Genomic DNA, 115343 nt, shown 5'->3' with positions numbered 1-115343 from the left:
CGGGGTGTTATTTACCGCTGTAATTACAGGCCTTGTGGCTACTTATATTTTAGACCTGCCCATATTACAAGGTGTATTACTGGGCGCCATTGTTGGCTCTACAGATGCCGCAGCAGTGTTTGCACTTTTACGAAGTGCGGGTATTCACTTAAATAAAAAACTTAAATCTACCCTTGAAATAGAAAGTGCCTCGAACGATCCAATGGCTATTTTTCTAACGGTTGGTTTGCTCGAAATGCTCGTTAATGACATGCCAGTAGGGCTGGGTTTACTACAGTTATTTGCTCAACAAATGGGTGTTGGCGCTATTTGTGGTCTTTTAATTGGTAAAATATCGGTTTGGTTTATTAATCGAATTAAACTAAATGCATCGGGTTTGTATTTAGTGATGGTAACCGCATTTGGACTGCTTTCATTTGGCCTTTCTGCAACGCTCGGCGGCAGTGGATTTTTAGCTGTATTTATAACGGGTGTTATTTTAGGTAACAGTAAATTTGTATATAAGCGCGGTATTTTTCTGTTTCATGACGGCTTAGCATGGCTTGGGCAAATAACCATGTTTGTTGTATTAGGCCTCCTTATTAATCCGTCGTCGTTGGTTGATGTATGGCTAGAAGGATTGCTTATTGCACTGGCACTTATTTTTGTTGCTCGCCCATTAGCGGTAGCGCCTATTTTAAAACTGTTTGGCTTTAATAATCGCGAAACCTTGTTTGTATCTTGGGTTGGCCTTAGAGGCTCAGTGCCCATTATTTTAGCTATATTCCCATTATTATTTGGCCTTTCAGGGGCTGAGCTTATTTTTAATGTCGTTTTTTTCGTGGTATTAATTTCAGCCACGTTACAGGGCTCAACAATGCCGTGGATGGCTAAAAAACTAAATTTAGTAGAGCCGCCACCTGATTTGGCTGCTGCAACGCTCGAAATCACAGCACTAAACGATATTGATATAGAAATTGTAGAATACACTTTAAGTGACGTTTCTCGGGTTTCTGGGCGCAGTTTGTCACATGCTGCACTTCCTGAGAGTGTGGTTGTTGCTATGATTACACGGGGTCCGTCAATCATACCGCCACGAGGCTCAACTAAGTTAAAAGCAAACGACCACTTATTTGTTGTTTTAAAACCAGATAACAGACCTTTTGTTGATTTAGTTTTTACAGCAACCGATAAAACAAACCATCAAGATAGCCACTTAGCGCATAACGAACTTAAAGTGAAAGGGGTAACGTTGGTAGGTGATATATTTTACTCTTACCACATGCACATAGACGCCCCAGAAGAGATAAGCTTGGAAGAAGTAATTAACCAAAAGCTTTCAGGAGAAGTCAGTAAAGGCGATATTGTTGTTATTGGTAATGTGCAAATACGCGTTATAACAATGGTGCATACACGCATAGTTACCATTGGCTTAAAGTATTTAAATAATCCAGAAAAGCGACTTTTAAAGCAGTAATCATTAACAATGATTTATTTAGCGCTAGGCTCATGTTTATAGCTAAGTAGGTTGGGTTGAGTGATACGGAACCCAACGGTTCGCCAATGTAATGAGCACACCCAAAGCTAGTTATATGTAGTGTTTGTTGTAGGCGTATAGCTTGCTGGCGCGTCAGGCTAACTTATTTTTTTGCTTATTTTATTTCAAGAATTATAGTTTTGTACGTATGATTTTTAAATGCTCAAAGGCCTGCTTAATCGCAGGCCTTTTGTTTGGAAGTGAATGATTTAATATGCTATTTAACTGTTAAACGGGTAATCAACGTTTGTAAAAGGCCATTCGTTTTTAACCCATGTTTTAACGTTTGTTTTAAGCTCATCAAAAAGCGGTGTAGAAAGGTGCTCTTTAGCAACCCAGCTAAATACAGTGGCATCAAATTCACTATCAACCGTACCTGTAATATAAATACAGCCAATCACCTTCGTTTTATCGTTATTCATTACATGAAAAGTAAAAGATTCTTTATTATTAAATGCGATTAAGTCACTTTCCAATGTTTGCGTGTTTTCTTGCAAAGTAAAGTCATCAGCAGGCCATGTGGTGCCTAAGCTAATTTGAATAAACTCGCGAGCAGACATAAGCGCTTTGTAATCAAGTTTTGTGTACTTAGGGTTTACCTTAACTAAGGTGAAATTTTCAAAGTGCTTTTCAATCGGTACTACAAATTCGTTATTTACTAAAGTCTCAGCCTGCACAAATGAGCAGCAAAATGTATAAATAGCAAAAACGAATATAAGTAGTTTTGTCATATTTCTTCCTTAAATTTAAACTAATAGCGCTATGAAAATTAAGTTAAATTATAGCTTTATAGGGCTGAGCCTTAAAGAACTAATATTGTGTATTTCTAAATATGCTGAGAGTTGCTTTTAAATTTTTAGTACATTAATTCTGGTGAACTATAATACTGAGTGTTATGGATAGGCAAACTATGCGGGAGTTTGATGCAATGTGTCTGCCTGAAGTAGAGCAATATGATGCCGCGCATATTAAAGCAATTCGTGAGCACGCTGCGGTATTCGCCGCTTATTTAAATACCAGCGCTTCAACAGTTAGAGCTTGGGAGCAAGGCGGCAAGTTCCCAAAAGGAGCTTCATTAAAGCTGTTAAATTTGGTCGCCAATAAAGGCTTAGATATACTCGTTTATTAATCCAAGCGGCCGGTAGCTAGGGTTGAGTGACACGAAACCCAACTCCACTATATTACTCTAAAGCCTTATCCTATCTCCTTAGTTTAATCAGTAGTTTTACTAATTTCTCATATTGTAACCATATTTCAGGGTTCTCTTTGTGAGCTCGACGATAGAAAATATATGCTTCGTACCTATGGTAACTATTAATTATCTCCTGACCTGATAGTGAGTTTAATGCTTTTATTTCATATGCCTTTAAATCCACTCCTGTAGCTAGCTGCTCATATTTATTTAGGATATGGTGAAGAGCTTCTTTAGTGTCGGATAAATTTACGATTTCCCTGACCTCATTAGCATGGAGCTTACCTGGGTATTTATTATTAAACTTAATAAGATACGGGATAACTTCTTGATGAAACTTCCCCCAATATTCTAAGGTTGATTTGATTCTCTCTTTTCTTGAGTTAACTATATAAATATAAATACCAAAAAGAAATGAGCATCCAGTAAACAGTACCGCGACTACTTTACTTATTTCTATTATGTAATTTAATTCCATTTCGATTACTCCTTGTATTTAGTTTAATCTTAGCTAAATTTTAGGTTAGACTAAAATATATCTAAGCCCCACACTGCCTAACCCCAGCTCCCGCATGTTTAAGCGCAATAATTTGCCCTTTACCGTTATGTGCCATAGCGAGCATATCACCGGTATTTATATTACTTTCGACCGCGTGTTTACCCTTTAAATCACTCAACAGCGAATGCTTAATTTGCACGAGTACTTCATCATTACAGCTGGCTATGTACCAGTCGTAATCTACCTTCACTAGCGTGCCGTATTCTATGTGGCGTTGTTGGTGGCGGCGTAAATCGTTAGCTAATTGACTATCGAGCGCGTGTTTTTGCTCGTTTATAGAGCTTGCGTAGCTACCAGCTTGGTTTATTTCGTGTGTTTTTATAATTGAATAGTCGTGAATGTCTATGGTGTTAAATACGCTGTTAAGCACGGTTTTAGGCGCGTGGTTAATGCTATCGTTATTATCAAACACAATAAAAGCAAATACACCCAGAGCGCAGGCAAGGCTGGTTAGCTGTAGCGTAAAGCCGAGCTTTTTAGGCTTTGTGTTAGTGGCCTTTTTAAGTAGCGCTTTTTGCTGATCACTTGTAAGTGTAGTGCGCGCTTTTCGCTCTTTGTAGTGTTGTGTGAGCTTTTGATCAAACGGCTCATCAGGCTTGTTCATTGTTTGCTCCTAATAAACGTTTAAGATTTTGCTTGGCATAGCGCAGCCTTGTTTTAATGGTCTCAAGGCTGCTTTGCGTTATAAGTTCTATGTCGGCGAGCGAAAAGCCTTCTTGTTGCAAAGTAATGGCTTCGCGCTGTACAAAGCTGAGCTGTTTTAGCGCGGCGTCGAACGCTTCGTAACTTATGTTTGAGCTGCCTATATGCGAGTCTCCACTAGTTAAGTCACCATTATTTAAATCGCTTTCGCTTTTATCATTTTGTGCTGCTAAATGCGTGTTTTCGTCAAGCTCTACAAAGTGTTGTTGCCTGCGGTATTCGTCAATAAGTGTGTTGCGGGCAAGTTTAAATAACCACGCTTTTGGTGTGGTTTGCGCTTGGTAAAGGTGGCGTTTTTCGATTACTTTTAGCCATGTTTGTTGGCTTACGTCGTATGCTAAATGCGTATTAGATTGCGTAACAAGGTAGTGGTATAAGTCGTTACTGTAGAGGGCAATAAGCTGCTCTAAGTAACGATTGTCGCCACTTTTTGCGTAACTTGCCATGCAGTCCTTGCTTGGCGTTTCAAATAACCATGACTTAATACTTAGTAGCATAGGCTCATCGCTTTTATACCAATTCGCTTAATTAAGTGATCTATTTTGAGGGTAGAAAAACGTGTTGATAGTTAGGCAAAAAATTCGCTATTTAGTTGTTCTAAATGAGAATTTTTTAACACAGGTAGCGACACGTTTAGCCCCACAAAATGATTAAGTATTATTGCGGATTGGTATTATTGTTGTAATTTAAAATCGAGCTGTACGGTTTGACCTGTTTGTAATTGTGCCACACCTTCAATTACTTTGGGGCGATATTTCCAGCGTTTAATGGCTCTTATTGCTTCGCGGTCAAAGGTACGTTTTGGCTCGGCGTTAATAACTACTGGGTCGATTACTTCCCCCGTTGGCGAAATACTAAAGCTTAGTTGTACCCAACCTTCAATACCATCGCGCGCGGCTGTAGTTGGGTATTTAGGGTTTATGCGCACTATGGGTGTTGCATCCCCTGTTGGGCGATTAATGGTATTGTTAATGTCGCCACCAAAATCGTCAATCGTAACTGGCGTAAAGTCGCTAATTGCCAACACAGGATCGGCTGATGTATCAAGCGGTGGAGCTTTTTGCGGCACTTTAGGCATTGGCGGTGGCGGCTGTATTTTTTGTATATGCCTGACTTTTGAATCCTCAGGTGCCTGAAAAATCTCTACTATAATATCGCCCCCTGGTTTAACCGGTGCGCGTTGCTCGCCACTTATTAAATATTGCATAAACGCAAAAGCTGCAAAGGTCATTGCGGCGCCGCCGATAACGGCAGTCGATGTTTTAATAAATACTGGGTTGTTAGGTACTTCAAGTGTGTGCATAAGCCGCTCCAAATTTTATTGACCACTACAATTAGGGTGTTTTCAAAGCTATAACGGGTGGCAAATCAAAAAGGGGTGAAATAATTTTATAAAAAATGTGGGGTTTAGTTACAATAGCCATTCGCATTCTTTTACTTATTAACTTTTTAGGCTGTTATGCAACTCATTGAAATAAATAAAGCGCGTTACCGTAAACATTTAAACCGTGTTATTGCTGGATGCGGTATTGGTTTGGCTGTAGGCAGCTTGGCTATATCGCAAACGCTGATTGCTTTATTTCCTGATGAAAGTGGTAGCCACTTTCATTGGAACTTAATAGGCGTTGCTATTACAAGCGTTGGGCTTGCGTGGTTACTTAATAAATACCGTACACATAGCTTTATGACTGAAGTTGTTTATGTGTGGGAGCTTAAAAAAGCACTTAATAAAATAACCCGTAAAATGGCTAAGTTAAAAGCCGCTGGCCGTGAAGGTAATGCCGATGCGTTATTAGCGATTCATTATAGCTACGCGGGCTCTCGGTTATTGTGGCAACTAGACGATAACCTAATCACCATGGACGATTTAGCCATTAAACAAGCTGAGCTTGAATCTGTTGCAGCGCAACATAACGTAACGCTTAATGTTGAAGATTACGATGAAAGCATTTTAAAACAGTTTTAAAGCTTAGGTTTTTAAATTAGTTAGAGGAGCCTCAATGAAAAAAGTACTCATAGTGTGTTTAGGTAATATTTGCCGCTCGCCAACCGCAGAGGCGGTATTAAAAGCCCGCGCTAAAAAGCTAGGTGTTAACGTTAACGTTGATTCGGCGGGCACTATTGGCTATCACGAAGGTAAAGCGCCTGATAGTCGCTCAATGGCAGCCGGGAAGAAGCGCGGTTACAGCTTTAAAGGTATTTATTCACGTAAAGTGCGTACAAGTGACTTTACTGAGTTTGATTTAATTTTAGCGGCCGATACGCAAAACTTAGCTGATTTAAAAGCCCAGTGCCCTGAGCATCTACAGTACAAATTAGCGCTGTTTTTAGAATATGGCGAGCAGGCCCAAAGCGCTATTCCCGATCCCTATTACGGCGGCGATGATGGCTTTGAAAATGTGCTCAATTTAATAGAAGCGGCAAGCGATAAAATACTCGCTAAAATTTAATCCCTATTTTATTACTAAAGCTAAATTTAACGAGCTTTTAGTCGTATTGCATGGTGTTCCTAAAGTAAGTACATTTTATACTTACTCAAAGGGAACTTTATGAAAATAAAAATATTACTACTCACTTTATCTATTGCTTCTTGTTCTACTTTTGCTAACGATGTTAGTTTTTCGATTGGGGGTGGCTATCCTTATTTAGTTATTCCTGAGGTGTCTTTATCGGCTAACGACGACACACAGCGCTGGTATGCAAACTATAAACTAGGCCTTGATGATGGATTTTCTGCCGGTTTTGAACAAGCGGTTAGCGATAATAAAAAACATGCTTTTGGCGTACTTGTGGGCGCTATTGGTGCAAGAGATACAGACCAAGAGTGTGAAAGTTCAACTAATGATGTAGCAACTGACTTTGCTAATACGCTAGGTTGTGTAATTGGCGGTATTTTTGATGAAGAAACAACAAACGGCATAGGGCTTACGTACAGCTACAACTTTAATGAACTGAACAGCGCTGGTTTTAGATTAGAGCTAGATGTGGGCTACGGTAAAGCAAGCGATAGCAATGAAAAAAGAGCCGATGGCGGAATTAGCGTAAGTTATGAATTTTAACTACGTAGAATTTGTATTAGTTGGTATTAAAAAAGGCGCTTAAAGCGCCTTTTTTAATGAGCCGCTTTTAGTGGCGGTTAATTTTAAAGTCGAGTTGTACCTGAGAAATAGCGCTAACAGGTTTGCCATTTTCAAACTTTGGCGCGTAACGCCATTGCTCAAGCGCTGCTTTGGCTGATTTTTCAAATGCGCTGCCGCCTTCTGAGCTAAGTACTTTTGGGTTTTTTACAAAGCCAGCTGCGTCTACCTCAAACTCCATAACAACGCTACCATCGGTACTAAATCTGGCTTTGTTAACTGGGTATTTAGGATTAACACGGTAAAGCGGCGTTTGCTCTTGCGATTCTTTCCATGGCACCATTTGAGCGATAGCTAGGCAATGTTTAGTTGCTTCTTCGCTTTTACCTTGCTTTTCGTACAGGCCTACAAGCTTTGAATGAGCTGTTAGCTCTGCACTGTGATCAAAGTTTAAGTTACTATCGAATACAGTAACTATACGGTTTAGCCTTTCAATCGCTTGATTGTATCTTTTACGACCCTCTGCGAATGAGGCCATTAAAAAATCGGCTTTTATGCGCTCTAGTGAGTTTTCAGGTAAGTTTTCTTGGTAGTATTCGTCGGCTTCTTCTAGGTAGTTTTTAGCCTCACGATATTTTTTAGAACTAAACTTTTTAGCCAGTAGCGTTGCAGCTTCAAGTTTCATGTCGGCTACAAACTTAGGGTTATTTTGTGTTTTAGCTATACCTATTACTTGTTCTAAAAAGTTAGCTGCTTTGTAAGCTGATGTTGTGTAGTTAGCTTTTCCGAGCAGTGCATCAACTGTTTCTATTGATTGTTTGCCGTGATTAGCCGCTAAAATAGTATGTGCTTCATCATAAAGTGCAAAACGTTGTTCGTATAGCTCATCGCCGTAGCCTTTAATAGCTTTAGCGTAGTTAATAGCTAAGTTAGCAGTATTGTCGTCGCTTTTACCGTAAACGGCTTTACCTGATGTGTAAGCAAGTTTGGCAGTTTGTTGTACGTTTTCGTCTGCTTTAACTGCTGCTAAATAGCTTTGGTATGCTTGGTTAAATACCGTTTGAGGATCGCTTGCTTGGCTGGCGAATGCTGTAGTGCTTAAAGTTGTTGCGCTTAAAGCAGACAAACTTAAACCTATAAATAAAGCGAGTTGCTGACGTTTCATAATAATCCCTATCGTTGTTTAAAATACAAAATACCAAACGTGCCTATAGGTGTCACTGATTAAGGTAAATCAACGTAAATAACATTGGCGGTTATTTGTATTAATTTATTGCTAATAGTCATTGAAAATAACGCCTGTCGTCGCCATATAATTGCCATAAACAGTCTTGTACTACGGTGTATTTATCCTATTTTGTGATACTATCACTTTATTGTCGTGTCGTAGTTATTTAAATATTTGGATTTGTCGTGGCGCAAGTAAGAGCAAGAGTCCAGCTTAAAGTTGGCAGAAATAGTGATATCCCTGCAGAAATAATCTCATTTACTGATTTAAAAGATGGTAAAGAACATATTGCTATGGTGTTTAACAACGCCGATACAGAGCAAGATGTACCGCTAATTCGTATGCATTCAGAATGCTTAACGGGCGATGTATTTTACTCATCTCGTTGTGATTGTGGTGAGCAGCTAAATGAATGTATTGAAATGATGCACGAGCAAGGCGGTATTTTATTGTATTTACGCCAAGAAGGCCGTGGCATTGGTTTATACAACAAAATAGACGCTTACGTATTGCAATCGCAAGGTATGAACACCTACGAAGCTAATAATCATTTAGGCTTTGCTGATGATTTACGTGACTTTTCGGATGCGGTATTAATGCTCAATGCGCTTAATTTAAGTCACGTTAAATTAATGACTAATAATCCTAAAAAGCTTAATGCATTAAAAGATGCCGGTATTAATGTTGACTCGGTTGTGGGCACACATGCGCACATAAAAGCGGGTGTTGCGGGTAATAAATCGTACCTAGAAACAAAAATTAAGCATGGCGCGCATATGTTAGATATTAAGAAAATTAAAAAACCTTAATCATTTAATTACGTTTCGTCTATTAATCCCCCCTTACGCCAAGTTATACTTGGCGTGTTTCGTTTTAAATTAAGAGCAAGTATGTCTACACAATTACGAATTTTTAAAGCCGATGCAGGGCTAAAGTGGTTAAAAGCCGGATGGCTTATTTTTAAAACCCAGCCAGCAACCTTTATTTTTATGCATTTATTTATTGGCATTGTAGGGCTGCTGTCTTTATTTTTACCGCTGCTGCAAGTAGTAGCAGCACTCGCTACGCCATTTTTAACCGCAGGGTTTTACCAAGCGGTGCTTAGTAAGCAACAGGGCGGAAAAATTATGCTAGCCGATATTCTCAAGCCATTTACGGCTAAGGGAAATCGTTTAGGGTTATTACGTTTAGCACTTTATCAAATGGGTGCGGGCATTTTAATGGCGTTACTTGCTAATGGCTTATTTGCCGATGCAGTGGCTGTTATGAGCCAACCAGGACTTGATCCAAACGTAGCACTTGAGCAAATGCTTGAGAGTATTTCGGGCGCGAATGTCATTTTGTTTTTTATGGCAATGCTAATTTATTTAACGGCGTTTGCTTACGCTGTACCGCTTGTTTATTTTAGTAAAGAAACACGTATTTTAACGGCGCTTAAAAAATCGTTAATGGTGTTTTATCATAACATTTTGCCACTTGGCGTTTTTGGCCTTATTTGCGCATTATTTATGGCGCTTTCGATGTTCTTATCGTTCTTACCACTGTTGATTTTAATGCCGATTTGCTACATTAGCTTTTTTGTATCTTATCAAGCCATTTTTATGCCTGTTGTACCATTAAGTGACGACATTAATGTTAAGCCACTTAGCAGTGAAACAAGCGGACGTTTTGACGCTTAATGGATGATAAATTAAAGCAAAAACTAAAAAACTATGTACTTTGGTTACTAGGGCGCCAAGAATATTCGCGTCGTGAGTTAACGCTCAAATTACAGCAAAAAGAAGCGACAGAAGAGTTTATTGAAACGCTGCTTGATTGGTGCGAAAAGCACAATTTTATTAACGAGCAGCGATACTGTGAAGGCTTTGTAAGAAAACACATATTTAAATGCCACGGGCTTAAGCGAATACAAAGCGAAGCTATGGGCAAAGGGATTGATCGTTCGCTACTTGAAATGGTAGTTGAAGAGCTTGAAATAGATTGGTTTGAGCTTGCGCAGGATGCGTACAATAAAAAATATTCGAATACACCGCCAGATCTCGATTACAAAGATAAAGCTAAGCGCGTGCGCTACTTAATGTATCGGGGTTTTAGCTACGATGAAATTAATTTTGCAATGCAAGCACAGTAAATACAGGTGAGACTTTCAAATGCAGCACATGACTACCGCACAAATTAGGCAACAGTTTTTAGACTTTTTTGCCAGCAAGCAACATCAAATAGTACCTTCTAGCTCGCTTATACCGGGTAACGATGCCACGTTGTTATTTAATAATGCCGGCATGGTGCAATTTAAAGATGTATTTTTAGGCGCAGAAAGCCGCCCTTATACACGTGCGACAAGTTCGCAGCGCTGTGTACGTGCTGGCGGTAAGCATAACGATTTAGAAAACGTAGGCTACACTGCTCGCCACCATACATTTTTTGAAATGTTAGGTAACTTCAGCTTTGGTGATTACTTTAAGCAAGACGCGATTAAGTTTGCGTGGGAGTTTTTAACTGAGGTTGTTAAATTACCTCAAGAAAAACTGCTTGTTACTATTTATCACGATGATGAAGAAGCGTTTGAGTATTGGTCAAAAGATATTGGCTTAAGTGAAGATCGTATTATTCGTATTGCGACCTCTGACAACTTTTGGTCTATGGGCGATACCGGTCCATGCGGTCCGTGTTCTGAAATATTTTATGACCATGGTGAGCATATTTGGGGTGGACCTCCGGGCACTCCCGAGGAAGACGGCGACCGTTTCATCGAAATTTGGAACCTTGTATTTATGCAATACAACCGTCAAAGCGACGGTACAATGTTGCCTCTACCTAAGCAATCTGTTGATACGGGAATGGGCCTTGAGCGTATTTCTGCTATTTTGCAGGGTGTGCATTCAAACTACGAAATCGATTTATTCCAAGGCTTAATTGCAGCAGCTGCAAGTGTAACTAACGCGCAAGATATGGACGATAAGTCACTACGCGTAGTGGCGGATCATATTCGTTCGTGTGCGTTTTTAATCTCTGACGGTGTTATGCCATCTAACGAAGGTCGTGGTTATGTGCTACGTCGTATTATTCGTCGTGCAGTGCGCCACGGTAATAAGCTAGGTGCACAAGGTTCGTTTTTCTATAAATTAGTTGCTGCGCTAATTGAGCAAATGGGTCAAGCGTACCCAGAGCTTGCTAAGCAACAAGAAATTATCGAAAAAGTATTACGCATTGAAGAAGAACAGTTTGGTAAAACACTTGAACGTGGCTTAGCTATTTTAGAAGAAAGCTTAAGTGACCTTAAAGGCGATATTATACCGGGCGACTTAGTATTTAAACTTTACGATACGTATGGTTTTCCAGCTGATTTAACGGCCGATGTTGCGCGTGAGCGCCAGATGACGATTGATCATCAGGGCTTTGAAGAATGCATGGCTGTACAACGTAAAACAGCGCAACAAGCGGGTAAGTTTGGTGCTGATTACAACGAGCAATTAAAATCAGAAAAGCTTACTGAGTTTAAAGGCTACGACAGCACGCACCATAGCGCGACAGTGGTCGAAATTTTTGCCGGTGGCGAAGCTGTTCAGTTATTAGAAGATGGTCAACAAGGTATTGTAGTATTAGACCGTACACCGTTTTACGCTGAATCAGGCGGCCAAACGGGCGACACGGGTACTATTACAGTTGCTGGTGGCGAATTTAATGTTACTAATACCACTAAACTTGGTAATGCTTTTGCTCACCACGGTACTGTGCAAGGTCGCATTGGTGTTAACGATAAAGTGGATGCGACTATTGATGATGCACGCCGCGATAGCATTAAGAAAAACCACACAGCTACACACATTTTACACGAAGCACTACGTCAATTATTAGGCGACCATGTAGGCCAAAAAGGCTCACTTGTTCAGCCTGATCGTTTACGTTTTGACTTTTCGCACTTTGAAGCGGTTACAAAAGATGAGCTACGTGAAATTGAGCGTGTAGTTAATGACGAAATTCGTCGTAACTTTGCACTTAATACTGAGCTTATGGCTATTGATGATGCTAAAGCGAAAGGTGCTATGGCGCTGTTTGGCGAAAAGTACGATGACGAAGTACGCGTAGTTACTATTGGCGACTACTCTATTGAGCTTTGTGGTGGTACTCACGTTGAGCGCGCAGGCGATATTGGTTTATTCAAAATAGTATCTGAAAGCGGTATTGCAGCAGGCGTTCGCCGTATTGAAGCGGTAACTGGTGCTGATGCAGTTGCTTATGTTAGTGAGCAAGAGCAACAATTACATGATGTAGCTGCTTTAGTTAAAGGCGACAGCGCATCGGTACTTGAAAAAGTAACGGCGTTACTTGAAAAGTCTAAAGGTCTTGAAAAGCAAATTGCGCAACTTAACGATAAGTTAGCAAGTGCGGCGGGTGCATCTTTACTTGATTCGATTGTTGAAATTAACGGCGTTAAGCTACTTGTAGCAAATGTTGAAGGTACTGAATCTAAAGCACTTCGCGGTATGGTTGATGACCTTAAAAACAAAATTGGCTCAGGTGTTATTGCACTGGGTGTTGCCAGTGGCGACAAAGTAAGCCTAATTGCTGGTGTTACTAAAGACTTAACAGGCAAAGTAAAAGCCGGTGAGTTAGTTAACCACATGGCAGGCCAAGTAGGTGGTAAAGGTGGCGGTCGTCCAGATATGGCACAAGCTGGTGGTAGTGAGCCACAAAACCTTGCTGCTGCACTAGATAGCGTTACAGCTTGGTTAACTGAGCGTACTTAAGCCTAAGTGGCGCTTATTGTTCAAAAATTCGGTGGCACTTCGGTTGGCTCAATAGAGCGAATTGAAGCAGTCGCCGACCTTGTTGTAAAAACCAGACAACAAGGACATCAAGTGGTTGTGGTGCTCTCGGCTATGTCGGGAGAAACCAACCGCTTAATTAATCTCGCCAAACAAATCGATACTCGCCCGAGTAGCCGTGAACTAGATGTACTTATTAGCACCGGAGAGCAGGTTTCTGTATCACTACTTGCTATGGCCATCATAAAACGTGGCCACTCTGCTGTGAGCCTATTAGCCGATCAAGTCAATATTTTAACCGATAACATGTTTGGTAAAGCTCGTATTGCAGAGGTTGCTGCTACGCGTTTGAAGCATGAGCTTGAGCATAATCGTATTGCTATTATTGCTGGGTTTCAGGGGCGTGATGTTGAGGGCAACATTACAACGCTTGGGCGCGGCGGTACCGATACATCGGCTGTGGAAATAGCTGCGGCTATAAAAGCTGACGAATGCCAGATCTATACAGACGTTGACGGCGTATATACTACAGATCCTCGTGTTGAACCTAACGCGCGCAGAATGAGCCAAGTTACCTTTGCCGAAATGCTAGAACTGGCAAGTTTAGGGGCGAAAGTTTTGCATATTCGCTCAGTAGAAGCCGCAGGAAAACATAATGTGCCACTTAGGGTGCTTTCGAGCTTTAATCCCGATGAAGGTACATTAATAAGTTTTGAGGAGAACGATATGCCAAGCAAGGTTGTATCGGGGATTGCGTTTAATCGTGACGAATGTTTAATTAAGGTACACGGTGTGCCAACGGGTACGCAATATCTTTCAAAAATATTGAAACTTTTTGCCGAAAATGGCATCGAAATAGATATGATTAATCAAGTTAATCATAACTTTGAAAAAATAGACTATGCTTTTACTGTGCACTCGAATGATTATCTGCAAGCACTTGAATTATTGAGTGAAGATCAAACTCAGCTCGGTGCTCAAAATATAAGCGGATTGCAAGCAGTAGCTAAAGTTTCTGCTGTTGGCATGGGTATGAAATCACATTCTGGTGTCGCTAGTTTATTTTTTGATGCATTAGCGCAGGAAAATATTAATGTGGTTTTAGTCTCGACTTCAGAGATTAAAATTTCAGTTTTAATAGATGAAAAGTACTTAGAGTTGGCTGTTCGTGCATTACACAAGGCATTTTTAACAGAAAATGGATAGATTGCGAGTTTTTACTTACTTTTCAGTCTAATTTTCATTAGTATGTTTAAGCGGAATCTTATAATTTTTATTGGAACATGGGAGCAAGAGAATGCTAATACTAACTCGTAGAGTAGGTGAAACCCTAATGATTGGTGACGAAGTAACAGTTACTGTTCTAGGTGTTAAAGGAAATCAAGTTCGAATCGGTGTTAATGCACCAAAAGACGTATCAGTGCATCGTGAAGAGATTTACATGCGCATACAAGCTGAAAAGTCGAACCCTAATCCGGGCAATGCTTAATCAACACGTATACGTAGTTGAGTAATTAACTCAACTAGACTAAAAGCCACTCACTGAGTGGCTTTTTTGTTTATAAAAGCGAGTGTTTCAGGATTAAGTATTTGTTTTGATATGTACTGCATACCGCTTTTGTTTTTAATAATAATACCTTGCTGGGTGTCAATTACTTCGCTTATATTTTGCCATTCTAATTGATAGCTTTTGTAATGATTAGCAGATTTAATACCTTCTTCATCAAAGGTAAGTGTTACCTCAGAGCCTGATGCTCTGCTGAGCATTTGTCTGGTTACCCACCATGGTCTGCGATAGTAAAATGCGACGCACTCGAGTACCGCTAACATGATCATAAACGATCCTAAGTAATGATCGTCTAAAACATAAATGCCAAATAAACCAAGCGCAACTAACAACACAAGTAAAAAGTATTTAGGTTTTGCACGCTTACTATAAGGGAGTGACTCATCAAAACACTCGTAAAAGTAGGGTTTATCTAATGTGTAGGTGGTTGTGAATGCCATTTTGCCTTGCTTTAAATATCGTTTTTTTTATTTTAACAAGCTAACTGCTAAATGAGCAGCTTTATAGTCAGTGATTTTATTACTGGCACAAAAAAACGGCTCGAAAGCCGTTTTTTTTAGCGGTACAAGAAGAATTAACAGTTAGTTTCTTCAGCGTTCACGCCTTCTTTAACATTTTCACATGCATCTTCAACAGAGTTTTGCACGTCAGTTACTGCTTCGTCGATACGTTCGCCAGCATCTTCTGCATGGTTGTCTTCACAACCCATCATGAAAAAACCTGCAAATACTGCGATTAGTGCTGCTTTTAAAGTTGTAGAGTTCATAGTGTAATTCCTTGTAAGTATTAATTAAATTTTAGTGTTTGTTAGTTGAATGCTTTATCTACCTGGGTGATTTACCACGTAGTGCACCTGAAACTAATGAAATCACTAAAAGTACTAAAAAGATAAAAAATATAATTTTTGCTATACCAGCTGCGGCACCTGCGATGCCACCAAAACCTAACACTGCAGCGATTAAAGCAATAACTAAAAATGTAATTGTCCAGCGTAACATTGTTTTCTCCTTGGTTATCAAATTTGCTCATAATAACTAATGCCAGTTATATGCCAAAATTTATTTGTTATAAATATCAATTGGTTATTGTTTTTTGCTATTACTCTAGTTATTAGTTGGTTAGTAACTTTTACGCTTTGTTATGTAAGTTATTCACACTGTTGCAAATAACTGCTAAATGTTCACTAAATAAACTCGTTTTGGTAAGACCAATTAACAATTAGTGTGTGGCTTTGCATTTAATATTAAGAATTAGTGTTTATTTTTACTTAGCTTGATAGTTAATTAACAACTTCCATATAACTATTAGCTATAGTCGTTATTTCTTGTATGTATTGTAGAGCGCGTGATTGCTGAGTTATAGCACGTAAATTAATTGAGTGTTATGTTGTTTATTGTTTAATTGGTTTTACCAATTTACAAGATGTAGACAAAGCGATTAGTTTTGTTATTATCCAGTGAATAAATATTTAATTAAATCGATTTTTTATTTTCGATATGGGTTTCAAGGGGAGAAAAATGGATATAGGTGCTCTACTCACAACGGCTGGTAACTTAATGCTTACTGGCATGGTTGGAGTGTTTGTATTTCTGTCGATATTAATTGGTGCAGTAACGCTTATGTCTAATTTGGTGACGCGCTTTAGCGAACCTGACGTGGCGACACCAGTTAAATCACCATCTTTTAAATCTCAAGGTGTGCCTAATGAGCACATCGCTGCTATTAGTGCTGCCATTGCTCAGTACAAATCAAATAATAAATAAGGGGCACACACATGGCTAAATTAAAATTAACAGAATTGGTATTACGCGATGCTCACCAATCATTATTAGCAACGCGTATGCGCCTAGACGATATGCTACCGATTGCTAGCAAATTAGACGATGCGGGTTATTGGTCTATTGAATCGTGGGGCGGGGCTACATTTGACTCGTGTATTCGTTATTTAGGCGAAGATCCTTGGGAGCGTATTCGTGCACTTAAAAAAGCGATGCCTAATACTAAACAGCAAATGCTATTACGCGGTCAAAACTTATTAGGTTACCGCCATTACGCTGATGACGTAGTTGAAAAGTTTGTAGAACGCGCACATAAAAATGGCGTTGACGTATTTCGTATATTTGATGCAATGAACGATGTTCGCAATCTAGAAACAGCTATTAAGGCGGCTGTAAAAGTAGGCGCTCACGCTCAAGGTACTATTTCGTACACAGTTAGCCCTGTTCATACACTTGATATGTGGCTAACTCTTGCAAAACAGCTTGAAGATATGGGTTGTCACTCAATTTGTATTAAAGATATGGCGGGTTTATTAAAGCCGTACGATGCTGAAAAACTAATTAAAGCACTTAAAGAAACTGTATCTATTCCAATTGCTATGCAGTGCCACGCTACAACAGGTTTAAGTACTGCTACTTACCAAAAAGCAATTGATGCTGGCATTGATATGCTCGATACCGCTATTTCATCAATGAGTATGACTTATGGACATTCTGCAACTGAAACTATTGTATCGATAGTTGAAGGAACTGAGCGCGATACTGAGCTTGATTTAAACCACCTAGAAGAAATTGCTGCTTACTTTAGAGATGTACGTAAAAAATATGCGGCATTTGAAGGTAGCTTAAAAGGGGTTGATGGGCGCATTTTATTAGCTCAAGTACCTGGTGGCATGCTTACAAACATGGAAAACCAACTTAAAGAGCAAGGCGCAGCCGATAAGCTTAATGAGGTTTTACTTGAGATCCCACGTGTACGTGAAGATCTTGGCTTTTTACCTTTAGTAACACCAACGTCGCAAATTGTTGGCACTCAAGCGGTACTTAATGTGCTAACGGGTGAGCGTTATAAAACCATTACTAAAGAAACTGCTGGCGTATTAAAAGGTGAATATGGCTTAACACCAGCACCAATGAATAAAGAGCTACAAGAGCGCGTGCTTGATGGAGCGGAAGTTATTACTTGTCGCCCTGCTGATAACATTGCACCTGAGCTTGCAACGCTTGAAGCTGAGTTATTAAAAGAAGCACAAGAGCAAGGTTTAACACTTGCTGATGATCAAATTGATGACGTATTAACTTATGCATTATTCCCACAAGTTGGTTTGAAGTTTATTAAAAACCGCAACAACCCAGATGCATTTGAGCCAGTACCTTCTGTTGAAGATAAAAGCAGTAAAGCACCTTCTAAATCAGTTTCAAATAGTAACAAAATGAAGGCTGAGCAATACAGCGTAAAAGTAGATGGTAAAGTTTATGACGTAGTCGTAGCGCAAGGTGGTGAACTTAAAGAAGTAACATTAAAAGACTCTGAGCACATTCCTCAATCTGCTTCGGTTGCATCAGGTGAAACACTTAACGCGCCTCTAGCCGGTAATATTTTTAAGATTAAGGTAAAAGCTGGGCAAGTTGTTAACGAAGGCGATGTAGTGATTATTATGGAAGCCATGAAAATGGAAACTGAAATACGCGCTACGCATACCGGAACAATTGCTGAAGTGTTAGTTAGTGAAGGCGATGCTGTAACTACCGGCGACGCTATGATTGCATTAGCTTAGGAGTAAATAGAGGATGGAAGGTATTTTAAACCTCTGGAATGCGACAGGCATTGCTAACTTTACAATCCCATCGTTAATAATGATTGCGGTAGGGTGTTTATTACTGTTTTTAGCGATAGCTAAAGGCTTTGAACCACTATTATTACTACCTATTGGTTTTGGTGCAATTTTAACAAATGTACCAGTGGCAGGTTTGTCAGACCCAGGTGGGCTTTTGTACTACGTTTATTATGTGGGTATTGATACGGGGATTTTTCCGCTGTTGATATTTATGGGAGTAGGGGCGCTGACCGACTTTAGCGCGCTTATTGCAAACCCACGTATGTTGTTATTAGGTGCGGCTGCACAGTTTGGTATTTTTGCTACATTGTTTGGCGCTATATTACTTAACTATGTGCCAGGTTTTGAATTTACTCTACAGGACGCATCGGCTATAGCCATTATAGGTGGTGCCGATGGGCCTACTGCAATATTTTTAGCATCTAAACTGGCACCTGATTTACTAGGCGCAATAGCAGTAGCTGCGTATTCATATATGGCACTTGTGCCAATTATTCAGCCGCCAATTATGCGTGCATTAACAACCCCAGAAGAACGTAAAATAAAAATGCCAGAGCTTCGCAAAGTATCTAAAAAGGAAAAGATTATTTTTCCTCTTATGGTGCTTAGTTTAACGGCTATGTTTTTACCGGCTGCTATACCGCTGGTAGGTATGTTTTGTTTAGGTAACTTAATGCGAGAGTCGGGTGTTGTTGATAGATTAAGTAACAGTGCTCAAAACGAAATCATCAATGTTACAACTATATTTTTAGGTTTAGCTGTAGGTTCAAAGCTTGCTGCAGATAAGTTTTTAACTGTTGAGACGATTGGTATTTTAGTGCTTGGCGCACTGGCTTTTGCAATTGGTACGGCATCTGGCGTATTTATGGCAAAAGGACTTAACCGTATATCTAAAACACCTATAAACCCATTAATTGGGGCTGCAGGTGTATCTGCTGTGCCAATGGCGGCACGAGTAGTTAATAAAGTTGGCCTTGAAAGTAACCCACATAACTTTTTACTTATGCATGCAATGGGACCCAACGTAGCGGGTGTACTTGGTAGTGCAGTTGCTGCGGGTATTTTATTAGCACTTGTTGGCTAAAAATGTAATTTAAAATAGATTAACCATTAAGCGCAGTTTACTGCGCTTTTTTTTGTTCTTAATTTGTTCACCGCTAAATGGTTTCTTGTTCAGCACTTTTTGTTTACAGTAACAGCTCTTCAAAATTTTAAGGATAGTTATCATGCTTCACACACCTTTAGCAAAGCACTTGCCTCATGTTAGTAAACTTGTATTTGGATGTATGGGTCTGGGCGGCGGTTGGAATAAAGACGCAATCACTGATGCACATGTTAAGCAAGCTCATGAATGTATAGATAACGCCATTGAAGGTGGTATTAATTTTTTTGACCATGCTGATATTTATACTTTTGGTAAAGCAGAACAGGTTTTTGGTAAAGCATTAAGTGAGCGACCAGAGCTTAGAGAGCACATGTATATTCAATCTAAGTGTGGGATTCGTTTTGAAGATGACTTAGGGCCAAAGCGCTATGATTTTTCATCAAAGTGGATTGAGCAATCAGTTGAAGCATCATTAAAACGATTAAATACAGATTATTTAGACGTACTTATGCTGCATCGCCCTGATCCACTCATGGAAGTTAACGAAATTGCTCGCATATTTAGTTGCTTAAAAGAAAGCGGTAAAGTGCGCAATTTTGCAGTGTCTAATATGCAGCAGCACCAAATGAACTTTTTACAACATGCGCTTGATATGCCAATCGTTGCTAACCAAATTGAGGCTAGTTTACAAAAACATCAGTTTGTTGATGACGGTGTATATGCCGGTAACAGTGACGGTAAAGATCTTAATTTTACACCAGGTAGTATTGAGTACTGTCGCCATTTTGAAATCCAAATTCAAAGCTGGGGTAGTTTATGCCAAGGCTTGTACAGCGGTAGTGATTTATCAAACGCATCTCAGGCAGATATCAACACCAGTCTTTTAGTTAATAAGCTGGCTGCACTTTATGAAACCTCTGCTGAGGCAATTGTACTTGCATGGTTGCTTCGCCATCCCGCATCTATTCAGCCAATTATTGGAACAACTAGTGCTAAACGGATTAAAGCCTCTTGTGATGCTGTAAACGTAGAGCTAACTCGTGAGCATTGGTATGCACTTTATGTAAGCGCTAAAGGCCACGAATTACCATAAGTAGGGTGTTAATATGAACATATTCGTTATTTTAATTGGTTTGTTTGTTGCGCTGGCGATACTTATACCCTTGCTTGAAAAGTATCAAAGTAAAATAGGGCTCAACGGCGCAACCAAATACAGTAAATATATTTGGCCATTAGTGATGGTGTCTTTAGTTATTCAGCTCATTTATGTACTAATGTACTAATGGTTTATAGCGTATACAAAAAAGCCTTTGCAGGTTAAACCTGCAAAGGCTTTTTTAATGTTTATTAATAAACTTTATTTAAGTGCTAACTGTAGCTCGCGATTGCGCTCAAGCTGGGCTATAAAGTTATCAGCAATAGGCTTAAACTTGGCAAGTTCTGAGCGAGGTAATGGCTCTGACTTAGGAAGTTTTACAGTTTTAGGATTACGGTGAACGCCATTTACTAAAAATTCATAGTGTAAATGTGCACCAGTAACACGACCTGTAGAACCTACAGTACCAATTTGTTGGCCCTGTTTAACTTTTTGGCCCGTTTTAACTAGCTTCTTATTTAGGTGTAAGTACTTAGTTACATATTGCGTGCCATGGCTAATAAATACGTAGTTACCGTTGTACTTGCTGTAACCGGCTTTGATTACTTTACCGTTACCAGATGCAACAACAGGTGTGCCAGTGCGTGCAGCAAAGTCGATACCACGGTGCGCTCTAACTTGCCCAGTAACAGGGTGTAAGCGGCGAGGATTAAAGCTCGAACTAATATACTTAAAGCTTACAGGTGCACGTAAAAATGCTTTTTTCATGCTACGCCCTTCAGGCGTATAAAAATTGCCATCGGTATGGCGAATAGCTGCAAAGCGCTGACCTTGGTTTACAAATTCAGCTGCAATAATTTTACCTGTACCAATAAACTCGCCATCAACATAGTGAGACTCGTAAATTAAGCCAAATACATCGCCTTTACGAATGTCGTTTGCAAAATCAACATCCCAACCAAATATATCCGCAAAGTTCATTATTTGGCGTTCGCTTAAACCTGCTGCAATTGCTGAAGTCCAAAAGTTATTAGATATTTCGCCGCCAGCGGTTTTGGTTAGCGTTTCAATTTCTTTACTATCAATAGCTGTATCGTAGTTACCTTCTTCGTTTAAGGTAACAAATAAAGTATCGGTTTTTGAAATCACATAGCGCAGTTGAGCTAAGGAGCCATCTTCAGCTGTCGCAAAACTAAGTATTTCACCTGGGTGAATTTTAGTCAGTTTGCGAGTCTCCGCATTAGTGTTAATTAGTTTATGAAGCGTTTGAGCCGAAAAACCAGCACGCTTAAAGATAATTGCTAAATTGTCGCCATTTTTAACTTTATGATCGACAAAGTCGTATTCTGGTAACTTTTCTGCTGCTTGCTCTGAATTTAACTCAGTTAATTTTTCGTTGTTATCAACTTTAACTTGTAACTCATAGCGCTTACCAATTTCTAGTGCATTTGCACTATTGTCTTTGGATGCAGTGGCTTTTTCAGAAGGAAGAAAGGCTAAGCCAACAATAGCAGAAACCAAACCTAGAATAAGCAATTTGTGTTTTTTGGGGAGCGTGTGAACCACGTGAACCATAACGTGCCTTTTTCTGCTGTCAAGATAATAAATACATAATATTGCAGGATATACTTAATAATGTACGAATACTAGTGTTTTGTAGATTTAAACTGACCTTAAACTACGCTAAAATCGGGCTTAGAAAGCCTTTTTTAACGCTCTACCTAGCTAAGACTCAATTGATTTAGTTTAGTTGCATGAATCACTTAAAAAGTTGTTTTAATTAGGTAGAAATTTGTTATGTTAGCTACATCTATTTATTCGGTTTAAATCTTTATTAAACCGTGACTACGCAAGTAACTAGTCGCCCCTTCGTCGGCAGAATTTTGGAGTAATACACAGTGGATTTACAAACCGCTCTAGCAGAGATAAAACGCGGTGCAGAAGAAATATTAATTGAAGACGAACTAGTTGAAAAACTAAAGTCGGGCAAGAAGCTAAAAATAAAAGCAGGCTTTGATCCTACAGCGCCTGATTTACACTTAGGACACACTGTACTAATTAATAAAATGAAAACCTTTCAGGATTTAGGTCATGAGGTTATTTTCTTAATTGGTGACTTTACCGGCATGATTGGTGATCCAACGGGGAAAAACGTAACGCGTAAACCACTTACTCGTGAAGACGTACTAGCCAATGCCGAAACATATAAAGAACAAGTATTCAAAATTCTAGATCCTGCTAAGACCACTGTTGCATTTAACTCTACTTGGATGGAAAAGTTAGGCGCTGCAGGCATGATTAAACTTGCTGCAAACCAAACCGTAGCACGTATGCTTGAACGTGATGACTTTAAAAAGCGTTACGGAAGCGGCCAACCAATTGCAATTCATGAGTTTTTATATCCACTGGTACAAGGTTGGGATTCGGTTGCACTTGAGTCAGATGTTGAACTAGGCGGTACTGATCAGCGCTTTAATTTGTTAATGGGCCGTGAGCTACAAAAAGTAGAAGGTCAAAAGCCGCAAACAGTATTAATGATGCCATTACTTGAAGGTACTGACGGCGTTCAAAAAATGTCTAAGTCGCTTGGTAACTACATTGGTATTACTGATGCGCCTAACGATATGTTTGGTAAAATAATGTCAATTAGTGATGTGCTAATGTGGCGTTACTACGACTTATTAAGCGCGCTTTCTATTGAAGAGATTGCAGCTCAAAAAGAACGTGTTGAGCAAGGTACGAATCCGCGCGATATTAAAATTGAACTAGCTAAAGAGCTAATTGCTCGTTTTCATAGTGAAGCTGATGCACAAGGTGCACATGATGATTTTATTCAGCGTTTTCAGAAAAAAGCGTTACCAGATGAAATCCCAGAGCTAACAATCACTATCGCAGAAGATACTATTTTAATTGCTAACTTGCTTAAAGAAGCAAATTTAGTAGTAAGTACATCAGAAGCAATGCGTATGATTAAGCAAGGTGCAGTTAAACTTAACGGTGAAGATAAAATCACTGATACCAAACTTGAAATAGCAAAAGGCACAACGGCTATTTACCAAGTAGGTAAACGTAAGTTTGCAAACATCACTGTAGCTTAAGCACAGTTTAAAAACTAAAAAACCAGCCTCGGCTGGTTTTTTTGTGCTCGTATTTTGAGTCCTTTAAATCAATTTTAATATTTCAATGCTGGCTATCACTAACAACCAAAATACACGGGCCTGATTTAACCTATTAATTATTACAGGTACATCCTCGGGTGTAGGTAGCCTATCAGTACCAATACGCATTTTATTAAAGCGAGTACCTAAATAAACTGCAGGCCCGCCCAACTGCACGCCAAGTGATGCAGAACATGTGCTTAAGAGCCAGCCTGTATTTGTTTGATAAAAATGCCTGCCATAATGCTTTATATAATGCATGCTTTGTTTGCTTGCTCGACTTGCTGCAATAGTTAAAGCGAGTAAGCGCATGGGAATATATTCAATAATAAACAAGAGTGTTTTAAGCGGTTTTAAAAAGTAACTATTTGGGGGGATATCACTACGCCATGCTTGTTGTATTAAGGTAAGTAACCGATAGGCAAGGGCAGCTATAGGGCCAAATGCTAAAAATATAAATATGACTACGAAATAGTATCGAGCGGTGCGCAGTATTAAGCTCTCAATTAATGCTTTGATAATACCAGCTGATGAAAGTCTATTAACTTCACGGGCAAGCAGTGGCTTTAGTAATTCGCGCGCTGTGGATTTTTGATTTTGTTTAGTTAGCTTTGCAATGCGAAGTGCTTTTTTATCAATGCTCTTACTTTCTAAGCATAAGTATAAAATAAGGCCAGCGAGTAATTCAGGATAAAAAGCAAACTCGAGTAGCAACACTACAATAATGAGAATGACACTTAAAATTAGTGAGCTTGCGAGTATAGCTGCCAAATATTGATAGCTTTTAGGTTCTTTGCTTTTGTATATACGTTTGCCAATAGCACTAAAAACAGCCTTTAACGCCGTATTAGGATGATACCAGCTAATAAGGGGAATAAAGCGCTCAGCAAGGAGCGCTAGTATAAAGGCAATAAAGTCCAAGTGATTTTGAACAATATTGCTAAGCATTTACAGAGATACTGCTGTAAGCTTTTCTAAAAGTGCAACAACCATTTTAGATGAGTTGATTGATGCTGTTTCTAGGTATTCTTCAAATGATTGTGGTGACTCTTTACCAGCAATATCAGACATTGAGCGAATGACAACAAATGGTGTGTTTAGCGTAAAACACGTTTGTGCAATTGAAGCGCCTTCCATTTCAACAGCAAGCATTGTAGGAAAATCACTACGTGCTTTATCAATGCGTATAGGGTCACACATAAATGTGTCACCAGTACAAATTAAGCCAACGAGTGTTTTAACATCACTGATTTGTTCGATAGTTTGCTGTGCTGCTTCAACTAATTTAGGGTGTGCTGCAAAGCCTGCCGGCATTTGTGGTACTTGGCCAATTTCGTAGCCAAAAGCAGTTACGTCTACATCGTGGTGACGTACTTCTGACGAAATTACGACATCGCCAACACTAAGAGAAGGATCGAATCCACCGGCTGAGCCTGTGTTAATTATGCAATCAGGTTTGAAGTTATCGATAAGTAAGGTAGTTGCAATAGTTGATGCGACTTTACCAATACCAGATTGAACAAGTGTCACCGTGTTACCAGCCAACTCGCCAGTATAAAAAGTGAAACCTGCTTTAGTTAAAATTTGTGGGTTTTGCATAGCTTCACGTAAAATTTTAACTTCTGGCTCCATTGCGCCAATAATACCAACATTCATAAAGTTTAATTCCTGAGTTTGAATCACTTGATTATACGTGAAGTTAGCAATAAAAAACAAAAAAGCGAGCTTGTTTATGAGCTCGCTTTAAATACTTTTTAGGAGAGTATTTAATTCGTTTTTTAAATTTCAGCTAACGCCGTGGTTTGCGCTTTAGCTTGAGAAGGTGAAAGTACCGCTGGCTTATGTGAGCGATTACGAACAGGGCGCTGAGTTTGTGTTGCTGCAGGCTTACCAAGTTTAAACATAATTGCATCGCGTACTTCAGAAGGGCGGTAGCCCGATTTAACTTTCATACGAATATGTGGAATGCCCGCAGACTCTAGTGCACCGTTTACAAACCAGTCGCGTTGAGCTTTGTGGCCATCTTTGTTGGCATTGTTAACTAGGTCAACAGCAGCAATGATTGTTAGTTTTTCTTTGTCGATTAAAACAAAGTCGAGTTGCTTATTTTTAGCTTTAGCTAAAGCAGCACGTTTAGACTTTACTGAAAGCCCTTGCTTACAGTCAATGACGTCGATTAACTTAACGCGACTAACAATTTTATATTGATCGCCAACAGCACGCTCTAGAAGATTTAAAAAAGCGCCTTCAACCTGCGTAAAAACAGTTTGCTTGCGAGTAAAAGGATACGGGTTTCCGCCATCGTCATTAAATTTTGACGCAACAACAGAGGCCCCGACAACTAATACTAGGATTAATAATAAAGCGAATTCCATACGGTAACTCCATAACAACAAATTGACACTGCTCAAACAAAGCAATTTACGTGCCTAAAAAGTATGGGTTATAAAATAATTACCGACTGGTTTACAAGCAATAGCTACACAGCGATTAAGCTTTGTAGCCTCCTTTAATACCTTTTACTGCAATAGCTACAGCATCGTGCGCATGCAGTGATTCATAGTGGTTTATTTGCAGCCAATAATCACTGTAATTGTTTGCCTCTAGCAATGCTTTAATTTTACGCGCTGCGTCTTCACAAAACATAAGGTTTTGACCATTCAAACGGGCAAACTCTTGCTCATCTTCACGTTTTACTGCTGCTTGTACTGGTGTTTTAAGCTCAGCTTCAAGAGTGTTAATTAGCGTAACCACGTCAAATTCTTGAATGTTGCTATCAAGCTTTACTTTTACGTTGGCAATAGAGCGCTGCGAGTGGGGAGTAGCTACAATGCCTTGTGTAGTGCCTAGCCATTCGTGCACGTCTTTTTGGCTTAACGTTTCTTGGTTAAACTTTTCGTTAAACGCGTTTTGTATAAGCTGGCGCGCAAGTGCAGCAGAGCATGGGCACGTTGAAGAATAAGTAACATCTACGGTTAGCTCGTAGCTAATAACGTTATTTTCAATTGTACTGGTCAGTACAACTGGGTAGCTTTTCCAGCCCGCTTTACCACTTAATAGTGACTTACGGCGGAGCGGTAATTCAAATTTAAATTCAATTTGCGCTTTATCGCTCAGCCCTTCATGGCTAGTTATAAAGGTATCGAGTGCCTGCGCTATTGTTTGCGGATTGACTTGCTGCTCGGTTGAAAGCAGGTCAAGTGCCAAAAATAGACGTGACATATGAATGCCTTTGGCATCTTCTTTATGTAAATTTACAAATGCACGAGCTTTGGCGTTTACTGTAACTGGAGATAAGTCTCGGGATTCAAAAATAAATGGCAGTTCTATTTCGCCCATGCCAACCCAGTCTAATTTACCTGTTTGTAAAGCGGGTGCAGTGTCTGCTATATCTGGCATATTGGTTTGCATGTGCGCTACTCGTATTTTGGGGATAATAAAGCGGGGCATTTTACACTAAATAATTTATTGCTGAAATGATGAGTTTAATAGATGAGCTAAATCAAACATGAAAAATTCTGTTTTTATCGCACAACGTGAGTAGTGGTAGGAGAAAAATGCTAAAATCTGGGAAAATGGTATGTTTATACATACGCATTGCCTTCTTTATATTAAGTACACAGCTAAGAGATAAAATTACGTATGACCGATTATTCTTTGAGCCCTTGGGCTCGGGTACTTTCCAGCTCAATAACGCGATTTGGTGAATTTAAAACCGCTGCTATTTGTTACACTTTATTTTTAACTGTATCTCTTATTTTATCGAGCATGTTTTATTATGTGGCGATAGGCGAATTACACCTTGTTGATATTTTAGCCGTGGTATTTTTTACGGCTGTAGTTTCTCCTTTAATAATAAGTGTGTTGCTTAATTCAATTCGACAACTAGATGCCTCATATGCTTATTTAGATAGCGCCACCAAGCAAGAAAAGCTTTTAAATCAAACCCTAAAAGATAACATTAACCGTCTAAACATCGAAATTGATGAGCGTAAAATGGCATTTCATGCCAAGCACCGCGCTATTGAAGAACTACGACGAGAAATTGCTGAGCGTAAAAAAACACAACAAGAACTTGCTCAACAAAGCATGCTGCAGCGCTCAATAGTTGATTCATCTCCTGATTTATTTTACTACCGCGATAACAATGGCGTGTTTGCTGGTTGTAATAAAATGTTTGAAGAAGTAATGGGCAAATCAAGTAGCGAACTAATTGGCAAAACGGTTGAGCAAATATTCCCTAGTCACTTTTTATCTGAAGTTTTGAAAACCGATAAAGAAGTAGAGCAAAGCCATAAAGCACTAACCATTGATGTGGGCTATGAGGTAAATGGAGAAACGCGTTGGTTTGAGCTGCGTAAATTACCTTTTATAAATGATGAAGGTGATTACATTGGTCTACTGGGCTTTGGTCGTGATATCACAAGTCGTAAGGAGGCCGCTCAAGCGCTCGAAACGGCCTATAAAGACAAAGGTAAGTTTATTGCTACATTAAGCCATGAACTACGTACACCGCTCAATGGTATTGTTGGTTTAACACGAATGCTGCTTGATACTGACTTAAACAAACAGCAGCGTAGTTGGGGTAATACTATATTTTCGAGTGCTGAAACGCTTGGCAATATTTTTAACGATATTATTGATTTAGACAAAATAGATAGAGATCAGCTCGATATAGTGACCAACTCTATTAATGTGTCAGACTTTATAAATGACGTTGTTAACTTTGCGGGCTTAATCGCGGAGCAAAAAGAGCTAGAGTTTGATATTAAGCGCAATGGGGTGCTGGATATTTACGCACAGCTCGACCCAACTCGCTTACGCCAAGTTGTTTGGAATTTAATTAATAACGCCGTTAAGTTTACACAGCAAGGAAAGGTAACACTTGAATGTAGCCGAGAAAACAGAGTTGAAGGCCCATGGTTAGTTATGAAAGTATCGGATACCGGCCAAGGTATTCCGCCAGAGCAGCTTGCTCATATATTTGATATGTACTACAAAGCGCCAGATTTAAAAGGGACTAACGCAATAGGTTCCGGTATTGGTTTAGCTGTAACTAAGGCACTTGTAAGTGCGATGAAAGGGATAATTACAGTAAATAGTACTGAGGGCGAAGGAAGTTGCTTTACAGTTCAAATACCGCTTAGTTTATGTGTGGCACCAACAGAGCAAAGTTATGTTGGTCGTGGTTTGTATATTTTACTAGTAGAAGATGTACCTCTTAACGCTGAAATTGCTACAAACTTATTAGAGCAACGCGGGCATGAAGTGTTGTGGGCTGAAACTGGTGAAGATGCACTCTCGTTTGTCGAAACCGAAGATGACTTAGATTTAGTATTACTTGATATGCAATTGCCTGATATAAATGGTGATGTAGTTGCCAAGCAAATACGCTCAGATAGTCACTTTGATAAATTACCTATTGTGGCACTTACGGCCAATGTTCGTAGTGCTGAAGAAGAGCTTGAAGGCATATCAATACAAGGGGCGCTTGCTAAACCAATTAACACAGTGAAGCTTGATAAAATGCTGGCTGATTTATTTGGAATTAAGCAAAGTGAATGCACAGAGCCACTGCTAAAAGTAAGTGAAGAAGCCCTTAAAGGCATTGATGCACACTTATTAGATATAGAAACAATAGAAGACTTTGTCAATTCAATGGGCTTAGTTGTGTTTAGGCGCAGTAGTCAGCTATTCGAAAAGCTAAGTCCACAATATCAGCAAGAGTTACTTACTTCATTAAATACTGGTGATAGAGAAGAATATGAATCAGTAGCGCATAAACTCAAAGGGGCGGCTGGCTCAGTAGGTCTTAATGACGTGCAGCTTCATGCCAAAATAATGGAACATGGTGCGATTGATGAATCTGATGAGGTGTTAAAGCAGTGGTTAGATATTCTGGCAGATAAAATAAATGAAGGACAAAAAGCCCTTCATTTATTTTTACAGCAATTAGAGTAAAACTAATTAGCTCTAATTAAGCGTCAATTTTACCAATGAAACGGTAACCTTCACCATGGATGGTGCTGATTAACTCAGACGTTGAGTTATCACTTTCAAAATGCTTACGAATGCGACGAATCGTAACGTCAACAGTACGGTCATTTGCGCGAAGCTCACGGCCTGTCATATGCTTAATTAATTGCTCACGGCTGAAAATGCGACCTGGAGAATCAAGCATTAAACGAAGTGCTCTGTACTCACCTTTAGGTAAACGCTTAGCGTCGCCATTTGGAGAAGTAAGACAACGGCTGTTTTCATCAAGTTCCCAACCATTAAACGTAATAACACCATTTGTTTCTAGTGCTGACTCTTCACCACCTAAGGCAGTACGAGTAATAAGGTTGCGAGCTCTGATAGTTAATTCACGCGGGTTGAACGGTTTAGTAACGTAGTCATCTGCGCCAATTTCAAGACCTAAAATACGGTCAACATCGTTGTCACGACCAGTTAGGAATATAAGACCTACTTTACGCTTTTGGCGTAATTCACGGGCTAAAATAAGACCGTTTTTACCAGGAAGGTTGATATCCATAACTACAAGATTAACGTCATCGTTATTTGTAAGCTTGTCATGCATATCATCGCCATCAATGGCTTCAATAACTTTGTACCCTTCAGCTTCAAATAAACTAACTAGGTTCAGTCGAGTTACGTCTTCATCTTCTACGATTAGAATGACTGGCGTTTGCATTATTAATTAACCTTTTGGAATATATTATTTATAAAAAATCGGTGACTAATTTATAACCGATTACTAGAGATTATAGGATTATACCCATTTGTTAACAAGGAAAAAACAAATTGGATAAAAATAAAACAGTAGGGTGTCCAAAGTCTACTAAAAAAGGGCAGTGCAAAAACTACTGTTTAATTGATATATACATGGATGTAGCTATTTGAATCATAAAGTCGAAGCCATTTTCCTTTGATAATTGACATATCATTCAATTAAACAAGGTACTTAAAATAATCAGACTAATTCAAAGCAAAACTATATCACTTTTTAACCTTTTAACCTTTCATCAATGTATGTGATACAGCAAAGATAAAAAAGTTCATAAATCGCTTGGTAATATTTATTTAAAGCAATTAAATAATGTTACGCACTTATCACATGCCTCATTAATGAGGTCATTAAATGCTAATTCAAGGATAAATTTTAAATATATGCACTTTTTAATGATCTTTATTTAAGGAATAGTAATTATAAAGCGAGCACCGCGTTTTTCTTCAAGATCAAACATCACTCTTCCGCCAAGTGCTTGTGTTACTAGGTTATAAACTAAGTGCATGCCTAAGCCACTTGCGCCTTGCCCGCGCTTTGAAGTTACAAATGGGTCAAAAATTCTATTTTTAATGTTTTTGTCAACGCCCTGACCATTGTCAGAATAAACGATTGTTAATTTTTTCCCGACGAGTTCTACGTCAAAGCGAATTTCATTGTTTTCTTTACCTATAAATCCATGAATTACAGAGTTCATAAGTAACTGCTGAAAAACTTGTTGTAGAGGTTCAGACTTACTATGAATAGCCAAGTCGGTCGGACAGTTAATAGTTACAACAGGCTTTTTGGGCAATAATTCAGATTGAATCGATGTTAAAACATCACTTATTAATTTGTGCACATTAATATAGGTATTTACACCGTCATCTTGAATAACCGCTACCTTTTTAAAGTTAGATATAAGGTCAGCTGCACGATTTAAGTTGCGGTAAATTAAATCTAAGTTTTCAATACCTTCATCTATAAAGCGTTTTAGATGGCTTGAGGTCAGTTTTTTGTCATCAAAGCTTTGCTGTATGTCTGCTAGTTTATCTCTAAGTAACGTAGAACCTGTAATACCTAGCCCTATTGGTGTGTTAACTTCATGGGCAACACCTGCAACCATTTGCCCTAAAGATGCCATTTTTTCGTTTTCAACAATTTGTGTTTGGTATTGATGCATCCGCTCAAGAGTTGATAAAAGTTCTTGATTTGCCTCTCTAAGGGCGATTGTTCGTTGGTTTACTTTTTCTTCAAGGCTTAGATTTAGTTGTTTGATTTCTTGCTTATCTTTTTCGTGGCGTTCAAGTTGTTTTTTTGTACGCGTAAGCATGATATTTAAACTATTTGAAAGAGCACTTATTTCTTTTACATCAGTTACTGGTGCGCGTGCATCGTAGTTATGATTTTTAGACACATCCTGCAATAACACGCTTAATTGCTCTATTGGCTTAGCTATACGTCGTTGAACTTTAATAGCAATAAAGTAAACAACCGCCAGAATTAATAATGTTAATAACACGTCTATTAATATTTTTCTCTCAATATAAACCTCTAAACTCTCGAGGCTTCCTCGCATATACACATAACCTACTACTTGTTCGTTATCGTAAATAGGGCGGGTTAGCTCAATATGGTCATTCGTAATTCGTGGTGTTTTTAGCTCTTCTACACTGTCTATTCTCAATGGCACAGGAGGTGTTTTTTTAGCATTAAAGCTAATAAAGAAAACAGGCTTTTGGGATGCTTTTTCTATTGAGTAAATATGTATGTTTTTTACAAGAGGGATCTTTTCAAATGACTTGAGGCGTTTTTCTTCTGTTTTACGATCATCTTCAATTACCGATTGCCCAGCATCAAAAGCTACAATTTCAGAAAGAATAACAAGCTTATTAACTATTAATTGCTTTTGTTCTTTCACGCTTAAATACGTAGAGATAGAAATAGATAACGATAAGCAAATAGCTGTAATAAGCATGATCAAATTAATGAGTGCTTTTCGAATGCTACTTTGATGAACTTTTTTAGGCATTATTTCATTATCGCCTGAGTTAAATTTAATTATTTAGAGTTTTAGTTTAGCAAAGACGTGGAAAAATGAAGGAAAAAAACTAAATTAATTCTTATATTTATTCGAAAGTTAGCTTGAGCACGTTTGTGCTCAATCATTTTACAAATTTAAATTAGCTGCTATATACAGCAAATTTATTGTTCTTAAATACAGTTTGATAGCTTTCAAACTGAGTTTCTAAAATAGGCGGGTACTTTAAAAAGCTGTTAGCAACAATATTTAGCTTCCCTAATTTAGTTAAATGCTGTTTTGCATTAGCTAAAAATGTTTCTGCTACTGTGTAGTCGGTTGCAATACCAGTATGAAAAGGTGGATTGCTAATAATTAAATCAAACTTGCCATTAATGCTTTTAAGGCCGTCACTTAATATAGCCTCACCATTGATGTTGTTAAGCTTTAGGGTTTGCTGTGTTGCATAAGTTGCCAGCGCACTTACATCACTACACACAAACTCAAGTGCTGGATTATGAAGCCCTAAAAAAGTTGCTATTAAACCTGCGCCACAACCAAAGTCGAGAACTTTGCCTTGCTTAATTGTCGGTGCGTTTTCCAGTAGAACTTTCGTTCCTATATCTAAACTACCGTGATTAAACACCCCAGGAACACTAATAGCTGTAAATTCAGTGTCGGCAACATTAACAACAAACTTTTTATGGTAAGTCGTAATATCAAAGTGAGGGTGCTTAGAAATTTCAGCAAATGAGTAAAGAACGCAGTGCTTAGCTGAATCAATCTTGTTACTAAACTCAGCTTTACCAGCTAATTGCTTTTCAATTGACTTAACACCACTTTTGTTTTCACCTACTACTAATAGTTCGGCATCATCAGTAATAGCAGATCGAATATTATCAAGTGCCATTAATAACTCTGGTTTTGATTTAGGGTAGTAAAGAATAACTAAATCGTAGTCGTTACCAGGTATTGTGTGGCTTACATGAACATCAACATCTTTGGTGTTTTTAGCAAACTCTCCGTTAGCATGGTTGTAGCTAAACGCAGTTACTTTGCTTTGCGGATTAAGTCTTTTAAGCTCTGTTAAAAAGCCATCTTGAACAAAGTTGACCACCAAGATAGATTTTCCCGTTAGTGCCTCGCTATTACGAAGTAACAGTAAACTTGGGTTGGTTAGTACGCTCATAAATGGCTTTGCCTTACAGTATATTTAGTTTTATAAAAGTAAAAGTGAGTAATTAAATTTAATTATTCTGTGCGCTCAAACATTAAATCCCACACGCCATGACCTAGGCGATGTCCGCGCTGCTCAAACTTAGTAAGCGGGCGTAAATCTGGACGTGGAACATAATCATTTGTTTCTGATTGGTTTTTAAAACCAGGAGCTACGTTCATTACTTCGAGCATGTGCTCTGCATAGTTTTCCCAGTCTGTTGCCATATGAAAAACGCCACCCATTTTAAGTTGGGCTCTTAGCTTTTCAACAAACTCAGTTTGTACAATACGGCGTTTGTGGTGACGCTTTTTATGCCAAGGGTCAGGGAAAAATAGTTGTAGTGTTGTTAAGCTTTCATTAGGTATGCAATCTGCAAGTACTTCAACTGCATCGTGTTCAAAAATACGTAAGTTGGTAATGCCTGCTTCATCGGCATCCATTAAACAAGCACCAACGCCAGGGCGATGTACTTCAATACCGATAAAGTTTAGGTGAGGGGCATTTGTTGCCATTTCGACAAGCGACTTACCCATACCAAAACCAATTTCTACTACTACATCGTTGTTGTTGCCAAAAACTTCGCTTAAATCAAGCATACCGTTTTTATGCTCTAGGCCCATTGTTGGCCAGCATTTTTCGATTGCAGCGGCTTGGCCTTTGGTTAATCGACCTTCGCGTTTTACAAAACTGCGAATGGTGCGGATGTATTTACCTTCTTGCTTAGCTTGCTCAAGGTTAGTGTTGCTTGATTCACTCATATTATTGGCCTGACAAAAACAATGTGTTTAAAAATGGTTGCATATTATCCCTGACCGAGGCCGCAATCACAAGTATTAGCTGGTTTTACACCCCGTATAGCTTGATCTTTTTGTTAACTGCAATAGACTGAGCCGCCATTGGGCATCAGTAAAAGTTAAAAATGTTGGATTTAAATAAAGAACAGTCACACTGGTTTTCTAATCAAGTTGTTGATTGGTATCACCTTCATGGGCGTAAAACACTCCCGTGGCAGCTAGGTAAAACACCTTATAAAGTGTGGGTGTCTGAAGTGATGCTGCAGCAAACCCAAGTTATTACTGTTATTCCATACTTTGAAAAGTTTATGCAAAGCTTTCCAGATATTATCGCTTTAGCTGATGCGGATGAAGACTTAGTACTGCATCACTGGACCGGCTTAGGGTATTACGCTCGTGCGCGTAATTTACACAAAACAGCTAAAATAGTGCGTGACAAATACCAAGGTGAGTTTCCGAAAACACTCGATGAAGTAATGGATTTACCTGGAATAGGGCGCTCTACTGCAGGGGCTGTTTTATCATTGTCGCTTGGGCAGCATCACCCTATTTTAGATGGGAACGTGAAGCGAGTTTTAGCGCGCTATTTTATGATTGAGGGCTGGTACGGCGTTAAAAAGGTCGAAAACCAGCTTTGGCATTTATCAGAGCAGTTAACGCCTAAAGATAATGTTACTGAGTTTAATCAAGCTATGATGGATTTAGGGTCTAGCGTTTGCTCACGCAGCCGGTTTGATTGCGAGGCTTGCCCATTAAACTCAGGCTGTGGTGCTTTTAATACAGGTAAAGTAAAAGAGTTTCCACATTCAAAACCTAAAAAAGCAGTTCCTAAAAAGAGTTGTCATCAGTTAATTATTCAGTGTGGTGATAAAGTGCTTATGGAAAAACGTCCTAACAGCGGTATTTGGGGCGGATTGTTTGGCTTTTTTGAATTTAATGAGTACGCAGAGCTTCAAATGTTTTTAGCTCAGCAAGGCCTAGAGGCTAGTTTAGTAGAGCTTGAAGCGTTTATTCATGTGTTTTCACATTTTGAGCTGAGGATTAACCCGCATGTGCTCAATGTTAAGAAAACTCCTGATGTGGTAAACGATAAGCAATTAATCTGGTATCCGCTTGATCAATCAATAGAGGTTGGCCTAGCAGCACCAACTAAAAAGTTGGTTAAACAAATTACAGCAATAGTATAGAATAGCCCCGTATTTAGCGTTAGAGAGAATCAATTATGGCACGTACAGTATTTTGTCAAAAGTTACAAAAAGAAGCCGAAGGGCTTGGCTTTCAGTTATACCCTGGTGAAATTGGTGAAAAGATTTTTAATAACATCTCTAAAGAAGCGTGGGCTCAGTGGCAACATAAACAAACAATGCTTATTAACGAAAAGCATTTAAATATGATGGACCCAGAACACCGCACATTTTTAGAAGAGCAAATGGTTGGCTTTTTGTTTGAAAACAAAGATGTAGAAATTGAAGGTTATCGACCACCTGAAAAGTAATGTTTTAAACATAAGAAAAAGGGCTATTTAGCCCTTTTTTATGTTTATTTATTCATTTAACTCATCTTCTTGCTCAGATATTTTAATTTGTTCCTTTAAAAATTGAGCAGCTTTAGAGTATTCAATTTCCAGCTTATCTCTTAACTCTATTAATTCATCGGTTGTGAGTTCACCTTCTTTACATTTATCTTCAAATGCACTTGAAAGTTCTGCCACCGTTTGGGCACCAATTGTCTTGGAGATCGATTTTAATTGATGACACCCTTCAATAATCTCATTTAAGTCGTTAACCATAACGCCGGAATTAATACTCTTAATTAAGCCTTGGCTTTGTTCTAAATACATTTTGAAGAAACGGATTTGCTTAGCGTTATCACCGTTTACATATTTAGCAACAGCTTCCATATCAATAGGTAGTGCCATAGTTTGATGGATAACTACATTTGGGTTTTGGCTTTGTTTATCGCTCCAACGTTTTAGAGTTTCTTCTAACGCGTTCAGCTCTATAGGTTTGGTAATGAAGTCGTTAATACCTACCGCTAAACAGCGCTCTTTTTCGCCTTTAAGTGCGTTTGCTGTTACTGCAATAATGTAAGGCTGTGCATCAATCGATTCTAATAGCTCTGCTTCATTACGGATTTTTTCGACCATATCGTAACCCGACATTTTAGGCATGTGTAAGTCGGTTAAAATAAGTGAGTAATCACCTTTTCTCCACATATCTAGGCCTTCTTCACCGTTGTTCGCTATTTCAACGCCAAAGCCCAGTATATGTAGTTGATCGGTGAGGACTTGTTGGTTTAGAAGGTTATCTTCAACAAGTAAAACCAATTTGTTTGAATTACGTGCCTGCTCAACATTTAAATAGTTATTAAGTGTTTTGGTTTTTTTAATTTGCTTAGGTGTATGTAACCCTGCAGCCACCAATATAGAAAGCATAAAGTTAGATTTACATAGAGGAGAAGCATTAATATAAAAAATGTTTTTATGATTTATAGCTGCTTCATCAAGCTTACTTAGTACTACAACTTGTTGCTTATAATCCTCTAATGAATAAAATAAACGTCTAAGCAGCGCATTAGTTTTATCCATATTGTCTATGCCATCAGCCACCCAAATAATATCTTGTGAATGCTGGTGCTCTTCAATTTCTTCTTCTGTGTGTGCATAAATTATTTTAGCGCCCATGAACGATAAATAACGGTACATTGTTTTTTCACGTTCTAGGTGATTACTAACTACAACAATTTTCTTGCCATTTAATGCACCTTTATGTGCGTACTTAATTTTACCCGATGTGCTAAACGGCAGCTCTACTGTAAACTCACTGCCAATTCCCGTATGACTAGTTACATGAATAGTACCTAGCATAAGCTCAGTTAAGCTTTTACAAATAGAAAGACCTAAACCGGTGCCACCATATTCTCGGGTAATTGAGTTTTCGGCTTGAATAAACGGATTAAATATTTCGCGTAATTGTGCCTGCGACATGCCTTTACCGTTATCAGTTACGCAAAAGCGTAAAGTAAAGTGATCAGTCGTATTATGTACAACCTCTGCTGATATTTTTACATGGCCTTGGGTTTTTTCATCAGTGCTAGTGAATTTAATTGCGTTGCTACATAGGTTATAAAGCACCTGACGTACACGCACACTATCACCTGTAAGATTGACCGGAATATCTGGTGCTATTGCTAGCTCTAAATCAAGCTCACGTTTTTTAGCAACTGATGAGAGCACTCGAGCAACTTCTTCAATGGTATCGGTTACCGAAAATGGAATCGGGTCAATATTTAGCTTTCCAGCCTCAATTTTAGAAAAATCTAAGATATCATCCAAAATGCTCAATAACGAAAATGCTGATTCACGAATAATCGTACTTAAACGATGTTGAGCGCCATCAAGCTCGGTCTGGCGCAGTAAATCAATAGTACCTATAACACCATTCATCGGTGTTCTTATTTCGTGGCTCATTGTGGCTAAAAAGGTTGTTTTGGTATCGCTTGCTCGCTCTGCTTTTAATGTGGCTTGCTCAAGCGCTATAGTACGATTTTGCACTTCGGCTTCTAGGCCATTTTGTAATTTATAAAGCTCTTTTTGTGCGGTGTCATTCTCACTCATCGCAGTCTGTACTTTTTGTAGCAGTAAGTTAATGTTTTTTGCCACTACACCTAAACCAATATCAAGCTGCTCATCAACACTACTATTGTAATTAGCATTTTCGGTGATTGCCTGCAGCTCTTGTGTAAGACTGTCAGTACTTTTTCGTAAGCGACTATTAATGTACATATTAAACATTAAAGTAAATATAAATAATGCAGCTACGCTTGCTATCGCAATAATGTAGGCAATAACTTGAGAGTTTTGAGCGCTTAAAGGAGCGGTTGGTAGGTTTTGCTTAATAATAAGCTCGCCAATAGGTTGATCGTTTAACAGCAGTAAGTGATGTAGGATGCCTTCTTCTACTAGATGCTTTTCAGTTTTAATTGAAGCGATAGCAGGTTTACTGCTGCTATATACCAACTGAGTATCTGATGTAGCATTGAAGCGATATAGAGTATATTCAAAGTCATCATCTAATAACGACGTTAAATCAAGTAACTGCCTTACTTTACCTTGACCATACATAGTTAATGCATCAACCATAGGTAAGTCCAATCTATCGGCAAGCGTTACAATATTAATAGATGATGCTGGTTGGGCTGTCTTAACTTCAGTTTGTGTATAAAATGAGTGGGCAATAATAGCAAGCGCTGTTACTGCAATATTTATGATTAAAAAAAGAGGTAATAAGCCTTTGACTGGCGATGAAAATTTACTCTGCATTGATAGTGTCCAATTGATGTTTTTTACTACGATAAGTCCCTATCGTACGTATCTAAGCTAATCGTAACATTTACAAAAAATAATTCACTACTGTTTTAGTCTGATTTATTTATATTTATAGTTCGACTTGTGGTAAAAATGAACGTTATTAATAAAAAATGCACTGAGTTGCCTGAAAACCGTTCAAACAGTTATAAAGAACAAAAAAAAAGTTGACTTGTAAGGGCAAAACTCGTTTAATACGCCGCACGCCCAGATAGCTCAGTCGTTAGAGACGAGCGGGAATTGCATTGAAAATCTTTTAAGATTTTTAATTAGCACTGTTTAAGTGCCTCGATAGCTCAGTTGGTAGAGCAGAGGATTGAAAATCCTCGTGTCCCTGGTTCGATTCCGGGTCGAGGCACCATTTATTAAAGTAGTGGTGTTTAATCAACCGTTTAAACATTATTACGCGTGCCTTAGCACACAGTTTTGTGTGCCGACTTAGCTCAGCTGGTAGAGCAACTGACTTGTAATCAGTAGGTCAACCGTTCGACTCGGTTAGTCGGCACCATTTATTAAGTTAAAGGTTAATTTTATTAATCGGTAACTAGCACAGTTTATGTGCCTCGATAGCTCAGTCGGTAGAGCAGAGGATTGAAAATCCTCGTGTCCGTGGTTCGATTCCGCGTCGAGGCACCATTTACTTTAAGTTCTCAATCTTTAAAATTGAACGTGCCTTAGCACACAGTTTTGTGTGCCGACTTAGCTCAGCTGGTAGAGCAACTGACTTGTAATCAGTAGGTCAACCGTTCGACTCGGTTAGTCGGCACCATTTATTTAAAGTAGTTTGAAAAGAAAAACTGTAATCAGTAGTCTGTTCAAATTACCCGTCGACTCGGTTAGTCGGCACCATTTATTAAGTTAAAGGTTAATTTTATTAATCGGTAACTAGCACAGTTTATGTGCCTCGATAGCTCAGTCGGTAGAGCAGAGGATTGAAAATCCTCGTGTCCGTGGTTCGATTCCGCGTCGAGGCACCATTTATTGAAAAGCCTTGCTTATGCAAGGTTTTTTTATTTTAAGTGCTTTATAAAAGTTCTCAATCTTTAAAATTGAACGTGCCTTAGCACACAGTTTTGTGTGCCGACTTAGCTCAGCTGGTAGAGCAACTGACTTGTAATCAGTAGGTCAACCGTTCGACTCGGTTAGTCGGCACCATTTATTTTAGGTAACTTGAAGCAACTGACTTGTAATCAGTAGTCTGTATAAGTTATCCGTTCGACTCGGTTAGTCGGCACCATTTATTTAGGTAACTTAAAGCAACTGACTTGTAATCAGTAGTCTGTATAAGTTATCCGTTCGACTCGGTTAGTCGGCACCATTTATTTAGGTAACTTAAAGCAACTGACTTGTAATCAGTAGTCTGTATAAGTTACCCGCTCGACTTTGTTAGTCGGCACCATTTATTTAAAAGCCTCGCTTATAGCGGGGCTTTTTTGTTTTTGTATAGTTAATCTCTTAAACACACTACAAAAAGTTAATTTTAGTATTAAAAATTGCTGATCATTTACTCATTTTTACCGTATAACTGGCTATTATGTTAATTCATCGCTAGCTATGTAATGTTATGTAAAGTAAGTTGAGCAAAATTTGCCAAAGTGCTTGAATTACGTTCATAAATAGCAGTAATTTAGGTTTAATTATGATCTGGCAATGCAAGCCAACCCTACTGGCAATTAGTGTGATGCTGCTCAGCGGCTGTGCGAGTGATTTAAACTCGTCTCAGCGCATGCAAGTCCCTAATAATATGCCTCAGCAATGGCAGCAAGAAGCATCAAGCTCAGTATTAAAAGTACAAGAGCAATGGCTTACACAATTACAAAATCCTACGCTTAATAAATTTGTACAACAAGCACTTAAAAATAACCAACAGCTTTTGCAAACGAGTTATGATGTTGAAATTCAAAAGCAGCAACTTATAGTCTCGGGCGCTGCACTTTGGCCAAGCCTCGATTTATCAACACGTACAAGCCGTAGTAAAGACAACCGCCCTGTAAGTTACGACAACGCAAGCTCCGTAAGTTTAAATTTAACTTACGAGGTTGATTTATGGGGTAAGCTCTCTGACGCCAAGCGCGAAGCTAATCTTAACTATTTAGCTCAGCAGGCACGGTTTGAGCAAGCTAAACAGCAACTTGTTGCTGATGTGGTAACAGGTTGGTTTGATGTGGTTACGGCGCAGCAATTACTGGATTTATTTAAGCGTCGCGAAGCCAACTCACAACAAAATCTCGATATTATTGAAGCTGGCTATCGCCAAGGCATAAACGAAGCGCTCGATGTGTATTTAGCGCGTAATGAGCTTAATAATGAACGCTCTCGCATTGCCACTCAAACAGCGAGTTTATCGGCATCAGCACGTGTACTTGAGCGTTTACTTGGTGAATACCCAAAAGGCGCTATTACTGCTAGTAGTGACTTACCTGTTATTAATACCGATATTCCTCTAGGATTACCTTCTGAACTTATAACGCGAAAACCTACTCTACGTGCAAGTTGGTATGAGCTTTTAGCAGCCGATGCATCATTGGCATATGCGCATAAACAACGCTTTCCAAGTTTAGATTTAACGGCTTCATTAAGTGATAGTACAGACCGAGTAAGCGACTTGTTTTCTCCATCAAGCCTTGCATGGTCTTTGTTAGGTAGTATTTCAGCGCCACTTTTTGAAGGAGGGCGCTTAAAAGCCAACGAAGAAATAGCGCGTCTTAATACTCAAAAGCAAGAGCAGCTTTATTTGCAAACGCTTTATGACGCATTTGGTGATGTTGAAAATGCAATTTCGCAGCAGCAGTCCCTTAAAGCGCAATATAGCAGTACTCTTGAAGCGCAAGAAAACGCACTTGCTGCAGAGCAATTGTCGTTTGAGCAGTATCAAAGTGGCTTGGTAACTTACACGACAGTGCTTGATGCCCAAGACCGTTCTTTTGACGCGCAAAGCTCCTTAATCGATATTAAAAACCAATTAATAGCCAATAGAATTAACCTACACATTGCCCTTGGTGGTGATTTTGCAAAGCCCTCAAGTGAACTAAAGAGCAATAACGATGAAAACTAAAACAGCAAAAATTATTATTCCAGCGGTGGTTATTGTTGCCACAATTTTAATTGTTATGTTTATTAAGGGGAACCCACCAGAGGCTAAACGCTTTGGGGCACCTCCTAAGGCATCAATAAGTGTGGCTGCGCTTGAGCTAAAACCACAAAATTATCAAGTTATGATAGACAGCTACGGTACGGTAAAACCACGTACACAAAGTTTGTTAGTGGCTCAGGCATCTGGGCAAATAATTGAAGTAAGTGATGACTTTAGAGAAGGCGGTTTCTTTGAAAAAGGCGATGTACTTTTAAAACTAGACGACAGAGATCATCAGGCTGAAGTTAAATCTGCTCAAGCCAATTTATTAACCGCAGAGCAAGGTTTGCTAGAAGAGAAGGCGCGTGGGCAACAAGCCATTACCGATTGGAAGCGCCTTGGCGGCTCAAATCAGGCAAGCAGCTTAGTACTACGTGAGCCACAACTAGCAGCCGCTGAAGCTGAGGTTTTATCGGCTCAGGCAGCACTTGAAAAAGCGATGCTTGATTTAGAGCGCACTAAAGTAACGGCGCCATATGCGGGGCGTATACTTAGCCGCAGTGTTGATTTAGGGCAAGTTGTTACTAACAACACACAGTTAGCAACCATTTACGCAATCGATAGCGTTGAGATTCGCTTACCAATTAAAAATAAAGATCTCCCATTTGTAAATTTACCAGAGCAGTATCGCGATGGTGCTAAAAACCAAGCGGGTTCAATTGTTAAATTTACTTCTGACTTAGTAGGTGAGCAAACGTGGCAAGGTCAATTAGCACGCACAGAAGGTGCTATAGATGAAGGCGCACAACAGCTTTACGTAGTTGCTAAAATTAATGACCCGTATAAAGCAACAGCAAATAACCAGTATCCAATAAAAATTGGGCAGTATATAAAAGCGCAAATTACCGGCAGAACAGTATCTAACGCACTCATAATCCCTAACAGTACAATTTATCAAGGAACGTACGTTTACATTGTTGAAGGTGGCGTACTTAAGCGCAAAGACATCACACTAGCTTGGCAAAATGCGACTCAGGCGATGATAAAAACCGGTTTAAACGCAAATGATAAACTTGTTATTACTCCACTTGGTCAAGTAAGTTCAGGAACTCAAGTAAGTATTTTAGGTGAACAAAGCGCAGATCAACCTAAAAGCCGTGGAGCGAATGGGCAAGGTAAAGGAAAGCGCCCGACTCCAGAGCAGCTTGAACAAAAAGCAAAAGAGCTTGGTATTAGTGTTGAAGAGTTAAAAAAACGCCGTCCAGCAAAGCAAGGAGATAAGCCATGATAGCTTGGTTTGCCAAAAACCATGTTGCAGCTAACTTATTGCTAGTAACGTTGCTGCTGTCGGGGCTTTTTAGTTTATCGACTAAAATACCGCTTGAAGTATTCCCTTCATTCGAAACCGACATGATAAGCGTGAACGTAAGTTTGCGTGGCTCAACACCAGAGGATGTAGAGCAAGGCGTAACAATTCGTATAGAAGAAGCCGTACAAGATTTAGAAGGTATTAAGCAAATATTTAGCCGCTCTTCTGAAGGTTCAGGCTCTGTAACAATAGAAGTTGAAACGGGCTACGACCCGCGTGAGCTTTTAGCCGATATTAAAAGTCGTGTAGATGCAATTAACACCTTTCCAGCCGATGCTGAAAAGCCAATAGTCGCGCTTGCGGAGCGAATTCGCGAAGTTATCGCGGTTACTGTATCGAGTGATTACGGCGAAAAAGAAACCCGTGAATATGCAGAAACAGTACGCGATCAAATTCTACGCTTACCAAATGTGACGCAGGTAGAGCTAAGTGGTGTTCGTGATTACGAAATTGCCATTGAAGTAAGCCAAGACGTTCTTCGCCAATACGATTTAAGCCTTGCACAAATATCGAGTGCGATTGCTAATTCAAGCTCTGATATTTCTGCTGGTAACTTAAAAACTGAAGGTGGGGACGTACTTATAAGCTCTAAAGGGCAAGCATATCGTAAAGATGAATTTGCCAATATTGTTGTTAAAAACCAAGCTGACGGCACGATTATTCGTTTAGGCGATATTGCAATAATTAAAGACGATTTTGAAGAAACCCCAGTACGTACTCGCTTTAATGGTAAGCAGGCTGCATTTATCGACGTATATCGAATTGGTCCGCAAAGTGCGATTACTGTTGCTGACGAAGTTAAAAACTACATAAAAGAGCAACAAAGCTCCCTTCCACAAGGATTTGAACTAAGTTACTGGGATGATGATTCGGAGCTGGTTAAAAGTCGAATTGCCACACTAACGACCAATGCCCTACAAGGCGGTATTTTAGTACTTGCTTTACTTACTTTGTTTTTACGCCCTGCAATTGCATTTTGGGTATTTATTGGTATTCCGGTTTCGTTTATGGGCGCGTTTATAGCGATGCCTATTTTTGGCGTAACCCTTAATATTATGAGCTTATTTGGCTTTATATTAGTACTTGGGATTGTTGTTGATGACGCCATAGTTACTGGCGAAAATGTCTATACCCATTTAAAAACAGCTAAGTCGGGGGAGCAGGCCGCAATTTTAGGTACTCAAGAAGTCGCAACACCAGTAACATTTGGTGTATTAACTACCGTTGCCGCCTTTTTACCTTTGGCCTTTATTGAAGGGGCGCGTGGTGCTTTGTTTGCACAAATACCGGTAGTGGTTATTCCGGTATTATTGTTTTCATTGATTGAATCTAAATTTGTACTACCCGCACATTTAAAATATATAAAACTACGCCACGAAAAAGGCGAACCTTCAAAGTTTGATGTTATTCAACAGCGTTTTGCAGATGGATTTGAAAACGCGATTTTAAAATATTACCAACCAACTTTAAATTTAGCACTGCGCCATAAATTGGCTTCGGTAAGTTTGTTTGTTGGTGTGTTTATAATAATTTTAACCATGATCACTAGTGGTTGGACTAAGTTTGTATTTTTCCCGCGTATACCAAGCGAAACAGTCCGCGTTAACTTAACACTACCAACAGGTACGCCGTTTGAAGTCACTAATAAATACGTAATTGATATGTCGCAAAAGGCGCAGCAATTACAAGAAAAATACCGCGACCCAGATACAGGTGAAAGCGTTATTTTAAATATATTAGCCACAACAGGCGGGCGCGGTGGTGTATCTAATTCAGGTTCTGTACGCTTTGAAATAACACCAGCTGAAAAGCGTGAATCAGACATAGGATCAAGAGAGCTTGCCAGCGAATGGCGCGATTTAATTGGTGTCATTCCAGGCGCTGAAAGCTTAACGTTTAGAGCTGAAATTGGCCGAAGTTCTGACCCAATTGATGTTCAGCTTAGCGGGACTTCGTTGACTATTTTACAAGACGTGGCTGATCACATTAAAACCCGTTTATCGACCTACCCAACGGTATTTGATATTGCCGATAGCATGTCTGATGGTAAAGAAGAGTTACAAATAGAGCTTACGCAGCAAGGCTTAGCGCTGGGCTTAAATAGAGTTAATGTTGCAGGTCAAGTGCGTAACTCGTTCTTTGGCTCGCAAGTCCAACGTATTCAGCGCGGACGTGATGATGTACGTGTAATGGTTCGCTTGCCTATAGACGAGCGCCGCTCAGTTGCCGATTTACAAAATATACTCATCAATACACCTACTGGTGGCTCGGTGCCGTTATCGCATGTTGCAACCCTTACCGCAGGGCAAAGCCCGTCAACTATTAACCGAATAGACCGCTACCGTACTTTAAATGTAACAGCGGATATCGAAAAAAATAACACCAACATGACCATACTTCAGGCTGACCTAACGGAGTATTTAGATGAGTTAATGCAGCAATATCCTGGAGTAGATTACAAACTAGAAGGTGAGGCTAAAGAGCAGCGAGAGTCGTTTGGCTCATTGGCTTGGGCACTTGTGTTTGTATTTTTCATAATTTATGCGCTATTAGCGATACCGCTTAAGTCTTACTTACAGCCAATTATAGTAATGAGTGTAATTCCATTTGGCATGATAGGTGCTGTAGTCGGGCATTGGATTATGGGCATGGATTTAACCATTATGAGCTTGCTTGGTATGCTCGCCCTAACTGGGGTGGTAGTAAATGACTCCCTTGTACTAGTTGATTTTATCAATAAAAAGCGCAGTGAAGGCGGCAAATTACTAGATGCAGTTAAACTTGCCGGTGCATCGCGTTTTCGCCCTGTAATGCTAACAAGTTTAACGACCTTTATTGGCTTAATGCCGTTATTATTTGAAAAAGCGACTCAGGCGCAGTTTTTAATACCTATGGCGGTAAGTCTAGGGTTTGGGATTATTTTTGCGACATTTATTACTTTATTGTTAGTGCCAATAAACTACATGATGATGGAGCGCTTTCAAGGTTGGTTTAAGTAAATAAGCATAAGCATTTAAAATTTAGCTGTAAGTAAGAAATTGCTTGCAGCTTTTTTTTTGCCAAAAATTATAAAAATAATGTACGAAGGTATAACAAAAAAATGAATAAGTAATAAGAGGGAGTATAAAAATAAGAAGGTGTTCCCCAAGATACGGTACCCGGTTTCAGTCCTGAAACCAGAAGGTTTCAGGGCGGAAATCTGCGGTTTACCGTAGGCTTCTCGGTACATGCCGAGCTTGCACAATAGTAGACGAACAGAAATCCTGGTATAAAATTTATCGGCTCAGGGACTTAACCAAGCTCCGGTACCCCAGGGAACAATTTAAGTATATAAGACATAATCGAATCCTTAAACCCTAAACGTAAAAAATTAAACCGTTCGCTTAGTTTTCCCGCACCTTTAACTCGCCATTTACTTTATCGCATGGTTTTTGAGCTTGATCATACAATTAATTGGAGTTGCTTTTTATCGAGTGGTAGCATTGCCTTAACTTGCAAAGCGAAGACTCGATTATGAACGATTTACCCGATTACGAAAAAGCTCAACTGCTTTTAGAAAAAAACGAAATATTTGTATCACCTGCCGAAGCGCATGGTGTAATTAGTGGTTTACTTGCGTGTGGTTTAACCATTGACGACAAAGAATACTTAGGCCTTTTGAGCGATGTGTTTAACGATGGTGAATCATTTAGTAACGATTTAAAGCAGTTTTTTGGCACTATTTATAAGCAAGTAGTTGCGAGCTTTAATGATGACGAATTTCAGTTTGATTTATTTTTACCAAACGATGACGAAACACTCATCGATCAGGCTAATGGCCTCGTATCATGGGTAGCAGGCTTTATGCTTGGTTTTGGCTTAAAGCAAAAAGATTACGGTAAGTTATCAAGCGATGTTAAAGAAGTTATTACTGACTTTAGCGAAATCACTCGCCTAGATACCACTTTTGAAGAAACCGAAGAAGACAGCCAAGCGCTGCACGAAGTGATTGAATATGTGCGTGTATCAGCACTACTTTGTTTTGCAGAGCTGGGTAAAGAGCAAAACACGCAAAGTACTAAAAAAACACTTCATTAGTTTAAAAAGTTAAACGGGTTGGTTAATAATGGTTGAAGTACAAAAGTCAGAATTTAAAGCACGCCGTGAGCGTTTACTTGCGCAAATGGATAAAAATAGCGTTGCTATTATTCCCGCTGCGAGCGAAGTGACGCGAAGCCGCGATACCGAATATGCATTTAGACAAGATAGCGACTTTTTCTATTTAACAGGCTTTAACGAACCCGACGCTGTACTTGTACTATGTAACAACAGCGATGCACCCAGTACTTTATTTTGCTTAGATAAAGACAAGCTTGCAGAAATTTGGCATGGCCGCAGAGTTGGCTTTGATAAAGCTAAAAGCGACTACTTGTTTGATGAAGCTTACCCACTAAGTGAATTAAACGATAAGCTGCTCGATATACTAAATGAAAAAGATGCGATTTATTTTGCACAAGGTGCTTATCCTTCATTTGATACCAAAGTGTTTACGTTACTAGGTACGCTTAGAAGTGGCTCACGAAAAGGCCTCAAAGCACCGAGTACTTTAAAAGAAATACGCGGCCTTATTCATGAAATGCGTTTGTTTAAATCGCCAAGCGAGATAGATGTTATGCGAGAAGGTTGTGAAATTAGTGCGCGAGGGCACATGCGCGCTATGCGTTTTTCACACCCCGGAGCTACTGAATTTCAGCTAGAGGCAGAGCTGCATCATCATTATGCCATGAATGGTGCGCCGCACCCGGCGTACGGCACAATTGTTGGTAGTGGCGACAACGCCAATATTTTACATTACACGCAAAATAGCGACGTATTAAAAAATGGCGACCTGGTACTTATAGACTCCGGTTGTGAGCTACAAGGTTACGCAGCCGATATTACCCGTACTTTTCCAGTAAATGGTCAATTTAGCGAAGAGCAAGCCGCGCTTTATAATATTGTTCTTAAAGCGCAAGAAGTTGCTTTTGATGAAGTAAAACCAGGTGGTTACATGTCGCATGCTAATAAACTAGCAATGGAAGTAATGACTCAAGGTTTACTTGATTTAGGTATTTTAACCGGCGACTTTGACGAGCTAATGGCAAAAGGGGCATGTAAAGAATATTACATGCACGGGCTTGGGCATTGGCTTGGTTTAGATGTACATGATGTTGGCGATTACAAAGTAAATAACGTTGAGCGTGCATTTGAGCCGGGTATGGTACTCACCATAGAGCCTGGGCTTTATATCAGCGAAGACTCAAGCGCACCGCAAAAATACAAAGGCATTGGTATTCGTATCGAAGATAACTTGCTAGTTACCGAAACCGGCCATGAAAACTTGACCCTAAGCGTACCTAAAAAAATTAGCGATATAGAAGCACTTATGCAAAGTGCTAAAAACGTATAAAGCTCGGAGAGTAAAGTGGCTAAGCAGTTTGATGTAGTTATTATTGGCGGTGGTTTAGCGGGAGCAAGCTGCGCATTAAGTGTGGCTAAAACTAATCCCGCGTTAAATATTGCCGTTGTAGAAGCTAATCAAGTTACCGGCGACTACCACCCAAGCTTTGACGACAGAAGCATTGCACTTGCTCAGCAATCGGTAGAGTATTTACAAAGCCTCAATTTATTTGAACAAAATGCCCCTTACACCGCCGCAATCAAAAAAGTGAGCGTGTCTGATAGAGGCCACTTTGGCAAAGCGCACATTAATTGCGACGAATTTTCTAAGCCTTCACTTGGTTACGTAGTAGAAGTTAACCCTTTTGGCCGAGCGCTCCACCTGCGTTTAACGCAATCAAATATTACGCTTTTGTGCCCCGATAGCGTAACTGCCATTGAGCAAACTCTGCATAGCAATACACTTACCCTGCAAAGCGGCGAGCAATTAAGCGCAGCGCTATTGGTTATTGCTGATGGTGCACAATCACCCACACGTAATTTACTTGGGCTTGGTTTTAATACCCAGCCTTATGAACAAGGCGCAATTATTGCTAATGTAGAAGTGGCTGGTGGGCATAATAATCATGCCTTTGAGCGTTTTACACAAAGCGGGCCTATGGCGTTATTACCCATGAGCAATAACCGTTATTCGTTGGTGTGGTGTATGAGCCAAGATCAGGTTGAACAGCACATGGCACTTAATGAACAAGACTTTATAAGTGCCCTACAAAGTGCGTTTGGTTATCGCGGAGGTCAATTTACTAAAGTAGGCATGCGCACGAGTTACCCGCTCGTTTACGGGCAAGTCGAGTCTTTGACTGCGCACCGTACAGTGGTTATTGGTAATGCCGCACATGCTATTCATCCTATTGCAGGACAAGGTTTTAATTTAGGCCTTCGCGACGTGCAAGTACTTAGTAATTTAATAGCAAACAGCCAACACGGTTTAGGCAGCTATGCGTTTACACGTGAATATTCAAAAAAGCGCAGTGATGATATAAAAACCGTAATGAGCTTAACCGATGCACTTGTTAGGCTTTTTTCAAACTCATCGCGAGTGCTCGCATTGGGGCGCAGTATTGGGTTGTTTTCGATGGATTTATTTCCCGCATTAAAAGCGCCATTAGCCAAACAGTTAATGGGGCAAGTTAAACAAGGTAGGCGTTTATGAAGCAAGCACAGGTTTGTATTGTAGGTGGTGGCTGCGTAGGGCTAACACTAGCACTTGGATTGGCAAAAGCCGATATAAGCGTAGTTGTACTCGACGGCGCACCAACACAAACATTACCAACTGACGAATATGGTTTGCGCGTAAGTGCGCTAAGCATTGCAAGTCAAACCTTGCTTGAACAATTAAACGTATGGCCCGAAATAATCGCACAGCGAGCGTGCGCTTATACGCATATGGATGTACGTGATGCCGACAGTTTTGGCAAAATAGCGTTTGATAACAAACAACTTGAGCTTGAGCATTTAGGCCATATTGTTGAAAACGACATTATCCGCTACGCGCTTATAAAAGAGCTAGAGCAACAACCAAGTGCCACGCTAATGTTTGATACGCAGTATCAGCAAATACATCAAAGCGAATCAGATGTATTTATAACGCTTAAAAGCGGCGAGCCAATTATTGCAAAACTGCTGGTGGCCGCTGATGGGGCAAACTCAGCTATTCGTAAACAATTTAATATGGCACTTAGCTTTAAAGATTACGATCACCATGCGCTAGTCGCAACCGTAAAAACCAAAGAGCCGCACGAAAACACCGCACGCCAAGTGTTTTTACCAACCGGGCCGCTGGCATTTTTACCTCTGAGCGATGCAAATACCCATTCAATAGTATGGTCTACTAGCCCAAACCACTGCGATGAGCTGCTTGCAATGAACGATAGTGCCTTTAATAAAGCTGTTATGGCTGCAATAGATGGCCAATGCGGGCTATGTGAAGTGCAAAGTGCGCGCGCAGCTTTCCCACTTAAAATGCGCTACGCTCAGCAATGGGTTTCAGGCAAAGTGGTACTCATTGGCGATGCTGCACATACAATCCATCCGCTTGCAGGGCTTGGGATGAACTTAGGCCTAAAAGACGCCGCTTATTTAATTGAGCTACTCACAAGTGATAGCAAGGAGTTTGCAAGCACGCGCACACTTCGCGATTACGAACGTACCCGTAAGCTCGATGCGCAAAAGCACATAGCCATGATGCAAGGGTTAAAAGAGCTATTTGCAGGTGCAAATCCGGTTAAAAAACTTATCCGCGGAGTAGGGCTGTCATTAGTTGATAACCTAGGCCCAATAAAACACCTGTTCGCCAAAGAAGCGATAGGAAAGTGATGTAGGTTGAGTGAAACAAAACTCCACGAGAAAAGCGGTTAGTTATTCGCTTTTAATAAATTAAGTACTTACTTTGTATGTTTTTTCGGTAAACTTTGTTATTTTTACATTAAATATAATAAAAAGTTTTTACTAAATTTTAAGGAAGAAATAAATGTTAAAAATAACACTCTTATTTTTTTTATTAACTGCGTCTGTAGTTCATGCAAAAGATAAACCGTGGGAGTCTTACGCTAAACTTCCAATGGTAGAGCAACCACAAATATCGCCAAATGGAGAAATGATAGCAACACTTTATAATACTGCTGAAGGCCCTACTATCAGTTTAGCTAAATTTCCTAGTATCGAATTCAATATATTAGCAAGTCTCAAAAAAGATAAAGATAGAGTCGACTTTATTCGTTGGTCAGGTAATAAATATATCATTGTTTCTGCTAGTTACCCTGAATATGTCAATGGTCAGTACATGAGAGTTTCAAGGTTATATTCGATCAATGTTGAAACCAATGAAAGTAAAATGCTAACTACGCGACGTTTTTCTGAATATAAGTGGTATAGATATCAGAGTTTCAGACTCGTTTCCTCACTTAAAAATGAGCCAGATTTCGCGCTAGTGTCAACGTTTGATGAAAAAGATAAAGCTTATTCTGTTTTTAAAGTTGAATTAGGTGATTCTAGTTTTGATAAAATTCAGAGGAATAAAGAAAATATTGGAAGTTGGTATGCAGACCCTAAGGGAGTTTTACGCCTGGGGATCGCAATTGATAAAAAAGATGATAAGTTTATTGCTTCAATATGGTATCGAGCAAAGAAAGATGAAGCATTAAAAATGATTCATACCCATATTTTGGGTGAAGATAGTACTTTCTCCATCCAAGGCCTTAATGAAGATGGTACAAAAGCTTACGTCCTTTCTGATCGTGTATTAAACAGACAAGCTTTATGGTCATATGATATCGAGTCAGGGGAGTTTGAAGAGCTTGTTTATAGCAATGATAAATACGATATAAATAATGCAATCGTTAATAGTGAGGGCGATTTTATAGGGGTTGGCTACTATGATGATTTCTACAAGAGCCATTATTTTTCAGAGGTAGACGGTAAGCAAGAGCTTATGGTTGCTAATTTATTTGGTGATAAGCAAGCTAGTATTGTTAGCCGTAGTAAAGATAGAACACGAATTCTTGTAAATGTAATAAGTGATTCAGTCAGCCCTACTTATTATTATTTTGATTTAAACACAAAGAAGGGCGGCGCTTGGTTATCTAAATTTCCTTATTTAGCACGTAATAAATTTGTACCAGTGCAAAACTATAGCTTTAAAGCGAGCGATGGAGCTGAAATCTCAGGCTATTTTACAAAACCAGAAGGGATTAAAACTCCGCCGCTAATTGTAATGCCTCACGGAGGACCGCATAGTCGAGACTACAAATACTTTAATCGAGAGCTTCAATATTTAGTTAGTTTAGGTTATGCGGTATTGCAAGTGAACTTCAGGGGCTCAGAAGGTTTTGGTAGTGCTTTTGAAACTGATGGTTATTATCAGTGGGGTAAACGTATGCAACAAGATGTATATGATGCAATGGATTGGGCTACTAGAACCGGATTAACATCAAAAAATAATGCATGTATTTATGGCGCAAGTTATGGTGGTTATGTTGCATTAACAGCTGCATGGCAAGAGCCCGAACGCTTTAAATGCATTATTAGTATTTCTGGAATATCGGATCTAAAAGGGTTAGTTGAAGATGAAGAGCGACAAGATGCCTACCTAGGTAATATTGTTGATATGACTGATAGTAAAGCCGTTGATGCATTATCTGAGGTTTCGGCAATCAATATGATTAACCGAATTAAAGCCCCAATTTTGCTTATCCATGGGACAAAAGATACGAGAGTTGACTATCGACAATCAAAATATTTTTATGATAAAGCAAAGCGAAACCTAGATATAAAGTATGTTGAAATTGATGACGGAACACACTTTTTTGATGATCCAGAAAGCTTAAAAGTACAATACAAAGAGGTTACTGAGTTTCTTAAAAAGCATTTGTAAATAAATGAATGGGCGTTTTTTAACTCGAAACCTATTTTAAATTTTCTAGTAATTATAAAAAAACCGATGTTTAGTTTAAACATCGGTTTTTTATAAGAGACATCAATACCTTATTTCACTTTTTAGTCGTACAAGCCTTTCTCTTAGGTTGGCTATATATTCATCTAGCGATTTATATTTACCTCGTAAGATAATATGTCCTATATTTGTTTTATTGTCATTTTCTAAGTTGAATAAAGATGAATCACGGTACGTGTGAATATCTGTATTGATATTTACACCACTTAAAGTGTTTTTAATACCTTGCTCAATTTTTAACATGTCCTCAAAGTCATTCTTTAGACTAATAAGATTTTCTTCAAATTCATTTTTAAAACGAAAACCTTTAAACTTTAACTTATCAACTTGTGAGTTTAATTCATCGAATAAAATTTCCCTAGTAAGTAGCTCTTCACTTCTTTTTTTATTTAATTCATGGAGGTTATTAATAAATGAGACTTTATCTTCTTGCTCTTCATCATATAAGCCCCATTTATGAATTTCTAAAACTGTAATAGGCAGTATTCTTAAAGTATCTAAGTTGTTTAGTAGTTTGGGGATCGTATGAAAAGCTAGTTTTTCTTTATCAACTGTGACTGAAAGCTTTTCATATTGGTATATAGCAAATATTAAAGTAATAAAGGCAGTATAGCCTCCAGCCCAACCTCCGATAGCGCTCCATTTATCAGCTATAGACACGTTTTGAATTAAAATAGAGTAAGTGCCAAATAAAATCGGTATAGCAAATACAACTGAGCGGAATATCCATTTCTTGCTAAAGAAGGGCATATAGTACCTAGGCTATTAAATGTTTTATATTATAGAGTTTACTTTACAGCACTTTATTTGTAATACAGATATTTAAAAGCTTCGCTTTTCACGCGAGCAAGCTCAGCGTCTACGTGTAAAGTTTCACACTGAGCTTAATTTTACCTGTAGGCGTTTAGCTTGCTGACGCGACGAGCGTAGCTCGTAATTACTATCGTTAGCTAAAAAGTGCTTTGCGTTAAATCAGTTACAAATTCTTTTGTGCTTCATTCACCATATCTTTGAGTGCATCAACTAACATCGGATCTCGCGAGTTTTGCTTAGCAAGTTCTAATGCGTGTTTCATACTAGTGACGGCTTCTTTGAACTGCTTATTTTCAGTATAGCCTTGCGATAAACGCATGTGAGAATAGGCTGCATTAGGGTAATGGGTAGTAAAGTGTTTAAGCGTGGTAATAGCTTTAGCTGTGTTACCAAATTTTTGCTGGCTATGAGCAAATTCTACATATACATCTTGTGGAATTTTAAGCTCAAACCCATATTTATCACTCAGTGCTTGGTAGTAACCTGTAATAAGCGATACATCAGCAAATCTTCCGTGCTCGTCAGTAACGCTAAAAATTAGGTCGCCAAATAAGTGAATTAGGCTATCGCTAAGGGCTGGTAGTATGGTGCCCATATGACTAAAAGTAGGGTAATGCTTATATTCCCATTTTAGCTGTGTTGGCATTTGTTGTTCTAAATTTACCAAAGTATTTAATACACCTGTATAAAAGCGTGACCCTTCACTTGCTACACTAATAAATAACGATTGACCGCCTTTAGGATTTTTAGTGTATTTTATAATATTATTTTTTAATTCTTCATCACTCCACCAACTGTTTGGGCTTATAGCTATATAGTTATTAAATAACTCAGGCTGATTAACTAAAGTATAAAGCGCTAAAGTACCTGCATTAGAGTGGCCAATTAAGGTGTTGTAGCCGTTAGTTGAGTAGTTAGAATTTATGTATGGCATAAGTTCGTCAGAAACAAACTTTAAAAACTCGTCAGTTTGCCCAGCTTCAGGCCATTTGTTTTTAACAAAAGTTTGAAACTCTGTTTTAGGTTCACCTTCTACTTTTGGTAAATAATCGCGAACACGGTTAGTTGTATCAATACCAACGAGCATTGCGTTAGGTATCTGCTCGTAATCAACTAAGGATTTTATAACCCCAGACGCCGTATGAAAGTGCTCAACACCATCAAGTAAATAAATAACATAAAGCGGTTGGTCATCTTTTACGGTGTCAGGTATGAAAATTTTAATGGGTCTGTCTTCGTTAAGTATTTTTGATTGCAGAATGACTTTTTTACCAACGGTTATGTCAGTTGTATTGGTTTTTGCGTGGCTTAAAAATGGTGTACTAAAAGTAAGTATTAATACAAGCGATAGTAAGAGCTTCATAAATATCCTTATTTAATAATGTATTGCTCAATAATTGCACGGCTTTAAGTTTGAGTAAATACTTATATTTTGAGGCAGGTGTTAGACTTAAGTAATTCAAAGCTGCGCTTTTTTACGCGCGCAAGCTTGGCGTATATGATAAATATTAAACTGCGAGTTTAGCTTTTCCTTTAGGCCTACGGCTTGCTAACGGGATGAGCGAAGCTCGCAATAATTGCCTTTAAACTCTTATCTATAAAAGCTTAAAAAACCTGCTTGCTTAATTATCCGTCTAAGCGTAAAATGCGCGCTCATTTCGGCTTTTAAACTATTAATTCCTTGCCTTAAACCGACCGGCCGAAACGGTAGAAGGCTCTATTAACCGTAAGGAATATCCATGCGTCATTACGAAATCGTATTCATGGTTCACCCTGATCAGAGTGAGCAAGTAACTGGTATGATCGAACGTTATACTGGTTCTATCACTGAAGCTGGTGGTACTATCCACCGTCTTGAAGACTGGGGCCGCCGTCAACTGGCTTACCCAATCAACAAGCTTCATAAAGCTCATTATGTTCTTATGAACGTTGAAGCACCTACTGAAGTAATCAGCGAGCTAGAAACTACTTTCCGCTACAACGATGCAGTGCTTCGTAACTTAGTTATGCGTACTAAAAATGCTGTAACTGAAGCGTCTCCTCTTGCAAGAGAAGAGAAGAAAGAAGCACCAGCTGCTTAATTGTTTTGAGTCCTAGCATGGCATGTAGTCAGCAGTTATTATAATGGTTAGCCCATATATGAATCAGCTGGTTATATCTGGGGTAGTTTGTAAAACTCCCAAGTTTAGCCAAAGCCCTGCTGGCATCCCGCATTGTATTTTTGTTGTAGAACATAAATCAATGCAAACCGAAGCAGACCTTAACCGTAATAGTTATGTGAGGCTTCAGGTAGTTGCCAGTGGAAAGCAAATGCAACAACAGACTCAACATTTGCACGTTGGGCAGGCATTGCAAGTGAGTGGTTTTTTAAATCGCCACGAAGGTCGTAACGGCCTTAGCCAATTGGTTTTGCATGCTCAGCATATAGAAAGAATTATTTGAGGAATTAATCTCATGGCACGTTATTTCAGACGTCGTAAGTTCTGCCGCTTTAAAGCGGAAGGCGTACAACAAATCGATTACAAAGATCTAGCTACTCTTAGAAACTATGTTACAGAAAGTGGCAAAATCGTACCTAGCCGTATCACAGGTACTAGCGCTAAATACCAGCGCCAGCTAGCAACTGCTATTAAGCGTGCTCGCTACTTAGCCCTTCTTCCATACACTGACTTACATAAGTAAGCAGCGGATTAACAGTTTTTAAAAGGTGTAGAAACATGCAAGTTATTCTACTAGATAAGATCGCTAACCTAGGTAGCCTAGGTGAACAGGTTGTAGTTAAATCTGGTTTCGCACGTAACTTCCTTTTCCCGCAAGGTAAGGCAGTTCCTGCGACTAAAGCTAACATTGAAACGTTTGACGCTCGTCGTGCAGAACTTGAAGCGAAAATCGCTGAACAGTTAGTTGCTGCACAAGCACGCGCTGAAAAACTAGAAGCATTAGCAGAAGTTACATTAGTATCTAAAGCTGGTGACGAAGGTAAGTTATTCGGTTCAATCGGTACTCGTGACATCGCTGACGCTATCTCAGCTGTTGGTGTTGAAGTTGCTAAGTCAGAAGTTCGTTTGCCTCTAGGTACTATCCGTGAGACTGGTGAATTTGACGTATCAATTTCAGTTCACTCAGACGTAACGGCTACTATCAAAGTAATCGTAATCGCTGAAGCTTAATTTTTAATTAAGCTAAAAAAGCCGTGCTATTAGCACGGCTTTTTTGTGCCTATAGTTTGGCTAACTTTAATTAGTTGAGGGCATAGTTAAATAATACCAATCCGCAATAATACTTAATCATTTTGCGGGGCTAAACGTGTCGCTACCTGTGTTAAAAAATTCTCATTTAGAACAACTAAATAGCGAATTTTTTGTCTAGCTATCAACACGTTTTTCCATCCTCAAAATAGATCACTTAATTAAGCGAATTGGTATAAAACCTCGTATAAGCCCCTTTTTATTCAATTATTTTTCCATTCTTTTTAAACCTTTTCGAACTGTCATTACGTCTAACTTATCAATACACTTAAATAGCAACTCAACAATAATAATTAAAAGGCGGCATCACGGATGTTACACGTTAAACCCGAACCAGCGCCTTTGTGCGAAGCTGCACTCATTGAGCGAGTTAAATCGGGTGATCAAGGCGCATACACAACGCTTTATGAGTTACATATAAAACGAGTATACGGTTTATGTTTACGCTTATTAGCAGACCAAGCACACGCCGAGGACGCCGCCCAAGAGGTATTTGTACAGGTATGGCATAAAATAGCATTATTTGATGGGCGTTCGCAGTTTTCTACTTGGCTATATAGTGTTGCCAGTAATGTAGCGATAAGTTACCTGCGCAAGCAAAAAAACTGGTTACAAAAAGTAGTAAGTATTGAACACAGCGGTATGGATGAGCAATCAGCTAACGACTGCAAAGGCTTAAATGGCCTCGATAAGTTAATAGTAAGGCTTCCTGAGCGCGCACGTATGGTATTTGTATTATTTGCTATTGAAGGTTACAGGCACGAGGAAATCGCGGAGCAATTAGGTATGGCTGTTGGTTCAAGTAAGTCACAATATCATCGTGCTAGGCAGTTATTACAAGAGTGGTATGAAAATGAGTAAACCAAACTTTAACGACTACTTAAATAAGTCATTAAACACGCTTGATAAAGAAATTACGCCACAAAAAGATTTATGGGCGGGGATTGAGCGAGCAATTGTTAATAATAAGCAGAACCCAAACAGCACTATTATTTGGCCAAAACTAACGGCAATAGCAGCGTGTACTGTGGCTGCTTTAATTGCTGTTAATATATTTGTTATAGCACCTGAACCACAGCCCGTAGTGGCTATAAGTGATTACTTTTCGGCTCAAAAAAATAGTTTGTTAGTTGAATACGAAAATAAAGAAGCATTAACCACTAACTGGCAAACGCAACTACAAGAACTTGAAGAAGCTGAGCAAGCAATAAAGCAAGCTCTTGAAAACGAACCACAAAACCAAGCGCTACTGACAATGTTAGCGCAAATATATCAACAACAACTTGATTTAATTAACAAGGTGCACGCGCCACGTTGGCAGCACATTTAGGAGTACGATATGAAAGCGATTTTATTAGGACTGAGCTTATTTCCACTGGCGGCATTTGCGGGTGAAAAAATAGATAAGCAAATAGACGTACCAAGTGGCGGCACTATTTTGATTGAAAACCAACGCGGTGATATACATATTACAGGCTGGGATAAAAACGAATTTAAAGTATCTGGCGAGCTTGATGATAAAGCACAGGGTTATGAGCTTAAAACAAGTGGTGATAAAACACAGTTTATTGTAAAAATGCCCCGTAAATCAAATTGGGGAAATAGTGGTGACGGCTCAAACCTAACTATATTTATGCCTAAAAGCAGTAGTTTAGAGTTTGCTGGCGTTAATGTATCGGTGACTGCAAAGGAGCTTAAAAACGGCGCAGAAGTTGATGTGGTTAACGGCGAAATTACGGTAGATGATATTACTGGCAACATTAAGCTCACCACTGTAAATGGTGATGTGAACGCTGAGAACTTAAACGGGAATATTCAGTTTGAAACCGTAAATGGTGAAATTAACGATAGGCAATCAAGTGGTGAGTTGCGTTTTAGCGCTGTTAATGGTGATATTAAATCAACTTCAAGCGCTAATGATGTACGCCTTGAAAACGTAAATGGCGATATAGAATTTACGCTATCGGCTATTAAAAACCTACGTATTAATACGGTCAATGGCGAAGCAGAAGTACAGATTAACGAGCTTTTAAAAGGCGGTGATGTACGTTTTGAATCAGTAAGTGGTGATGCCGACTTTTATTTCCCACAAAGTGTATCAGCAAAGTTTGAAATTAAAGCCCATGCTAATGGTAAAATCATTAACAAAGTCAGTAGTGACAAAGTCAGTAAAGCTAAATATGGCCCAGCCAGTGATTTAGAGTTTAGTATTAATGGCGGTAATGCAAATGTCGAAATGGATACCATAAGTGGACGAATAGAGCTTCGTACCAAATAACACTCATTCCCCATCACGATTACAAAAAGCAGGAAAGATTTCCTGCTTTTCTATTTGCACAGCCCCTGCAAGTCGATAGAATAGAGCCATTCAATTTTACTACTGTGAAGTTATGGCCAAACCAGATAAGCAAGTCGATACTCTTAAAGTTCCTCCCCATTCAATAGAAGCTGAACAATCTGTTTTAGGTGGCTTAATGCTTGATAACCAAGCTTTTGACCGCGTAGCTGAGCTTGTTGTATCACAGGATTTTTATACCCGCACGCACAAGTTAATTTTTGAGGCGATGACGGCACTTGCTGAGATTGGCGATCCGATAGATTTAATCACTATTTCTGAAAGTTTAGAAAAAAATAATAAACTTGCAGGTATTGGTGGTTTTGCTTACTTAGCCGAAATTGCTAAAAATACGCCAAGTGCAGCCAACATTGATGCCTACGCAAACATTGTACGTGAGCGTGCTGTTGTACGTGAAATGATTGGCGTGGCAAATGAAATAGCCGAAGCGGGTTTTAATACCGAAGGGCGTACTAGTCACGACTTACTCGACTTTGCCGAAAGCAAAGTATTTAAAATTGCCGAGCAACGTACAAAAAGTACGGAAGGCCCGCAAAGTATTCATAACATACTCGAAAAAACCGTTGATAAAATAGAAGAGCTTTATCAATCGCCACAAGATGGTGTAACGGGTGTAAGTACAGGTTATGCCGATCTTGATAAAATGACGACAGGCCTGCAGCCGTCTGACTTAATTATTGTGGCAGCGCGTCCTTCAATGGGTAAAACCACCTTTGCGATGAACCTTGCAGAACATGCCGCAATGACTCAAGACAAACCCGTGCTAATTTACTCGCTAGAGATGCCTTCAGAACAAATTATGATGAGGATGTTAGCGTCTCTTGGCCGTATTAACCAAACTAAGGTACGTACAGGTCAGTTAGATGATGACGATTGGGCGCGACTTTCATCAACAATGGGCTTGTTGATGGAAAAAGGCAAAATGTATGTTGATGATGCCTCGGGCTTAACACCTACCGATGTTCGCTCTCGTGCACGTCGTATTGCGCGTGACCACGGTGGCATTAGTATGATCATGGTCGATTACTTGCAGCTAATGCGTGTACCTAGCCTTGCTGATAACCGAACGCTTGAAATTGCTGAAATTTCGCGTTCACTTAAATCACTAGCAAAAGAGCTAAAATGTCCGGTTGTCGCGCTTTCACAGCTAAACCGTACGCTAGAGCAACGTGCTGATAAACGCCCAATTAACTCAGATTTACGTGAGTCAGGGTCGATCGAGCAGGATGCCGATTTAATCATGTTTATTTACCGTGATGAAGTTTACAACGAAGACAGTACTGATAAAGGTATTGCTGAAATTATCATAGGTAAACAACGTAACGGCCCAATTGGTAAAGTGCGTTTAACATTCCAAGGTCAATTTTCTCGCTTTGATAATTACGCGGGACCAGCGGTAGATGACGATTACTAATGCGCTTAGCGACTGCTGAAATTAACTTAACGGCACTTGCGCATAATTTAGCGCAAGTTAAGGGCTTTGCACCTAACAGCAAAGTGATGGCGGTGCTAAAAGCAAATGCTTACGGGCATGGATTAGTAACGATTGCGCAGCATTTAAATAATGCTGACGCATTTGCTGTGGCACGTATAGATGAAGGGCTCGCCCTTCGAGCTGGGGGCTTAACAAAGCCAATTGTTTTACTAGAAGGTTTTTTTAACAAAGCCGACTTACCGATTCTGCTCGCCAACAATTTTCAAACTATTATTCACGATGAGTACCAATTAGCAGCGCTTGAAAAAGCAAAGCTAGATGCACCAATAACATGCTGGTTAAAAGTAAATACAGGTATGCATCGATTAGGTATTGCGCCAGAGCAGTTTGAAGCGTTTTATAACCGCTTACAAAAAACACCTAACGCTAAAAATTCCGTTAATTTAATGACCCACTTTTCGTGTGCTGATGACGTTGATAATGCTAAAACGGTTCAGCAAATTACGTTGTTTGATAATTTAGTGAATGGCATTGATCAAGCGCATTGTTTATCAAATTCTGCTGGTATTATTGCCTGGCCGAGCGGTCATGGCGATTGGGTACGTCCTGGGCTTATGTTATATGGTGTATCGCCAATGGCAAATAGTATTGGGCAGCAACACAAATTAAAACCAGTTATGCGCTTAACTACGCGCGTAATTGCAGTACGAGATGTGCCTGCTAATGAGGCTGTTGGGTATGGTGGTCGTTGGAAAAGCGATAAACCAACCAAGTTAGCTGTTGTAGCTATGGGTTATGGCGATGGTTATCCTCGGCATGCTAAAGAGGGGACACCGGTAATAATTGGTGAGCAGCGTTATGGTATTGTAGGAAGCGTAGCTATGGACATGATCAGCGTTGATATAGGCGCTAATGAGCATAATATTAAAGTTGGCGACAGAGTCACTATGTGGGGCCCTGAGCTACCAGTTGAAGAAATAGCACTGTGCGCTGATACTATTCCTTACGAGCTATTATGTAATATTACACCACGCGTAAGTTATGAGTATCAGCCATAGTTAGTTTTTAGCGTATACCAATTGGGTATAATTACTCTTTTATAAAGTAAATGTCGCTAAAGCCCATACGGGCAAATTCTTGGTCGCGAAAGTTACGAACAGAAGCAGACCCTTTTGAGGTCATTTCTATTTGGCGTACCATGTTTAAGTAATTTGTTAAATCAATACCCTCGGCAGCAGCAATAGCTTGATACATGTCGTGGTATTTATCTTTTGCGAAGTTAATTTCGCGCGGTTGGTTTTTAAATGTATACGTTATTCTGCGTGCCATAATAAGCTCAGTTAAATTGAGTGTTAGTATAATTTTACACTGTATTGAACTGGCATTGAATGATTTGTTTAAATCAAATAATTAAAAAGTAGAGTTTAAAATGAAATTATCAGTAGAGATCAGTAAATATCCACTTCACCAAGATTACATTCCGTTTATTAAAGGCTTTATTGACCGCTTAAACGAATACGAAAATTTAAAAGTGATTACTAATACGCTATCAACGCAAATTTTTGGTGATTATGATTTAGTAATGCAGGTGTTAAATACCGAAATTAAGCGCTCATATGAAGAATTTGGTAAAGCTATTTTTGTATGTAAGTTTCTCTCTGGCGACTTATCGCCTGAATAATCTATAATACCAATCTGCATAAATCTTTGATCAATTTAACGAATTAAATTGCACTATAACGTCGTTAAAAATTTTTTATTTAGAACAACTAGATACAAAAATTTTTGCCTAGTTCTAGCGTAATTTTCTTAACGTTAAATAGACCCCGTATATAAGCAGATTGGTATAACAAATGGCACAACTAAACGGTAACTGCATAATATGGACTTTTTAACACAAACCTTAAGCGGTTTTACAGCAATGTCGCATTGGGAATACATTGCGGTAGGATTGTCGATGGCGTACTTATTATTGGCAATAAAGGAAAGCTTATGGTGTTGGCCGGCGGCATTTTTTAGCACGCTCATTTATACAATTATGTACTGGAATGGCGCATTGCTCATGGAGTCGTTACTTAATTTTTATTATATGTATATGGCTGTGTTTGGATGGGTTGTATGGAGAAAAGGCAAAGCTGAAAATTTAAATATTACATCGTGGTCGATAAACCGTCATGCTGTTTTAATTAGTTTAACAACCGTAGCTGCAATTACAATTGGTTACGTTATGCAAAACTATACGCATGCCGATTTTGCTTATCTTGATAGTTTTACAACGTGTTTTGCCGTAGTAACTACCTACTTAGTTGCTAAAAAAGTCCTCGAAAACTGGCTGTACTGGATTGTAATAGATGCCGCTTCCATGTATTTATATTATGAAAAAGGCTATTACCCAACGCTTGCGCTCTTTATATTTTATACCATTATGGCAGCGTGGGGCTTTAAAACTTGGTACGAAGAGTACGAACAAAGCCAAGCTAAGCCGCTAGCTCAGCTTTAATTAATGATTGAGCATAATCAGTTAGTAAAAATGTGTAGGGCGTTTATAGAGCCTACGAGCGTTATTTCAAGCGAGCGACTACTTAATGGTTTTAGTAACGATAATTTTTTAATACGTACCAAACAACAAGGGTATTTATTAAAGTGTTATAAAAGCCATTGGCCAGCCATAGGGCTTGAAGCACAGCGTTTTTTAAGTGAGCTTAATATATGTCCTGCGCCTGTTTGGCTCGATAAAAAGAATAGCCGTGCGGTATTTAATTATATTGAAGGTAATACAGCGCAATCGGATATAACGCTTAGCTTTATTAATAAACTTGCTCAAGTGCACAATTACAAAGCGTCTACTGCGCCAATGGATATAGCTAAAGAGCTGCATTTTTATCAAAGCACCGGCGTATATACGCAATATAAACCTCAAATAGAACGGGCACTCAAAGCAGTTGCAGCCATGCAATTTGATGAAGGCTTTTGTCATAACGATTTGGTAAAAGATAACATTATTGTAAATGCTTCGGGCATGTATTTAATTGATTTTGAGTACGCGCAAACTAACGATGTATATTTTGATTTGGCAGCCCTTGCAGTGAGTTTTAACCTTAATGAGCAAAGTAAAAAAGCGCTGTTAAACAACTATAAAAATAGCGTTGATAAAACAAGCACGTTTTACCCATCAATAGATAAGCTAAATTACTATAAGCTGTTTTTTTTGGTGTTATGTATTGCTTGGTATGAGGAGCGCAGCATAACTAGTAAATCTATAATGTTACGTGCGCAGCTAAATAAACTTGTTACGAATACTTTTTTATAAAAGTTACAAACCACCAAAGCGTTCAGCGAGCTCTTTGTACTTTGTTACTTCGGCCGCATCAAATTGTGGTTCGCCATTCTCGTCTTCAGATTTAGCAATTAATAAACTTTCTCTAGAGAGACGTTTTACACGCTCTACTTTTACACCTAAAAACTCAGCGACTTGCTCAGTAGACATTAAACTCATCATTATTTCCTCGTATTAAACTAATCCTCACAGCGACAATCATAATTTTAATGTTGCTAAACCGTTACTGTTTCTTATCTAATAAGAATAAATAGCTTGTTTTTAAGCCTTTGTGAAGTGTTTTATTTAAAAGAGTTTAATTAATAAGCATATAAGCTGATCTTACTGGTATTTATTTAAAGATCTCTTTATCATTGCGGGTGCTAAAGCACTGATATCGCGAGTTGGTGTGGCGGCAACAAATGTGCTCTCGTGGTGAAATGGATATCACGTGGCCCTCCGGAGGCTGAGTTGTAGGTTCGATCCCTACCGAGAGCGCCATTTGCTTTTATATGTATTAATTATCCTCTCTATATTACCTAGCTTCTTATTAATTACTCTTGTATTTAAAAATGCATTTACTGCAAAAACTTTGAAAGTTAATTTTAAAAACAGCTTTCTAGTTATTTATACAATGCAAAATTAGCATCCAAAAATCATGTTGTACTTTTTTGCATATAAGATTTAGTGATAAATGAGGAAGACCGATTCAATGTTAAATAGTCAATTAGAGATACTAGCTCAAGGACACGCTTATCTTGAAGGTGTGACTAAAGAGGACTATTCCCAAGTCATTACTCCTAACTTTATTAGCTCGGCAGGAGCTCATATGCGACATATTATCGATCATTATCAATCTTTAATGACCGGCTTTAGCACGCAAAAAGTAGATTATGATTGCCGCTTAAGAGGAGGAGATATTGAAAACTCTCCAACTGCTGCAATAAAAAAAATTGCCGAAATAACAACGTGGGTTGAACAGCTAAGTCCAGATGATTTTAATAAACCGTTATTACTTTCAAGTGAAGTTTCGATTAAAAGCAAAAATGTACAAACAGTAACAACATCACTTGCGCGAGAGCTTATTTTTGTAGGCAGTCACGCTGTGCACCATTACGCGATGATTTCACAAATTTCTTTTGCTCAAAAGTCGCAGCTCGATCAAAGCTTTGGTTTAGCACCAAGTACAGCTACCTTTTTAAGAGAAAATAGCCAGCCAGCACAACCAAAATCGATGCAAAATTAAAATGTGCACGTTAAGTTACTTTTTAACTGATGATGGCTACGAGCTATTTTTTAATCGCGATGAGCAAAAAACACGAGAAACGGCAATCGCTCCAAGTAAGCACCAGGGCAATGCAATTTTCCCCATTGATCCGCAAGGAGGAGGTACTTGGCTTGGGGTATCGCATTTTGGGCAAACACTCGCATTATTAAATGATTACCAAAGTGTATTTGATATAACTGCGGTAAAGCATAGTAGAGGTCTGTTAATCCCTCATTTACTGAGCAATAAAGCCCCTGCATTGTACCAATTACAAAACATGGATTTATCGGGCTACGCGCCTTTTAAGTTGTGTATTTTTCCGGATGGGCTATCGATAAATAACAATAACGTGGTTTTTGTTAGGTGGGATGCAAAGCAGTTGATCCACTGCCAAGTTGAACCACTTGCTACGTCATCAGGTGTTGAGCTTGAAACGGTGACACAAAAGCGTAAACAACAATTTAAGCAACTTATTGATTTAAGACATCCTGAAAGTGAGCAGTTTTTAGCGTTTCATTACAGTAAAGCCGAACAAGGGCAATATGGCGTAAACATGCTAAGAGAAGATGCAATGACGGTCAGTATTAGTCATATTAAAGTTGGTAACACTATACGTTTTAATTATTTTGATAAGCAGTCTCAGCTCATTAGTAGCATTGGTTGTTTAAAAGTGGCTGCAGCTTAACTAAATATTTTTATAGCCATAACTATTACATAATTAAAAACAAAAAAGTCGATGTAATTAATTACATCGACTTTTTTGTTAACTGTATTTTACCTGCTATATTAAGCAGCAGGTAAAAATTATGAGTGATTTATATAATCATCCTTTTTATCACCAAGGTAGAGCCTAAGTAGCTTTTCAGGCGCACTTGGTAGGTGCACACTTAAAAGTAATCCTGGCGTGTGATTAAAGTTGCTATCAATGCCCATGCAATGAAATTGAGCGCCTAGCTTGTGGTATTGCTTTAATAAAATCGGTATGTCTTTTTTATCTTCTTCTATTCCCATAACCAATGCTGATACATGGCTTATATTTAACGTGTGGTCATTAATAAAGTCTTCAAACTCTGGGTGGAGCTTATTATTAAAAGGCGTATTGGCGCTAACACCTTGTTTATTATTAACCATTGCATGGTCAATAATTGCAACAGAACGAGGGTCATAAAGTTTACTTAATGAAACCGTGCCATATAAAGTCCTATAGCGTGGATTTTGCGCCATAAACGCACCAATCCCTTTAAATAGCAGTAATAAACCATGGTAACTGCCCTGATGTTTTTGAACTATAAACGATCGACCCATTTCTAAGCACGGCTGTTGCTGATTAATAAAAGAAGGTTCAAAGTTAAACATTTGCGATAAATAAAGAGCGCTCACGTTGCTATTTTTTTGTAATAAATCGGTTTGTCCAATTCTATAAGCACCAATAATTTCTTCATTTTTATGATCAAAAATAAACAAATGCATGTAAGTCGCATCAAACTTATCAGTGTCGCATGGCTCGCCACTTCCTTCGTTTAATGTACGAAAGGTTATTTCTCTGAGGCGTGTTATTTCAGTAACGCAATTAGGTATTTGCTCTTGGTAGCCGTAATAAACTGAGTAACCTTTAAAGTCGACTAAGTGCTGCTCGCTTGGCAAGTTGGCAAGCTCATTTTTCATTTTTGTTTTATCAACTTCCTGCATAATGGCTTTGAGCTGTGTTGATTGGTTATCCTCTTGCCAAGGCGTTACAAAGCGCTCATCGTTTAAGTAACACTGCAAGCGTGAAAGTGCGTTTATGTCGTCAGTTTTTTCAAACTTATTTAATAATTTGGGTGTAAGTAAATTACCAGCGCTTAAGCTAATAGAGCTTTTTTGAATTTTAAGTAATTCGCGTATTAGCATTAATAATCTAAATCGGTAGTAAACACGCCCCAAGTTATAAAAGGTTGAGCTATTCTGACCGCTAATAAATACAGGCAATAAAGGAGCTTGTGTTTTTAAAGCTAGTTGAGCGGCTAAGCGATTCCATTGCCCGTCAGTTACACGTTGTTTTTCTGATTGAAAAAATGACACTCTTCCCGCAGGAAAAACCACAAGTAAGCCATCATTTTTAACATGACTAAAACACTGTTTTATTGCGCTGGTATTAATGGCTGCTTTTGGTTTTAGTGGGTTAGCAAAAATAAAATAGTCTTTAATTTCTTTAAATATTTTTAAACCCACGTTAGCCATTACTTTTGTATCGCTACGATAACGGGTGAGTAAATTTGCAATAATTACGCCCTCAATCATGCCATAAGGATGATTACATACCACTATGCAAGGGCCATGCTTTGGTATTTTGTTAATAACACCTTGTGCACCAAGCACATTAATACCTAATACATTTAACAGCTTTTCACTAAACTCTTGTTTATCTAAACCCGATAAATTATTAGAGAGGTATATATCACGCAGCTTATTGATGCCCAATAAGCTATCGAGCAGCGGAGCGGCTATTTTTAGTATATGACTCAAAGGAGAAACGGTGCTTATTGCCGCTACACTTAAGTTTGATACGGGGTGGTTTAATTTTGTCATATACGTTGATGCTCTTAAATTTTTATAGCTGTTGTGTATATTTAGACCGAGGAAAAACCACATTATGTTCAAATTAGGTTAATTAAGTTTGTTTAAAAGCGTAAAAATAATACTCAAATAGCCTTTTAAGTGCTAAGTGGCTGTAGGTTATTAAGAAAATAGAAGAGGGTTTTAATTATCCATAAAATAAGGTTACCCACTACAGCTAATAAGAGTGATACAGTAAGTAATCCTTTGTAGTTATATATCACTACTTACAACTCAAAAACTAGACTTTTAAGCTTAATTAATGCTATTTAAGGTACATCTACTTTAAATGTAAAAAATCTCACCTTTATGCTAATTACTTTGCCTGTGTCTGAGCTCACCCCTGGTATGTACGTTGATAGCGTTACTAAACAACACGAGGGGATCAATAGCATAAAAATTAAGACCAGTGGCTTGGTGCGCGACAAATCTATTATTAAGCGTTTAGTGTCTGAAGGGGTGCTCGAGCTGCTTATAGATTTTACTAAAGGTGATGCGCCAGTTCCTGCCAAATATAAGCCCCAAAGTGCACCTAAAACATCTAATAGCCAAAAAAAAGTAGAAAAAACCCCTATAGCTATTTCTATCGAACAGGAATTTGCTAAAGCGACTGTAAATTACGATCAGCATGGCCGAAAGTTACAATCATTATATGGCGATTTAACATCTGGCCTGAGTGTTAATATAAAAGTGCTTGATGAAATTGCCAGCGAGATAGTCAGCTCAGTTTTTCGTAATGCTAACGCTATGACTATTCTTACTCGTATAAAAGACAAACATAGCTATAACTGGCGCCATATGATCAACTGCGCCATTTTTACTGCTGTATTTGCTAAATACTTAGGGTATGAAAAAGCTGTTGTACAAGAGCTTGCAATGGGGGCGTTACTTCATGACTTAGGCCAAGCTAAATTACCGCAGGGTATATTTTCCAAGCCAACTAAACTAAGTAATAACGAGCTAGCAGCAATTAAAAAGCATGTTGCGCAAGGTTTAGGTTTAGTTAAAGGTGAGAAGGGTATAACTCCCCTTATGCTCGATATGATAGTAAATCATCATGAGCGTTTAGATGGCTCTGGTTATCCGCGAGGCCTGCAGGCTGAAAAGTTAAGTCGCCCGGCGCGTATAATGGCAATTGTAGATGTGTACGATGCTATGACAGCCGATAGAATGCACCAAGAGGGTGATGAGCCTATTAATGCATTACGCTACTTATTAGCCAATAAACACTTGTTTGATGGTGAACTAGTACAACGCTTTATAAAATGCTTGGGGGTCCATCCGGTAGGAACTATTGTAAAATTAACGAATGAACGTTTAGCCTTAGTGCTTGAGGGGAACGTATTAAATCCTATTAAACCTAAAATTAAGCTATTTTATAATGCTAAGCATAATCATCATGTTACACCTAAAGACATAGATTTAAGTGAGCACACCCAAGAGCTGAAAATACTAGCAAGTGTTAAGCCTCTTGATTATCAGATTAATTTGTCTCGCCTGCTAAAAGAGCATTTGTTGAACTAGTTTTACTGCATTGCCTTTTTTTAGTTTGTTTTGCAGAAATAAACGCACCCAAAAAACAACTTCCCATCAGTGTTAGCCATAGCAAAGTACCTAACTCTACGTGCAATGCAAAACAACACAGTCCTAAAGAGATCAACGCATTTAACATTGCTCCAAGCCAATAATGGTTTACGGGGTTATCGCATTGTCCTGCTTGAGTGCATGCACAGTAGTTTGCTTTGTAAAAGCAAAATACACTCGCCCCACAAAATATTAGCCCTGTAATAATAAATAAAATGATCACAGTTTTACTTCCTTTGCGATTTTATAGTGAGTGTAATTTGCTATATATTTCAAGTCAATCTAAATGATAATTAATTACAATTAGAGCTTTAACTCTAATAGCACATTTCTCATCCGATGAGTTTTAAATAGTTGTTAAAATGTCGTTAAATAACATGTTTTTTGCTGTTTTTTGACGCATTCATAGAGTTTTTTACAAAAAATTAAGGTAGTGTAGCAAAGTTTCAAATCCTAATAACAACACACATAGTACCCAGACAGTCAGTTTGGTTAAGGACTCAACAATGAAATTTTCTAAAACTCTTATTGCAGCTTCGCTTGCATTTGTTTCAGCTGATAGCTTTGCAGCTGCGTTTCAATTATCAGAGCAAAATGCATCGGGTTTAGGCCGTGCATACGCTGGTGAAGCCTCTATCGCAGATGATGCATCTGTAGTTGCACGTAACCCAGCACTAATGACTTTATTTAAAGATAAACAACTAAGTGTTGCTGCTATTGGTGTAATCCCAGATGTAAGCTTAGAAGGTGAAGGCGCGCCAACTGGTATTGATCAATCTACATTAGATGACGATAGCATTGCCCCAAGTGCAGTGGTACCAGCAGCTTACTTTACTATGCCTTACAACGATAAAGTATCACTTGGTTTTGGTGCATTTTCTAACTTTGGTTTATCAACAGACTTTGACGATGACTACTCAGCAGGACAGATTGCTGGTAAAACAGAAATCTTCACCGTTAACTTAAATGCAAGCGTTGCTTATAAAGTTACTGAAAAGTTTAGCTATGGTATTGGCTTAAACGTAATTTATGCTGATGCAACAATTGTGCGTCATGCTGGCTCTGGTTTACCATTTGCTTCAAGCACTGAAGTTGTGAACTTGGAAGGTGATGATACAGGTTACGCTTTAAATGTTGGTTTAATGTATCAGCTAGATGATAACAGCCGTTTTGGTTTTAATTATCGTACAGAAACAGATATTACATTCGAAGGTGATTATTCGAATCAAATACCAACAGCTTTTGGTGGATTAAATGGAACTGAATTACCTGGTTCTGTTGAAATAACACTTCCTGCAATAGCTGAATTTTCAGGTTCTCATCAATTAGATGAAAAACTTGGTCTTCATTACAGTATTTTATGGACAGGTTGGAGTAGCTTTGATTCATTAGAAGCACAAGTAACAGCTCCAACAGGCGATAAGTTTAGCGCATTTAACAAAGATGAGAGCTTCTCTGATTCGTACCGTTTCGCTGTTGGTTCAGATTACCAATATAACGAAGATTTATTACTTCGTGCTGGTGTAGCATTTGATCAGTCTCCAGTATCACAAGATCACCTGTCGATCTCTATTCCAGATACCGATCGTTTCTGGCTTTCATTCGGTGGTAACTACACAATTGATCAAAACTCTAACGTAGATCTAGGCGTAAGTATTATCCGTGGTAAAACTCAGAACTTTGAAGAAGATGGATTTGAGTTTGAATCAGAAGGTAATGCAGTACTTATTGGCGCTCAATACAACTACAAATTCTAATATTTGTATAAATGCTTAGAGCTTAGGCTCTGGGCACAAAAAAGCCGCTCACTTTAATTAAAGTGAGCGGCTTTTTTAATGCCTATTAAATAGTGTTAATAGGCATTTTATGAAAGCTTATAAGCTTTCTATTTTAGTTTTTTGCTCAAGTAACTTAGTTTTAGCATCGCTAAACTCAGCCAGTTTTGCATTTTCTTTAGCAAGTACGGCTTCAGGTGCGTTGTTTACAAACTTTTCGTTAGCGAGTTTGTTTTGCACTTGTGCTAGGCCTTTTTCTGCTTTTTCGAGTTGCTTATTAATACGCGAAAGCTCGGCTTCCACATCAATTAAGCCTGCCATTGGGATCATGATCTCAAGGTTGCCAACATAAGACGTTGCACATGCAGGTGCCCCGTCTTTGTTTTCAAGCATTGTAAACTCTTCAATTTTTGCAAGTGATGCTAAAAATGATTTGTTTTCTTCAATGCGGCGCACGTCGTCGCTTGATGCATTAGCAAGTAATACGCTAAGCGGTTTACTTGGGCTAATATCCATTTCACCACGAATGTTACGAATAGCTAAAATGAATTGTTTAACCCACTCTAAGTCGTCCATCGCTTTAGCATCAACGCTTGCTTCATTATATACAGGGAACGGCTGAACCATAATGCTGGTGTTTGTTGTTTCAAGGCCTGCAAGAGGTGCAACACGTTGCCAAATAGTTTCAGTGATGTACGGCATCATTGGGTGCATTAAACGTAGTAAGCTTTCAAGTACGGTAATAAGTGTATTACGTGTACCACGTTGCTGCGATTCATTACCTTTAAATAATACCGGCTTAGTTAGCTCTAAGTACCAATCACAGAACTGGTTCCAAGTGAATTCGTAAAGCGTGTTAGCAGCTAAGTCAAAACGGTAGTTATCAAGGTGCTCAGTGTACGTTTTAACTGTTGACTCAAATTGGCCTAAAATCCAGCGGTCAGCTAATGAAAGCTCTTTTTGTGCATCGTTTGCAAAACCACAGTCTTGCTCTTCTGTATTCATTAATACGTAACGGCTCGCGTTCCATAATTTGTTACAGAAGTTACGGTAACCTTCAAGGCGGTTCATGTCCCAGTTAATATCACGACCGGTAGATGCCATTGCAGCAAGTGTAAAGCGAAGGGCGTCGGTGCCGTGTGCTTCAATACCGCCTGCAAATACTTTTCGCGTATCTTTCTCGATTTTAGCGGCAAGTTTTGGCTGCATCATGTTACCAGTACGCTTTTGTACTAGGTCTTCAAGTTCAATGCCGTCAATCATGTCTAGTGGGTCAAGAACGTTACCTTTTGACTTAGACATTTTATCGCCATTATCATCACGTATCAGACCCGTTACATACACGGTTTTAAACGGAACTTGTGGTTTGCCATTTTCGTCTTTTACAAAGTGCAGCGTCATCATAATCATGCGCGCAACCCAGAAGAAAATAATATCAAAACCAGTTACCAGCACGTCAGACGGGTGGAAGGTTTTTAAATCATCGGTATTTTCAGGCCAACCTTGTGTAGAGAAAGTCCAAAGTGCTGACGAGAACCACGTATCAAGTACGTCTTCGTCTTGGCTTAACGTTACGTTATCTGCAATGTTGTTTTCACGGCGAACTTCGGCTTCGTCGCGACCAACAAATACATTGCCTTCACTGTCGTACCAAGCTGGGATACGGTGACCCCACCAAAGCTGGCGTGAAATACACCAATCTTGTACGTCGTTCATCCACGAGAAGTACATGTTTTCGTATTGCTTAGGTACAAATTGAATGTCGCCGTTTTTAACAGCGTCTTTTGCAGGTTCTGCAAGTGGTGCAACACGTACATACCATTGGTCGGTAAGCAGTGGCTCAATTACCACACCAGAGCGATCGCCGTAAGGAACCGTTAAACCATGGTCTTCAATTTTTTCTAGTAGGCCTAGTTCTTCAAATTCTGCCACAATTGCTTTACGCGCTGCAAAACGATCAAGTCCATGTAGGCGCTCAGGTATTGGTGCATCAAACTCAAGCTCTTTACCGTCAAAGGTGTATGTTTCACCTTGGGTAAGAATAGCGGCGTCTTTATCGAAAATGTTGATCATCGGCATTTGATGACGCTTGCCCACTTCGTTATCGTTAAAGTCGTGCGCTGGGGTTATTTTTACACAGCCAGTGCCTTTATCTTTATCGGCATGTTCGTCAGCAACAATTTTAATACGACGATTAACGATGGGTAATAAAATCTCTTTACCGATTAAATCTGTGTAGCGCTCATCATCTGGGTTTACTGCAACACCCGAGTCGCCAAGCATGGTTTCAGGACGTGTTGTTGCTACTACTATGTAGTCTTTTCCGTCTTGTGTTGTAACGCCATCAGCTAGTGGGTAACGTAAGTTCCACATGTGGCCTTGCTTGTCTTTATTTTCAACTTCAAGATCAGAAATAGCCGTGTGTAATTTTGGATCCCAGTTTACTAGGCGTTTGCCTCGGTAAATTAGGTTTTCTTTATGAAGGCGTACAAACACTTCTTTAACAGCTTCAGATAAACCATCATCCATTGTAAAACGTTCACGATCCCAATCAACCGATGCGCCAAGGCGACGAAGTTGCTTAGTGATAGTGCCGCCAGATTCTTTTTTCCATTCCCAGATTTTATTAATAAAATCTTCGCGGCCTAAATCGTGGCGTGTTTTGCCTTCCTCGGCATGCAGTTTACGCTCAACCAACATTTGCGTTGCAATACCTGCGTGGTCAGTACCTACTTGCCATAATGTGTTGTTACCTTGCATACGTTTAAAACGCGTTAGGGTATCCATTATTGTATCTTGGAAGGCGTGGCCCATGTGTAAGCTACCAGTGACATTTGGCGGCGGGATCATAATTGAATATGGTACGCCTTGGCCAGATGGCTTAAAGTAGCCTTTTTGTTCCCAGTCTTGATATAGCGACTGTTCAATATCTTGCGGATTGTAGGTTTTATCCATTACACAGAACCTTAAATAAGTACTTAAATTAGTTGGTTAGTTTGCCTGATTGGCTAGCTATTAATATCTTGCGTGGTGAGATTGGCACCGAGTTGGCGTAGCTTTTTAAAACGCTCGCGGGCTGCTTGCTTAGCAGCTGGTTCTACGGGTACAAAATCAAAAACTTGGTTAAACCGACGAATGTAATCCGGTAACTGAGTAGCCAAGTTAATTAAAACTTTACGATTGCCAACAGGTGGCGTAATACCAATTTCTACAGGTGCGCCGCCTTTAGGGCCTTCACCTTGTAAATTATGTGGCACAAAACTATCTGGATCGAATGCCCAAATTATTTCATCAATGGCACAGGCTGCTTCGTTATCGTTAACACAAATAAACACACGCTGCCCATTTCGATACTGATCGGCTGCAATTTGAGCTGCCAATGCAAAATGATCGTCAGCCTTCGCTTTAGACTCATCTTGTTGCTTTAGAACGAAAAATTTAGCGTTCATGTTCATTGTATCGGGGTTTCCCATGACATTGAATGTATACCAAATTGATATACATAAATTAAGAGGCAGATTTTGCCATATAACGGGGTTTGCTTCAATTAATACACAAATAAATAAGGCGCCAAATGGCGCCTTATAAATAGCTAAATAGATTATTAATCGTGCGTAGCTTCGCTTACACCTGCTCGGTTTAATAAATACTGAGTAAGCATAGGAACAGGACGGCCCGTTGCGCCTTTTTTAACGCCACTGCGCCACGCTGTACCGGCAACATCTAAATGTGCCCAATTATACTTTTTAGTAAATTTAGATAAGAAACATGCCGCAGTAATAGTACCCGCAGAGCGTCCACCTAAGTTCGTAAAGTCAGCAAATGGGCTTTCTAGTTGATCTTGATAGTCATCCCATAACGGTAACTGCCATGCACGGTCGCCACTTTGCTCAGACGCTTTTAATAAATCGTGTGCAAGTGGGTTATGGTTTGATAGTAAACCAGTAGCATGCGCGCCAAGGGCTACAATACACGCGCCAGTTAGCGTTGCTACGTCAATAACCGTATCTGGGTTAAAGCGTTCAACATATGTTAGCGCGTCGCATAATACTAAGCGGCCTTCAGCGTCGGTGTTTAATACTTCAACTGTTTGCCCCGACATTGTTGTTAAAATATCACCTGGACGATACGCATTTGAGCCAGGCATGTTTTCACAACCCGCTAAAACACCAATAACGTTAATCGGCAATTGCATTTGTGCAAGTGCACGCATTGCGCCAATAACGCCTGCTGCTCCGCCCATGTCGTATTTCATTTCGTCCATGCCTTCGCCTGGTTTTAATGAAATACCGCCTGAGTCAAACGTTAGACCTTTACCAACAAGTACAATAGGGGCTTGGTCATCAGCGGCGCCTTTGTAGTTAATAATCGACATAATCGATTCGTTATCACTACCTCGGCCAACAGCTAGGTAAGAATTCATACCAAGTTCTGCCATTTGCTTTTCGCCAATAAGATCAACAGTGATGTTGTCAAAATCAGTTGCCAGCTCTTGTGCTTGTTCACCTAAGTACACAGGATTACAAATATTTGGTGGCATATTAGCTACGTCTTTACATAGCTTACTACCTGCTGCAATGGCTAAACCATGCTCAATAGCGCTTTCGCCAATAGTTAGTTCGCGTCGTGTTGGTACGTTAAACACCATTTTGCGCAGTGGACGACGAGGGTCTACTTTTTTACTTTTCAGTTGGTTAAACGTATATAGGCAGTCTTGCGTTGTCTCAACTGCCTGACGTACTTTCCAGTAGGTGTCGCGACCTTTAACGTGTTGCTCTGTTAAAAAGCAGACTGCTTCCATAGAGCCCGTTTCGTTTAAGGTATTAATAGTTTTAGAAATGATTTGTTTATATTGCTTATCATCAAGCTCACGCTCTTTACCACAACCAACAAGCAATATGCGCTCGCTTAATACATTAGGTACATGATGCAATAATAAAACTTGGCCTGGCTTACCTTCTAAATCGCCACGGCGAAGTAAATTAGAGATATAACCATCACTAATTTTATCGAGTTGTTCACCAATGGGGGATAACCTACGTGGCTCGTAAACGCCAACCACAATACATGCGCTGCGCTGTTTTTCTGGGCTACCACTTTTTACGTTAAATTCCATTGTTACTCCTGGTTTTGAGTCGTTTAAGTTACTAAGTTGGGGCTAAAAAAGTATTTTCTAGTCTTATCTACGTAACTTATGTAAGGATAATTCTTATTTTAGCTGATTTTGTTAGACTCTTACTGTGTAATTGAACTTTATATGCTTAAGGGCTACTAATGCAACATTATATCGTGCACTTAGGTAGGATAATTAATTTTGATGGCTTATAATAATAGCCTATTTGCCGGTATTAATTGGGTAAAATAGCTATTTAACTATTCAATTCTCACTATCGTAGTGAAATTCCATGTTTAACAGGGGCGAGCATTGCTAATTTTCCGTTATTTGACCGCTGAGGTTTTAAAATCGCAGGTCGCCGTATTTTTAACTTTGATGACAATATTTTTGTCACAAAAGTTAGTTGGTATTTTAGGTGATGCCTCTGAGGGCAGCATTCCTGCTAAATTAGTGTTATCGATGATTGCACTAAAACTTCCACAACTAGCCTCGCTAATACTTCCGCTGAGTATATTTTTAGGCATTATTTTAGCCTACAGCCGTATTTACGCCGATAGCGAAATGACCGTACTTAAAGCCTGTGGCGTAAGTGAATGGTATGTTGTGCGCGTAACGCTTATATCAAGTGTAGGGCTTGCTATATTAGCCGCAGCACTGACTATGTATATAGCGCCGTGGGCAAGCGAGCAAGAGTATCAATTAAAAGAGCAAGCCAAAGCCGATGCGGGGTTATCCGCACTCAGAGCTGGGCGGTTCCAAGAAACCGGTAACGAAAAAGCCGTGGTGTTTATTCATAATATTGAAAAGGGCGGCAAAGAGCTCAATAAGGTATTTGTTGCACAGTTACCCGATAGCGAAAAAGGCAACTTAGCGCGCTTAGTATATGCAGAGCAAGGTGTTGTGGTTGAAGCCGTAAATGGTGAGCAACAGCTCGTACTAACAGACGGTAAACGTTACGAAACAGATGGCACAACGCCTGCACTTAACTTAACAGAATTTGATGGTTACAGCGTACAAATACGAGAACAAGAAATAGAGCATCAACGCCGTAAATTAGAGGCTGTGCCTACTAATCAATTACTCGCCATTAATACTCCAGAATCTATTGCTCAATGGCAGTGGCGACTCGCTATTCCGTTATCAATTCCGCTACTTACCTTACTGGCAGTACCGCTAAGTGTGGTTAATCCTCGCCAAGGTAAATTTGCAAAACTAGTGCCTGCTATAAGCTTGTACTTAGGCTATTTTATTTTACTAAATGCCGCTAAATTTGCAGTTGAAGATGGAAAAATTCCGCCTTCAATTGGCTTGTGGTGGATTCACCTAAGTGCCTTGTTTATAGGTGGATTATTAATTATAAAAGGGCGACCGTTGGGCGCTTGGCTTAAAGCCGTTGTAACTAAGCGGGAGTTAGGCTCATGATGAAAACGCTTGATTGGTATTTAGGCCGCAGTATTTTACAAACTACCGGCTTTGCATTATTGGTACTTGTTGGTATTAGCACCTTAATTAAGTTTATCGACCAGCTAAAGTCGGTAGGGCGTGGCAGTTACGATTTAATGACCGCAATGCTTTACACGCTTTACACAATACCTGGCGATTTAGTGGTGTTTTTTCCGATGGCTGCGCTAATTGGTGGCTTAACGGGGTTGGGGGCACTTGCCTCAAACAGTGAGCTGGTAGTGATGCAAGCGGCTGGTATGTCGCGCTTACAAATAATTGGCTCTGTGATGAAAACGGCCATATTTATGGCTGTATGCATGATGGCACTTGGCGAATGGGGTGCACCTGAAGCGCAATTACACGCCAAAGAAATGCGTAATCAAGCAATACATGGCGGCGATGTATTTAACACACAAAAAGGTGTATGGGCTAAAGACGGCAGCAATTTTATTAATATTGAAGATGTTGACGAAAACGGCAGGCTCAATGGGGTACACATGTACCACTTTGACAAATCGTTAGAGCTTACCCAAATCACTAAAGCAAAAGATGCACTGAGCCGAAAAGAAGGCTGGCTACTTCGTGATGTAAATAAGGTTATTATTACGAGCGAAAAAACCACAACAGAGCAACTACCAGAAGAGTTTTACCCTTCACAATTGACTGCTGAAAAGTTAGGGGTTGTTTCGGTAAAACCAGAGTCACTTTCATTTACTGGGCTTTGGTCGTATTTAACTTACTTAGAGCAAAACGAACAAGACACCAGTACCTACGAGCTTGCACTGTGGCGTAAGCTTATGCAGCCTGTATCTGTAGCGGTAATGCTGCTGGTGGCGCTCTCGTTTATATTTGGCCCACTGCGTACCGTTACTATGGGCGCACGTATTATTATGGGTGTTGTAACGGGGATCGTGTTTCACTTAACTAATGAAATATTTGGCCCTGTAGTTATGGTTTACCAAATACCTGCCATTATAGGTGCGGTATTGCCCAGTATTATATTTATAGGCTTTGCGACATATTTGATGAATAAACGGGTATAGAGTACCTATTCAAAGCATTAAAAAGGGTGACCAGTAGTCACCCTTTTTGCTTTTTAATTACCAGTTTTGGAAAGCTGGTATTAATCAAGCTCACTATAAATACGTCTGTTTTCTTCTTTAGTAAGTGCAATAACTTCTGTTTTAGAGATGTAATCTTGCAGTGCTTTTTTGTTTTTAAAATCGACTAACACCACCAAATTACCTAAACCGAGTAAAGCGCTAACGCTGCGGATAATTGATTGCGGCCAGCTAATTAAATTACCTTCAAGAGTTTGTACTTTTAAACGCCATGCACGCATGCCAATGGTTTGCCCGCTTTTAGTCCAAAAGTAGCCAAAAAATACTAAGCTAACAATAATTAAAAGAGCGGTACGAATACCCGAAAGAAGATTTGAATTTTGAATAAATGCAGATACATCCTCTGCGCCATTTAAACTAATTACATCGAGAGAAATAAGCCCCTGTACTGCAAATAAATACAGCACTACAGTTAACATCGCAAACGCAATAATGGCTAACGTATCGTAGACCAACGACGCAAAACGGCGCCAAAAACCAGCACGTGGAAACTCACCCGACATAAATACACTCTCACTATTAATATGCGAGCTAGTTTAACAAAAAAGCTTACAAATACTAAGACATGTTAATGTTTAGAGAGAATTGATTTTATTGCTGTAAATTACTACCTACGGAGGGGAATGAAAAAGACCCTACTATTTACAGTAAGGCCTTTTAATTTATAGCGAGTTTAACCTAGCTTAATGGCAAGGTATTTTATGTCGTCACCACTTATTTGCGGTAAAAAATAAATATCGCCGTATTTAAAATACTGCTGTGAGTTAATTATTACGGCCTGTGCTGCCTGAGGCAATGAATCGTAAGTTTGGCCCAAGTTATAGTCATTCACATTACCCACTTTTACTGCCTGATTAAGGCGAGTTGATGGCTCATCAACAACCGTATAACCATCATTATCCGCAATGTAGTATACATTTTGATAAGTGTAGTAAGTCGTATTATGGTGTTTAAAATGCCTGTAATTTCTTGGTAGCGTATTTATACGCAGGCCCCTAGGTGGTTTAACAACATGGTAGCCTCTTTTAGCTTTACGATAATAAAGGCCGTCGTTAAACGTAAACGAAATACCATTAAATCTGATTGATGCGCTATTGCGTGGTAAATGGTTTATAAATCGATTTTGTCTGTAAGCGACTGAATTGTGATGGCTTGTTAAGTAGTTATATTTTCGCTGGTTGTAGCGGTGTAGTTCACGCTTTTCCTGTTTGTACTTAGCAAGTTTACGTTTTTCTTGCTTACGGTCTTCTCGTTTTTCTTTTTTATGCTCAATACGCTGCTTTTTTTCATGGCGGCGTTCATCGCGTTTATATTCAACACGTTTGTCGTGATCGCGTTTAAAGCTTTTATCATTCTCTCGCTCGTTTTGTGCTCCAAGCGCAGAGCCTGATACTGCGCCAATGGCGAGCAGGGCAGGTAGTAAAAAAGTAAGTTTCATAGTATTGCCTCGTTTATGTTTTTACATAACTGGGTTCAATACTAGCGGCTCAAACTGAATGTTAACTGACATACAACAGCAAACGGAGTTATGCTTACAGCTTTTTACATTTTACTGACGGTTCTTGACATAATCTCTAGTTTTTGACGATTTTAGGAACGTTTTAATATATCAAAATGATTAGTCGTGTCACAAAAAATAGCTATTAAATTAGTAATTAAGCCTTCCTTGGCTTTGCAGGTTAATTACTTTTGATAAAAAGGATAATCGCTATAACCTACTTCAGTACCGCCATACATAGTGGCTGCATCAGCTTCGTTAAACGTCCAATTATTTGCTATACGCTCTGGTAAATCAGGGTTAGCTATAAATGGGCGACCAAATGCAAATAAGTCACCGTAACCTTCACCTAAAATACGCACTGCTTTTTCTACTGTGTATTTACCTGCATAAATAATGCGCCCTGAAAATTCAGCTCGGACTGCTTTATAAAATTCTTGTGGTAAATCGGGAGCGTTATCCCAATCAGCTTCCGCAATCGATAAGTAAGCAATACCTGCTTGCTCAAGCACTTTAACGGCCTGGATATAGGTGTGATGAGGGTTTGATTCAACAAGTCCTAAATACACTCGTGTTTCATCTGTGCTTTCAAATAAAGGAGCAAAGCGAACACCTAAACGGTTTGCGCCTACAACGTCACTTACCGCTTCAACTATCTCTTTTAAAAAGCGCAGGCGATTACTAAGCGTTCCACCGTATTGATCGTCACGGTTATTAGTATGCTCAGAAATAAACTGATTAACTAAATAGCCGTTAGCACAATGAAGCTCCACACCATCAAAGCCAGCTTCTAGAGCATTGCGTGCAGCTTGCGCATACATGTTTACTAGCTCGCCAACCTCAGTAGTACTTAATGCACGAGGCTCACTTGGGTCAGCCAATGCGCCTTCACCAGGTGCGGTTTCAATAAATACTTTTACATTGTCAGCTGCAATGTCTGAAGGACCAACCGGTTTACCTGAATTTGGTTGCAGTGTGGCATGCGATACGCGCCCTACATGCCAAAGCTGAGCAAAAATAACGCCGCCTTTAGCGTGTACTGCATGTGTTACTTTTTTCCAGCCTTCAATTTGTGCTTGCGAGTGAATACCTGGGGTCCAAGCGTAACCTTGCCCACGAGGTTCTATTTGTGTGCCTTCGGTAACCATAAAACCAGCCGATGCACGCTGCGAGTAATACTCAGCCATTAATTCATTAGGAATATTGCCAGGCTGAGTGCTGCGAGAGCGAGTAAGAGGAGGCATCACAATACGGTTTTTAAGTGTAAAAGGGCCAAGCTCAATTGATGAGAATAAAGGAGCGGTATTAACTAAATCTGATTTCATTTTAAATTCTCTTATAAAGCAAACAAAGGCTTAAATAGTGGTTAAGCAACATTGGCAGCATAGAGATTTAAAGATACAATTTGAAACAACACTTTTTTGTGAAGCATACAATTATGAATGGTATCAATCGGCTTGATATAAAGCAGTTAAGAGTACTCAGTAGCTTATTAGAACTGAAAAATCTTTCACAAGTAGCCAAAAAAATGGGGTTAACGCAACAGGCTATTAGTGAGCAACTACGAAAACTACGAGACTTATTTGACGATCGCTTGTTTATTCGCCAAGGCAATAACATGGTTGCTACTCCTAAAGCGCAAGGGCTCAAGGCACCTGTTAATAATATTTTAAAGCAATTAGAGTCGTTACTAGAGCCCGAGCAGTTTAGCCCGCAAACTTATAAAGGTGTGTTTACCATAAGCGCAACCGACTACGCCACGCAGGCCTTATTGCCGCAATTATTTAATATTACCCGCCGCGAGGCGCCAGGTTTAAAGCTGATTGTGCGCGACTTTGCATCAGATAACGTTAATCAACTTATAACGGCAGGCGAGCTTGATTTGCTGATAAGCTTTCCAGAATTTATACCCGACAACCTTTCTTATATCACCTTGTTTGAAGAACAGCATTTGTGTATCACTGGTGTAGGTAACACTACTTACACTGAGCCTTTGAGTTTGGCGCAATTTGCAAAGCATCCACAGCTAGTGGTGTCGCCATCTCGTGCAAATTTGCGCGGATCGCACGATCAGTGGTTTGAAAGCCAAGGGCTAAAACGTAATATTGTTATGTCGGTACCAAGTTTTTCTGCGGTGCCCGACATTTTACATACAACCGATATGCTCGCGTTTTACCCATCAAGATTATTACCAAACAGCAAAGTTAAACAGCTAAAAATAGAAGCTCTGCCCCCTACATTTAAAGTAATAGCCGCATGGCATCCGCGTACTAATAACAGCCCAATTCATAAATGGTTGATAGAGCAATTACGAAACTTATAACGATATAAAACATCTAAAGTGACTACTTTTTACTGTTAAATTAGCAACCCAATATTTAGATTAAATCATTTAACCCCTCCTTAACCCTCGACCTAATAAGCTATGTGTAATAGTACGAATTAGGCATAGTTAAATGGTTTATTTTAAAAAGCACTCAACCGGTTTTTTACTTGCACTTAGTTGCACACTTGCTGCATGCAGTAGTCAGCCAAGCTATCAAGGTAATAGTACTGAGCAGTCGCTAAAACAACATACAAACTGGCAGTACACGCAAAGTAACGCACAGCAAGTAAATTACATTACCGATTTGGTGGATATTGAAGGGCTTGATTCGCTTATTGAGCAAGCTGTTACTAATAACCCATCGTTTAATCAAGTGCATGTTGCATTAAAACTAGCTTATGCGCAGCGTGATGTAACCGCTGCAAGTCAGTGGTTTAGTGTAGATGCAGGATTTGACGCGCAGCGCAGTGAAACCGAAGGCACGCAATACAGCTCATCAGTAGGTATAAGCTGGGAAGCTGATATATGGCAAAAAATTGCTGACAACGTAGCCGCGCAAGATATGACTATTGCCAGTAACCAAGCTACTTATCAAGGCGCTAAAGACACATTAGTAGCGAGTGTTATTCGTACTTATTTAAACATTATTTTGCAGCAAAATTTGCTCGATATAGAGAAGCAACGTTTAGTTATTTTACAAAATAATGAGCAAAGTATTGTAGAGCGCTACCAATATGGGTTAGGTGATTTAGAAGCGCTTGATACCGCCCGTACTAGCACGGCATCTACCCGCGCGACCATTGCCGACTATCAAGAGCAAATAGCAAAAGCAAAGCGTGCTTTAATGCTAATTGTAGGCACTGATAAACTTCAAAACCTGCCAAGTACATTAACACTGCCAAGCGTTATTGAGCCATTAAGTACATTACCAGAGCAAGATTTGGCGCGCCGACCTGACTTACAAAGTGCCTATTACAACATTCAGGCAAAGCATTACTTGGTTGATGTATCGTACAAAGAGCTACTACCGAGTATTTCGCTTTCGGCATCACTGAGTGATTTTGCAAGCACGCCAAGCCAAGCATTATTAACCAGCCCAGTGTGGAGTTTATTAGGCAGTTTAAGTGCCCCTTTATTTGAAGGTGGAGCACTGCGTGCGCAAGTTGATATTGCAAAATTAAATGCCGAGCAAGCGTTTTGGCAGTACCAAGATACGCTGCTAAGTGCGGTAAACGAAGTTGAAAATGCACTCGGGCAGGAGCAATCATTAACCGAACAGCAACTGCAAATTAGCAATGCACTTGCTAGCGCTAAACGCAGCTTTAGTAACTATCAAAGTAAGTATCAACAAGGTTTGGTTGATATTTTAGATTTGCTAACAGTGCAACAAAAAGTATACGACCTGCAAGCCCAGCTTAGCCAAATAAACTACACCCTTTTAACTAACCGCATAGATTTAGGCCTCGCTTTGGGCCTTGGAGTATCGTCATGAAAATTTCGCCAACACCGGTTGTTGTAACGCTTGTTGCTATTGTTTGTATAGGGCTTGCTATTGTGTATAACGGTCAAAAAATGGCTGAAAAAGCAAATAGTCCACAACCTGCCGCTATTAAAGCTATTGCCCCAAATGTATCGGTAATTAATGCAGCTCCGAGCACTTATCAGGCTTATGTTAGCGGCCACGGTGAAGCTAAAGCGCATTGGTCACTTAGCTTAAAAGCACAAGTTAAAGGCGAAGTAACCAGTATGAGCGAGCAATTTGCGACCGGTAATTTAATAACTAAAGGGCAGGTGTTTGCACAAATTGATGACACCGAATACTTACAAGCTCTAGCTAGCGCAAAAGCGACATTGGCTGATGCAAAACTAGCACTGCAAGAAGAACAAGATTTAGGTAATCAAGCAAAACGTGAATGGGATCGCTCAGGCGTTACGCAAGCACCAAGCTCGCCGCTTGTATTTAGAACGCTACAACTAGAAGCCGCGCAAGCTATGCTCGATAAAGCACAATATGCACTTAAAACCGCACAGCGTGATGTAAATAACACCCAGTTAAGTGCACCATTTGACGCTGTTATTTTATCGCGCGATATAGATTTAGGTACTTATGTGAGTATTGGCGATACGCTTGCCACGCTAAACAGCACTGACAAAGTAGAAATAACCGTGCCGCTTTCATTAAGTCAGTGGCAAAACCTAGCAAATAATAAATCAGGCGAGGTTATTTTAACTGATGTAACCACTAATACTAAATGGAACGGTTATATTGCACGTTTTGAGCAACACCTTGATGACAGCTCGCGTCAGCGCAGCGTAATTGTTGCCTTAGATAAACCCTTTGAGCAAACAACGCCGTTACTGCCTGGCACATTTTTAGCGGTAGAAATTGCCGGTAAGCAGTTAACTAACGTAATAAAACTGCCTGCTTCGGCGGTATCTCAAGATGGCTTAATTTGGTACGTAAATGATCAAAATAGCTTAGTAAGCACACACGCTAATAAAGTATTTGAGCGTGGGGGTTACGTATATATTACGCCAGTAGATAGTGCTAAAAATCTAAAAGTGGTGGCGCGCCCACTTGTTAGTTACTTAAACGACATGAAAGTAAATCCAATAGTTGAGGAGATACAATAATGAGCCCTCATCAACCACCTCAAATACCCAGTAATAATAACCCGCTGCACGGTATTATTAATTGGTTTGCAAATAACTCTGTTGCCGCTAACTTATTGTTAGTTAGTGTGATTGTAATGGGTATTATGTCGCTTACGACTTTACGTAAAGAGGCTTTTCCTAGTTTAGAGCCAGATACTATTTCGGTATCGGTGGTTTACGACAGTGGCGATGCATTGCAAGCCGAAGAAGGAATAGCGTTAAAAATTGAAGAAGCGCTCGAAACCGTATCAGGTATTAAACGTATTACCTCTACATCCGATGCTAGCGGCAGCCATGTAAGCATTGAAAAAAGTACTGATTACTCACTCGATGAGTTACTTGTTGACGTTAAAAACCAAGTTGACGCTATTAATAACTTTCCGGCAGATGCCGAGCAACCTGTTATTGATAAAGCCCGTAGGCAAGATCATGCATTAACGCTGCAACTTTTCGGGGATGCCGATCGCCATACATTACAAAATCTGGGTGAAAAACTTAAAGCCGATTTATTAGCGCAATCAGGCATTAGCGATGTAGCGCAGTCGGGTGTGATTGATCCGATGATGTCCATAGAAATCGACGAAGGTAAATTACAAGCGTATGGCTTAACTATTAGCGATATAAGCGAGGTCATTAACAATGAGTCATCAAGCCCGCTTTCGACTAGTTTGCGCGATAGCAGTAAAATTATACGCTTGAAAGCCGCTGACCAAGCTTACTGGCAGCGCGACTTTGCCAATATTGTATTGTTGAGCACTGCATCAGGCACGCAAATTAAGTTAGGCGATGTAGCAACAGTTACCGACTCATTTGCCGAAGACAGCAACTCATTAAGCCGTTATAACCAACAAAATGCCGTAGGCGTTGAAATTTTAATGGGCGATAACAGCGATATAACTACCATTGTTGAGCAAGCTAATAGCGTAATAGATAAATGGCACGAAAGCGGTTTATTACCTCAAAACGTAGAGCTTGAAAGCTGGCACGACAAAAGCACCATGATCACCGAGCGTTTATCGCTACTTACTAAAAATGCCGTGACCGGTATTATTATGGTGTTTGTAATACTTGCCATATTTTTAAACGTACGCGTAGCGCTATGGGTGGCTGGTGGCTTGCCGTTTGTATTTTTTGGCACGCTTTATTTTATGACCGATGGCTACACCGCACTGACCATAAACGAAATGACCACCTTTGGCTTTATTATGGCGCTGGGCATAGTGGTAGACGATGCCGTTGTTGTAGGCGAGAGTATTTACACCACACGTAAAAAACATGGCGATACATTAAATAATACAGTTTTAGGCACTATGAAGGTTGCTGTGCCAACAATATTTGGGGTGTTAACCACCGTTGCCGCGTTTGTGGCGCTTTCGAATGTGTCAGGCAACTTAGGTAAAATTTACTCCCAATTTGCCACTGTAGTGACCATTTGTTTACTGCTTTCAGTTGTTGAATCAAAACTTATTTTACCATCGCATTTAGCCCACATTAGTACTAAACGCCAAGTTAAAAAAGGCTTAGCAGGTCTGTGGTCAAAAATACAACATGGTGCTGATAGCGGCTTAAGCTGGTTTAGTAAAAACATTTACTGCAAGGTTATTGAATTTTCACTGCGCTTTAGATACGCCGTAGTGGCTGCGTTTATCGCCTTTTTTATATTAGTTATTGGCATGCCAATGACTGGCACAGTTAAAGTTGGTTTTTTCCCAAGTATTGCAGGCGATACCGTAACAGCCGATTTGGTTATGCAAAACGACGCCGCATATGGGCAAACAAACACAAACTTACTAACGCTTGAGCAAAGTGCATTACAAGCTGAGCAAAACTTAATGACCAAGTTGAGCTCTGACAAAAGCGAAATAACCAGCCTACAAGTCATTAGTAGTAGCGACACCAGCGGTGAAGTAAGCGTTGAGCTATTAAACGAAGGCGCTTTTACAGCAAGCGAATTTGCTCAAGAGTGGCAGCGCGTAGCAGGTAGCCTTGAGGGCAGTAAAAAATTACAAATATTAGCCACGCGTAAAATGGTCGATAACTTTAAAGTTGAGCTTAAAGCGTGGGACGACGAAACCGTAATGGCGGCGGGCGCACTATTTAAGGAGCGCTTACAAAATACCGCAGGCGTTAACGGAATAGACGACAATTTAAACCCTGGTCAGCCACAGCTTAAATTTACCCTAAATGCACAAGGGCGCGCGCTTGGCATGGATACAGCCAGTTTATCAAAGCAAGTACTGCAAGCCTTTGGTGGTGCAGTTGTACAGCGCTACCAACGTAATAAAGACGAAGTTAAAGTACGTGTACGCTACCCAGAAGATGCTCGTAAAACACCTGCCGATATAATGCAGTCGCGTATTCGCCTGCCTGATGGCACGGTCGTTCCTTTAGTTAACGTAGCCACAGTAAGCAGTGAATATCAGCAAGATGAAATAACCCGCATTGATGGACTACGTGCAATTTATTTAAGCGCCCAAGTAGATAAAAACGTGATTGCTCCAAACGAGTTAGTTGCTAATTTAAAGCGCGACTTAATTCCAGAGTTAACACAGCAATTTCCTAACTTAAGTGTTTATTTTGCAGGAGAGGCAGAGCAACAAAGCGAAACTACCAGCTCAATGAGCACTATGTTTATTGCCGCTTTATTAGTGATTTACGTGTTGCTGGCTATTCCGCTTAAATCGTACATTCAACCTATGTTGATTATGGTAGCAATTCCGTTTGGCATTGTGGGCGCTATTTTAGGACATTGGTGGAACGACTTAACCATTAGTATATTGTCGTTAAATGGTATTTTGGCGCTCAGTGGAGTAGTTGTAAACGACAGCTTATTACTTGTTTCACGCTTTAACGAACTAGTAAAAGAAGAGAGCATGAGCACGCACGATGCCATAGTTGAGTCGTGTACGAGCCGGTTACGTGCGGTATTACTTACCTCAATTACAACGTACGCAGGCTTAGTGCCGCTACTTAGCGAAACCTCAATGCAGGCACAGTTTTTAATTCCTGCTGCGGCATCACTTGGCTACGGTATTTTGTTTGCCACGGTTATTACCTTAATACTTATACCGGCATTATTGATGATTCAAACCGATGCTAAACGCGGTATTGATGCTGTGCTAATATCGCTAGGTGCTAAAAATAAAACGCAGGAAGTAGCCTCTTAATGATAAACGTACTACTGGTTGAAGACGACATAGATTTGGCAACCACCATTGTTGATTATCTCGAAATTGAGTCAATAGAGTGTGACCATGCAAGCAATGGCGTAATGGGTTTAAATTTAATAGAACGTAATCAATATCAAATGATTATATTAGATGTAAACATGCCCAAAATGGACGGTTTAACCATGTGTAAATCATTGCGTGAGCAAGGCATTGATATACCTGTATTAATGCTGACAGCGCGCGATAGCCTCGACAATAAGCTTGAGGGGTTTGCAGCCGGTAGTGACGACTATTTAGTAAAACCATTTGCGATGAAAGAGCTAGTAGCGCGGGTTCAAGTATTAGCAAAGCGTAAAAGTGGAGAGGTTAAGCGACTTACCTTTGCTAATCTAACACTTAATTTAACCGCGCATACAGCAACAGTGGCTGCGCACAGTTTAAAGTTATCACCCATTACTTTTAAGTTATTAGAAGTGCTTGTACGAGAGCAGCAAAAACCGGTAACCCGACAGGTAATTATGCAAGCAATATGGGGAGACGATCAGCCAGACAGCAATAGCTTAAAAGTGCATATTCATCATTTGCGTAAACAGCTAGAGCAAGCGCATTGCCAAGCCGTACTAGAAACAATACCCAGTGTAGGGTTTGCGCTAAAATTAAAAAATGGGACACAAGCATGAAAATTAGACCCAGCCTGAGGTTGTATTTTTTTGCCACCATGGTGCTTTTAAGTTCATTAATGGCAATTGGTTTTTCGTTTTTAAGTGTTAATTATTTTATTGATGGCTTAGACCGAGGGTTAAATGGCGTAATGCATGCGCTTTCGCAATCTACTGAGGTTAAAAACGGTGAACCTGCAGAAATGATTGGCTTTAAAATAGCGAGTCGCTGGGAAGACATGCCAAGCGAAATTCAGCAACGCTTTACAAAGCCTACAGAGATTGGCGTATTGCAAAAAAGCAAAGTAAAACCATCGTTTTTTTCAATGCCGGAAGACCTCTATTTTGTAGCGTATTTTCAAAACCCTGCAGGGGAGCCCCGTTACGTATCACGCATTATGCTTGAAAAAGAGCGCCTTAAAAAACAAAGCTCACCCGATAAACCTATAAAAAAGTTGGCATGGATAGCGTTAACAGGGGTTACGGCAATTGCTTTATTTACCTTCTTTTTGTTTATGGTAATGAAAAAAATAGCTAAGCCAGTAGAGTCACTACGCGGTTGGGCTAAGTCGTTAAATCAAAAAAATTTACAAAACACGCCGCCCGACTTTACCTATAACGAACTAAATACCTTGGCAACGCTAATACGCAGTAGCTTGCTTTCTGCTCACGAGAGCCTTGAGCGAGAGCAGCGCTTTTTAAGTTATGCGAGCCACGAGTTACGTACACCAATTTCGGTTATTCGCAGCAACGTTGAGTTACTTAACCGCTTAAGCGAAAAAACTCCGTTAAGTGATAAACAGCAACTTACACTGCAGCGAATAGAGCGTGCCGGTTTAACCATGAGCGATTTAACCGAGACGTTATTGTGGCTTAGCAGAAATGACGACCAGCAAAGTGCACCAGAGCCTGTAAACCTAGCCGAAAAAATAACGACCTTGAGTAATGAACTCGATTATTTACTCAATTCAAAACAAGTTGATGTACTTATAAATACCGATAACCAAAGTACAACTATTAATACCGAAGCCACCGCATGCCACATTGTGCTTACTAACTTAATACGTAATGCGTATCAGCATACGCAACAAGGGCAAGTGCGAATTACTCAGCAGGGTAGCCGTGTAATTATAGTAAATAGCAGCGAACAAACTGATACGCCACACGCCACCAATAACACAAACAAGCCCGCTAATATTGGCTACGGTTTAGGGTTGGAGTTAAGCGAAAAAATAATAAAACGACACGGTTGGGTATACGAAGTAAACGACATGCCTGGGCGTTATGAAGTGGTGGTTGATTTTAGCTAATACGCTTTTTTATGATTAATGATGGGGCGTATTACTTATAATATCAATCCGCAATAATACTTAATCATTTTGAGGGGCTAAACGTGTCGCTACCTGTGTTAAAAAATTCTCATTTACAACTGCATGGATGCAGAAGGTAGGCAATGCAGGAGCAATTGCCGAGAACAACTAAATAGCGAATTTTTTGCCTAGCTATCAACACGTTTTTCCATCCTCAAAATAGATCACTTAATTAAGCCGATTGGTATAAATGATTACTCGGGGGCAGCTTGCTTGGTTTTTCTAAACATAAACTCAAGGGGAATATGTAAGCGTTTGGCCCATGCGTTTTCGGTGTGATCTTCCCCAGGGAAGTACTGACTTTGCCAAAGTTTTGCTGGGTATTTTTGCGCCATAAATAAATCATCAATTTGCGCTTGTAACTTAGGGTACATGGCATCTAAGGTGCTATCGCCATAATCAAAATACACTTTTTGGTTACTTAGCTTTGTGATGTTGTTGGCAATGTAGTTTTTAAACTGGGCAAATACTTCGTCATCGTGGCTAAAAATACCTGGCCAGTGGGTCGACATACAAATAGCGCCGGCAAATTCGTTAGGGTAATTAAGTAGTGTGTACCACGATATTAGCCCACCCATGCTAGAGCCACCAATATAGCGGTGTTGCGCGCCTTTGTTTACGTTGTAGTTAGACTCAATATAAGGAATAACTTCTTTGACTAAAAAGCGTGAGTAGTTATCTGAGTAAACCTTAGAGGCAAATAATTTATGGCCTGGGTATTTTTCTAACTGGTAAAGGGCGTTTTGCTTTTGCTTGCTTAAGGCCTCAAACGGTTGTTGTGGGTAGTATTCGCTGTGGCGGTTTTCTACGGCGTTTGGAATGCCTACCACAATAAATGGGCGTACTTTGCCTTGCTCTATTAATGTGCCGGCTACTTCATCTACGCGCCATTCTTGCTTGTTCCATGTGCTATTTGCATCAAACAACATGCGGCCATCTTGCATGTAGAGCACGTCGTAGGTGGTGTTTTTGTTGTAATCTGGCGGTAGCCAAACATTTAAAAAGCGGTTTTTTACAAACTGTGATTCTATATTATCGATTACCTCAATTTGGCCTTTACTTACTTGCACGGTGGCCGTGTTTGCATAGCTGGTATGCATTACAAATATTGATAAGCTAAACAGTAAAGCAACTAATTTCATGGTGGCGCCTTAGCATACAAAAAGTGCACTATCACAAGCTTACATTGTTAATTCAATGTGAATACGTATGCATTTGTATTCAAGCAACAAATGCATACGCATACAATTTATAAATCGCTGCGCCAGCCCATGCCGGATTCTTCCATGAGGCGCTCGTATACCCCTTCAATATTAAGTGGCAGCCAGGCTTGGTATTGCTTTAAATCTGAAAATTCATCGAGCTTAACGTTTTGTTTTATTTGCTCTAGGCTTTGCCCTGCAAGCGCAGCCTTGGTTACTTGGCTGTAAAGCTGCTCTAAATAACTTAAGTAACGCGCTACATCAGCTTTACTGCCAATATCGGCATGTCCGCCTACAAAAGTGTTAAAGTCATATTTGAGTACCGCTTGGGTTGAGTTAATCATGCCTTGAATATCGTAACTCCACAGCTTTTGCCACGGCATTCTGCCAATAACAATCCAATCAACTACAAATAACGTTTTTTGCTTTTCGAATAATATACTAACCGAACCACGACCATCGTTTGGACCATGGTAGTTAAGCTTTACTGTAGAATCACCAAGGGTAAGCAGTAGCTCGTCATCAAAAGTAAGGCTGGGCATTACCGTTTTCATTTGTGTGTTTTTAATATCTTGCGCAGCGAGTTTATGCGCTACAAACGTGGTGTGCGGGCTTTTAAATACCTCGGCGCCGTAAATATGATCGCTGTGATTATGGCTATAAATTACATACTTTACCGGTACGTTATAGCGGGTTTTAATTTGCTCGTTTAACCAGGTGGCGGCTTTTTTATTAAGCGGGTCGGTAACAATTGCGCCCTCAGAAGTGATTAAAAATACTGAGCGGTGTCTGTCGTCTATAAAGCGGTGTAAGCCATCTCCTAAGTCTTCTATTTCATAGGCTTGTGTGGAAAAACCTATAAACAATAGGGCTGTGGTTAATAGTTTTTGTAGCAAGCGGGGCATACAGCATTCCTTTTTAAATTGATTAAATTAATAACGCTATTAAAAGAAGAAAGCATTAAGCCGTAAAAAATTTCAGCTGTTGGTTAAATTAAAGCTTAAACTCTAACCAAAGCTTAAGTAAAAGGATCAAATATAAGGATGAAATAAAAAGCCATTATAAAAATGGCTTTAGATAGGTTGGTTGGGTTTATCTTTGTGTTAGTTGTTGGTTTATTTCTTCAAAGATACTGGCATCATCTATGGTTGAAGGTATTTGTAGCTCTTCGCCATCAACCAGTTGGCGCAAATTTTTACGCAGTATTTTACCCGAGCGTGTTTTGGGCAACCTATCTACGCTAACTATATTTTTAAGGCACGCAATAGCGCCAATCTGATTACGAACACTTAAAACAAGCGCTTGTTCTACGTCGGTACTTGAGCCCATAAAATCATTTTTAAGCACGATCATTCCCATAGGGAGTTGTCCTTTTAGAGGATCGTTCACACCAAAAACAGCGCATTCAGCAACAGCAGGGTGCGCGGCTACTATCTCTTCCATTTCGCCGGTAGAAAGCCTATGTCCTGCTACATTTATAACGTCGTCGGTTCTGCCCATAATAAATAGGTAGCCGTCTTCATCAATATAACCACCATCGCCAGATAAATAATAACCTTCGTATTCATTTAGGTAGCTTGCTTTAAAGCGCGTGGTATCCTGCCAAATAGTTGGTAGGCAACCTGGTGGAAGTGGCAGTTTAATTACCACGGCGCCTTGCTCGTTAGCTGCGCATTCATTGCCATCCATATCTAATATTCGCACGTCAAAACCTGGAGTAGGCACGGTAGAGCTGCCAGGTTTTGTTGCTAAGTACTCAAGCCCTACAGGGTTACAAGCAATAGCCCAGCCGGTTTCTGTTTGCCACCAATGATCGAGCACTGGCAGTTTGGTTTTTTCTTTAAGCCACTCGTAAGTGGGAGGATCTAACCGCTCGCCAGCTAAAAATAAACGTTTTAAGCTTGAGGTATCGTATTGATTAAAACCATCGGCATTGGGGTCTTCTTTTTTGATTGCTCTAAAGGCGGTGGGGGCACTAAATAATGCATTTACTTTATATTCTTCAACCACGCGCCAAAATGCACTAGCATCGGGCGTTTTAACGGGTTTACCTTCATATAATACGGTCGCGCAGCGATACATTAGCGGTGCGTAAACTATATAAGAGTGCCCAACCACCCAGCCAATGTCAGACGCTGCCCAAAATACGTCGCCGGGCTTCATACCATAAACGGTTGCCATGCTGTATTGCATTGCCACTGCGTGACCGCCATTTTCGCGTACTACGCCTTTGGGTGTGCCTGTCGTGCCTGAGGTATATAAAATATAAAGCGGATCATCTCCATTTACAGGCACCGGATCTGCGCTTGCAGCCGTTTGCATTGCCTGAGTCCAATCTATGTCTCGTTTAGGCTTAAGAGTGGCGGTAACTTGTGGGCGCTGGTAAATAACGCAGTGTTCTACTTTGTGCGTAGCTAAGTCTATTGCGTTATCAATGAGTGGTTTGTATTCAATAACGCTGTTTACTTCAACACCGCATGAGGCGCTAAGTATAAGTTTGGGCTTGGCATCATCAATGCGTACAGCTAATTCGTGTGCAGCAAACCCACCAAATACCACCGAATGAATAGCACCAAGGCGAGCGCACGCCAACATACCAATAACAGCTTGTGGGATCATTGGCATATAAATAACAACGCGGTCGCCTTTTATAACACCTAACGATTGTATTACGCCTGCAAATTTAGCAACTTCTTGTTGTAGTTGTGAGTAGCTATAAGTTTGCTTTGTATTAGTGACTGGAGAGTCGTAAATCAGTGCAGTTTGCTCGCCAAATCCGGCAATAACGTGTTGGTCTAGTGCTAAAAAACTGGTGTTTAATTGCCCGTCGCTAAACCAATGATAAAGCCCGTCGTCGTCTTGTGTGTATGCTTTTGTGGGGGTTTTATACCATGGAATATTTTTACTTTGTTCGAGCCAAAATTGGGCTGGGTTTTGTTTAAAGCCATTATATTGCTGTTTATATTCGCCTGACATGTAAGGCTCCTAAAGCTAAATTTGTGTGTGAGAGACCTTACAAAATGTAGGCTTTTTTTAGCAAGCAAGCTATTCGACCTTGGTCGGCTAAAAGTTAATCAACACACTGGTTTTAAAAATACAAAATTGACAACACAAAGCGTGTGGTTCAGCATGGCGGGCAGTAAAAATAAGAGAAAATACGATATGAGTAACGTAGTAAGAGTTGGTGTGGCGGTTATCATAAAGCACCAAAACACAATTTTACTAGGTGAGCGCATTGGCGCGCATGGTGCTAATACATGGGCAACACCTGGTGGACATTTAGAGTTTGGTGAAAGTGTTGAGCAATGTGCAATACGAGAAGTGTTTGAAGAAACAGGTTTAAAGGTAAGTAAAATTACTAAACTTGATTTTACCAATGATATTTTTACAGCAGAGAACAAGCACTATATTACGCTGTATGTAAAAGCTGACTTTGAAGGCGGAGAGCCTGAGCTTAAAGAGCCTAATAAATGTTTAAAGTGGCGCTGGTGCGATATTAATAATCTACCAACGCCACTGTTTGCATCACTAAAAAATTACTTATCTGAGGCTGTACTAGCCTAGTTATTTTGTTGGCGGTGTCGCTGGGCTTAACTCTAGTTTACTAAAGCTTACTTGAGCGTAATCGCCATTTTGTTTATCTGTAGACCAATCGCCAGTACCTAAACAACCTGGGTACCAAATACCTTTCGCGCTTTTAGTACTACATTGGTTATAAGCGCCGGCTTTAAAGTAATGCCAATCTGCAGCGTAACCATGTGGATGGTCTTTTTCGTCCACTTTGCCATAAGCATCTACGTTATTACCTAAGTTAATAGAGTAGTTAACGTCTTCTTTGCCTTGTGCGCTAAATGTAAGGTGCATAACATTTTTATACACATTGACCGTGTAGCTAAATTCTTCACCTAGTGCAATACCGGCACTGCCAGGCTCGTTAGGGTTTTCCCATGTATTACCCCAAACAGGGTAAGTAATGTCTGTACGGTCAGGATTCGTTTTAGCTAAATTACGTTCGTAGTTCCAAAAAACTGAGCCTGTTTTATGCCCTGGCCATTTTTTGTAATATATTTTAAGTGGCTCATTGCCCCAGCCATAACCAAGCTTTGTATCAATAAGCGCTTGATCTTTACCTGCGTGAATTTGTCCTACAACAACAGAGTAAGCCGCTTTTTTATCAGGATCAGTCGCACGTAGCGCAACGTGATCTACTTTTAACGTTGCTTCCATTTTTCCACCAACAGAACCAAATCGGTCAGATAGCGGGTGAACAGCTAAAGCAAAGTTGTTTTTAGAGTGTTTAGTTTTAATTTTAGTATTTGATCCACGGATCATTTGTCTAAGTTCACTACGGGTATTAGTAGAGTTAGCACTTGTAAGCGCTTTATTAGGCGAGGTAAATACCATATAGCCTTTATCATCAAGATAGAAAAAATCAGGGTGTGCGTAAGTCTGAATTTCTTCTACATCTATTTCATCAATTTTACCGTCGTTGTTTAAATCCACTGGTACATTTATTTTCCAGTGTGATAAATCAAACTTTGTTGCAGGTACCGGCGCATCGCTTTGCTGATTAGTGCTTTGGGTACTTGAACAAGCCGTAAAAAGTAGAGGTGTGATAACGGCTAAAGCCGTAAGTTTAAATGTGGATGTATTTTTTATCATTATTGTCTCTGTGTGATGAAGTAAAAATTGCGCGGTACAGGCGTCGCTTAACCTCAATCTAACATACCAATTTAAAAATTAAAACTTACCAATTTGTAGTTTTTTATAATTAATTGTTATTTCAATGATGGTGTTTTGGTTAACCAATAGGGTTGGTTAACGTTATTATGTTATTTGAAATTGTTAAACAGAGGTGTTTTTCATCATACTTGGTAGCGTTTGATGTTTGCTAATATACTTATTTAAATAGGTTTAATTTATAGAAGGAGGAAGAGGGAGTTGCCACTTTTTTAAAATGGCTTGGTATTCGCCACTTACTTTTATAGTTTTTAATGCCTGCGAGATTAAGTTTGCTGTTTTATCGTCAAGCTGATTATTAGCAGCAAAATAGAGTATTGAAGGAAAATCAGCTAAATGAAGTCGTTTAGTTATTAAGTCTGGGTCGAGCCCTGACATTTTTAGTTCATTATCTAAGGTGAGTGTATTCATAAGGACAAAGTCAGTTCTACCCTTATAAAGCATTTGCCATGCCTGCTGATAATAACTAGCTAGTATTAAATTTTTATCTTCTTCAAACCCCATTTTTATTAAATATTTGGCACTCAAATATCCACGAATAGTGCCTACTTTATAAAATTTTGCATGATTTAAATGAGTTACTTCGTCTTTGTGGCTTTTTAAACTAACTAGGTAGGCATCAGTAAAATATACCGCTCCTAACCATTTAAACTGACTTTGCCTAGCGGGAGTTTTTAATAAAGAGAGCATAATTGTGTTTGGATTAGCTGCTAGCTGATGAAAGGCTCGTGCCATTGGCATTATTTCAAATTTAGCTTGTAGCTTTGCTTCTTTTAAAACAGCCTTAGCAATATCAACGGAAGCTCCGTCAGCTTCACCGCTTTTGTTTTTAAAATGGTAAGGGTGTAAATCTTCGGCAATAAAAGTAAGAGAGCTTACTGCCCTTACATTACTGCAAAAAATAAAAACGAAAATGAAAACTACAACACGCAGATACATAAGAGAATCTTTCTAACTACAATACTTTGATTTTAAAGGGTCTTGTCTGAAATATATACTCAAATGTATAAAATAAGTAAATGAATAGGTATGTAGAGAGTCTATTGCATAGTTAAAGAAGTGAAAATTGAACGAGTATTGAGTAAAGTTTTATATACCCACAAGCGCTGTAAAAATAATTAAGCCCTTGTGGGTATATGCAATGATTAAAAGTAGTATTGAATTGCAAATTTAGCCGATGTACTACTTGTATACCAATGTTGGTTTTTAAGCTCAGTACGTATAGATAAATTACGTGATAAGGAGTAATTCCACTTTATTGCAAAGTCACTGTGTTTATCTGCTTGGCCATCTATTAACCATGTTATGTTTGCCGTAAGAGCGAGTTTATGACTGTTATTTATTTGCCATATTGCACCAGCTTCACTAACAATGCCTGTTGTTAGTTTGTCTGTTATGTCACCATTATTAAATTCAACTTGGCCAAGTAAATAGCCGTGTAACGTGTTTGGGTTACCGATTGATTTTCCGTATCCACCTTTAGCAAACCAACGACCTTGTTGAATATTATTATTAGGCTGACGATCAAAGCCCATTTTAAAGTTCCAAGACCAGCTATCAAACACGCGGTTATCGGGTGCAAGTGACATAGCATCTAATAAATAAAAATGCTCAAGTCGCGTGTTACCCTTGTCGCTTATGGCACCTTCAATATCAAAAAAGCTAATTTGAGCACCAGGAATAAATCCAGCTGAGCTATCTAATAAATCATGGTATGCAAGGCGATACGCAAAGCTTGTTAAGTCACTTTGATGGGCGTACTCAGTTCTTCCAAGCGTTACTTTAGAAGAGCCATGACCTTGCTCTGGAGAAGCAATAGGACGACTTGGCTTAGTAAATGGCGAAGCTACTTTATATTTGCTGCGCATTAGTAGTAACTTAGTTAGTCGTGGTGCAATTTCTTCACGCTTTAATGCTTTATCGTAAAATTCAAAATTTAACCATTCATACGCCATTTCTAATATTGCGACTAATTGCGACTGTGAGTAATTACGAATATTGAGGGAGCCACCTTGCATTAACTCTCTTGCATCATCAAGTTGCTCGTTAGTCATTTGAGTAGAGTAATGGTAAAGCTTAGTGCCAAAAGCAGGGCGGTAATTAGGTGTTTGTAGTAAGTTGTTATTTCTTAGTACTGCAACGGTATCAGATGGAATAGCTTGCATATTAAATGACGATGTTAAATCAAGATCCTCTTGTGCAAGTTGTAATAATGCAAGTAATTGGTAAGAGCAGTTTTCATCAATAAAAAAGTAATCAAATGTAGCTGATTGTAGCTCCCATAAGTGCAATAAAATAAGCTCTACTTGTGGCTCAGATAAATTAAGTTTGTATTCCCAAATATCACGAGATTCTAAATCATTATATTCGCGTACTTTTTTATAGTACGGCATAAGTGAAAATTTACCAGGATAGCTGCCAATCAGGCCTTTTAGTGCGTACATAGCTGCATTGTCTGAGCCGTCTGGTTCTGCTGCAAAATTAACTGCGAATGCGAGCAACTCTTTATGGCGAGTCTGATCTTTTGCATCAATACGAAGTAAGGTGTGACCAAACATTGATGAGGGGCTATTCATAAATGCAGTAGGAAAAACTAACGTAACCCCTTTTGGGTTTATTATTTTTTGCCACGCCTGAAGCTCTGGGCAATTAAGCGCGGGCCAGTTATTTTTAACTTTTGTTTTTAGCCATTTATAGCGTGCTGGAAACCGACAGCGAGATTGTGTTGTTTTTGGGTCAGTATTTTTACCACTAAATGCGGCTATAGTGGCTTCAAGTTCGTCCAGTGGACTTGTTTTACCTATAGGAGATAAAAAAAACTCAGCACTATCTACTTCACTTTTCCAACCACCTAATGTGGCCCCACGGTAATGACCTAATTTGAGCCAGTAAGGGTCGGTTGCTAAGGTGTCATTTTTAAAACTTTGAGCGTTTACGTAAGTACTAAACAGCGTAATTGATAAAACAAAGAATATTTTTTTCATAATCACTAAACAATAAAAGCCGCTAGAGAAATACTCCAGCGGCTTTATTTATACGTATAAAACCGGCTAATTTAGCTGATTAAGAAAGAGTATAAGAAGCAAGTTGTGCGTTACTTGCAAGAACAGTGTTTAGGTTTTCTAAAACTGTTTGCGAAGTTACGTTTTCAGAAGTAAATACTGAAGAAAACTGTGCTTGAGCAAGCGCGTTGAATGCTGCTTTATCTTGATCTGCAACACCCCAAGCTTCAGCTAGAGTAGCTAAAGTTTCGCCTTCACCTTTTGACATATCACGAGCAAGTTGCTCCATGTTACCGTCGATGAATAAAGCAATTTTTTCTGAAGACGTTACTGTACCAGTACCATCACAACCTAAAGTACCAAAAGTGATACCAAAAGTTTGGTTACCAGAAGTACCGTTTGTTGTAGCGCCTAAAATTTTAACGCCTTTACCTTGCTGACCTGCAAATAACATAGAACCAAGACCACAACCAATATCTTGGTCAGCCATAGCATTTGAGAAAGGTAGTAAAGATAGTGCAGCTACTGCGATTAGTTTTTTCATTTTCATAAATCCATATATGATTGTCTTTATTTAGGGTAAATAAAGTTCGCGAAAGATTCTAACAGACTTGCAAAGAAAAAGAACAGCTTAAAACATGAATATTTTACACTCTAATTTTTCTACTATTTTAAAGCGAATGCTGGGAGAAACTAGACCAGTTCAATAATTTTTTATTGAACTGGTGGCGGCTTTTTACTTCTTGGGGCACCTAACAAAATACAGGTATGGCAAATACATACAGATAAAAATGCACTAATACCTAGTGCACCACCGTAGCCGTCAAGTTTTGGTACAAGAAATTCAAATAATATTGAAAACAAAACAGATGAGCTTGCTACCGTATAAATACCAAAACGATGCGGGGCGCTCATGCCAATAAATGTACCGCCAAAAAATATAATCGCGTATAAATCGGGGTTTAAATTCAATGCGCTAAAAATTAAGTAAGCAATAATAGAAAGTGAAGAGGATGCTCTTATACCATCAAAGCGACTATGTTTAGCTAAGTAAAACGTTAAAAAAGCACCAAGCAGTACAAGTAATGGGTATTCAATACTCATAGTACTATTCCTTTAGCTAATACAAAAAGTGCCACGCTTGCAAAAGCGACACTGCCAAGTTTGCCACCAAAGCCTGTAAACATATTCATAGTAAGCACATACAAACTTGAGCCAATAAGCGAAATAATAGCAATTTCCCAGTAACTGGTAATTAAATGGGTTGAACACATACCGGCAAAACTACCAGCATAAATTGCAGCATAAGGATGGTTTTTATAACGCGCAGGAAAAGGGATAAAAGAGCCAATAAGCCCCGTTAGCGCGGCAGAAATTACTAAAGGCAGTGCAAAAGTAGTGTGCATAGCAAAGCAAGCTACAAAGCCTAAAAAGAAAGTAATGAATTTTAAAAGTAAGAATTTAATCATAGCGGCGCATTTTAAACTAATCCTTTTGCGCTTTCTAATACTCTCTAACAAATAAATGTTATAAGTAATTACACATTTAAAAAGCGTGTTTTTTAAACGACTTTTAGGTATTAAATATGCTTAATAGCGTTGCTGTTAATGTTCTATAAATCACAAACTATGTATAATGGCGATAATTTAATGTATTAAAGTGTTAACCAAGGGTTATTTATGTCTAACTGTTTGCATCTGGCTATTCCGGCTGGCGATTTAAAAGTGGCTAAAGCGTTTTATTGTGACGTACTAGGCTGTAAAACGGGTAACAGTGAAGAAGGTCGCTGGGTAGATATAGATTTTTGGGGTAATGAACTTACCTTGCACCAAAGTGTTGAGCGCCTACCAACAGTTCGCCATGATGTAGATATGGGAGCTGTGGCAGTACCTCACTTTGGTATTCACTTATCTGAAGATGAGTTTAACGGGTTAAAAAAGCGTATTGAAGATGCGGGTATTGAATACCTAGATAAACCATACCGCCGTTTTATTGGTGATGAGTTTGAGCAAGAAACGTTTTTTATTGAAGATCCAAATGGCAATGTGCTTGAAATGAAAACCATGGTAAACCCAGAGGTTTTGTTTAAAAAAGTATAGTTTTTCACTCGTGCTATTTAAAGCCACTTTTATAGTGGCTTTTTTGTGGGCTAGCTATGTAACTGAGTTAATACTTCGCTAGGTGTTTTATTAAAGTGGCGTTTAAATTCGCGGCTAAATTGCGATGGGCTGGTATAGCCAACCTTTAATGCAGCTTCGTTGGCTTTACTTCCACTAGTGGTTATGAGTTCTTTAGCCTTAGCTAAGCGTACTTTTTTTAAATACTGTAGAGGGGATTCAAACGTTACTTGCCTAAAAGCACGATGAAACGACGATACGCTCATGTTTACATCTTCAGCTAACCCTTCAACCGTAATTTGATTGGCATAACTACTGTGCATAGTTGAGAGCGTGCGGGCGATACGTGCATAATGCCCATCATGCATAGCAAGCCCTATTAAAGTATGTCCTTGTGGACCACAAAGTACGCGATATACCAATTCTTTTACTATATCTTCGCCAAAAATGTCAGCCTCAATGGGGTTATTTAAAACAGTTAATAACCGATGAGTAACGAGCTCCATTGCTGTATCTAGAGTTGCCGACTGTACTGCGCCAACTTGTACAGAAGACGATGATGCTGAAAGAGGCTTATGCTGCATTATTTGATTAACGAGTTTGTGTAGCATTGCAGGGTTTATATCTATGGCAATGCCCATAACGGGTAAGTCGTTATCGGTAAATGCTTCACACTCTAATGGCACCGGTACGCCAAGGACTAAGTAGTCGCCTGCGCCGTATTTTATTTGATGTTCAGGAAAGTGAATTATTTTATGACCTTGCCCAACAATAATAATACTTGAGTTATATATAAGCGGTTGGCGCGGCGAGCTTTTAGTTGCTCGATGAAAATACACGCCTGGAATGATAGTTTCCATGGTGCCTTCAAAGCTGAGTAATTGATTATGCTCGGCGTATTGTTGCAACATATTGGCTATGGTGGGCATAAAAGGCATCTTTAATTGAGTGTATTTTGCGTAAAATAACAATGTTGGTAGTTTTAGGCAAGCTTTTGCGAGTTATTGGGCTTTTTTTATGTTTGTTTTGCTACTAATATGCACTCATTGGAATTTGGCTTAGCTAGTGTCTAAGCATTCTATTTAGTATTTAACCGTCACCTAGGAGCAAAATAATGAAATTTAGCTACGTAAATCCAACTCTTATCCAATTCGGTCAGCAACAAATTGCGGCACTATCTGATTTGATCGCAAAAGATCAAAAAGTACTTGTAGTGTACGGCGGCGGTTCAATTAAAAAGAACGGCGTGTACGACCAAGTTGCTGCAGCACTTGAAGGCTTTGACTGGGTAGAGTTTTCGGGCGTTGGCGCTAACCCAACAATTGAAGTGCTAGACCAAGCAGTAAAAATTTGTAAAGAACAAGACATCGACTTTGTATTAGGCGTAGGCGGCGGTTCAGTAATCGACGGCGTTAAATACATTGCCGCATCAGCCGTTTATGATGGCGAAGGTTGGGATATTCCTACTGGTAAGCACACTATTACTAGCGCATTACCAATTGGTGCAATACTAACATTGCCTGCAACGGGTTCAGAGTCTAACCAAAACTCAGTTGTGAGCAAAGAAGCAACGAAGCAAAAACTTCCGTTTGCATCACCAGAAGTACTTCCTAAGTTTGCGATTATGGACCCTGATGTAATGAAAACATTACCGCAGCGCCAACTTGTGAATGGTTTAGTAGATGCATGGGTTCACACCTGTGAGCAGTACCTAACATTCCCTGAAACAGCATTAGTTCAAGAAGGTTACGCTGAAGCACTTTTAAGAACGCTTAAAACTTTAGGCGATAACTTTGAAAACCAAGATGACGCATGGCGTGCAAACCTTATGTGGGCAGCTAACCAAGCACTTAATGGTTTAATTGGTTCTGGTGTATCGCAAGATTGGGCAACACACATGATTGGCCACGAGCTTACAGCCGCTTACGGTGTTGATCATGCACGTTCACTTGCTATTGTTCAGCCTTCTTTATTACGTAACCAATTTGCAGTTAAAAAAGCAAAGCTTGAGCAAATGGGTAAAAACGTATTTGGTCTTGAGCAATCTGAAGACTTAGCAGAGAAAACAATTGCAGCAATTGAAGCGTTTTACCACAGCCTTGACGTAGCGACCCAGCTTACTGAACATGGCGATGATAAAGCCGCTGCTATTGACAATATTATTGGCAAACTTGAAGCTCACGGCATGGTTGCTCTAGGCGAAAACCAAGCTATTACGCTAAAAGAAAGCCGCGAAATTTTAGAGCAAGCGGTTGCTTAATTTTCAAAGCTAAGCGCTTACTTAAATATACTAGGGCGTGTTGATCTTTGGTGGGTGAATTTGCAGCAGTATGTTTGGTTTTTAGGCAAGGCGGAGCCTATGTAGTGTGGTTATTCCCCATGAATAGGCGATAACGCAGCATAAATACCAAACATGCGCTGCCCTTTGGGTTCTTTCTAGGGACGATTAACTCTTTGTTGCCTACATGGATGTAGGTAAGGGGCGTGAGCAGGACGCGGAAGCTTTGCTCGGTTTTTACTTAGCCCACTAGATTACAAACCTCGCGCCGCGATTTAATCTTCCTTGGATTGAACAAATTTCAATCCACAAAGATCAACACGCCCTAAGTAATACGTTAATAAAAAACCGTCAACCTTTGGGTTGGCGGTTTTTTTATGGGTTATTATAAATACTGCGTTGCTAATTAACCAATAAATCCCATATTAATGTTTTTTAATGATGATAGTAAACTGTGTTCAACGGTTAGGAAAAACCTAACGATTAAATAAATTAAAACAGGACTAAAACTCATGAAATTACTAAACACATTACTTAGCTCAAAAGCAGGCGTAGCAGCATTAATTTTACGAGTACCAGTTGGCCTTATTTTAGCGGCGCATGGTGCACAAAAACTATTTGCTTGGTTTGGCGGTTACGGGCTTGAAGGTACAGGCCAATGGATGGCGAGTATTGGTTTAGAGCCTGGCTATTGGTTAGCAATGATGGCAGGTAGCGCTGAGTTTTTTGGTGGCATTGCATTAGCAATTGGTTTGTTAACTCGCCCAGCTGCTGTAGTTGCCGGCTTTACTATGCTGATTGCTATTTTTAGCGTACATATTAGTAATGGCTTATTTATGGCAAACAATGGCTATGAATACGCATTAACGTTACTTGTAGTAACTGTAGTTTTAGCAATTCAAGGAGCGGGAAGTTTTTCTCTTGATAACGTATTAGCTAAAAAGCTCGCTAATAAATAGAGTGTGTTAATTAAAAAAATAGCGGCCAATTTGGCCGCTATTTTTGTTTAAATTATTCAGCAGATAATGTTAAAGAATAACTGTACTGCTTTTGCTCAAGTAAATATTCTTTATGGGTACTTGGGCTCCATGAATCATCGCCACCAACCCCCATATGTTGATGATCAATGTGTACATGTACGCAATCATCAGCAATGAGTTCGTTAGTGTGCTTAGCTTGCGTTAACATACTTTGCGAATACTCACTGGCTGCAAATAAAAACGCACCGGTTACGGTTAAATTATTAATACGCAGTAATTGGCAATCACTACGCAGGCCGTTATCGGTTGGGAATATATACGGGGTATGTAGCTCATTTAAGCTCAAGCTGTAATAGCCTAAACGTGCTGCGGCTTTGCGATCTGGGTAGTTTTCAAAAGGCCCTAAACCACGCCAGTTTACTTTTGTATCGCTTTGCTTGTTAAGCGTTGTACTTAGCCCTATACGCGGCATTGGCGGCAGAGTGTCGTTTAAGTGCACATCAACATTTAAGCTAATATTGCCGGTATTATTTAGTGTATATAGCCATTGTGTTTTTGTTTGTAGCACGCCATTAAATTCGTAATTAAATACACAAGTAATACGTACATCAACGCTTGATTGCACTGCGTGAATTGAGCTACATGTGCGCTGCCATTGCCCTATACCTGCACGTAACCAACGAGCCTCCCATGCATTAGGGTCTAGGTTGTCTACTTCGCTTACACCAATGTCGTTATCAAGCGGGGCGCGATAAAAGTTATCAACCAGTGGGCTACGAATAACCTGAGTATCGTTTTGTAACCACTGCTCTATAAGCCCTGATTGCTTGCTAAAAACAAGTTTAAACTTATCGTTTTCAATACTTAGTTGAGAGTCGGTTTCGTTAACACTTATAGCGCTTTGCTCTGTAGTTGGTGCAAATGATTCACTGTTTAAATTATTACTATTTATAAGCTTAAACTGCTCGGTGTTTAATACATGCTCGGCACTTGCAAAGCTACAATCGTTAATTAGTGCTACATCTAAATTAAGGTGGTATTGCGCACCTTGCTCAAACGTTGTTTTAGTTTTAATTGTTAACGTGTGTGTACTTTGCGGAGCAATATTAAGTACATGCTCGCCTTGTTCAACACAGATGCCATTTTGCATTAACTGCCAAACCAGTTTTTCGTTATCTGTGTGTCTAAATACATAATCGCTAAATACATCAACGGTAAATTGGTTTTGAGTCTGCTCGCGCAGCGTAAATTGTAAATGTTGCTGGCTGTATTTAGCTTCAAACAAGCTTGGATGCGGTGTGCGGTCAGGGAATAATAAGCCGTTAATACAAAATTGGCGATCGTTTAGTTCATCACCAAAATCGCCGCCGTAGGCCCAGTAATGCTCACCATTTTCATCAGTTTTAGATAAACCTTGGTCTACCCAATCCCAAATAAAGCCACCTTGCAGGCGAGGGTATTCTCTAAATGCTTGCCAGTAATCGTCAAAGCTACCTAGGCTGTTACCCATTGCATGGGCGTACTCACATAAAATAAGCGGGCGCGTTTCACCCGGTAGGCTTAGCCATTTTTTAATTGAATATTTTGGTACGGCGTCGTCGGCAACATGCGTATCTACACGGGCATACATTGGGCAAATAATGTCGGTTGCTGTGGTATTTGCGCCGCCACCTTCGTATTGCACTGGGCGAGAAGGGTCAAAGCTTTTTGACCATCCGTACATAGCATCGTGGTTGGCGCCGTGTCCGCATTCGTTACCCAGTGACCAAATAATAATAGAGGCGTGGTTTTTATCGCGCTCAACCATTTGTGTATAGCGCGACATAAATGCGCCTGCCCACTGCGGATCACTGGCAAGCCTACCCATTGGGAACATGCCATGGGTTTCTATGTTTGCTTCGTCCACTACGTATAAACCTAGCTCGTCACACAGCTCGTAAAAACGCGGGTGGTTAGGATAGTGAGCAGTACGTACAGCATTAAAGTTATTTTGCTTCATCAGCTTAATATCTTCAATCATATCGGCGGTAGTAACTGTATGGCCGTTTTCTGGGTGGTGTTCGTGGCGGTTAACACCGCGAATAAGTAGCGGTTTGCCGTTTAAGCAAAGCTGCCCGTTAAGCATTTCTACTTTTCTAAAGCCAATGCTATAGGCTTCTGCATCTACTGTGTTGCCTTGCTCATCAAGCAGGCTTACAACACAGCGGTATAAGTAGGGGGTTTCGGCGGTCCACTTTTTAGGGCTTTGTATATCAATGGTTTGAAATACAACATCGCTCCAGCCGCCTTTTTCATCAACGCGTTTATTGTTAGTGCTTTGTATGTGTGGCTCACACAATGCTTGCTCATTATCAAAAACCTGTACTGCTACTTGGTAGTTATTTGGCGCATTTATCGCGGTTTTTATATGTAGCGTTGCATCGCGATAGCAAGCGTCTAAATCTGGGGTTATAAACACATCACGTATTTGGTTTTGTGGTTTTGTAAGTAAGTTAACATCGCGAAAAATACCGCTTAGCCACCACATGTCCTGATCTTCTAAATAACTGCCATCGCTCCAGCGAATAACCATAACGGCAATACGGTTGGTGCCTACTACTAACAGTTCGCTTAAATCAAATTCGCTTGGTAAGCGGCTATCTTGCGAATAACCCACCCATTGACCGTTACACCAAAGGTGAAATGCCGAGTTTACGCCTTCAAAAATAATATGGTTACGCTGAGCTAATTGCTCCGCCGTAATAGTAAACTCAGTGCGGTAGCAACCTGTTGGGTTATCGCTTGGTACAAATGGCGGGTTAACTGCAAATGGGTATTTAACATTACAGTAAATAGGTTTATCAAAGCCGTGTAATTGCCAGTTAGAAGGCACTGTAATGCTTTGCCAGTCGCTGTTTAGTGTTTCACTTAGCAGTGATTCATCAACCGCTTCGGGTTTATCAAATAATTTAAAATCCCATTGGCCGTTTAAACTTTGTTTTTGTGATTGTGTGTTAGAGCGGGCATGGTCAACGCTTTTAAATCCATTGAGTGGGCTGTGCGCTTTTACTTGATTAACTTGTACTGAAATTGGGTTTTCCCAATCACGGCGGTTAATTATGTGTTGTAGTGAGTTCATTAGTGTCCTATTGCATGTATGGCAATTATAGTGGCTTAAATATAGCTAAAATAATGCGTTGAGGTTATGCTTAAAGCTCTCTTTTGTTTGTCCAAAACTATCATTTTAAATTATGCACAACACTATTGTAGATGTACTCGATATTGGCCCAGAGTGTACAGAGCGGTTTATTGATTTAACCACGCTTTCGCAAATGCCAAACCTTGAAATAGAGCTGGCAGGTTGCTCTAATTTATTGAGTGACTATTGTGTTGCACGTACTAACCCGCTTGAACACACTCTTTTTTATACTTTGGCTGGTCAGGGCACACTTAAAACAGTTAAAAACCAATACTCATTAACTGAAAATAGCTTAGCTATATTACCTGCAAGGCAAAGTTTTGAGGTTGAAATAGCAAGCGAAAAGTGGGATGTGATTTGGCTAAACCTTGCAAACACTAAACGTTGGCAACATTTAAATTTAGCACAGGCTAAGGTATTAACTAATCAGCAATTAGCGCCATTACATTTAGCTATGGAGCTTTTATATAGCGAAAGTAACGCTACTTTGCGCGAAGGTGTTATGCCTATTTTAAGTCATTATTTAAACACTACGCTTCAAAGCGAGCCACAAATAGGCGGGCAAAACAGATTAACCAGCTTGTTTTTAGAGGTAGAAGAGCGCTTACAGTTTGATTGGACAATAGAAGCCATGTGCGAGCACGTGCATTACTCAGCACCGCATTTACATAGGTTATGCCAAGCGCAATTTGGTAAAAGCCCTATGCAGCAGCTTATTTATTTACGCATTAAACGAGCTAAAAGCTTACTACTAAATACCCGCTGGCCTGTTGCCCATATTGCTGCTTACGTGGGGTATCCTAATATATTTAATTTTTCTAAACGGTTTAAAAAATCAGTGGGTGTATCACCAAGTGAATTTAGAAAATAACGTAAGCGGCTCTCTACATTTGAATAAATTTAAGGTATTGTGCGATTTCTTAAATTGCATTTTAGAGTTTTTAGGTAGGTAATGCGCTCAAACTACTTTTTAGTCGTGATACTTTTAGTGCTTGTGCACAGCTTTATTAGCTGTGATGCGGCGGCGTATCATTTACAAGAAGAAGTAGATCATGCCACGCATATTCACGCTCATAGCGATACCAATGACGACGATGCGCAATCCCCTACCGAAATTCATGCCCATCAGCATTGCCACTGTGGCTACTACAGTACGATAAATCATTCAATAAGCCCTGAACAAAGCCAAGCCACAAACAATGCTTGTTACAATGGTTTAAATTATCCACCAGATGTTCCGCCACCCAATTTTTATAGCTAGTTTTTAATTTTAAACACTTTGTAAATAACTGCCTGCGCTTGTGCGCTATTGGCCTAGTTATGTACATATTTAGGTTGCTTAATTGCGCTTGTTTTTAAAACAGGCATAGTGATTAAGCCAACTCTGTTTGTTAAAACGGATATGCTATATGAATAAAAAACCACTTATGCTGGTAGCGCTACTGTGTGCATTACCAACACTGAGCGCTTTGGCAAAAAGCGAGCCTCAAAACGTATTAACGCTAAAGCAAGCGCTTAAAAATACTGAGCAGCAAAACTTACAGCTTAAACGCTACCCGTACCATCAAAAAATATTAACCGCGCTTAAAAGCCAAGCTGCGCTTTCACCTAACCCTGAGCTTAGCTTTGAAGCTGAAAACTTTTTAGGAACTCATGGCTCTCATGCGTTTTCGGGGGCGCAGTACACGCTGGCTTTAAGTCAATTAATAGAGCTGGGTGATAAACGCCAAAACCGCATTAACTACGCCACGGCAAATATAAAAGCGCAAACAATTGAGTATAAAAATACTCGGTTAGCACTTTTAGCAACCACCGCTGAGCGTTATTACCAAGTACTAAAATTTCAGGCATTAATTGCACTAAACAGTGAGCGTAAAAACACTGTTAAGCAGGCACTTAATGCAATTGAAAAACGCGCTAAAGCCGGTGCGGTCTCAAGTGCTGATGTAACCCGCATGCGCTATGCATTAAGCCAAGTTGATTTAAATACGGCCATGCTACAAAGTGAATTTGAGCGCTCTCGCTTAGCACTCAATGAGCTTTGGCAAGAGGAGCAAGTGAGTGATTACTATGCTGGCGATTTATCACAAATAGCTGCTATTAAAAGTGAAGGCGCGCTACTTGCTGCGGTAAATACAGCGCCTGAATTTGCACTGTTACAGCAGCAATATATGCAACAAACTGCCAACTTAGCACTGCAAAAATCAACGGGTCAAAGTGATTTAACCCTTGGTGGTGGCGTGCGATATAACCAGCAAACTGATGCCAGCTCGTTGGTGTTTTCTTTTTCAATGCCGCTGCAATTAAGCAATTCTAATAGCGGTAATATTGAGGCTGCAAAGCATCAACTTACGCTACTTAATGAGCAACAAGGGCAATTACGTATTCAGCTACGCCAGCAAATACGCACTTTGTATGCGTATTACCAAGGTAAAACTGCGCAGGCACAGCTATTAACACAGCAAGTTATTCCACAAGCACAAACGCTTATAAAACAAAGTTTAAAAAGCTATCAACAAGGGCAAATATCGGTATTGCAATTGCTAGACGCACAGCAAGCTCTATTTGATTCTAAACGCGCACTTATCAACATCCATAGCGAGCTATATCAAGTACTGCTTACCCTTGAGCGTTTAACTGGCCAACCTTTAATTGAGACTCATCAATCATGAATAACACTCTTATCGCATTATTTATAACGCAATTATTTGCACTGCCATTATTAAGTAGCACGGCTATGGCATCTGATAGCCATCACGAAAAAGGTCACGAAGAAGGCCACAAAGACGAGCACACACAAAAAGGCCCACACGGCGGATTTTTACTAACCAATAACGCCCTTGATTTAGAGCTTAAGTTAACCCAGTTTGCAGGTAATACCAAGCTGCGAATATATGGCTTTAATAACGATAAAGCTGTGGATATAAATCAGTTAGACGTAACCATAAACGTGCAGCGTTTAAGTGAAGAGCCACAGCTTATTCGTTTTAAAGCTGAAGATGACTATTTAGTAAGTACCGTGAGCGTAAACGAGCCGCATTCTTTTAAGCTTGATGTAATGGCACGCTATAAAGGCGTTGAAATAAATTATCATTATGAGCAAGAAGAAGGGCGTACAACGCTAAGCTCCCAAGCAATTGAACGCGCAGGAATTAAAACCGAGATTGCAAAAGCAGGCACGGTTGAGCTAACAGATACTTTATTTGGTGTTATAGCACCCACCGCGCACGGCACCGTTGAAGTAATGGCGCCTTATACCGGCTTAGTTAACAATATTTTTGTAAGCATTGGTCAAAACGTTAAAAAAGGCGATAAGCTAGCAAGCATTACCAACCGCGAAACCCTACAAAATTACACCATAAAAAGCCCAATTACAGGCGTTATTACCGAGCAATATTTAAAGCGCGGTGAGCTTGCCAACAGCGCATTAATGCAAATAGTAAACCTTGAAACCGTATGGGTCGAGCTCTCGGCTTTTCCTGAAAATATTGAAAAGCTCGCCATAGGACAAAGCGCAAAAGTGTACGATTTACATCATCATTTAAATGCGCAAGGTGAGGTGTTTTACATAGCCCCGATGATGAGCGGCGGGCATATTGCGCGTGCGCGAATCGAGCTTACAAACCCTAATGGTCATTGGCGTCCTGGTATGCATGTTAATAGCGACATTAGTACTGCAAAAGTAGATGCTGCAGTGCGAGTAAAGGCTACAGCTGTGCAGGAATTTAACGGCAAACCTAGTGTGTTTATTAAAAGCGGCAATGTATTTGAAGTCCGCCCTGTAAAGCTTGGTGCTAAAAACAGCGAATGGGTAGAGGTACTTGAGGGGCTTTCGCCAACCAGTGAGTACGTAACTGAGAACAGTTATGTAATTAAAGCCGATATATTAAAAAGCGGCGCAAGCCACTCACACTAGGAGGCAGCATGATTGATTGGATAGTTTCTTTTGCGGTTAAGCGCCGCATGATGGTGCTTGCGCTCACGCTTTTATTTGCTGGGTTTGGTGTATACAACACACAAAATTTAGCGGTGGATGCCGTACCCGATATAACTAATGTGCAAGTACAAATAAATACAAAAGCGCCTGGGTTTACCCCGCTTGAAGCAGAGCAGCGTATAACCTATTTAATTGAAACCGCTATGGCGGGCATACCAAAGCTTGATTACACTCGTTCTATTTCGCGTTATGGACTCTCGCAAGTAACGGTTATTTTTAACGAAGGCACCGATATTTACTGGGCGCGCCAGCAAATATCAGAGCGCATTCAAAGTATTCGCTCAGACTTGCCAGCCAATATTGAGCCAAACTTAGGACCAATTGCCAGCGGGCTAGGGGAGATTTTTACTTACTCTGTGCATGCAAATAACGGTGCATTAAAAGATGATGGCACGCCATTTAACGCAGAGGATTTACGTACCCTGCAAGATTGGGTTATTCGCCCGCAGCTATTAAAAGTAAAAGGCGTTACCGAAATAAATAGCCAAGGTGGCTTTGAGCGCCAGTACCAAGTAGCGCCCGTGCCTGAAAAACTACTCGCTTATAAGCTCACGCTAAGCGATGTAATTACTGCACTTAAATTAAATAACAGTAACCAAGGCGCTGGGTTTATAGAACGCTTTGACGGGCAATATTTAGTGCGCTCGCCAGGGCAATTAAAAACCATTGATGATATAGCCAATACTGTAATTGCTAAGCGCGATGATGCACCAGTACGGATTAAAGATGTAGCAAATGTGCGTTTAGGTAAAGAGCTCAGAACCGGCGCTGCTACTTATAATGGTAAAGAAACCGTGCTCGGCACCGCCATGATGCTAATTGGCGAAAACAGCCGCGTAGTGGCAAAAGCCATGGCTGATAAACTCAAAGACGTACAGCTAAGCTTGCCTGAAGGTGTTGTGGTAGAAGCAGTTTATGACCGCACAACCCTTGTTGATAAAACCATAGCAACCGTAAAAACCAACCTGTTCGAAGGCGCGGTGCTGGTGGTTGTTATTTTACTGCTACTACTGGGTAACGTAACTGGCGCATTGATTACGGCAATGGTGATTCCGCTTAGTATGCTATTTGCCATTACCGGTATGGTGGGTAATCGCGTGTCGGGTAACTTAATGAGCCTAGGCGCAATCGACTTTGGTTTAATAGTTGATGGCGCTGTAATTGTGGTTGAAAACTGTTTAAGGCAATTAGGACTTGCGCAGCATAAACATGGCCGGCTACTTACATTAAATGAGCGTTTAAGTGTTGTAACCGCCGCTACTAAAGAAGTGTTTAGCCCTGCGGTATTTGGCATTTTAATTATTATGCTGGTGTATTTGCCGCTGTTTGCACTTAGTGGGGTTGAGGGAAAAATGTTTCAGCCAATGGCATTTACGGTTGTAGCCGCACTAGTTGGCGCACTTATTTTTGCTGTTACCTTTGTACCTGCCGCTATTGCGGTATTTGTGCGAGGAAAAGTAAGCGAGAGCGAAAATGCCGTTATGCGCGGTATTAAAAAAGGCTACAAACCACTGCTTGGTTTATCGCTTAAGTTGCCGTGGGTAATGTTAAGCATTGCTGCTGTGCTTGTAATTGCACTTGGCTTTAAAGTTAAAAGTATGGGCGCTGAATTTTTACCGCAGCTTGATGAAGGCGATATAGCCATGCACGCACTGCGCATTACCGGCACCGGTATTGAACAATCGGTAAAAATGCAAAAAGAGCTAGAGCAAGCAATTTTAGACATACCTGAAGTTGAAAAAGTATTTTCAAAAATTGGCACTCCAGATGTAGCAAACGATCCTATGCCACCTAACGTTGCCGATACCTTTTTAATGTTAAAGCCGCGCGAACAATGGCCTAATCCTGCTTTAAGTAAAGAAGAACTGGTTAAGCAAATTCGCCATTTAGTAAATGAAGTACCAGGTAATAATTATGAGTTTACGCAACCTATAGAAATGCGTTTTAACGAGTTAATAGCAGGCGTGCGAGCCGACGTTGCGGTGCGTATTTATGGCGATGATTTATCAACATTAAAACAGTATGGTGAAAAAGCCACAGCCTTGGTGCAAAACATTACTGGCGCAACTGATGTACGCCTTGAGCAAATGGAAGGTTTGCCTACACTTTCGATTACTCCGCTTCGCGATCATATGGCACTGTTAGGTTTAACAGTAACCGATATACAGCAAAGTGTAAGTGCTGCGGTAGGCGGTGTACAAACCGGACTTATTTATGAAGGCGATAAACGCTTTTCGTTATTAGTGCGTTTAGATGAGCGCTGGTCAAGCGATGTATCACAGCTTGCGCGTTTGCCAGTGGCCGTGCCCAAAAGTGCCAACCCAGACCTTGCATTTGTACCGCTTGGCGAAGTTGCAAATATTAGTATTGATAAAGGGCCTAATCAAATAAACCGTGAAAGCGGTAAGCGTAATGTTGTTGTTACTGCAAATGTAGAAGGGCGCGACTTAGCAAGCTTTGTAAGTGATGCACAAGCCGCTTTAAATTCAGATCTTAATTTACCAAGTGGTTATTGGATTGAATACGGCGGCACATTTGAGCAATTAGAATCGGCAAGTAAGCGGTTATCGCTGGTGGTGCCAGTTACTTTATTGCTTATATTTGGCCTGCTTTACAGTGCGTTTAATTCACTTCGTGATTCGTTAATTATATTTAGCGGCGTACCACTTGCACTGACCGGAGGTGTGCTTGCGTTACTATTACGCGATATGCCGTTATCAATATCGGCAGGCGTGGGGTTTATAGCGCTAAGTGGTGTAGCGGTATTAAATGGCGTGGTTATGCTGTCGTTTATTAAACAATTAAGAGCCGATGGGCTTAGTTTAATAGATGCGATACAAACAGGTGCACTTTCGCGCCTGCGCCCAGTACTTATGACCGCTTTAGTGGCAAGTTTAGGGTTTATTCCTATGGCGCTAAATACTGGCACCGGCGCTGAGCTACAAAGGCCGCTGGCTACGGTTGTGGTTGGCGGGATTATTT

Annotated in this window: 103 protein-coding genes, 7 tRNA genes and 1 other RNA gene (2 of these 111 cut by a window edge); 68 read left to right on the top strand and 43 right to left on the bottom strand. The window is 39.7% G+C overall.

Annotation, left to right across the window (positions count from 1 at the left end):
- On the top strand, positions 1–1456 hold the 3' portion of the coding sequence (locus tag JG479_RS13590) for a potassium/proton antiporter (RefSeq protein WP_200219493.1). It extends 287 nt beyond the left edge of the window; 1456 of the gene's 1743 nt are visible here — the last part of the coding sequence; its start codon lies beyond the left edge, outside the window; it ends in the stop codon at positions 1454–1456.
- 281 nt (positions 1457–1737) lie between these two features.
- Here JG479_RS13590 and JG479_RS13585 read toward each other — a convergent pair whose 3' ends face one another.
- On the bottom strand, positions 1738–2247 hold the full coding sequence (locus tag JG479_RS13585) for a hypothetical protein (RefSeq protein WP_193225632.1): 510 nt from the start codon (positions 2245–2247) through the stop codon (positions 1738–1740).
- 164 nt (positions 2248–2411) lie between these two features.
- Between JG479_RS13585 and JG479_RS13580 the strand changes: the two genes are divergently transcribed.
- A complete protein-coding gene (locus JG479_RS13580) occupies positions 2412–2645 on the top strand; it encodes a helix-turn-helix domain-containing protein (protein ID WP_226929014.1) in 234 nt (77 codons plus the stop codon).
- A 70-nt stretch (positions 2646–2715) separates the two neighbouring features.
- Here JG479_RS13580 and JG479_RS13575 read toward each other — a convergent pair whose 3' ends face one another.
- The 4 genes from JG479_RS13575 to JG479_RS13560 all read right to left on the bottom strand — a co-directional run bounded on the left by JG479_RS13575 (position 2716) and on the right by JG479_RS13560 (position 5272).
- Positions 2716–3186 carry a DUF4760 domain-containing protein gene (locus JG479_RS13575; RefSeq protein WP_193225633.1) on the bottom strand — a complete coding sequence of 157 codons (471 nt, stop codon included), beginning with the start codon at positions 3184–3186 and terminating at the stop codon, positions 2716–2718.
- Between the two features lie 61 nt (positions 3187–3247).
- Positions 3248–3871, bottom strand: coding sequence for a hypothetical protein (locus tag JG479_RS13570; RefSeq protein ID WP_200219492.1), 624 nt, complete (start codon positions 3869–3871; stop codon positions 3248–3250).
- A complete protein-coding gene (locus JG479_RS13565) occupies positions 3858–4466 on the bottom strand; it encodes a sigma-70 family RNA polymerase sigma factor (RefSeq protein WP_234047859.1) in 609 nt (202 codons plus the stop codon). The genes JG479_RS13570 and JG479_RS13565 overlap by 14 nt, the downstream gene beginning before the upstream one ends.
- Before the next feature lie 176 nt (positions 4467–4642).
- Entirely contained in the window at positions 4643–5272 is a 630-nt protein-coding gene (locus JG479_RS13560; RefSeq protein ID WP_138489627.1) for an energy transducer TonB, read from the bottom strand.
- 156 nt (positions 5273–5428) lie between these two features.
- Between JG479_RS13560 and JG479_RS13555 the strand changes: the two genes are divergently transcribed.
- The 3 genes from JG479_RS13555 (at position 5429) to JG479_RS13545 (ending at position 7028) form a co-directional block, all read left to right on the top strand.
- Positions 5429–5935, top strand: a complete 507-nt coding sequence (locus JG479_RS13555) for a DUF3087 domain-containing protein (protein WP_024606258.1) — start codon at positions 5429–5431, stop codon at positions 5933–5935.
- 34 nt (positions 5936–5969) lie between these two features.
- Positions 5970–6419 (top strand): low molecular weight protein-tyrosine-phosphatase, encoded by a 450-nt coding sequence (locus JG479_RS13550; protein WP_193225636.1) that lies wholly within the window; start codon positions 5970–5972, stop codon positions 6417–6419.
- Between the two features lie 99 nt (positions 6420–6518).
- The gene (locus JG479_RS13545) at positions 6519–7028 is read left to right on the top strand and encodes a hypothetical protein (protein WP_149603193.1); all 510 of its coding nucleotides are present in this window, start codon (positions 6519–6521) and stop codon (positions 7026–7028) included.
- Between the two features lie 67 nt (positions 7029–7095).
- On the opposite strand, the gene JG479_RS13540 is transcribed toward JG479_RS13545, so the two are convergent.
- On the bottom strand, positions 7096–8211 hold the full coding sequence (locus JG479_RS13540) for an energy transducer TonB (RefSeq protein WP_039486424.1): 1116 nt from the start codon (positions 8209–8211) through the stop codon (positions 7096–7098).
- A gap of 248 nt (positions 8212–8459) precedes the next feature.
- Between JG479_RS13540 and JG479_RS13535 the strand changes: the two genes are divergently transcribed.
- The 6 genes from JG479_RS13535 to csrA all read left to right on the top strand — a co-directional run bounded on the left by JG479_RS13535 (position 8460) and on the right by csrA (position 14532).
- On the top strand, positions 8460–9083 hold the full coding sequence (locus JG479_RS13535) for a GTP cyclohydrolase II (RefSeq protein WP_002961931.1): 624 nt from the start codon (positions 8460–8462) through the stop codon (positions 9081–9083).
- Between the two features lie 81 nt (positions 9084–9164).
- Positions 9165–9953, top strand: a complete 789-nt coding sequence (locus JG479_RS13530) for a BPSS1780 family membrane protein (protein WP_024595741.1) — start codon at positions 9165–9167, stop codon at positions 9951–9953.
- Positions 9953–10405, top strand: coding sequence for a regulatory protein RecX (locus JG479_RS13525; protein WP_002961933.1), 453 nt, complete (start codon positions 9953–9955; stop codon positions 10403–10405). The genes JG479_RS13530 and JG479_RS13525 overlap by 1 nt, the downstream gene beginning before the upstream one ends.
- A gap of 19 nt (positions 10406–10424) precedes the next feature.
- Positions 10425–13025: an alanine--tRNA ligase gene (gene alaS / locus JG479_RS13520; protein WP_008138921.1), complete on the top strand. Its 2601-nt coding sequence runs from the start codon at positions 10425–10427 to the stop codon at positions 13023–13025.
- 6 nt (positions 13026–13031) lie between these two features.
- Positions 13032–14249, top strand: coding sequence for an aspartate kinase (locus tag JG479_RS13515; protein ID WP_200219491.1), 1218 nt, complete (start codon positions 13032–13034; stop codon positions 14247–14249).
- A 91-nt stretch (positions 14250–14340) separates the two neighbouring features.
- A complete protein-coding gene (csrA, locus tag JG479_RS13510; RefSeq protein ID WP_004587515.1) occupies positions 14341–14532 on the top strand; it encodes a carbon storage regulator CsrA in 192 nt (63 codons plus the stop codon).
- 50 nt (positions 14533–14582) lie between these two features.
- On the opposite strand, the gene JG479_RS13505 is transcribed toward csrA, so the two are convergent.
- From JG479_RS13505 to JG479_RS13495, 3 genes are all read right to left on the bottom strand, one after another.
- Positions 14583–15050 carry a YcxB family protein gene (locus JG479_RS13505; RefSeq protein ID WP_002961937.1) on the bottom strand — a complete coding sequence of 156 codons (468 nt, stop codon included), beginning with the start codon at positions 15048–15050 and terminating at the stop codon, positions 14583–14585.
- Positions 15051–15184: 134 nt separating this feature from the next.
- Complete coding sequence (locus tag JG479_RS13500) at positions 15185–15376, bottom strand: hypothetical protein (RefSeq protein WP_002961938.1); 192 nt, start codon at positions 15374–15376, stop codon at positions 15185–15187.
- 58 nt (positions 15377–15434) lie between these two features.
- Complete coding sequence (locus JG479_RS13495) at positions 15435–15608, bottom strand: DUF1328 domain-containing protein (RefSeq protein WP_002961939.1); 174 nt, start codon at positions 15606–15608, stop codon at positions 15435–15437.
- 519 nt (positions 15609–16127) lie between these two features.
- On the opposite strand from JG479_RS13495, the gene JG479_RS13490 reads away from it, so the two are divergent.
- From JG479_RS13490 to JG479_RS13470, 5 genes are all read left to right on the top strand, one after another.
- The gene (locus JG479_RS13490; RefSeq protein WP_002961940.1) at positions 16128–16373 is read left to right on the top strand and encodes an OadG family protein; all 246 of its coding nucleotides are present in this window, start codon (positions 16128–16130) and stop codon (positions 16371–16373) included.
- A gap of 11 nt (positions 16374–16384) precedes the next feature.
- Positions 16385–18166, top strand: a complete 1782-nt coding sequence (gene oadA, locus JG479_RS13485) for a sodium-extruding oxaloacetate decarboxylase subunit alpha (protein WP_200219490.1) — start codon at positions 16385–16387, stop codon at positions 18164–18166.
- 13 nt (positions 18167–18179) lie between these two features.
- Positions 18180–19310, top strand: coding sequence for a sodium ion-translocating decarboxylase subunit beta (locus tag JG479_RS13480; RefSeq protein ID WP_002961942.1), 1131 nt, complete (start codon positions 18180–18182; stop codon positions 19308–19310).
- 142 nt (positions 19311–19452) lie between these two features.
- Positions 19453–20424: an aldo/keto reductase gene (locus tag JG479_RS13475; protein WP_200219489.1), complete on the top strand. Its 972-nt coding sequence runs from the start codon at positions 19453–19455 to the stop codon at positions 20422–20424.
- A 13-nt stretch (positions 20425–20437) separates the two neighbouring features.
- Positions 20438–20614 carry a hypothetical protein gene (locus JG479_RS13470; protein WP_007583822.1) on the top strand — a complete coding sequence of 59 codons (177 nt, stop codon included), beginning with the start codon at positions 20438–20440 and terminating at the stop codon, positions 20612–20614.
- A 74-nt stretch (positions 20615–20688) separates the two neighbouring features.
- On the opposite strand, the gene JG479_RS13465 is transcribed toward JG479_RS13470, so the two are convergent.
- Positions 20689–22002, bottom strand: coding sequence for a peptidoglycan DD-metalloendopeptidase family protein (locus JG479_RS13465; RefSeq protein WP_024597684.1), 1314 nt, complete (start codon positions 22000–22002; stop codon positions 20689–20691).
- A 323-nt stretch (positions 22003–22325) separates the two neighbouring features.
- Between JG479_RS13465 and tyrS the strand changes: the two genes are divergently transcribed.
- The gene (tyrS, locus tag JG479_RS13460) at positions 22326–23525 is read left to right on the top strand and encodes a tyrosine--tRNA ligase (protein WP_007585427.1); all 1200 of its coding nucleotides are present in this window, start codon (positions 22326–22328) and stop codon (positions 23523–23525) included.
- Between the two features lie 63 nt (positions 23526–23588).
- Here tyrS and JG479_RS13455 read toward each other — a convergent pair whose 3' ends face one another.
- The 4 genes from JG479_RS13455 to folE2 form a co-directional block, all read right to left on the bottom strand.
- On the bottom strand, positions 23589–24533 hold the full coding sequence (locus tag JG479_RS13455) for a cobalamin biosynthesis protein CobD/CbiB (protein WP_200219488.1): 945 nt from the start codon (positions 24531–24533) through the stop codon (positions 23589–23591).
- Positions 24534–25241: a 5'-methylthioadenosine/S-adenosylhomocysteine nucleosidase gene (gene mtnN / locus JG479_RS13450; protein WP_024597687.1), complete on the bottom strand. Its 708-nt coding sequence runs from the start codon at positions 25239–25241 to the stop codon at positions 24534–24536.
- Positions 25242–25363: 122 nt separating this feature from the next.
- A complete protein-coding gene (locus JG479_RS13445) occupies positions 25364–25960 on the bottom strand; it encodes a DUF2726 domain-containing protein (protein ID WP_002962552.1) in 597 nt (198 codons plus the stop codon).
- A 115-nt stretch (positions 25961–26075) separates the two neighbouring features.
- Positions 26076–26996, bottom strand: coding sequence for a GTP cyclohydrolase FolE2 (gene folE2, locus JG479_RS13440; RefSeq protein ID WP_002962551.1), 921 nt, complete (start codon positions 26994–26996; stop codon positions 26076–26078).
- 231 nt (positions 26997–27227) lie between these two features.
- Between folE2 and arcB the strand changes: the two genes are divergently transcribed.
- Positions 27228–29546 carry an aerobic respiration two-component sensor histidine kinase ArcB gene (gene arcB, locus JG479_RS13435; RefSeq protein ID WP_039486381.1) on the top strand — a complete coding sequence of 773 codons (2319 nt, stop codon included), beginning with the start codon at positions 27228–27230 and terminating at the stop codon, positions 29544–29546.
- Between the two features lie 16 nt (positions 29547–29562).
- Here arcB and arcA read toward each other — a convergent pair whose 3' ends face one another.
- The 4 genes from arcA to trmB all read right to left on the bottom strand — a co-directional run bounded on the left by arcA (position 29563) and on the right by trmB (position 34348).
- Positions 29563–30279 (bottom strand): two-component system response regulator ArcA, encoded by a 717-nt coding sequence (gene arcA / locus JG479_RS13430; protein ID WP_002962549.1) that lies wholly within the window; start codon positions 30277–30279, stop codon positions 29563–29565.
- 499 nt (positions 30280–30778) lie between these two features.
- Complete coding sequence (locus tag JG479_RS13425; RefSeq protein WP_039486377.1) at positions 30779–32383, bottom strand: sensor histidine kinase; 1605 nt, start codon at positions 32381–32383, stop codon at positions 30779–30781.
- A gap of 151 nt (positions 32384–32534) precedes the next feature.
- On the bottom strand, positions 32535–33560 hold the full coding sequence (rsmC, locus tag JG479_RS13420; protein ID WP_024605357.1) for a 16S rRNA (guanine(1207)-N(2))-methyltransferase RsmC: 1026 nt from the start codon (positions 33558–33560) through the stop codon (positions 32535–32537).
- A gap of 62 nt (positions 33561–33622) precedes the next feature.
- Entirely contained in the window at positions 33623–34348 is a 726-nt protein-coding gene (gene trmB, locus JG479_RS13415) for a tRNA (guanosine(46)-N7)-methyltransferase TrmB (protein ID WP_007582957.1), read from the bottom strand.
- Positions 34349–34509: 161 nt separating this feature from the next.
- On the opposite strand from trmB, the gene mutY reads away from it, so the two are divergent.
- Complete coding sequence (gene mutY / locus JG479_RS13410; RefSeq protein WP_200219487.1) at positions 34510–35571, top strand: A/G-specific adenine glycosylase; 1062 nt, start codon at positions 34510–34512, stop codon at positions 35569–35571.
- 35 nt (positions 35572–35606) lie between these two features.
- Positions 35607–35879, top strand: coding sequence for an oxidative damage protection protein (locus tag JG479_RS13405; protein WP_002962543.1), 273 nt, complete (start codon positions 35607–35609; stop codon positions 35877–35879).
- Positions 35880–35927: 48 nt separating this feature from the next.
- Here JG479_RS13405 and JG479_RS13400 read toward each other — a convergent pair whose 3' ends face one another.
- Complete coding sequence (locus tag JG479_RS13400; RefSeq protein WP_200219486.1) at positions 35928–38705, bottom strand: hybrid sensor histidine kinase/response regulator; 2778 nt, start codon at positions 38703–38705, stop codon at positions 35928–35930.
- Between the two features lie 330 nt (positions 38706–39035).
- On the opposite strand from JG479_RS13400, the gene JG479_RS13395 reads away from it, so the two are divergent.
- The 9 genes from JG479_RS13395 to JG479_RS13355 all read left to right on the top strand — a co-directional run bounded on the left by JG479_RS13395 (position 39036) and on the right by JG479_RS13355 (position 46191).
- Positions 39036–39111: transfer RNA gene (locus JG479_RS13395), tRNA-Phe, on the top strand.
- A gap of 71 nt (positions 39112–39182) precedes the next feature.
- Positions 39183–39258: transfer RNA gene (locus JG479_RS13390), tRNA-Thr, on the top strand.
- Positions 39259–39310: 52 nt separating this feature from the next.
- Positions 39311–39386: transfer RNA gene (locus tag JG479_RS13385), tRNA-Phe, on the top strand.
- Positions 39387–39443: 57 nt separating this feature from the next.
- Positions 39444–39519 (top strand) — tRNA-Thr (locus tag JG479_RS13380).
- 132 nt (positions 39520–39651) lie between these two features.
- Positions 39652–39727: transfer RNA gene (locus JG479_RS13375), tRNA-Phe, on the top strand.
- A gap of 102 nt (positions 39728–39829) precedes the next feature.
- Positions 39830–39905, top strand: a tRNA-Thr gene (locus JG479_RS13370).
- A gap of 484 nt (positions 39906–40389) precedes the next feature.
- Positions 40390–41805 (top strand): TolC family protein, encoded by a 1416-nt coding sequence (locus JG479_RS13365; RefSeq protein WP_200219485.1) that lies wholly within the window; start codon positions 40390–40392, stop codon positions 41803–41805.
- Complete coding sequence (locus tag JG479_RS13360; protein WP_039490230.1) at positions 41795–43111, top strand: efflux RND transporter periplasmic adaptor subunit; 1317 nt, start codon at positions 41795–41797, stop codon at positions 43109–43111. Before JG479_RS13365 ends, JG479_RS13360 begins: the two co-directional genes overlap by 11 nt.
- Positions 43108–46191, top strand: a complete 3084-nt coding sequence (locus JG479_RS13355; RefSeq protein WP_002962744.1) for an efflux RND transporter permease subunit — start codon at positions 43108–43110, stop codon at positions 46189–46191. Before JG479_RS13360 ends, JG479_RS13355 begins: the two co-directional genes overlap by 4 nt.
- Before the next feature lie 138 nt (positions 46192–46329).
- Here JG479_RS13355 and ssrS read toward each other — a convergent pair.
- Positions 46330–46512: non-coding RNA, 6S RNA (gene ssrS / locus JG479_RS13350), on the bottom strand.
- Between the two features lie 193 nt (positions 46513–46705).
- Here ssrS and JG479_RS13345 point away from each other — a divergent pair.
- From JG479_RS13345 to JG479_RS13325, 5 genes are all read left to right on the top strand, one after another.
- Positions 46706–47269 (top strand): UPF0149 family protein, encoded by a 564-nt coding sequence (locus tag JG479_RS13345; protein WP_002962745.1) that lies wholly within the window; start codon positions 46706–46708, stop codon positions 47267–47269.
- Between the two features lie 28 nt (positions 47270–47297).
- Positions 47298–48620: a Xaa-Pro aminopeptidase gene (gene pepP / locus JG479_RS13340; RefSeq protein WP_200219484.1), complete on the top strand. Its 1323-nt coding sequence runs from the start codon at positions 47298–47300 to the stop codon at positions 48618–48620.
- Positions 48621–48635: 15 nt separating this feature from the next.
- On the top strand, positions 48636–49823 hold the full coding sequence (ubiH, locus tag JG479_RS13335) for a 2-octaprenyl-6-methoxyphenyl hydroxylase (protein ID WP_138489610.1): 1188 nt from the start codon (positions 48636–48638) through the stop codon (positions 49821–49823).
- Positions 49820–50986, top strand: a complete 1167-nt coding sequence (locus tag JG479_RS13330) for an FAD-dependent monooxygenase (RefSeq protein WP_200219483.1) — start codon at positions 49820–49822, stop codon at positions 50984–50986. Before ubiH ends, JG479_RS13330 begins: the two co-directional genes overlap by 4 nt.
- Before the next feature lie 154 nt (positions 50987–51140).
- Complete coding sequence (locus tag JG479_RS13325) at positions 51141–53042, top strand: alpha/beta hydrolase family protein (RefSeq protein WP_024604894.1); 1902 nt, start codon at positions 51141–51143, stop codon at positions 53040–53042.
- Between the two features lie 102 nt (positions 53043–53144).
- On the opposite strand, the gene JG479_RS13320 is transcribed toward JG479_RS13325, so the two are convergent.
- Positions 53145–53870, bottom strand: coding sequence for a hypothetical protein (locus tag JG479_RS13320; RefSeq protein WP_200219482.1), 726 nt, complete (start codon positions 53868–53870; stop codon positions 53145–53147).
- Between the two features lie 226 nt (positions 53871–54096).
- Positions 54097–55296, bottom strand: coding sequence for an alpha/beta hydrolase-fold protein (locus JG479_RS13315; RefSeq protein WP_200219481.1), 1200 nt, complete (start codon positions 55294–55296; stop codon positions 54097–54099).
- A 376-nt stretch (positions 55297–55672) separates the two neighbouring features.
- Between JG479_RS13315 and rpsF the strand changes: the two genes are divergently transcribed.
- From rpsF to alr, 9 genes are all read left to right on the top strand, one after another.
- Positions 55673–56014 (top strand): 30S ribosomal protein S6, encoded by a 342-nt coding sequence (rpsF, locus tag JG479_RS13310; protein WP_002962750.1) that lies wholly within the window; start codon positions 55673–55675, stop codon positions 56012–56014.
- A gap of 43 nt (positions 56015–56057) precedes the next feature.
- Positions 56058–56375, top strand: coding sequence for a primosomal replication protein N (gene priB, locus JG479_RS13305; RefSeq protein WP_004588456.1), 318 nt, complete (start codon positions 56058–56060; stop codon positions 56373–56375).
- Positions 56376–56387: 12 nt separating this feature from the next.
- A complete protein-coding gene (gene rpsR / locus JG479_RS13300) occupies positions 56388–56615 on the top strand; it encodes a 30S ribosomal protein S18 (RefSeq protein ID WP_002962753.1) in 228 nt (75 codons plus the stop codon).
- A gap of 35 nt (positions 56616–56650) precedes the next feature.
- On the top strand, positions 56651–57103 hold the full coding sequence (gene rplI / locus JG479_RS13295; protein WP_002962755.1) for a 50S ribosomal protein L9: 453 nt from the start codon (positions 56651–56653) through the stop codon (positions 57101–57103).
- Positions 57104–57493: 390 nt separating this feature from the next.
- Positions 57494–58042 carry an RNA polymerase sigma factor gene (locus JG479_RS13290; protein WP_039490247.1) on the top strand — a complete coding sequence of 183 codons (549 nt, stop codon included), beginning with the start codon at positions 57494–57496 and terminating at the stop codon, positions 58040–58042.
- Positions 58029–58511: a hypothetical protein gene (locus JG479_RS13285; protein WP_024596807.1), complete on the top strand. Its 483-nt coding sequence runs from the start codon at positions 58029–58031 to the stop codon at positions 58509–58511. The genes JG479_RS13290 and JG479_RS13285 overlap by 14 nt, the downstream gene beginning before the upstream one ends.
- Positions 58512–58520: 9 nt before the next feature.
- The gene (locus tag JG479_RS13280; RefSeq protein ID WP_200219480.1) at positions 58521–59459 is read left to right on the top strand and encodes a DUF4097 family beta strand repeat-containing protein; all 939 of its coding nucleotides are present in this window, start codon (positions 58521–58523) and stop codon (positions 59457–59459) included.
- 112 nt (positions 59460–59571) lie between these two features.
- Positions 59572–60951: a replicative DNA helicase gene (gene dnaB / locus JG479_RS13275; protein ID WP_002963050.1), complete on the top strand. Its 1380-nt coding sequence runs from the start codon at positions 59572–59574 to the stop codon at positions 60949–60951.
- On the top strand, positions 60951–62030 hold the full coding sequence (gene alr / locus JG479_RS13270) for an alanine racemase (protein ID WP_002963048.1): 1080 nt from the start codon (positions 60951–60953) through the stop codon (positions 62028–62030). Before dnaB ends, alr begins: the two co-directional genes overlap by 1 nt.
- A 31-nt stretch (positions 62031–62061) precedes the next feature.
- On the opposite strand, the gene JG479_RS13265 is transcribed toward alr, so the two are convergent.
- The gene (locus JG479_RS13265) at positions 62062–62301 is read right to left on the bottom strand and encodes a DUF2960 domain-containing protein (RefSeq protein ID WP_002963045.1); all 240 of its coding nucleotides are present in this window, start codon (positions 62299–62301) and stop codon (positions 62062–62064) included.
- 100 nt (positions 62302–62401) lie between these two features.
- On the opposite strand from JG479_RS13265, the gene JG479_RS13260 reads away from it, so the two are divergent.
- The 3 genes from JG479_RS13260 to JG479_RS13250 all read left to right on the top strand — a co-directional run bounded on the left by JG479_RS13260 (position 62402) and on the right by JG479_RS13250 (position 64282).
- Positions 62402–62653: a hypothetical protein gene (locus JG479_RS13260; RefSeq protein WP_002963043.1), complete on the top strand. Its 252-nt coding sequence runs from the start codon at positions 62402–62404 to the stop codon at positions 62651–62653.
- Positions 62654–62854: 201 nt separating this feature from the next.
- A complete protein-coding gene (pnuC, locus tag JG479_RS13255) occupies positions 62855–63472 on the top strand; it encodes a nicotinamide riboside transporter PnuC (RefSeq protein WP_002963042.1) in 618 nt (205 codons plus the stop codon).
- 3 nt (positions 63473–63475) lie between these two features.
- Entirely contained in the window at positions 63476–64282 is an 807-nt protein-coding gene (locus tag JG479_RS13250; RefSeq protein ID WP_197121395.1) for a phosphotransferase, read from the top strand.
- 3 nt (positions 64283–64285) lie between these two features.
- Here JG479_RS13250 and JG479_RS13245 read toward each other — a convergent pair whose 3' ends face one another.
- Positions 64286–64468: a hypothetical protein gene (locus JG479_RS13245; protein WP_039490259.1), complete on the bottom strand. Its 183-nt coding sequence runs from the start codon at positions 64466–64468 to the stop codon at positions 64286–64288.
- Between the two features lie 246 nt (positions 64469–64714).
- Here JG479_RS13245 and JG479_RS13240 point away from each other — a divergent pair.
- From JG479_RS13240 to JG479_RS13230, 3 genes are all read left to right on the top strand, one after another.
- Positions 64715–64789 (top strand) — tRNA-Arg (locus JG479_RS13240).
- A 193-nt stretch (positions 64790–64982) separates the two neighbouring features.
- Positions 64983–65534 (top strand): DinB family protein, encoded by a 552-nt coding sequence (locus JG479_RS13235; RefSeq protein ID WP_325101147.1) that lies wholly within the window; start codon positions 64983–64985, stop codon positions 65532–65534.
- A gap of 1 nt (position 65535) precedes the next feature.
- The gene (locus JG479_RS13230; protein WP_002963038.1) at positions 65536–66240 is read left to right on the top strand and encodes an NRDE family protein; all 705 of its coding nucleotides are present in this window, start codon (positions 65536–65538) and stop codon (positions 66238–66240) included.
- Between the two features lie 119 nt (positions 66241–66359).
- Here JG479_RS13230 and JG479_RS13225 read toward each other — a convergent pair whose 3' ends face one another.
- Positions 66360–68123, bottom strand: coding sequence for a lysophospholipid acyltransferase family protein (locus tag JG479_RS13225; RefSeq protein WP_200219478.1), 1764 nt, complete (start codon positions 68121–68123; stop codon positions 66360–66362).
- Positions 68124–68459: 336 nt separating this feature from the next.
- Between JG479_RS13225 and JG479_RS13220 the strand changes: the two genes are divergently transcribed.
- Positions 68460–69674 (top strand): HD-GYP domain-containing protein, encoded by a 1215-nt coding sequence (locus JG479_RS13220; RefSeq protein WP_039490270.1) that lies wholly within the window; start codon positions 68460–68462, stop codon positions 69672–69674.
- Here JG479_RS13220 and JG479_RS20140 read toward each other — a convergent pair.
- Positions 69634–69957: a hypothetical protein gene (locus JG479_RS20140; RefSeq protein ID WP_076914930.1), complete on the bottom strand. Its 324-nt coding sequence runs from the start codon at positions 69955–69957 to the stop codon at positions 69634–69636. The genes JG479_RS13220 and JG479_RS20140 overlap by 41 nt on opposite strands.
- Before the next feature lie 283 nt (positions 69958–70240).
- Between JG479_RS20140 and JG479_RS13215 the strand changes: the two genes are divergently transcribed.
- Positions 70241–71491, top strand: coding sequence for an outer membrane protein transport protein (locus JG479_RS13215; RefSeq protein WP_039490273.1), 1251 nt, complete (start codon positions 70241–70243; stop codon positions 71489–71491).
- Positions 71492–71608: 117 nt separating this feature from the next.
- Here the strand turns inward: JG479_RS13215 and JG479_RS13210 are convergent, their stop codons facing one another.
- From JG479_RS13210 to pepA, 3 genes are all read right to left on the bottom strand, one after another.
- Positions 71609–74464, bottom strand: a complete 2856-nt coding sequence (locus JG479_RS13210) for a valine--tRNA ligase (RefSeq protein ID WP_039490275.1) — start codon at positions 74462–74464, stop codon at positions 71609–71611.
- A gap of 53 nt (positions 74465–74517) precedes the next feature.
- Positions 74518–74964 carry a DNA polymerase III subunit chi gene (locus JG479_RS13205; RefSeq protein ID WP_002962020.1) on the bottom strand — a complete coding sequence of 149 codons (447 nt, stop codon included), beginning with the start codon at positions 74962–74964 and terminating at the stop codon, positions 74518–74520.
- Between the two features lie 149 nt (positions 74965–75113).
- Positions 75114–76625, bottom strand: coding sequence for a leucyl aminopeptidase (gene pepA / locus JG479_RS13200; RefSeq protein ID WP_200219477.1), 1512 nt, complete (start codon positions 76623–76625; stop codon positions 75114–75116).
- Between the two features lie 309 nt (positions 76626–76934).
- On the opposite strand from pepA, the gene lptF reads away from it, so the two are divergent.
- Together lptF and lptG are read left to right on the top strand one after the other, a co-directional pair.
- Positions 76935–78047, top strand: a complete 1113-nt coding sequence (gene lptF, locus JG479_RS13195) for an LPS export ABC transporter permease LptF (RefSeq protein WP_002962016.1) — start codon at positions 76935–76937, stop codon at positions 78045–78047.
- Positions 78044–79111: an LPS export ABC transporter permease LptG gene (gene lptG / locus JG479_RS13190; RefSeq protein ID WP_024603537.1), complete on the top strand. Its 1068-nt coding sequence runs from the start codon at positions 78044–78046 to the stop codon at positions 79109–79111. Before lptF ends, lptG begins: the two co-directional genes overlap by 4 nt.
- Before the next feature lie 80 nt (positions 79112–79191).
- Here lptG and JG479_RS13185 read toward each other — a convergent pair whose 3' ends face one another.
- The 3 genes from JG479_RS13185 to JG479_RS13175 form a co-directional block, all read right to left on the bottom strand.
- A complete protein-coding gene (locus JG479_RS13185; protein ID WP_002962012.1) occupies positions 79192–79692 on the bottom strand; it encodes an RDD family protein in 501 nt (166 codons plus the stop codon).
- A 170-nt stretch (positions 79693–79862) separates the two neighbouring features.
- A complete protein-coding gene (locus JG479_RS13180) occupies positions 79863–80627 on the bottom strand; it encodes a DUF6515 family protein (RefSeq protein ID WP_002962010.1) in 765 nt (254 codons plus the stop codon).
- Between the two features lie 245 nt (positions 80628–80872).
- Positions 80873–82012: an alkene reductase gene (locus tag JG479_RS13175; RefSeq protein ID WP_200219476.1), complete on the bottom strand. Its 1140-nt coding sequence runs from the start codon at positions 82010–82012 to the stop codon at positions 80873–80875.
- A gap of 80 nt (positions 82013–82092) precedes the next feature.
- On the opposite strand from JG479_RS13175, the gene JG479_RS13170 reads away from it, so the two are divergent.
- The 6 genes from JG479_RS13170 to JG479_RS13145 all read left to right on the top strand — a co-directional run bounded on the left by JG479_RS13170 (position 82093) and on the right by JG479_RS13145 (position 90807).
- The gene (locus tag JG479_RS13170) at positions 82093–83010 is read left to right on the top strand and encodes a LysR family transcriptional regulator (protein WP_200219475.1); all 918 of its coding nucleotides are present in this window, start codon (positions 82093–82095) and stop codon (positions 83008–83010) included.
- A gap of 133 nt (positions 83011–83143) precedes the next feature.
- Positions 83144–84505 carry a TolC family protein gene (locus tag JG479_RS13165; RefSeq protein WP_200219474.1) on the top strand — a complete coding sequence of 454 codons (1362 nt, stop codon included), beginning with the start codon at positions 83144–83146 and terminating at the stop codon, positions 84503–84505.
- Positions 84502–85647: an efflux RND transporter periplasmic adaptor subunit gene (locus JG479_RS13160; protein ID WP_200219473.1), complete on the top strand. Its 1146-nt coding sequence runs from the start codon at positions 84502–84504 to the stop codon at positions 85645–85647. The genes JG479_RS13165 and JG479_RS13160 overlap by 4 nt, the downstream gene beginning before the upstream one ends.
- On the top strand, positions 85647–88835 hold the full coding sequence (locus tag JG479_RS13155; RefSeq protein WP_200219472.1) for an efflux RND transporter permease subunit: 3189 nt from the start codon (positions 85647–85649) through the stop codon (positions 88833–88835). The genes JG479_RS13160 and JG479_RS13155 overlap by 1 nt, the downstream gene beginning before the upstream one ends.
- The gene (locus JG479_RS13150) at positions 88835–89518 is read left to right on the top strand and encodes a response regulator transcription factor (protein WP_024596691.1); all 684 of its coding nucleotides are present in this window, start codon (positions 88835–88837) and stop codon (positions 89516–89518) included. The genes JG479_RS13155 and JG479_RS13150 overlap by 1 nt, the downstream gene beginning before the upstream one ends.
- Positions 89515–90807 carry a sensor histidine kinase gene (locus tag JG479_RS13145; RefSeq protein ID WP_188085206.1) on the top strand — a complete coding sequence of 431 codons (1293 nt, stop codon included), beginning with the start codon at positions 89515–89517 and terminating at the stop codon, positions 90805–90807. The genes JG479_RS13150 and JG479_RS13145 overlap by 4 nt, the downstream gene beginning before the upstream one ends.
- A 254-nt stretch (positions 90808–91061) precedes the next feature.
- Here the strand turns inward: JG479_RS13145 and JG479_RS13140 are convergent, their stop codons facing one another.
- The 3 genes from JG479_RS13140 to JG479_RS13130 form a co-directional block, all read right to left on the bottom strand.
- On the bottom strand, positions 91062–92009 hold the full coding sequence (locus JG479_RS13140; RefSeq protein ID WP_200219471.1) for an alpha/beta hydrolase: 948 nt from the start codon (positions 92007–92009) through the stop codon (positions 91062–91064).
- Positions 92010–92116: 107 nt separating this feature from the next.
- Positions 92117–92974, bottom strand: a complete 858-nt coding sequence (locus tag JG479_RS13135) for an MBL fold metallo-hydrolase (RefSeq protein WP_200219470.1) — start codon at positions 92972–92974, stop codon at positions 92117–92119.
- A gap of 187 nt (positions 92975–93161) precedes the next feature.
- A complete protein-coding gene (locus JG479_RS13130; protein WP_200219469.1) occupies positions 93162–95045 on the bottom strand; it encodes a propionyl-CoA synthetase in 1884 nt (627 codons plus the stop codon).
- 186 nt (positions 95046–95231) lie between these two features.
- On the opposite strand from JG479_RS13130, the gene JG479_RS13125 reads away from it, so the two are divergent.
- The gene (locus tag JG479_RS13125; protein WP_200219468.1) at positions 95232–95633 is read left to right on the top strand and encodes a nucleotide triphosphate diphosphatase NUDT15; all 402 of its coding nucleotides are present in this window, start codon (positions 95232–95234) and stop codon (positions 95631–95633) included.
- Here the strand turns inward: JG479_RS13125 and JG479_RS13120 are convergent, their stop codons facing one another.
- The 6 genes from JG479_RS13120 to JG479_RS13095 form a co-directional block, all read right to left on the bottom strand.
- Positions 95634–96731, bottom strand: coding sequence for a polysaccharide lyase family 7 protein (locus JG479_RS13120; RefSeq protein ID WP_200219467.1), 1098 nt, complete (start codon positions 96729–96731; stop codon positions 95634–95636).
- A 252-nt stretch (positions 96732–96983) separates the two neighbouring features.
- Positions 96984–97748, bottom strand: coding sequence for a substrate-binding periplasmic protein (locus JG479_RS13115; RefSeq protein ID WP_200219466.1), 765 nt, complete (start codon positions 97746–97748; stop codon positions 96984–96986).
- A 206-nt stretch (positions 97749–97954) separates the two neighbouring features.
- A complete protein-coding gene (locus JG479_RS13110) occupies positions 97955–99793 on the bottom strand; it encodes an Lnb N-terminal periplasmic domain-containing protein (protein ID WP_200219465.1) in 1839 nt (612 codons plus the stop codon).
- Between the two features lie 79 nt (positions 99794–99872).
- Positions 99873–100355 (bottom strand): DUF3015 domain-containing protein, encoded by a 483-nt coding sequence (locus JG479_RS13105; RefSeq protein ID WP_002962856.1) that lies wholly within the window; start codon positions 100353–100355, stop codon positions 99873–99875.
- Between the two features lie 170 nt (positions 100356–100525).
- On the bottom strand, positions 100526–100915 hold the full coding sequence (locus JG479_RS13100; RefSeq protein ID WP_002962855.1) for a hypothetical protein: 390 nt from the start codon (positions 100913–100915) through the stop codon (positions 100526–100528).
- Positions 100912–101217 carry a hypothetical protein gene (locus tag JG479_RS13095; RefSeq protein ID WP_002962854.1) on the bottom strand — a complete coding sequence of 102 codons (306 nt, stop codon included), beginning with the start codon at positions 101215–101217 and terminating at the stop codon, positions 100912–100914. Before JG479_RS13095 ends, JG479_RS13100 begins: the two co-directional genes overlap by 4 nt.
- A 273-nt stretch (positions 101218–101490) precedes the next feature.
- Between JG479_RS13095 and JG479_RS13090 the strand changes: the two genes are divergently transcribed.
- The gene (locus tag JG479_RS13090; RefSeq protein ID WP_002962853.1) at positions 101491–101910 is read left to right on the top strand and encodes a VOC family protein; all 420 of its coding nucleotides are present in this window, start codon (positions 101491–101493) and stop codon (positions 101908–101910) included.
- Positions 101911–101960: 50 nt separating this feature from the next.
- On the opposite strand, the gene JG479_RS13085 is transcribed toward JG479_RS13090, so the two are convergent.
- A complete protein-coding gene (locus JG479_RS13085) occupies positions 101961–102857 on the bottom strand; it encodes an AraC family transcriptional regulator (protein WP_200219464.1) in 897 nt (298 codons plus the stop codon).
- A 185-nt stretch (positions 102858–103042) separates the two neighbouring features.
- Here JG479_RS13085 and JG479_RS13080 point away from each other — a divergent pair, with 185 nt between their 5' ends.
- Positions 103043–104188, top strand: a complete 1146-nt coding sequence (locus JG479_RS13080) for an iron-containing alcohol dehydrogenase (protein WP_002962851.1) — start codon at positions 103043–103045, stop codon at positions 104186–104188.
- A 530-nt stretch (positions 104189–104718) separates the two neighbouring features.
- On the top strand, positions 104719–105165 hold the full coding sequence (locus JG479_RS13075) for a DoxX family protein (protein WP_039490309.1): 447 nt from the start codon (positions 104719–104721) through the stop codon (positions 105163–105165).
- A gap of 52 nt (positions 105166–105217) precedes the next feature.
- Here JG479_RS13075 and JG479_RS13070 read toward each other — a convergent pair whose 3' ends face one another.
- Positions 105218–108304 (bottom strand): beta-galactosidase, encoded by a 3087-nt coding sequence (locus JG479_RS13070; protein WP_200219463.1) that lies wholly within the window; start codon positions 108302–108304, stop codon positions 105218–105220.
- A 112-nt stretch (positions 108305–108416) separates the two neighbouring features.
- On the opposite strand from JG479_RS13070, the gene JG479_RS13065 reads away from it, so the two are divergent.
- The 5 genes from JG479_RS13065 to JG479_RS13045 all read left to right on the top strand — a co-directional run.
- Positions 108417–109235: an AraC family transcriptional regulator gene (locus tag JG479_RS13065; RefSeq protein ID WP_200219462.1), complete on the top strand. Its 819-nt coding sequence runs from the start codon at positions 108417–108419 to the stop codon at positions 109233–109235.
- Positions 109236–109316: 81 nt separating this feature from the next.
- On the top strand, positions 109317–109625 hold the full coding sequence (locus tag JG479_RS13060) for a hypothetical protein (protein WP_149594040.1): 309 nt from the start codon (positions 109317–109319) through the stop codon (positions 109623–109625).
- A 148-nt stretch (positions 109626–109773) separates the two neighbouring features.
- Positions 109774–111036, top strand: coding sequence for a TolC family protein (locus tag JG479_RS13055; protein ID WP_200219461.1), 1263 nt, complete (start codon positions 109774–109776; stop codon positions 111034–111036).
- Positions 111033–112280 carry an efflux RND transporter periplasmic adaptor subunit gene (locus JG479_RS13050; RefSeq protein WP_200219460.1) on the top strand — a complete coding sequence of 416 codons (1248 nt, stop codon included), beginning with the start codon at positions 111033–111035 and terminating at the stop codon, positions 112278–112280. The genes JG479_RS13055 and JG479_RS13050 overlap by 4 nt, the downstream gene beginning before the upstream one ends.
- An 8-nt stretch (positions 112281–112288) precedes the next feature.
- Positions 112289–115343 carry the 5' portion of an efflux RND transporter permease subunit gene (locus JG479_RS13045; protein ID WP_200219459.1) on the top strand. It continues 83 nt past the right edge of the window, so the window shows 3055 of its 3138 coding nt (coding positions 1–3055); the start codon lies at positions 112289–112291; the stop codon falls past the right edge of the window.

The sequence above is a fragment of the Pseudoalteromonas sp. LC2018020214 genome, assembly GCF_016598755.1.
Classification (GTDB): Bacteria; Pseudomonadota; Gammaproteobacteria; order Enterobacterales; family Alteromonadaceae; genus Pseudoalteromonas; species Pseudoalteromonas distincta.
This window is presented reverse-complemented; position numbering and strand designations above follow the sequence as displayed.

Coding starts and splice junctions, on each gene's coding strand:
- JG479_RS13585 (WP_193225632.1), bottom strand. CDS start 2,247: ATGACAAAACTACTTATATTCGTTTTTGCTATTTATACATTTTGCTGC.
- JG479_RS13580 (WP_226929014.1), top strand. CDS start 2,412: ATGGATAGGCAAACTATGCGGGAGTTTGATGCAATGTGTCTGCCTGAA.
- JG479_RS13575 (WP_193225633.1), bottom strand. CDS start 3,186: ATGGAATTAAATTACATAATAGAAATAAGTAAAGTAGTCGCGGTACTG.
- JG479_RS13570 (WP_200219492.1), bottom strand. CDS start 3,871: ATGAACAAGCCTGATGAGCCGTTTGATCAAAAGCTCACACAACACTAC.
- JG479_RS13565 (WP_234047859.1), bottom strand. CDS start 4,466: ATGCTACTAAGTATTAAGTCATGGTTATTTGAAACGCCAAGCAAGGAC.
- JG479_RS13560 (WP_138489627.1), bottom strand. CDS start 5,272: ATGCACACACTTGAAGTACCTAACAACCCAGTATTTATTAAAACATCG.
- JG479_RS13555 (WP_024606258.1), top strand. CDS start 5,429: ATGCAACTCATTGAAATAAATAAAGCGCGTTACCGTAAACATTTAAAC.
- JG479_RS13550 (WP_193225636.1), top strand. CDS start 5,970: ATGAAAAAAGTACTCATAGTGTGTTTAGGTAATATTTGCCGCTCGCCA.
- JG479_RS13545 (WP_149603193.1), top strand. CDS start 6,519: ATGAAAATAAAAATATTACTACTCACTTTATCTATTGCTTCTTGTTCT.
- JG479_RS13540 (WP_039486424.1), bottom strand. CDS start 8,211: ATGAAACGTCAGCAACTCGCTTTATTTATAGGTTTAAGTTTGTCTGCT.
- JG479_RS13530 (WP_024595741.1), top strand. CDS start 9,165: ATGTCTACACAATTACGAATTTTTAAAGCCGATGCAGGGCTAAAGTGG.
- JG479_RS13525 (WP_002961933.1), top strand. CDS start 9,953: ATGGATGATAAATTAAAGCAAAAACTAAAAAACTATGTACTTTGGTTA.
- alaS (WP_008138921.1), top strand. CDS start 10,425: ATGCAGCACATGACTACCGCACAAATTAGGCAACAGTTTTTAGACTTT.
- csrA (WP_004587515.1), top strand. CDS start 14,341: ATGCTAATACTAACTCGTAGAGTAGGTGAAACCCTAATGATTGGTGAC.
- JG479_RS13505 (WP_002961937.1), bottom strand. CDS start 15,050: ATGGCATTCACAACCACCTACACATTAGATAAACCCTACTTTTACGAG.
- JG479_RS13500 (WP_002961938.1), bottom strand. CDS start 15,376: ATGAACTCTACAACTTTAAAAGCAGCACTAATCGCAGTATTTGCAGGT.
- JG479_RS13495 (WP_002961939.1), bottom strand. CDS start 15,608: ATGTTACGCTGGACAATTACATTTTTAGTTATTGCTTTAATCGCTGCA.
- JG479_RS13490 (WP_002961940.1), top strand. CDS start 16,128: ATGGATATAGGTGCTCTACTCACAACGGCTGGTAACTTAATGCTTACT.
- oadA (WP_200219490.1), top strand. CDS start 16,385: ATGGCTAAATTAAAATTAACAGAATTGGTATTACGCGATGCTCACCAA.
- JG479_RS13480 (WP_002961942.1), top strand. CDS start 18,180: ATGGAAGGTATTTTAAACCTCTGGAATGCGACAGGCATTGCTAACTTT.
- JG479_RS13475 (WP_200219489.1), top strand. CDS start 19,453: ATGCTTCACACACCTTTAGCAAAGCACTTGCCTCATGTTAGTAAACTT.
- JG479_RS13470 (WP_007583822.1), top strand. CDS start 20,438: ATGAACATATTCGTTATTTTAATTGGTTTGTTTGTTGCGCTGGCGATA.
- JG479_RS13465 (WP_024597684.1), bottom strand. CDS start 22,002: ATGGTTCACGTGGTTCACACGCTCCCCAAAAAACACAAATTGCTTATT.
- JG479_RS13455 (WP_200219488.1), bottom strand. CDS start 24,533: ATGCTTAGCAATATTGTTCAAAATCACTTGGACTTTATTGCCTTTATA.
- mtnN (WP_024597687.1), bottom strand. CDS start 25,241: ATGAATGTTGGTATTATTGGCGCAATGGAGCCAGAAGTTAAAATTTTA.
- JG479_RS13445 (WP_002962552.1), bottom strand. CDS start 25,960: ATGGAATTCGCTTTATTATTAATCCTAGTATTAGTTGTCGGGGCCTCT.
- folE2 (WP_002962551.1), bottom strand. CDS start 26,996: ATGCAAACCAATATGCCAGATATAGCAGACACTGCACCCGCTTTACAA.
- arcB (WP_039486381.1), top strand. CDS start 27,228: ATGACCGATTATTCTTTGAGCCCTTGGGCTCGGGTACTTTCCAGCTCA.
- arcA (WP_002962549.1), bottom strand. CDS start 30,279: ATGCAAACGCCAGTCATTCTAATCGTAGAAGATGAAGACGTAACTCGA.
- JG479_RS13425 (WP_039486377.1), bottom strand. CDS start 32,383: ATGCCTAAAAAAGTTCATCAAAGTAGCATTCGAAAAGCACTCATTAAT.
- rsmC (WP_024605357.1), bottom strand. CDS start 33,560: ATGAGCGTACTAACCAACCCAAGTTTACTGTTACTTCGTAATAGCGAG.
- trmB (WP_007582957.1), bottom strand. CDS start 34,348: ATGAGTGAATCAAGCAACACTAACCTTGAGCAAGCTAAGCAAGAAGGT.
- mutY (WP_200219487.1), top strand. CDS start 34,510: ATGTTGGATTTAAATAAAGAACAGTCACACTGGTTTTCTAATCAAGTT.
- JG479_RS13405 (WP_002962543.1), top strand. CDS start 35,607: ATGGCACGTACAGTATTTTGTCAAAAGTTACAAAAAGAAGCCGAAGGG.
- JG479_RS13400 (WP_200219486.1), bottom strand. CDS start 38,705: ATGCAGAGTAAATTTTCATCGCCAGTCAAAGGCTTATTACCTCTTTTT.
- JG479_RS13365 (WP_200219485.1), top strand. CDS start 40,390: ATGATCTGGCAATGCAAGCCAACCCTACTGGCAATTAGTGTGATGCTG.
- JG479_RS13360 (WP_039490230.1), top strand. CDS start 41,795: ATGAAAACTAAAACAGCAAAAATTATTATTCCAGCGGTGGTTATTGTT.
- JG479_RS13355 (WP_002962744.1), top strand. CDS start 43,108: ATGATAGCTTGGTTTGCCAAAAACCATGTTGCAGCTAACTTATTGCTA.
- JG479_RS13345 (WP_002962745.1), top strand. CDS start 46,706: ATGAACGATTTACCCGATTACGAAAAAGCTCAACTGCTTTTAGAAAAA.
- pepP (WP_200219484.1), top strand. CDS start 47,298: ATGGTTGAAGTACAAAAGTCAGAATTTAAAGCACGCCGTGAGCGTTTA.
- JG479_RS13330 (WP_200219483.1), top strand. CDS start 49,820: ATGAAGCAAGCACAGGTTTGTATTGTAGGTGGTGGCTGCGTAGGGCTA.
- JG479_RS13325 (WP_024604894.1), top strand. CDS start 51,141: ATGTTAAAAATAACACTCTTATTTTTTTTATTAACTGCGTCTGTAGTT.
- JG479_RS13320 (WP_200219482.1), bottom strand. CDS start 53,870: ATGCCCTTCTTTAGCAAGAAATGGATATTCCGCTCAGTTGTATTTGCT.
- JG479_RS13315 (WP_200219481.1), bottom strand. CDS start 55,296: ATGAAGCTCTTACTATCGCTTGTATTAATACTTACTTTTAGTACACCA.
- rpsF (WP_002962750.1), top strand. CDS start 55,673: ATGCGTCATTACGAAATCGTATTCATGGTTCACCCTGATCAGAGTGAG.
- priB (WP_004588456.1), top strand. CDS start 56,058: ATGGTTAGCCCATATATGAATCAGCTGGTTATATCTGGGGTAGTTTGT.
- rpsR (WP_002962753.1), top strand. CDS start 56,388: ATGGCACGTTATTTCAGACGTCGTAAGTTCTGCCGCTTTAAAGCGGAA.
- rplI (WP_002962755.1), top strand. CDS start 56,651: ATGCAAGTTATTCTACTAGATAAGATCGCTAACCTAGGTAGCCTAGGT.
- JG479_RS13290 (WP_039490247.1), top strand. CDS start 57,494: ATGTTACACGTTAAACCCGAACCAGCGCCTTTGTGCGAAGCTGCACTC.
- JG479_RS13285 (WP_024596807.1), top strand. CDS start 58,029: ATGAAAATGAGTAAACCAAACTTTAACGACTACTTAAATAAGTCATTA.
- JG479_RS13280 (WP_200219480.1), top strand. CDS start 58,521: ATGAAAGCGATTTTATTAGGACTGAGCTTATTTCCACTGGCGGCATTT.
- dnaB (WP_002963050.1), top strand. CDS start 59,572: ATGGCCAAACCAGATAAGCAAGTCGATACTCTTAAAGTTCCTCCCCAT.
- alr (WP_002963048.1), top strand. CDS start 60,951: ATGCGCTTAGCGACTGCTGAAATTAACTTAACGGCACTTGCGCATAAT.
- JG479_RS13265 (WP_002963045.1), bottom strand. CDS start 62,301: ATGGCACGCAGAATAACGTATACATTTAAAAACCAACCGCGCGAAATT.
- JG479_RS13260 (WP_002963043.1), top strand. CDS start 62,402: ATGAAATTATCAGTAGAGATCAGTAAATATCCACTTCACCAAGATTAC.
- pnuC (WP_002963042.1), top strand. CDS start 62,855: ATGGACTTTTTAACACAAACCTTAAGCGGTTTTACAGCAATGTCGCAT.
- JG479_RS13250 (WP_197121395.1), top strand. CDS start 63,476: ATGATTGAGCATAATCAGTTAGTAAAAATGTGTAGGGCGTTTATAGAG.
- JG479_RS13245 (WP_039490259.1), bottom strand. CDS start 64,468: ATGAGTTTAATGTCTACTGAGCAAGTCGCTGAGTTTTTAGGTGTAAAA.
- JG479_RS13235 (WP_325101147.1), top strand. CDS start 64,983: ATGAGGAAGACCGATTCAATGTTAAATAGTCAATTAGAGATACTAGCT.
- JG479_RS13230 (WP_002963038.1), top strand. CDS start 65,536: ATGTGCACGTTAAGTTACTTTTTAACTGATGATGGCTACGAGCTATTT.
- JG479_RS13225 (WP_200219478.1), bottom strand. CDS start 68,123: ATGACAAAATTAAACCACCCCGTATCAAACTTAAGTGTAGCGGCAATA.
- JG479_RS13220 (WP_039490270.1), top strand. CDS start 68,460: ATGCTAATTACTTTGCCTGTGTCTGAGCTCACCCCTGGTATGTACGTT.
- JG479_RS13215 (WP_039490273.1), top strand. CDS start 70,241: ATGAAATTTTCTAAAACTCTTATTGCAGCTTCGCTTGCATTTGTTTCA.
- JG479_RS13210 (WP_039490275.1), bottom strand. CDS start 74,464: ATGGATAAAACCTACAATCCGCAAGATATTGAACAGTCGCTATATCAA.
- JG479_RS13205 (WP_002962020.1), bottom strand. CDS start 74,964: ATGAACATGAACGCTAAATTTTTCGTTCTAAAGCAACAAGATGAGTCT.
- pepA (WP_200219477.1), bottom strand. CDS start 76,625: ATGGAATTTAACGTAAAAAGTGGTAGCCCAGAAAAACAGCGCAGCGCA.
- lptG (WP_024603537.1), top strand. CDS start 78,044: ATGATGAAAACGCTTGATTGGTATTTAGGCCGCAGTATTTTACAAACT.
- JG479_RS13185 (WP_002962012.1), bottom strand. CDS start 79,692: ATGTCGGGTGAGTTTCCACGTGCTGGTTTTTGGCGCCGTTTTGCGTCG.
- JG479_RS13180 (WP_002962010.1), bottom strand. CDS start 80,627: ATGAAACTTACTTTTTTACTACCTGCCCTGCTCGCCATTGGCGCAGTA.
- JG479_RS13175 (WP_200219476.1), bottom strand. CDS start 82,012: ATGAAATCAGATTTAGTTAATACCGCTCCTTTATTCTCATCAATTGAG.
- JG479_RS13165 (WP_200219474.1), top strand. CDS start 83,144: ATGGTTTATTTTAAAAAGCACTCAACCGGTTTTTTACTTGCACTTAGT.
- JG479_RS13160 (WP_200219473.1), top strand. CDS start 84,502: ATGAAAATTTCGCCAACACCGGTTGTTGTAACGCTTGTTGCTATTGTT.
- JG479_RS13155 (WP_200219472.1), top strand. CDS start 85,647: ATGAGCCCTCATCAACCACCTCAAATACCCAGTAATAATAACCCGCTG.
- JG479_RS13150 (WP_024596691.1), top strand. CDS start 88,835: ATGATAAACGTACTACTGGTTGAAGACGACATAGATTTGGCAACCACC.
- JG479_RS13145 (WP_188085206.1), top strand. CDS start 89,515: ATGAAAATTAGACCCAGCCTGAGGTTGTATTTTTTTGCCACCATGGTG.
- JG479_RS13140 (WP_200219471.1), bottom strand. CDS start 92,009: ATGAAATTAGTTGCTTTACTGTTTAGCTTATCAATATTTGTAATGCAT.
- JG479_RS13135 (WP_200219470.1), bottom strand. CDS start 92,974: ATGCCCCGCTTGCTACAAAAACTATTAACCACAGCCCTATTGTTTATA.
- JG479_RS13130 (WP_200219469.1), bottom strand. CDS start 95,045: ATGTCAGGCGAATATAAACAGCAATATAATGGCTTTAAACAAAACCCA.
- JG479_RS13125 (WP_200219468.1), top strand. CDS start 95,232: ATGAGTAACGTAGTAAGAGTTGGTGTGGCGGTTATCATAAAGCACCAA.
- JG479_RS13120 (WP_200219467.1), bottom strand. CDS start 96,731: ATGATAAAAAATACATCCACATTTAAACTTACGGCTTTAGCCGTTATC.
- JG479_RS13115 (WP_200219466.1), bottom strand. CDS start 97,748: ATGTATCTGCGTGTTGTAGTTTTCATTTTCGTTTTTATTTTTTGCAGT.
- JG479_RS13110 (WP_200219465.1), bottom strand. CDS start 99,793: ATGAAAAAAATATTCTTTGTTTTATCAATTACGCTGTTTAGTACTTAC.
- JG479_RS13105 (WP_002962856.1), bottom strand. CDS start 100,355: ATGAAAAAACTAATCGCAGTAGCTGCACTATCTTTACTACCTTTCTCA.
- JG479_RS13100 (WP_002962855.1), bottom strand. CDS start 100,915: ATGAGTATTGAATACCCATTACTTGTACTGCTTGGTGCTTTTTTAACG.
- JG479_RS13095 (WP_002962854.1), bottom strand. CDS start 101,217: ATGCACACTACTTTTGCACTGCCTTTAGTAATTTCTGCCGCGCTAACG.
- JG479_RS13090 (WP_002962853.1), top strand. CDS start 101,491: ATGTCTAACTGTTTGCATCTGGCTATTCCGGCTGGCGATTTAAAAGTG.
- JG479_RS13085 (WP_200219464.1), bottom strand. CDS start 102,857: ATGCCCACCATAGCCAATATGTTGCAACAATACGCCGAGCATAATCAA.
- JG479_RS13080 (WP_002962851.1), top strand. CDS start 103,043: ATGAAATTTAGCTACGTAAATCCAACTCTTATCCAATTCGGTCAGCAA.
- JG479_RS13075 (WP_039490309.1), top strand. CDS start 104,719: ATGAAATTACTAAACACATTACTTAGCTCAAAAGCAGGCGTAGCAGCA.
- JG479_RS13070 (WP_200219463.1), bottom strand. CDS start 108,304: ATGAACTCACTACAACACATAATTAACCGCCGTGATTGGGAAAACCCA.
- JG479_RS13065 (WP_200219462.1), top strand. CDS start 108,417: ATGCACAACACTATTGTAGATGTACTCGATATTGGCCCAGAGTGTACA.
- JG479_RS13060 (WP_149594040.1), top strand. CDS start 109,317: ATGCGCTCAAACTACTTTTTAGTCGTGATACTTTTAGTGCTTGTGCAC.
- JG479_RS13055 (WP_200219461.1), top strand. CDS start 109,774: ATGAATAAAAAACCACTTATGCTGGTAGCGCTACTGTGTGCATTACCA.
- JG479_RS13050 (WP_200219460.1), top strand. CDS start 111,033: ATGAATAACACTCTTATCGCATTATTTATAACGCAATTATTTGCACTG.